General features: G+C 40.7%; 111 protein-coding genes and 1 tRNA gene (1 of these 112 running past the window's edge). 71 read left to right on the forward strand and 41 right to left on the reverse strand.

Annotated elements, in window-relative coordinates; translation table 11 throughout:
- The 3 genes from CHB71_RS11100 to CHB71_RS11110 form a co-directional block, all read left to right on the forward strand.
- The coding region (locus CHB71_RS11100; RefSeq protein ID WP_144017398.1) for a tandem-95 repeat protein at positions 1-1,382 on the forward strand (1,382 nt) is incomplete at its 5' end.
- A complete protein-coding gene (locus CHB71_RS11105) occupies positions 1,379-2,296 on the forward strand; it encodes a PorP/SprF family type IX secretion system membrane protein (protein WP_089357003.1) in 918 nt (305 codons plus the stop codon). The genes CHB71_RS11100 and CHB71_RS11105, both read left to right, overlap by 4 nt.
- A 1-nt stretch (position 2,297) precedes the next feature.
- A complete protein-coding gene (locus tag CHB71_RS11110; protein ID WP_089357004.1) occupies positions 2,298-4,727 on the forward strand; it encodes an OmpA family protein in 2,430 nt (809 codons plus the stop codon).
- 103 nt (positions 4,728-4,830) lie between these two features.
- On the opposite strand, the gene CHB71_RS11115 is transcribed toward CHB71_RS11110, so the two are convergent.
- Together CHB71_RS11115 and CHB71_RS11120 are read right to left on the reverse strand one after the other, a co-directional pair.
- Entirely contained in the window at positions 4,831-5,802 is a 972-nt protein-coding gene (locus CHB71_RS11115) for a GlxA family transcriptional regulator (protein ID WP_089357005.1), read from the reverse strand.
- A gap of 95 nt (positions 5,803-5,897) precedes the next feature.
- Positions 5,898-6,293: an endonuclease domain-containing protein gene (locus CHB71_RS11120; RefSeq protein ID WP_089357006.1), complete on the reverse strand. Its 396-nt coding sequence runs from the start codon at positions 6,291-6,293 to the stop codon at positions 5,898-5,900.
- 265 nt (positions 6,294-6,558) lie between these two features.
- Here CHB71_RS11120 and CHB71_RS11125 point away from each other — a divergent pair, with 265 nt between their 5' ends.
- From CHB71_RS11125 to CHB71_RS11145, 5 genes are all read left to right on the forward strand, one after another.
- On the forward strand, positions 6,559-6,981 hold the full coding sequence (locus tag CHB71_RS11125) for a VOC family protein (RefSeq protein WP_089357543.1): 423 nt from the start codon (positions 6,559-6,561) through the stop codon (positions 6,979-6,981).
- 4 nt (positions 6,982-6,985) lie between these two features.
- The gene (locus CHB71_RS11130) at positions 6,986-7,375 is read left to right on the forward strand and encodes a VOC family protein (protein WP_089357007.1); all 390 of its coding nucleotides are present in this window, start codon (positions 6,986-6,988) and stop codon (positions 7,373-7,375) included.
- 18 nt (positions 7,376-7,393) lie between these two features.
- Positions 7,394-7,801, forward strand: coding sequence for a VOC family protein (locus tag CHB71_RS11135; protein WP_089357008.1), 408 nt, complete (start codon positions 7,394-7,396; stop codon positions 7,799-7,801).
- Positions 7,802-7,900: 99 nt separating this feature from the next.
- Positions 7,901-8,284, forward strand: a complete 384-nt coding sequence (locus tag CHB71_RS11140; RefSeq protein WP_089357009.1) for a DoxX family protein — start codon at positions 7,901-7,903, stop codon at positions 8,282-8,284.
- Positions 8,285-8,286: 2 nt separating this feature from the next.
- A complete protein-coding gene (locus tag CHB71_RS11145; RefSeq protein WP_089357010.1) occupies positions 8,287-8,664 on the forward strand; it encodes a nuclear transport factor 2 family protein in 378 nt (125 codons plus the stop codon).
- A 39-nt stretch (positions 8,665-8,703) separates the two neighbouring features.
- On the opposite strand, the gene CHB71_RS11150 is transcribed toward CHB71_RS11145, so the two are convergent.
- Complete coding sequence (locus CHB71_RS11150) at positions 8,704-10,410, reverse strand: SulP family inorganic anion transporter (RefSeq protein WP_089357011.1); 1,707 nt, start codon at positions 10,408-10,410, stop codon at positions 8,704-8,706.
- Positions 10,411-10,507: 97 nt separating this feature from the next.
- Positions 10,508-10,792, reverse strand: a complete 285-nt coding sequence (locus tag CHB71_RS11155; protein ID WP_144017399.1) for a hypothetical protein — start codon at positions 10,790-10,792, stop codon at positions 10,508-10,510.
- Between the two features lie 189 nt (positions 10,793-10,981).
- On the opposite strand from CHB71_RS11155, the gene CHB71_RS11160 reads away from it, so the two are divergent.
- Entirely contained in the window at positions 10,982-11,767 is a 786-nt protein-coding gene (locus CHB71_RS11160) for a DUF481 domain-containing protein (RefSeq protein WP_089357013.1), read from the forward strand.
- A 4-nt stretch (positions 11,768-11,771) separates the two neighbouring features.
- Here CHB71_RS11160 and CHB71_RS11165 read toward each other — a convergent pair whose 3' ends face one another.
- The 3 genes from CHB71_RS11165 to CHB71_RS11175 all read right to left on the reverse strand — a co-directional run bounded on the left by CHB71_RS11165 (position 11,772) and on the right by CHB71_RS11175 (position 15,036).
- A complete protein-coding gene (locus CHB71_RS11165) occupies positions 11,772-12,662 on the reverse strand; it encodes a mechanosensitive ion channel family protein (protein ID WP_089357014.1) in 891 nt (296 codons plus the stop codon).
- The gene (locus CHB71_RS11170) at positions 12,649-14,487 is read right to left on the reverse strand and encodes a mechanosensitive ion channel domain-containing protein (RefSeq protein ID WP_089357015.1); all 1,839 of its coding nucleotides are present in this window, start codon (positions 14,485-14,487) and stop codon (positions 12,649-12,651) included. The genes CHB71_RS11165 and CHB71_RS11170 overlap by 14 nt, the downstream gene beginning before the upstream one ends.
- Before the next feature lie 123 nt (positions 14,488-14,610).
- Entirely contained in the window at positions 14,611-15,036 is a 426-nt protein-coding gene (locus CHB71_RS11175) for an FKBP-type peptidyl-prolyl cis-trans isomerase (RefSeq protein ID WP_089357016.1), read from the reverse strand.
- A gap of 131 nt (positions 15,037-15,167) precedes the next feature.
- Here CHB71_RS11175 and CHB71_RS11180 point away from each other — a divergent pair, with 131 nt between their 5' ends.
- Both CHB71_RS11180 and CHB71_RS11185 read left to right on the forward strand, forming a co-directional pair.
- On the forward strand, positions 15,168-15,875 hold the full coding sequence (locus CHB71_RS11180; RefSeq protein WP_089357017.1) for a pirin family protein: 708 nt from the start codon (positions 15,168-15,170) through the stop codon (positions 15,873-15,875).
- A gap of 4 nt (positions 15,876-15,879) precedes the next feature.
- Positions 15,880-16,368 carry a VOC family protein gene (locus CHB71_RS11185; RefSeq protein ID WP_089357018.1) on the forward strand — a complete coding sequence of 163 codons (489 nt, stop codon included), beginning with the start codon at positions 15,880-15,882 and terminating at the stop codon, positions 16,366-16,368.
- 43 nt (positions 16,369-16,411) lie between these two features.
- Here the strand turns inward: CHB71_RS11185 and CHB71_RS11190 are convergent, their stop codons facing one another.
- From CHB71_RS11190 to CHB71_RS11210, 5 genes are all read right to left on the reverse strand, one after another.
- On the reverse strand, positions 16,412-17,761 hold the full coding sequence (locus CHB71_RS11190; protein ID WP_089357019.1) for a RagB/SusD family nutrient uptake outer membrane protein: 1,350 nt from the start codon (positions 17,759-17,761) through the stop codon (positions 16,412-16,414).
- A gap of 11 nt (positions 17,762-17,772) precedes the next feature.
- On the reverse strand, positions 17,773-20,733 hold the full coding sequence (locus CHB71_RS11195) for a SusC/RagA family TonB-linked outer membrane protein (RefSeq protein WP_221406717.1): 2,961 nt from the start codon (positions 20,731-20,733) through the stop codon (positions 17,773-17,775).
- A gap of 162 nt (positions 20,734-20,895) precedes the next feature.
- Entirely contained in the window at positions 20,896-21,870 is a 975-nt protein-coding gene (locus CHB71_RS11200) for an NADPH:quinone oxidoreductase family protein (RefSeq protein ID WP_089357020.1), read from the reverse strand.
- 84 nt (positions 21,871-21,954) lie between these two features.
- A complete protein-coding gene (gene arsC, locus CHB71_RS11205) occupies positions 21,955-22,296 on the reverse strand; it encodes an arsenate reductase (glutaredoxin) (protein ID WP_089357021.1) in 342 nt (113 codons plus the stop codon).
- Positions 22,293-23,291, reverse strand: coding sequence for an acetamidase/formamidase family protein (locus CHB71_RS11210; protein ID WP_221406718.1), 999 nt, complete (start codon positions 23,289-23,291; stop codon positions 22,293-22,295). Before CHB71_RS11210 ends, arsC begins: the two co-directional genes overlap by 4 nt.
- A 159-nt stretch (positions 23,292-23,450) precedes the next feature.
- Here CHB71_RS11210 and CHB71_RS11215 point away from each other — a divergent pair, with 159 nt between their 5' ends.
- The 3 genes from CHB71_RS11215 to aac(6') all read left to right on the forward strand — a co-directional run bounded on the left by CHB71_RS11215 (position 23,451) and on the right by aac(6') (position 27,126).
- On the forward strand, positions 23,451-26,345 hold the full coding sequence (locus tag CHB71_RS11215) for a VPS10 domain-containing protein (protein ID WP_221406719.1): 2,895 nt from the start codon (positions 23,451-23,453) through the stop codon (positions 26,343-26,345).
- A gap of 71 nt (positions 26,346-26,416) precedes the next feature.
- A complete protein-coding gene (locus tag CHB71_RS11220; RefSeq protein ID WP_245811257.1) occupies positions 26,417-26,644 on the forward strand; it encodes a DUF1059 domain-containing protein in 228 nt (75 codons plus the stop codon).
- Positions 26,645-26,688: 44 nt separating this feature from the next.
- Positions 26,689-27,126, forward strand: a complete 438-nt coding sequence (gene aac(6'), locus CHB71_RS11225) for an aminoglycoside 6'-N-acetyltransferase (RefSeq protein WP_089357023.1) — start codon at positions 26,689-26,691, stop codon at positions 27,124-27,126.
- Positions 27,127-27,128: 2 nt separating this feature from the next.
- Here aac(6') and CHB71_RS11230 read toward each other — a convergent pair whose 3' ends face one another.
- Both CHB71_RS11230 and aroQ read right to left on the reverse strand, forming a co-directional pair.
- Complete coding sequence (locus tag CHB71_RS11230) at positions 27,129-27,671, reverse strand: EF-hand domain-containing protein (protein WP_089357024.1); 543 nt, start codon at positions 27,669-27,671, stop codon at positions 27,129-27,131.
- Positions 27,672-27,762: 91 nt separating this feature from the next.
- Positions 27,763-28,179 (reverse strand): type II 3-dehydroquinate dehydratase, encoded by a 417-nt coding sequence (aroQ, locus tag CHB71_RS11235; RefSeq protein ID WP_089357025.1) that lies wholly within the window; start codon positions 28,177-28,179, stop codon positions 27,763-27,765.
- A gap of 119 nt (positions 28,180-28,298) precedes the next feature.
- Between aroQ and xerD the strand changes: the two genes are divergently transcribed.
- From xerD to CHB71_RS11320, 17 genes are all read left to right on the forward strand, one after another.
- On the forward strand, positions 28,299-29,195 hold the full coding sequence (xerD, locus tag CHB71_RS11240; RefSeq protein ID WP_089357026.1) for a site-specific tyrosine recombinase XerD: 897 nt from the start codon (positions 28,299-28,301) through the stop codon (positions 29,193-29,195).
- Positions 29,195-30,223: a quinone-dependent dihydroorotate dehydrogenase gene (locus CHB71_RS11245; RefSeq protein ID WP_089357027.1), complete on the forward strand. Its 1,029-nt coding sequence runs from the start codon at positions 29,195-29,197 to the stop codon at positions 30,221-30,223. The genes xerD and CHB71_RS11245 overlap by 1 nt, the downstream gene beginning before the upstream one ends.
- Before the next feature lie 12 nt (positions 30,224-30,235).
- The gene (locus CHB71_RS11250) at positions 30,236-30,475 is read left to right on the forward strand and encodes a hypothetical protein (protein ID WP_144017400.1); all 240 of its coding nucleotides are present in this window, start codon (positions 30,236-30,238) and stop codon (positions 30,473-30,475) included.
- Positions 30,476-30,478: 3 nt separating this feature from the next.
- Positions 30,479-30,769, forward strand: a complete 291-nt coding sequence (locus tag CHB71_RS11255; RefSeq protein ID WP_089357029.1) for a type II toxin-antitoxin system RelE/ParE family toxin — start codon at positions 30,479-30,481, stop codon at positions 30,767-30,769.
- Positions 30,770-30,824: 55 nt separating this feature from the next.
- Positions 30,825-33,359, forward strand: a complete 2,535-nt coding sequence (locus CHB71_RS11260; protein ID WP_089357030.1) for an FtsK/SpoIIIE family DNA translocase — start codon at positions 30,825-30,827, stop codon at positions 33,357-33,359.
- Positions 33,360-33,376: 17 nt separating this feature from the next.
- Positions 33,377-34,003 (forward strand): LolA family protein, encoded by a 627-nt coding sequence (locus tag CHB71_RS11265; RefSeq protein WP_089357031.1) that lies wholly within the window; start codon positions 33,377-33,379, stop codon positions 34,001-34,003.
- Positions 34,004-34,082: 79 nt separating this feature from the next.
- Positions 34,083-34,328 (forward strand): RNA recognition motif domain-containing protein, encoded by a 246-nt coding sequence (locus tag CHB71_RS11270; protein ID WP_089357032.1) that lies wholly within the window; start codon positions 34,083-34,085, stop codon positions 34,326-34,328.
- Positions 34,329-34,442: 114 nt separating this feature from the next.
- Positions 34,443-34,658, forward strand: a complete 216-nt coding sequence (locus CHB71_RS11275) for a hypothetical protein (RefSeq protein ID WP_089357033.1) — start codon at positions 34,443-34,445, stop codon at positions 34,656-34,658.
- A gap of 104 nt (positions 34,659-34,762) precedes the next feature.
- Entirely contained in the window at positions 34,763-35,578 is an 816-nt protein-coding gene (pyrF, locus tag CHB71_RS11280; protein WP_089357034.1) for an orotidine-5'-phosphate decarboxylase, read from the forward strand.
- Between the two features lie 30 nt (positions 35,579-35,608).
- Positions 35,609-36,877, forward strand: a complete 1,269-nt coding sequence (locus tag CHB71_RS11285; protein WP_089357035.1) for a DUF2851 family protein — start codon at positions 35,609-35,611, stop codon at positions 36,875-36,877.
- On the forward strand, positions 36,874-38,046 hold the full coding sequence (locus CHB71_RS11290; RefSeq protein ID WP_089357036.1) for a DUF2142 domain-containing protein: 1,173 nt from the start codon (positions 36,874-36,876) through the stop codon (positions 38,044-38,046). Before CHB71_RS11285 ends, CHB71_RS11290 begins: the two co-directional genes overlap by 4 nt.
- 33 nt (positions 38,047-38,079) lie before the next feature.
- Positions 38,080-38,715 carry an acetyltransferase gene (locus CHB71_RS11295; RefSeq protein ID WP_089357037.1) on the forward strand — a complete coding sequence of 212 codons (636 nt, stop codon included), beginning with the start codon at positions 38,080-38,082 and terminating at the stop codon, positions 38,713-38,715.
- Between the two features lie 16 nt (positions 38,716-38,731).
- Positions 38,732-39,346 (forward strand): hypothetical protein, encoded by a 615-nt coding sequence (locus tag CHB71_RS11300; RefSeq protein ID WP_144017401.1) that lies wholly within the window; start codon positions 38,732-38,734, stop codon positions 39,344-39,346.
- A 16-nt stretch (positions 39,347-39,362) separates the two neighbouring features.
- Positions 39,363-39,725, forward strand: coding sequence for a transthyretin-like family protein (locus CHB71_RS11305; protein ID WP_144017402.1), 363 nt, complete (start codon positions 39,363-39,365; stop codon positions 39,723-39,725).
- Positions 39,726-39,798: 73 nt separating this feature from the next.
- Positions 39,799-40,761 (forward strand): oxygen-dependent tRNA uridine(34) hydroxylase TrhO, encoded by a 963-nt coding sequence (trhO, locus tag CHB71_RS11310; RefSeq protein WP_089357040.1) that lies wholly within the window; start codon positions 39,799-39,801, stop codon positions 40,759-40,761.
- A gap of 80 nt (positions 40,762-40,841) precedes the next feature.
- Entirely contained in the window at positions 40,842-41,702 is an 861-nt protein-coding gene (locus tag CHB71_RS11315) for a nucleoside phosphorylase (RefSeq protein WP_089357547.1), read from the forward strand.
- 165 nt (positions 41,703-41,867) lie between these two features.
- Positions 41,868-45,104 (forward strand): LamG-like jellyroll fold domain-containing protein, encoded by a 3,237-nt coding sequence (locus CHB71_RS11320; protein ID WP_089357041.1) that lies wholly within the window; start codon positions 41,868-41,870, stop codon positions 45,102-45,104.
- A 57-nt stretch (positions 45,105-45,161) separates the two neighbouring features.
- Here the strand turns inward: CHB71_RS11320 and CHB71_RS11325 are convergent, their stop codons facing one another.
- Both CHB71_RS11325 and CHB71_RS11330 read right to left on the reverse strand, forming a co-directional pair.
- Complete coding sequence (locus tag CHB71_RS11325; protein WP_089357042.1) at positions 45,162-45,428, reverse strand: hypothetical protein; 267 nt, start codon at positions 45,426-45,428, stop codon at positions 45,162-45,164.
- A 60-nt stretch (positions 45,429-45,488) separates the two neighbouring features.
- The gene (locus tag CHB71_RS11330; RefSeq protein WP_144017403.1) at positions 45,489-46,556 is read right to left on the reverse strand and encodes a glycoside hydrolase family 113; all 1,068 of its coding nucleotides are present in this window, start codon (positions 46,554-46,556) and stop codon (positions 45,489-45,491) included.
- Between the two features lie 57 nt (positions 46,557-46,613).
- Between CHB71_RS11330 and CHB71_RS11335 the strand changes: the two genes are divergently transcribed.
- The 3 genes from CHB71_RS11335 (at position 46,614) to CHB71_RS11345 (ending at position 50,263) form a co-directional block, all read left to right on the forward strand.
- The gene (locus CHB71_RS11335; RefSeq protein WP_179213388.1) at positions 46,614-47,759 is read left to right on the forward strand and encodes an alpha/beta hydrolase; all 1,146 of its coding nucleotides are present in this window, start codon (positions 46,614-46,616) and stop codon (positions 47,757-47,759) included.
- Between the two features lie 96 nt (positions 47,760-47,855).
- Positions 47,856-49,163 (forward strand): hypothetical protein, encoded by a 1,308-nt coding sequence (locus CHB71_RS11340; protein ID WP_089357045.1) that lies wholly within the window; start codon positions 47,856-47,858, stop codon positions 49,161-49,163.
- Positions 49,164-49,243: 80 nt separating this feature from the next.
- Positions 49,244-50,263 (forward strand): metallophosphoesterase, encoded by a 1,020-nt coding sequence (locus CHB71_RS11345; RefSeq protein ID WP_089357046.1) that lies wholly within the window; start codon positions 49,244-49,246, stop codon positions 50,261-50,263.
- 138 nt (positions 50,264-50,401) lie between these two features.
- On the opposite strand, the gene CHB71_RS11350 is transcribed toward CHB71_RS11345, so the two are convergent.
- Together CHB71_RS11350 and CHB71_RS11355 are read right to left on the reverse strand one after the other, a co-directional pair.
- Positions 50,402-50,474 (reverse strand) — tRNA-Met (locus tag CHB71_RS11350).
- Positions 50,475-50,521: 47 nt separating this feature from the next.
- Positions 50,522-50,965, reverse strand: a complete 444-nt coding sequence (locus CHB71_RS11355; protein ID WP_089357047.1) for a YybH family protein — start codon at positions 50,963-50,965, stop codon at positions 50,522-50,524.
- A gap of 14 nt (positions 50,966-50,979) precedes the next feature.
- On the opposite strand from CHB71_RS11355, the gene era reads away from it, so the two are divergent.
- The 5 genes from era (at position 50,980) to CHB71_RS11380 (ending at position 56,518) form a co-directional block, all read left to right on the forward strand.
- Positions 50,980-51,864, forward strand: a complete 885-nt coding sequence (gene era / locus CHB71_RS11360; RefSeq protein WP_089357048.1) for a GTPase Era — start codon at positions 50,980-50,982, stop codon at positions 51,862-51,864.
- Positions 51,865-51,908: 44 nt separating this feature from the next.
- Positions 51,909-53,648 carry a DUF885 domain-containing protein gene (locus tag CHB71_RS11365; RefSeq protein ID WP_089357049.1) on the forward strand — a complete coding sequence of 580 codons (1,740 nt, stop codon included), beginning with the start codon at positions 51,909-51,911 and terminating at the stop codon, positions 53,646-53,648.
- Between the two features lie 57 nt (positions 53,649-53,705).
- Entirely contained in the window at positions 53,706-55,010 is a 1,305-nt protein-coding gene (gene der, locus CHB71_RS11370) for a ribosome biogenesis GTPase Der (RefSeq protein ID WP_089357050.1), read from the forward strand.
- On the forward strand, positions 55,007-55,624 hold the full coding sequence (locus CHB71_RS11375) for a SprT-like domain-containing protein (RefSeq protein WP_089357051.1): 618 nt from the start codon (positions 55,007-55,009) through the stop codon (positions 55,622-55,624). The genes der and CHB71_RS11375 overlap by 4 nt, the downstream gene beginning before the upstream one ends.
- 84 nt (positions 55,625-55,708) lie before the next feature.
- On the forward strand, positions 55,709-56,518 hold the full coding sequence (locus CHB71_RS11380) for a ParA family protein (protein WP_089357052.1): 810 nt from the start codon (positions 55,709-55,711) through the stop codon (positions 56,516-56,518).
- Here CHB71_RS11380 and CHB71_RS11385 read toward each other — a convergent pair.
- From CHB71_RS11385 to miaA, 7 genes are all read right to left on the reverse strand, one after another.
- The gene (locus CHB71_RS11385; RefSeq protein WP_089357053.1) at positions 56,515-57,084 is read right to left on the reverse strand and encodes a hypothetical protein; all 570 of its coding nucleotides are present in this window, start codon (positions 57,082-57,084) and stop codon (positions 56,515-56,517) included. The genes CHB71_RS11380 and CHB71_RS11385 overlap by 4 nt on opposite strands.
- A 94-nt stretch (positions 57,085-57,178) precedes the next feature.
- The gene (locus CHB71_RS11390; RefSeq protein ID WP_089357054.1) at positions 57,179-59,905 is read right to left on the reverse strand and encodes a TonB-dependent receptor; all 2,727 of its coding nucleotides are present in this window, start codon (positions 59,903-59,905) and stop codon (positions 57,179-57,181) included.
- Positions 59,906-60,080: 175 nt separating this feature from the next.
- Positions 60,081-60,890 carry an N-acetylmuramic acid 6-phosphate etherase gene (gene murQ / locus CHB71_RS11395; RefSeq protein ID WP_089357055.1) on the reverse strand — a complete coding sequence of 270 codons (810 nt, stop codon included), beginning with the start codon at positions 60,888-60,890 and terminating at the stop codon, positions 60,081-60,083.
- On the reverse strand, positions 60,883-61,725 hold the full coding sequence (locus tag CHB71_RS11400) for a hypothetical protein (protein ID WP_089357056.1): 843 nt from the start codon (positions 61,723-61,725) through the stop codon (positions 60,883-60,885). The genes murQ and CHB71_RS11400 overlap by 8 nt, the downstream gene beginning before the upstream one ends.
- Before the next feature lie 23 nt (positions 61,726-61,748).
- The gene (locus tag CHB71_RS11405) at positions 61,749-62,384 is read right to left on the reverse strand and encodes a PIG-L deacetylase family protein (protein ID WP_089357057.1); all 636 of its coding nucleotides are present in this window, start codon (positions 62,382-62,384) and stop codon (positions 61,749-61,751) included.
- 27 nt (positions 62,385-62,411) lie between these two features.
- Positions 62,412-63,698 (reverse strand): glycosyltransferase family protein, encoded by a 1,287-nt coding sequence (locus CHB71_RS11410; RefSeq protein ID WP_089357058.1) that lies wholly within the window; start codon positions 63,696-63,698, stop codon positions 62,412-62,414.
- Between the two features lie 25 nt (positions 63,699-63,723).
- Positions 63,724-64,647, reverse strand: a complete 924-nt coding sequence (gene miaA, locus CHB71_RS11415) for a tRNA (adenosine(37)-N6)-dimethylallyltransferase MiaA (protein WP_089357059.1) — start codon at positions 64,645-64,647, stop codon at positions 63,724-63,726.
- 127 nt (positions 64,648-64,774) lie between these two features.
- Between miaA and CHB71_RS11420 the strand changes: the two genes are divergently transcribed.
- The 6 genes from CHB71_RS11420 to CHB71_RS11445 are packed head-to-tail and all read left to right on the forward strand — an operon-like array spanning position 64,775 to position 71,377.
- Positions 64,775-68,035, forward strand: a complete 3,261-nt coding sequence (locus CHB71_RS11420; RefSeq protein WP_089357060.1) for a PAS domain S-box protein — start codon at positions 64,775-64,777, stop codon at positions 68,033-68,035.
- The gene (locus tag CHB71_RS11425; protein WP_089357061.1) at positions 68,028-68,402 is read left to right on the forward strand and encodes a response regulator; all 375 of its coding nucleotides are present in this window, start codon (positions 68,028-68,030) and stop codon (positions 68,400-68,402) included. Before CHB71_RS11420 ends, CHB71_RS11425 begins: the two co-directional genes overlap by 8 nt.
- Positions 68,392-68,667 carry a hypothetical protein gene (locus CHB71_RS11430; protein WP_089357062.1) on the forward strand — a complete coding sequence of 92 codons (276 nt, stop codon included), beginning with the start codon at positions 68,392-68,394 and terminating at the stop codon, positions 68,665-68,667. Before CHB71_RS11425 ends, CHB71_RS11430 begins: the two co-directional genes overlap by 11 nt.
- Positions 68,664-69,425 (forward strand): MBL fold metallo-hydrolase, encoded by a 762-nt coding sequence (locus CHB71_RS11435; RefSeq protein ID WP_089357063.1) that lies wholly within the window; start codon positions 68,664-68,666, stop codon positions 69,423-69,425. Before CHB71_RS11430 ends, CHB71_RS11435 begins: the two co-directional genes overlap by 4 nt.
- A gap of 27 nt (positions 69,426-69,452) precedes the next feature.
- The gene (locus CHB71_RS11440; protein ID WP_144017405.1) at positions 69,453-69,866 is read left to right on the forward strand and encodes a four helix bundle protein; all 414 of its coding nucleotides are present in this window, start codon (positions 69,453-69,455) and stop codon (positions 69,864-69,866) included.
- Positions 69,842-71,377 carry an NFACT RNA binding domain-containing protein gene (locus tag CHB71_RS11445; RefSeq protein ID WP_089357064.1) on the forward strand — a complete coding sequence of 512 codons (1,536 nt, stop codon included), beginning with the start codon at positions 69,842-69,844 and terminating at the stop codon, positions 71,375-71,377. The genes CHB71_RS11440 and CHB71_RS11445 overlap by 25 nt, the downstream gene beginning before the upstream one ends.
- 96 nt (positions 71,378-71,473) lie before the next feature.
- On the opposite strand, the gene CHB71_RS11450 is transcribed toward CHB71_RS11445, so the two are convergent.
- From CHB71_RS11450 to CHB71_RS11465, 4 genes are read right to left on the reverse strand one after another with little or no spacing between them, the layout of a single operon-like run.
- Positions 71,474-72,256, reverse strand: coding sequence for a queuosine precursor transporter (locus CHB71_RS11450; protein ID WP_089357065.1), 783 nt, complete (start codon positions 72,254-72,256; stop codon positions 71,474-71,476).
- Positions 72,246-73,169 carry a ribonuclease Z gene (locus CHB71_RS11455; RefSeq protein WP_089357066.1) on the reverse strand — a complete coding sequence of 308 codons (924 nt, stop codon included), beginning with the start codon at positions 73,167-73,169 and terminating at the stop codon, positions 72,246-72,248. The genes CHB71_RS11450 and CHB71_RS11455 overlap by 11 nt, the downstream gene beginning before the upstream one ends.
- Before the next feature lie 2 nt (positions 73,170-73,171).
- Complete coding sequence (locus tag CHB71_RS11460) at positions 73,172-73,543, reverse strand: STAS domain-containing protein (protein ID WP_089357067.1); 372 nt, start codon at positions 73,541-73,543, stop codon at positions 73,172-73,174.
- Entirely contained in the window at positions 73,543-74,481 is a 939-nt protein-coding gene (locus CHB71_RS11465; protein ID WP_089357068.1) for a phosphoribosylaminoimidazolesuccinocarboxamide synthase, read from the reverse strand. The genes CHB71_RS11460 and CHB71_RS11465 overlap by 1 nt, the downstream gene beginning before the upstream one ends.
- A 44-nt stretch (positions 74,482-74,525) precedes the next feature.
- On the opposite strand from CHB71_RS11465, the gene CHB71_RS11470 reads away from it, so the two are divergent.
- Positions 74,526-75,347, forward strand: coding sequence for an alpha/beta fold hydrolase (locus CHB71_RS11470; protein WP_089357069.1), 822 nt, complete (start codon positions 74,526-74,528; stop codon positions 75,345-75,347).
- Between the two features lie 549 nt (positions 75,348-75,896).
- Here CHB71_RS11470 and CHB71_RS18820 read toward each other — a convergent pair.
- From CHB71_RS18820 to CHB71_RS11480, 3 genes are all read right to left on the reverse strand, one after another.
- Complete coding sequence (locus tag CHB71_RS18820) at positions 75,897-76,055, reverse strand: hypothetical protein (protein ID WP_179213389.1); 159 nt, start codon at positions 76,053-76,055, stop codon at positions 75,897-75,899.
- A 180-nt stretch (positions 76,056-76,235) separates the two neighbouring features.
- On the reverse strand, positions 76,236-77,243 hold the full coding sequence (locus CHB71_RS11475) for a 3-oxoacyl-ACP synthase III family protein (RefSeq protein ID WP_089357070.1): 1,008 nt from the start codon (positions 77,241-77,243) through the stop codon (positions 76,236-76,238).
- Positions 77,244-77,338: 95 nt separating this feature from the next.
- Positions 77,339-78,805, reverse strand: a complete 1,467-nt coding sequence (locus tag CHB71_RS11480) for a TolB family protein (RefSeq protein ID WP_179213390.1) — start codon at positions 78,803-78,805, stop codon at positions 77,339-77,341.
- A 330-nt stretch (positions 78,806-79,135) separates the two neighbouring features.
- Here CHB71_RS11480 and CHB71_RS11485 point away from each other — a divergent pair, with 330 nt between their 5' ends.
- From CHB71_RS11485 to CHB71_RS11495, 3 genes are read left to right on the forward strand one after another with little or no spacing between them, the layout of a single operon-like run.
- A complete protein-coding gene (locus CHB71_RS11485) occupies positions 79,136-79,690 on the forward strand; it encodes an RNA polymerase sigma factor (protein ID WP_089357072.1) in 555 nt (184 codons plus the stop codon).
- On the forward strand, positions 79,683-80,198 hold the full coding sequence (locus CHB71_RS11490; protein ID WP_089357073.1) for a hypothetical protein: 516 nt from the start codon (positions 79,683-79,685) through the stop codon (positions 80,196-80,198). The genes CHB71_RS11485 and CHB71_RS11490 overlap by 8 nt, the downstream gene beginning before the upstream one ends.
- On the forward strand, positions 80,170-81,231 hold the full coding sequence (locus CHB71_RS11495) for a DUF4097 family beta strand repeat-containing protein (RefSeq protein WP_089357074.1): 1,062 nt from the start codon (positions 80,170-80,172) through the stop codon (positions 81,229-81,231). Before CHB71_RS11490 ends, CHB71_RS11495 begins: the two co-directional genes overlap by 29 nt.
- A gap of 48 nt (positions 81,232-81,279) precedes the next feature.
- Here CHB71_RS11495 and CHB71_RS11500 read toward each other — a convergent pair whose 3' ends face one another.
- Both CHB71_RS11500 and CHB71_RS11505 read right to left on the reverse strand, forming a co-directional pair.
- Complete coding sequence (locus CHB71_RS11500) at positions 81,280-82,347, reverse strand: NAD(P)H-dependent glycerol-3-phosphate dehydrogenase (RefSeq protein WP_089357075.1); 1,068 nt, start codon at positions 82,345-82,347, stop codon at positions 81,280-81,282.
- Positions 82,325-83,995 (reverse strand): 1-acyl-sn-glycerol-3-phosphate acyltransferase, encoded by a 1,671-nt coding sequence (locus tag CHB71_RS11505; RefSeq protein WP_089357076.1) that lies wholly within the window; start codon positions 83,993-83,995, stop codon positions 82,325-82,327. Before CHB71_RS11505 ends, CHB71_RS11500 begins: the two co-directional genes overlap by 23 nt.
- Positions 83,996-84,069: 74 nt before the next feature.
- Between CHB71_RS11505 and CHB71_RS11510 the strand changes: the two genes are divergently transcribed.
- Genes CHB71_RS11510 through CHB71_RS11520 form a run of 3 tightly spaced genes read left to right on the forward strand, consistent with a single transcriptional unit; the run spans position 84,070 to position 88,427 of the window.
- A complete protein-coding gene (locus CHB71_RS11510; protein WP_089357077.1) occupies positions 84,070-86,217 on the forward strand; it encodes a T9SS type A sorting domain-containing protein in 2,148 nt (715 codons plus the stop codon).
- Positions 86,218-87,192, forward strand: coding sequence for a polyprenyl synthetase family protein (locus CHB71_RS11515; RefSeq protein WP_089357078.1), 975 nt, complete (start codon positions 86,218-86,220; stop codon positions 87,190-87,192).
- A 47-nt stretch (positions 87,193-87,239) separates the two neighbouring features.
- On the forward strand, positions 87,240-88,427 hold the full coding sequence (locus tag CHB71_RS11520; protein WP_089357079.1) for a phosphoglycerate kinase: 1,188 nt from the start codon (positions 87,240-87,242) through the stop codon (positions 88,425-88,427).
- Between the two features lie 219 nt (positions 88,428-88,646).
- Here CHB71_RS11520 and CHB71_RS11525 read toward each other — a convergent pair whose 3' ends face one another.
- Both CHB71_RS11525 and CHB71_RS11530 read right to left on the reverse strand, forming a co-directional pair.
- Entirely contained in the window at positions 88,647-90,533 is a 1,887-nt protein-coding gene (locus CHB71_RS11525) for a RecQ family ATP-dependent DNA helicase (RefSeq protein ID WP_089357080.1), read from the reverse strand.
- Positions 90,534-90,556: 23 nt separating this feature from the next.
- Positions 90,557-91,810: an MFS transporter gene (locus CHB71_RS11530; protein ID WP_089357081.1), complete on the reverse strand. Its 1,254-nt coding sequence runs from the start codon at positions 91,808-91,810 to the stop codon at positions 90,557-90,559.
- 107 nt (positions 91,811-91,917) lie between these two features.
- On the opposite strand from CHB71_RS11530, the gene CHB71_RS11535 reads away from it, so the two are divergent.
- The 4 genes from CHB71_RS11535 (at position 91,918) to CHB71_RS11550 (ending at position 97,325) form a co-directional block, all read left to right on the forward strand.
- Complete coding sequence (locus tag CHB71_RS11535) at positions 91,918-95,190, forward strand: S41 family peptidase (RefSeq protein WP_089357082.1); 3,273 nt, start codon at positions 91,918-91,920, stop codon at positions 95,188-95,190.
- Positions 95,191-95,301: 111 nt separating this feature from the next.
- Positions 95,302-95,676: a hypothetical protein gene (locus CHB71_RS11540; protein ID WP_089357083.1), complete on the forward strand. Its 375-nt coding sequence runs from the start codon at positions 95,302-95,304 to the stop codon at positions 95,674-95,676.
- Positions 95,667-96,251: a hypothetical protein gene (locus tag CHB71_RS11545; protein WP_144017406.1), complete on the forward strand. Its 585-nt coding sequence runs from the start codon at positions 95,667-95,669 to the stop codon at positions 96,249-96,251. The genes CHB71_RS11540 and CHB71_RS11545 overlap by 10 nt, the downstream gene beginning before the upstream one ends.
- A 189-nt stretch (positions 96,252-96,440) precedes the next feature.
- Positions 96,441-97,325 (forward strand): amidohydrolase family protein, encoded by an 885-nt coding sequence (locus CHB71_RS11550; RefSeq protein ID WP_089357085.1) that lies wholly within the window; start codon positions 96,441-96,443, stop codon positions 97,323-97,325.
- 60 nt (positions 97,326-97,385) lie between these two features.
- On the opposite strand, the gene CHB71_RS11555 is transcribed toward CHB71_RS11550, so the two are convergent.
- Positions 97,386-100,829, reverse strand: coding sequence for a pyruvate carboxylase (locus CHB71_RS11555; RefSeq protein ID WP_089357086.1), 3,444 nt, complete (start codon positions 100,827-100,829; stop codon positions 97,386-97,388).
- A gap of 94 nt (positions 100,830-100,923) precedes the next feature.
- Here CHB71_RS11555 and CHB71_RS11560 point away from each other — a divergent pair, with 94 nt between their 5' ends.
- From CHB71_RS11560 to CHB71_RS11590, 7 genes are all read left to right on the forward strand, one after another.
- Complete coding sequence (locus CHB71_RS11560) at positions 100,924-101,409, forward strand: MarR family winged helix-turn-helix transcriptional regulator (RefSeq protein ID WP_089357087.1); 486 nt, start codon at positions 100,924-100,926, stop codon at positions 101,407-101,409.
- On the forward strand, positions 101,402-102,841 hold the full coding sequence (locus CHB71_RS11565; protein ID WP_089357088.1) for a pyridoxal phosphate-dependent decarboxylase family protein: 1,440 nt from the start codon (positions 101,402-101,404) through the stop codon (positions 102,839-102,841). Before CHB71_RS11560 ends, CHB71_RS11565 begins: the two co-directional genes overlap by 8 nt.
- A 9-nt stretch (positions 102,842-102,850) precedes the next feature.
- Positions 102,851-103,369 (forward strand): GNAT family N-acetyltransferase, encoded by a 519-nt coding sequence (locus tag CHB71_RS11570; RefSeq protein WP_089357089.1) that lies wholly within the window; start codon positions 102,851-102,853, stop codon positions 103,367-103,369.
- Entirely contained in the window at positions 103,366-103,857 is a 492-nt protein-coding gene (locus tag CHB71_RS11575) for a GNAT family N-acetyltransferase (protein ID WP_245811258.1), read from the forward strand. The genes CHB71_RS11570 and CHB71_RS11575 overlap by 4 nt, the downstream gene beginning before the upstream one ends.
- Positions 103,858-103,946: 89 nt before the next feature.
- Positions 103,947-104,642, forward strand: coding sequence for an AbiU2 domain-containing protein (locus CHB71_RS11580; RefSeq protein WP_089357090.1), 696 nt, complete (start codon positions 103,947-103,949; stop codon positions 104,640-104,642).
- Positions 104,643-104,800: 158 nt separating this feature from the next.
- Positions 104,801-104,989 carry a hypothetical protein gene (locus CHB71_RS11585; protein ID WP_245811259.1) on the forward strand — a complete coding sequence of 63 codons (189 nt, stop codon included), beginning with the start codon at positions 104,801-104,803 and terminating at the stop codon, positions 104,987-104,989.
- Entirely contained in the window at positions 104,977-105,282 is a 306-nt protein-coding gene (locus tag CHB71_RS11590) for a type II toxin-antitoxin system RelE/ParE family toxin (RefSeq protein ID WP_089357092.1), read from the forward strand. The genes CHB71_RS11585 and CHB71_RS11590 overlap by 13 nt, the downstream gene beginning before the upstream one ends.
- A gap of 352 nt (positions 105,283-105,634) precedes the next feature.
- Here the strand turns inward: CHB71_RS11590 and CHB71_RS11595 are convergent, their stop codons facing one another.
- Positions 105,635-106,012, reverse strand: a complete 378-nt coding sequence (locus CHB71_RS11595) for a DUF2784 family protein (protein ID WP_245811260.1) — start codon at positions 106,010-106,012, stop codon at positions 105,635-105,637.
- 281 nt (positions 106,013-106,293) lie between these two features.
- On the opposite strand from CHB71_RS11595, the gene CHB71_RS11600 reads away from it, so the two are divergent.
- The gene (locus tag CHB71_RS11600) at positions 106,294-106,695 is read left to right on the forward strand and encodes a DUF6326 family protein (protein WP_089357093.1); all 402 of its coding nucleotides are present in this window, start codon (positions 106,294-106,296) and stop codon (positions 106,693-106,695) included.
- Positions 106,696-107,104: 409 nt separating this feature from the next.
- On the opposite strand, the gene CHB71_RS11605 is transcribed toward CHB71_RS11600, so the two are convergent.
- Positions 107,105-107,839 (reverse strand): hypothetical protein, encoded by a 735-nt coding sequence (locus CHB71_RS11605; protein WP_089357094.1) that lies wholly within the window; start codon positions 107,837-107,839, stop codon positions 107,105-107,107.
- A 25-nt stretch (positions 107,840-107,864) separates the two neighbouring features.
- Here CHB71_RS11605 and CHB71_RS11610 point away from each other — a divergent pair, with 25 nt between their 5' ends.
- The 3 genes from CHB71_RS11610 to CHB71_RS11620 are packed head-to-tail and all read left to right on the forward strand — an operon-like array spanning position 107,865 to position 109,818.
- A complete protein-coding gene (locus tag CHB71_RS11610; protein WP_089357095.1) occupies positions 107,865-108,572 on the forward strand; it encodes a hypothetical protein in 708 nt (235 codons plus the stop codon).
- A gap of 50 nt (positions 108,573-108,622) precedes the next feature.
- Positions 108,623-109,447, forward strand: coding sequence for a peptidylprolyl isomerase (locus tag CHB71_RS11615; RefSeq protein WP_089357096.1), 825 nt, complete (start codon positions 108,623-108,625; stop codon positions 109,445-109,447).
- Positions 109,448-109,449: 2 nt separating this feature from the next.
- A complete protein-coding gene (locus tag CHB71_RS11620) occupies positions 109,450-109,818 on the forward strand; it encodes a PH domain-containing protein (protein ID WP_089357097.1) in 369 nt (122 codons plus the stop codon).
- A gap of 32 nt (positions 109,819-109,850) precedes the next feature.
- Here the strand turns inward: CHB71_RS11620 and hslV are convergent, their stop codons facing one another.
- Positions 109,851-110,390: an ATP-dependent protease subunit HslV gene (gene hslV, locus CHB71_RS11625; protein WP_089357098.1), complete on the reverse strand. Its 540-nt coding sequence runs from the start codon at positions 110,388-110,390 to the stop codon at positions 109,851-109,853.
- A 129-nt stretch (positions 110,391-110,519) separates the two neighbouring features.
- Positions 110,520-112,157 carry a pyruvate dehydrogenase complex dihydrolipoamide acetyltransferase gene (locus tag CHB71_RS11630; RefSeq protein WP_089357099.1) on the reverse strand — a complete coding sequence of 546 codons (1,638 nt, stop codon included), beginning with the start codon at positions 112,155-112,157 and terminating at the stop codon, positions 110,520-110,522.
- 112 nt (positions 112,158-112,269) lie between these two features.
- Between CHB71_RS11630 and CHB71_RS11635 the strand changes: the two genes are divergently transcribed.
- The 4 genes from CHB71_RS11635 to CHB71_RS11650 form a co-directional block, all read left to right on the forward strand.
- Positions 112,270-112,953 carry an SOS response-associated peptidase gene (locus CHB71_RS11635; protein WP_089357100.1) on the forward strand — a complete coding sequence of 228 codons (684 nt, stop codon included), beginning with the start codon at positions 112,270-112,272 and terminating at the stop codon, positions 112,951-112,953.
- A gap of 139 nt (positions 112,954-113,092) precedes the next feature.
- A complete protein-coding gene (locus tag CHB71_RS11640) occupies positions 113,093-113,662 on the forward strand; it encodes an RNA polymerase sigma-70 factor (protein WP_089357101.1) in 570 nt (189 codons plus the stop codon).
- A gap of 55 nt (positions 113,663-113,717) precedes the next feature.
- Positions 113,718-114,602, forward strand: coding sequence for a FecR family protein (locus tag CHB71_RS11645; protein WP_089357102.1), 885 nt, complete (start codon positions 113,718-113,720; stop codon positions 114,600-114,602).
- Between the two features lie 90 nt (positions 114,603-114,692).
- A protein-coding gene (locus tag CHB71_RS11650; protein ID WP_089357103.1) for a TonB-dependent receptor crosses the window boundary here: on the forward strand, positions 114,693-115,343 show its 5' end (the start). The gene runs 1,908 nt beyond the window's last position; 651 of the gene's 2,559 nt are visible here — the first part of the coding sequence; it begins with the start codon at positions 114,693-114,695; the stop codon falls past the right edge of the window.

Genomic DNA, 115,343 nt, shown 5'->3' on the forward strand with positions numbered 1-115,343 from the left:
CGCAGACACTCTCTGTGACGGCTACTTCAAGTAATACTGCTTTGATTCCTGATCCAACGGTGACTTATACCAGCGCCGAGGCTACAGGTTCTTTGGCTTACACCCCGGTTGCTGATCAGTCCGGTACAGCCACCATCACCGTAACTGTTGATGATGGACAGGCTGCTAACAACACCGTTTCCAAAACTTTTACCGTAACCGTCAATGCTGCCAATGATGCTCCAACTGTTGATGTCTTGACATTGCAAGCATTCGAAAAAGAAACAACCACACTCTGCATAACTGCCACCGATATAGAAGGAGACACTCACCAGTTTGTCTCCGGAACTTCTTCAACTGGTGCTACTATTACCAATGGCTCGACGGGAGATATGTGTTTTGAGTACACTCCTTCAGATGATTTTCTTGGTATAGATCAAGTAGAGGTGACCATCTGTGATATCAATGATCCTTCTGTTTGTACCACTGGTATTATTAATATTGAAGTACTCGATGTAAACGACCCACCAATTTTTACTGAAAATGGTGTTGAGGTCAATAGCGTAACTGTTGATGCGCTAGAAGACACACCATTGGACTTGTGCCTTGAATACACTGATCCTGAAGGCAATGATGTTTCCACAGTTGGACTTACAAATCTTTCCGGCGGAGGAACATTAACGGAAGGAACGACAAGCCTTTGCTATTCCTTTATGCCTGAAGAAAACATCTACGGTTCTGTGGTGTGGCAGGTTGATGTACAGGACAATGGTACTCCACCTGCTACCGCAACTGTCTTTATTAATATCAATGTGGAAAACGTGAATGATGCCCCGGAAACACAGCCTGACACTTTAATAGTTATGAGAAAGGAAAGTAAATCCAAGAATGTACTTCACAATGACTTTGATTTAGATGGAGATGACCTTCAGCTTAGAACAACTCTCGAGAAACAACCTATCGGAGGAACTGCCACGATTTCTCAGGATGGAACAATTACTTATGTGTCTGATGCAGATTTTAGAGGTACTGATTCCTTGATTTACATAGTAGAGGATTCAGGAAATCCCTCGCTTACGGCGTTTGGAAAAATGATTATCAGAGTTGATGATATTCCGTTCACCATTTATCAAACGGTTTCGCCCAATGGAGATGGAATGAATGACTACTGGCACATTGAAGGAATTGATTTTTACCCTAATAATACAGTGAGTCTTTTTGACAGGTACAATAACCTAGTTTTTGAAATTAACGGATATAATAATGAAGATAAAGTTTGGACTGGTAATTCAAATACAGGAGCTAATAACACCCTCCCAGAAGGGACATATTTTTATCGGATAAATGCTGGTGAGGGAGGAACTTTTGGAGGATTTGTGGTACTAAGAGGAATTGAAAATTGATTAGAAAAAACGTATTCGTCTGTCTTCTTCTATGCCTGAGCTATGCCACAATAGCGCAGCAGACAGCCAGCTTTGCTCAATATATGTTTAATCCACTAGCGATTAACCCTGCCTTTGCCGGAGCAAACAATTTACTCAGTGCGTCCGTCATCAGCAGGTTCCAAAATGTTGGATTGGAGGGAGCTCCAAATACTCAGACACTGTCCATTCATTCTCCGCTCTGGGAAAAGAATTTAGCAGGTGGTGCCCTGATCATTCGTGATAAGATCGGAATCATCAATAATACGGGCTTTCATGCAGCTGGAGCCTATCGAATCTTTTTTGATAATCATGGTGAACATTCCTTCTCCTTCGGGATGCAGTACGGACTGATCAACTACAATGCAAACTATACCAGCTTGCAAAGCCGAAACCCAGACGATCCTTATTTCAATTCGGATATTAATCAAACACGGATGAATATTGGTGCTGGCACTTTTTACATCAATAAATTATTTTTCTTAGGTCTTTCCATGCCCCACTTGATGAACAATATTTTCGATGGCAAACAAGATTCTACCACGGTTTTTCAGTCCGTTCCAATGCTCATTCATGGAGGGTATGTTCATGTAGTTAATCCTTATTTAAGAATCAAACCAAACTTTTTAGTGAAAGTTACAGACGGCAGAATATCAGACCTGGATCTTAATTGCAACGTTCAATTAGAAGAATTGCTGTGGGTAGGTCTCTCCTACCGATTCCCTGGCATAAATTTCCTAACAGAAATAAAACTATCCGATCAGCTATTGTTAGGATATGCCTATGGAATAGGAAATGGAGGATTAAGAGGAGTTGGATTAAGCACTCATGAGCTGCTTTTAAACTTCAGGTTCAAGTTCACTAAGTATAAATTAATAAGCCCAAGATTTTTTTGATATGGGGAAATTAGGGATCTATCTTGTACTTAATCTAATTTGTTTTTTACTCATTGCTCAGGGCAAAACTGCATTGGATTTGATAAAAGGTGATCGGGTCATTGGAAATGAGTACTTCGACCGGATGGATTACAGAAATGCCATTATCCATTATCAAAAAACCTTGAATAAACATCCTGATGATACAGAGGTCAAGTTTAAAATTGCTCAGTCCTATCTTAAACTCAATGAACCAGCCAATTCTGAGATTTGGTTGAGGTCTCTTGTCTCATATTCTGACGCGTCTAAAGAGATGATTTATCTCTATGCCGAAGTACTTATGAGAAATGGTAAATTGGATCAAGCCAAAACCTGGTATGAGAATACGCTTCGAAAGAGTTGGGATGCTGCAACTGCTTCAAAGATTAATTTCATAGGTCAGATCGACTCATATAGAAAAGCCTCTCAATACAAAGTTGAAAACCTAGATATCAACTCTGAATTAGCTGATTTTGCAATACACCCATTTTCAGAAGGAATGATTTTTCTATCATCACGTCAGGTATTAAATTATATTCAATATCAACCTGCAAATGCCGCAAGAGAAGATGAAGGAATGATTCGTTTTTTCATCAAGCAGGATAATTCTGAAATAAGCCCTCTTGTTTACAGCGAAGAAGTAAAGCCCTTTTACCATGACGGACCATTCTCCTTCTACATGGATGGAAACATGGTAGCTTTCACTCGAAACGACTTAAGTACAAAGACTAAAGATCATGGCTTGGTTAAGCTTAAGATTTTCTTTGCTGACTGCAGTGACTTGAAAGCATGGAGAAATATTGTTCCATTTGAACATAACGACAGGAAGTATTCAGTTGGACATCCCGCACTTTCTAATGATGGCAAAACCCTCATATTTTCATCAGATATGCCGGGTGGAAATGGTAAAGCCGACCTTTACATCTGTTATCGGGAGGGAGACTCATGGACTAAACCGGTAAATCTGGGTCCGGAAGTCAACACCTCTGGAGCAGAACTATTTCCATACCTTCACAACGACACCACGCTTTACTTTTCATCCACAGGCCTTGGAGGATTTGGAGGACTGGATATGTTCAAAGCGAAACTGAAAGGTTCTGAAGCAAAGGAACCGCTCAACTTAGGCCAGCCACTTAATTCTTTCTCAGATGATTTCAGCATCTATTTGAATGAGAATGGAAGTAGTGGCTACTTTTCATCAAACAGAGTGGGGGGAAAAGGATTAGATGACATTTATGCTTTTCAAAGCACCTCTGCATCACTCATCGTTAGACTTACCCAATCCTCTAATCAGCCGATTAGTGATGTAAGAGTAGAAATTTCATCTAAGGCTAATGATTTCAAACAATCTAACACATCCAATGAATCTGGTTATTTGCAGTTTGATGTGCCTTTTGATAATGATTTCCGCATAAATGTAGAAGACAATTACTATTACGCTTCAGACAGCATCCTTTATTCAAATAAGAATGCTGATTTAATTACCGACACGCTTCTGATTAAATTAGAAAAACATCAATTAATCACACAGGGACTTATTTCGAATAAAGAAACAACACCAATTTCTAACGCATTAGTCATTCTTGAAAATAAAAATAAGAAGATGGTTGATTCGGTGAGAACCAATGCGGAAGGAGCCTACTCCTTTCAAATTGAACCTGAAAACAACTATACGATCGCTGCATCCAGTGATGGCTATTATACGGGTCGAATTAATTTCAATACGGTTAATATCTATTCAGGCAGCATTGTAAATAACATCGTATTAGAAGACTCTATTGTTAAACCAGTTTTATATAATTTATTTATCCAGGGCAGATTGTTTAGTAATGAATCGCATGAACTGCTGCCAGGAGCACTTGTGCTTTTAGACAACATATCAGCAGGCATCAGAGATTCTGTTCGAACTACCACTGAGGGCACTTACTCCTTTAGGCTAAAGCCTGACCAACAATACAAAATAACAGCATTAGAGGATGGTTTTATTCCTAATGGCTACTCCATTAGTACACATGATCTTTATGAGGGTTTGCTACTAAATGACATCTTGCTGGAAGAGGAATATGAAGATAAACTCATTGTATTTTTTGATTTTAATGCCAGGGAATTAAATAATAGCTACGAAGAATCGCTTCAAAAAATGCTGAAAATTTTATCAGAAAATCCAAGGTCCACATTGAAAATCACTGCTCATGCAGATACTCGAGGTTCAGCAGATTATAACAAACAGCTATCCATTGACCGACTCAACTCTGTAAAGCAATACTTTATCCAGCGAGGCATCTCGGCAGACAGGTTAGAAGGTATCTCATTTGGTGAGGAGCTCCCACTCAATCAGTGTAGCAGTGGTGTGGACTGCCCTGAAGAGGATCACTCACAAAATAGGCGTGCTGAACTCAAAGTGCAGATGTAGTGAATTTCTAAATCCAACAACATCACTTCATTCGTATGTCCATCATCTTTCACTAACGTGATAAGGTTTTAATGATAGCCGGCTCGTGAGGACGAGTCGGTTTTTATGCGACCTGCTGCATTCGAGTATACCTTTCTTTATAAGCTACTGGTGTCATACCGGTGATCCGCTTAAATATCTCACGAAAAGCTTTCTTGTCATTGTATCCTACCTCAAACATCACCTGAGAAACAGTTTTTACTCCTTTTTCCAGTTCTGTCTTTGCAGCCTCTATCTTCACCCGCTGGATGTACTCGAAAATCGTATTGGTAGTAGAACTTTTAAACCTGCGCTCAAACGTGCGCCTTCCTACACCTATCTCGTCACATAAGTCTTCCACACTGATCTTGTCTTTGAAATGTGTTTCAATGTATTCCTGTGCTTTCAGCACTTCCTTATCCTCATGAGATTTTTGACCGGAAAACATCATAAATGGTGATTGACTGGTTCTGTCCACATCAATCATGTATGCTTTTGCTGCAGCAATAGCCACCTCACGCCCGGCATAACGCTCGATCAGGTAAATTAAAAGGTTAGTAAATGCCAGTGCGCCTCCGCTGGTGTAGATCCGGTGAGATTCAGAAACGATCCGTTCGTCTTCCACGATAACCTCAGGAAAGAGCTTCCTGAAATCTTCTGCCGCTCCCCAATGTGTTGAACACCGCTTTCCATTGAGGATGCCCATGCCACCGAGGAAAAATGCACCTACACACATGCTCACCAGATCTGCCCCATTCTGATACTGCTTTTCCACCCAGGGAACAAGCGCTGCATTCTGTTCCATGAGTTCCTGCGGACCACCAAACATCGCCGGGATAATTACAACATCTGTATGATCGATGGCATCAATAAGACAGTCCGTTTTCACCGTGTACAAGCCACCTACAATGTGAGCCTCTGAGGATAAACCCACGATTTTAAGATCAAACAATGGATCGGGTAGATTGTCATTTACCCAAGTGAACAATTGACGGGTAAGATCCAGATTCGTAATACTGAATTCCCCGTTTGGGACAATTAGTGATACATGTTTCATATAATATTCTCTATTGCTTATACATTAATACCTACATCACCCACCTCTAAATCTCAGAAATGTCTGACCGTTCTCATGAGGAAACTTCTGCTATACTAATTCCCCTCCTCGGAGGGGTTAGGGGTGGGTCCATTTCTCTCTATCCATTCCCAAATCATATTCACAACCCACCCAATGTTTGTCTTCACATCCAGATCATCAAATCTTAAAAATCGTACTCCCAAAAATTCAAGTCTCTCCTGCCTTATTCTATCTTTTTCTGGTTGGTTATCATGATAATGTGTATTTCCATCCACTTCAATTACCAACATCAAGTCTTTACAGTAGAAGTCCACTATAAACTCATCTATTGGTATTTGTCGACTAAATCGATAACCAAGTTGATTGCCTTTGATTTCATTCCATAACAACACCTCCCCCAGCGTCATATTTTGCCTTAGTTTCTTAGCTAAAGGCACTAGTTTTTTATTGTACGGAATGATTTTTCTCATCCTTATTATCAATCATTAAACCCACCTCTAAATCTCCTCCCAGGAGGAGACTTCTAGCAATTCTAACTCCCCTCCTTGGAGCGGTTCGACGATTCGAGGTTAGGGGTGGGCTGCTTTCAGAAACTAAGTTAGCCAAACACACTGTCGGGATCAACCCCACAGTTTGCCGTAATTGCACTTTACCAGTGGTGAAATTCGTCCCTAGCTTTGACTTAGTAAAATTAATTCTGTCCTCATGGATCGAATAAAACAAAACATTAACACTATGGACCAAGAACTATGGCTAAACCTTCCTGTAAAAGATTTAGAAAAAAGTCGAACCTTCTTCACCTCATTAGGCTTTGAATCCACTAGAGATTCGCCAGGTATGATCGGTTTCGTAATTGGCAAAGTGCCTGTGATGATGGTGGAAGAATCTCAACTGGAACAGTACACAGAGCACAAAATATCCGACACCTCAAAAGGAAGCGAATTTCTCATTTCGGTGAGTGCTCCGGATCGAGCATATGTAGATCAGATCACAGAAAAGATCGAAGAGGCCGGAGGAACGGTCTATTCAAATCCACAGGAAATACAAGGGTGGATGTATGGCATGGCCATGATAGATCTCGATGGTCATCGGTGGAACATTATCTATATGGACCTGTCTGCCGAACAGGCAGGCTGGGATAAAATGCCAAGAGAATAATATCATGAATCCTGTGGTACACTTTGAAATTCCGTATAAGAATGCTGAAAGAGCTGTGACTTTTTACAGTAAAGTCTTTGGTTGGAAATATGAACAGCTAGGTTCTGATATGGGTGACTATATATTGCTTGTGACTGCTGTGTCTGACGCCAAACCCGGAGAAGTTGCCGGTGCAATCAATGGGGGGATGTTCCCATTCAAAGAAGACTGGCCAGCCCAGTATCCATCAATCGTAATTGCGATCAATGATATTAATGAAACCATTTTGATGATTAATGAAAATGGAGGAGAAGTATTAGGTGATCCAATGCCAATCCCAGGAACTGGACTGTATGTATCCTTTTTGGATACAGAGGGATCCAGACTAAGTATTTTACAACCTGTATTCAAATAGAATTAAGAATAATCAACTATGCCTAAACAACTATACGTGAACCTTCCGATCCAGGATCTGAAGCGTTCAAAAGACTTCTTCTCAAAACTTGGATTCACTTTCAATGAACAGTTTTCAGACGAATCCTCTACCTCGATGATTGTGGATGAGGGTGTCATATTTATGTTGTTGGAAAGAGAGCGATTTAAATCCTTCATTCCGCATAAGGAAGTGGCTGACACGACAAAAGTGTGTGGGGCTATTAACGCCATTCAGATGGCCAACAAAGATGAGGTCAATGCAATCATCCAGAAGGCTATAGATGCCGGAGCTGATGAATACAAAGAGGCGCAGGACTATGGCTTTATGTATGGCAGGAGCATAGAAGACCTTGACGGAAATTGCTGGGAATTCTTCTGGATGGATCCAAGTCAAATGCCTTCCTGATATCAATAAAGCACTATTCATGAAATCCCCTAAATCCCCTAAAGGGGACTTATTGATCAAATCACATCTATACCCTTTGAAAACTAAAACACTGTGCAAATGAAAAATAAGATTTTATTCATTCTCTGCATGCTTTCAGGACTCATGTTCATTAATGCGGGTCTTAATAAATTTTTTAATTACCTCCCCGTACCGGAGGATCTTCCAGAAGAGGCGATGAATATGTTCATGGCGATGATGGAGATCACCTGGCTCATGCCACTGATAGCCACGTTTGAGATCGTTGGCGGTGCACTTTTTATAATTCCTCGATTTCGTGCCCTTGGTGCAATAATCCTCACTCCAATCATGTTTGGGATTATTGCGCATCATCTCACACTTGGGTTTGGTTTACCAATCCCTCTGGTGATGGCTGTAATACTTGTATGGGTGATCATCGAAAATAGGGATAAGTATCTATCTATGATCACTAAAAATAACTAGCTATGACAAAAATCACAATCAATGCGGATTGCAATAATTCACCAAAAAAAGAATTCCTAAAAGACTTTAATGTGGCCTTTGCCACAGGAGATGCTGACTTTATCATTGACCATGTAAGTGATGACATCCATTGGGTGATGTATGGTGATAAAGAGCTTAAAGGCAAGAAAGATTTCGCCAGGGAAATCAACATCATGAAGGATTATGTGGCAGATGAAATGACCGTTCACTCTATCGTGACACACGGAGCAGAAGCCGCTTTGAACGGAGAAATAAAAATGGGAGGGAAAACGTATGCTTTTTGTGATGTGTATCGATTCAGTAGTGCGGGCTCAACGACGATAAAAGAGTTAAAATCCTACATTGTAACAACCAGCTAAACAAGCCGACCCACCGATTGGCGGGTCAGCTTGATTTATTTACACAGTATATAGCTTCTTATACGCTTCCGGATGCTCAATGCTCAGTCCTTCATCAGGCACTAAACTTGAATGATGGGAGATGATTTTTCCATCTTTTATCACAAATGAAAATCGCAGTTTGTTGCGCTTTTCAAACCCGCCTGACTTCCAAATTAATTCGTTAACCCCACTGTCTATCTTGAGTCCATCAACTCGGTGTGTGACCACATCAACCTGAGACACTTTAACATCATCTTTCTCAAACAAGTCCTGATATAAGTCCTTAACTTCATCTCTATTCTTTCTTACGCTGGAAGAAAATGCCGGGATCATTATTGCATCATCTGCGTAGAGATTCATAAGTGCTTCCAAATCATGCTTATTTACTGATTTCAGCCACTTATTCAATACAGGCACTTGTGGCTCCTGCATCATATCTGCAATTTCCATTTCAATATGTTCATCCGGTTTAAAGGTCTCCCGAAACTCCAACCAAATATCCGCAGTAGACTTTCCCAATCTACGCATAAAAACAAACTGGATACCTGCATGAACCCCCAGCAATAAGAGCAGTCCTTCAAAAATCCCAAGCTCAAAAACCAGTAATCCGCAAACGGCTGCCATGATTAACGCGTATCTTCCTTCTGATCTTACGTTGGCAATGTTGGCGATCATCTTCCATCCGGAATAGACCATGATAATACCAAGCGCATATTCCGGTAAATGCGCCAGAATAGATGGAAAAATGACTACAAGTACAAGCACCAATGACGTAAACAAGTTTGAAAGTTTGGTCACTGCTCCAGCCACAGTATTCGTAGTACTCTTTGCCAGGCCATCCAGATTGGTCATCCCGCCAAAAAAGGTTGCTCCCATATTTGCTACCCAAATCGGCAAGAGACCGTTATTAGTGTCTGCTTTCCGTTTTCTTGGATCAATCTTTTCAATCGCTACATGACTCATCACTTGCTCAATGATATCTATGGTGCCAAGCATGAGCGCAAACCCTACCATTTTAAAAAGTGTCCAAATAGTTTCTTGTTGATTCATTCCATCCAGGTGTGGCAGTGGTGCCTGTAACTGAAACGGTATTGAATCAATAGTAACCCGGGGTAATGGTAAAACAAAGCTGAGTAGAAAGCTGGTGACCATGATCACAAAATAAGGAAGTGCGGGCATCCGCTTTTTATAATACTTATATAGCATCACAAATAGCACAAAAGACACCACACTGAGCGCAATTACCATCTCCCGTTCCCAATTGAGCCACGTGTCTGTTTCATGCTCAATATCATAAAGGAAAGGCACAAACTTGAGCACTATTTTAAGGCCTACACCAGCAAGTAAACCCTCGACGAGGTAGTGAGGTACAACTCTAAGGATGTACTTTTCCCATTTAAACCTCCAGACGGTCGCTTGAAAAATGGCAGTGAGGGCGATTACAAATGGCATATTTTCCATGCCAAATGTGCTGACTCCCAAAGCCAATGCTGGTGCCAGCCCAGCAGCTACTCCAGGCATGCCTGTATAGTTTCCGGGACGAAAGAGATAGGTGATAAAGCTAATGATCCCGGCAAAGATGACCGTATAGAGTCCCGTCATTATCGGGTAGTCTGACATTAAACAAATGCCTACAGTCAATGGTACCGCCATTACACCTGTAACCGTACCTGCAAGTGCATCCCTTTTCAGATGCACGAATATATTTTTCGTTTGTTGATTCATTTCTGTTAATTCTTTTTGATTGATAGGAAAATGGGTGTTGACTCTGACACCAAAAGGTGAGAGCAACAAGTTTGATTTCAGCTAAATGCTGAATGAATTAACAGAAGGGTATTTTCAAGGAACAAAACAGCACAACTAAAGAAACATGGTCAGCTGATCTGCTTGGGAGTTTTAGTAAATAATCATGAGGGGATGTAGATAGGAATCTGTAAACGAACGGTGTGGTGGATGAAAGATCCAGATTAGCCAGTAATAAGACTATTTCCCGTTCACCTTCTTTCTCTTTTACTTCTTCCTTTAGCTCACGCTCTTCTTTGGTTTCTTCCGCCTGCTCATCAGACAGCAGCAAGCAAACCTCTGACACTGTGATTAGTGCCATCATTAAGATTGCGAAGTATTTTAATAGGCGCTCAAGACTGAACATAATTGTTCATAATTGCGATAATAAATCTAGCTTTATTCAAATTAGAAGCAAAACATTTTCGACCAATATGGATTATACATAGCCAGTACGTCAATCCATTTTAATTGATTTGACTTCCAAAACTCTTTCTACTCAAATAATCAAGTAATGAAAAAAATCCTATTGGTGTGCTGTTGGCTACCATTTTTAGCCCAATCCCAACTTCTGTTCCCCGAAAGCTTTGTAGTCATCTTTGATAGCACCAGGCACTTCAAAGGATCTGTGGCTCCCTCGCTGGAGATCAAAACTCAGCGACAGCTTTATGTGGAGATTACCAATCGGGCAGATATGGCCTTTCGATTTAAGAATCATGGAATCACGGTAGCCAATAAGTTTGAATTGACCCGTGACGGTAGTGAAACCATTCTCAGCGGTGGTTTTATCTACGGTAAGTTCAAGACCTTCTATGACAATCCATTTGTACTGGAACATTATGCACAGCATCAATGGGCCGAGGCGCGAGGACTTGAGAGGAAGATTGCTATTGGGTCGAATGTGAGATATAAACTGTTAAAGACACAGAAAGGCGGGGCATTTGCAGGTATAGGTCCTTTCTATGAATATGAACTATGGAATTACCGAGGAGTGCCTGACGATCGACTCCCACTCAACACAACAAGTATCAGTGCGAGGGAATGGAAACTCAATGTCTATTTGAGCACCAAGCGTGAACTATCAGAAAAAATCCGTTTTGAAGGTTCTGTCTATTTTCAGAACGGATTCAATGATCTCTTTAGCGAACCACGTTGGGCTGGAGCTATCGCGTTCTCCTATTCGTTTACGGAAAACATCGCCTTCGGAGTAAATCTTCAAACCATTTACGACTATAACCCAATTGTTCCGGTAGATAAGTTGTGGCTCAATACCTTTTCGGCACTAGAAGTTACTTTTTAGCTAATTACTTTTTGAGGGTGATATCAGGCATGCCTACTAGTTCAAAAGTGGCGGAGGCGAGAATGATTTTACCCTGAGATTTATCGACCGAACTAAGTATTTCTTTGAAAACATCATTCTTGGTAATTCTACGTTTTTTGAAATCCACAATGTAGCGGAGTGTGAATTCCACCCAGTTATCGTTGGCTACCAAAGAAACCATTGGGTTGATATTTGCAGATTCAATCAGGTACTTTTCAGTCATCTCTTTCCATTTCCCTTTTGCTTCTTCGGCATAAGCTCCGGTTATTTTATCACCAGCTTTTTGAATCAACTCTTCGGCCAATTGATAATCCGATCCGAATTTTACCGGGATCTTAACCTCATCCCATAAAAAAGGAAAGTCTGCTGAGTAATTAAATACAGGTTCCTTGAATACAAAGCTATTCGCGATTCTGACGATACGGCCATTATACAAATCACCGTCTACCCATTGCCCCAGTTCCATTAAGGTTGTTCTAAGAACACCAATATCTATAATATCACCTTTGATACCACCAAGTTGTACCCGATCGCCCGTTTTATAAAATCCTCCAAACAAAATAGCTAACCAACCGGCCACAGAAGCAATCACTTCCTGTAATGCAAAAGCAATTCCAGCTCCTGCAACACCAAGCGCAACAGTCAAACCGCCAAGTTTGCTGCTATAAACAATACTGAAGTAAACGATGATTGCCACCCACGCCAGGAAGGACCCAAATTTTTTGGCCTTGTACCGGCTATCGGTATCCTTGATCTTGGAGAATAATTTGCTTTGAATTAGTCTTCCAATGGACCATATGATGATGGCTCCAAGGATGAAAGCGACCACTTTGCCTATCGTATCATTAAAAAGAAGTTCCTCAATTTTTTCCATCTTGGTCTTTTGGTATGGTAATGGCGTTTCCATCTCTCACCGCTCTGTAATGAGGAGACATGATTTCCACACCAGCTGCATTGAATTTATCCTGAATATTTGCATGTAATTCAGAGTAAATTTTTGGCATTTGCTCCGGTAAGTCTGTATAAGCATTTAGTTGATAAGCAACGTACCAGTCGTCCAGGCTAGTCTGCAAGACAAAAGGTTCTTTACTGATATTCACTCCATTAGTTGCTACTGCTGCCTCTATAAGCAATTCATGCACCTGACGCCATGGCACATCATAGCCAATAGTTACTGAGGTATGAAGTACCAGACCAAGCTCTTTACTGCTTGAGGTATAGTTCACAGTGTGCCCATTCAGAATGGCCGCATTAGGAACGGTGATATCTTCATTTTTTGTGGTTCGAACCCTTGTTACCAATAAGGTCTTTTCAATTACCTGTCCGGTTACCTCACCAATCTTTACCCGATCTCCCAGGCGAAACGGTCGCATGTAGGTAATCACCAACCCTGCTACTGCATTGGCAATGGCAGATGAAGATCCAAGGGAAAACAGAATGCCCAGGAATACCGAAACGCCTTTAAAAATATCTGAATCCGATCCTGGCAGATAGGGAAAAATGACCACAAACATGAAGGCATAAACAAGGAACTTCACGATGTTATAGGTGGGCATTGCCCAGTCTTCATGAAAGCCGGTGATCTTTAACCTGCTTGTTTCAATTTCGTGGGAAATAAACTTCAGAAAACGAATGAGATACTTGGTGATCACATAGATCACTCCAATGGTAAAGGCATTCGGCAGGTAATTCCAAAATGAAAGAAATATGCTTTGTGCGGGACTCAATATCCAACCAATTAGTGTTTCCGCCCAGTTTTTAGTGAATGGAAACAGACCGAATATGATCGGTAGCGAGAAATACAAAACAAGCGCAAAAAAGGCCCATTTTAAGACGCCAACAATTTTTACAGTGACATCAAGCTGTCTCTCCGGAGGAAGAAATTCATAATTCCCAACCGTAATTCCTGCAAAATATTTTTTCTTGTTTATTACCATCCAGCCCTGTACGCCCGTAAAGAATCTATTCAGAAAATAAATAATCAAAATAGCAACGCCAATGATTAGAAAAACAAGTCCAATTCGTGCTGCAATATTCTTAACCGTACTCCTATTTCGCTCAGCGACTACAAATTCTGAGATACTTGCTTTATAAATCCTCGCAAGGGATTCTTTGGTCTCACCTTCGATCCAAAGCGCATCCCAATCCGAAATACTTGTGACAATCAGATTTTGATACATCAGATCCACTGTTCCTTCGTGCGCAACTACATTCAGTGAATCCGGAAAGAAATAATCGTCTCTTACTAATAGCTCGATCTTCTCAGCAACATTGGCTGCCCTGTCCTCAGGCATCACAGGACCCAGCTTCGTATATATGGTATACAGGGAGTCGCCGATTGGAGCCACAGCATATCCTTTGTTGTTTTCTTTTAATCTTAGAATCCGGTTCTTTTGCTCCGCATTTCTAGCTGAATCCCGTTGCTCTATTTCTCGAATTTGCTCACGAAGAGTGGCCTGATTCACCTGTCCGCTTTCCTGGAGAAGCTGTATACGCTTCATTAAATCTACGCGCGCAAGTGAATCCTGCTTTCGTTTTTGTTTGGTTTGAAGAAGTATTCTTTCGTAGGTATCTAGCTGTTGACTCAGGCTATTCAGCTTTCGTTGGATGCTATCTGATTTTAGGCTATCAGAGGGTGCCTGAGCCAATGTTCCTATTCCGCATAGGGAAAAAGTCAGAACAAGAAATAAATTTTTCATTTAGGAATTAGTTGCGCTATCAACGCTGAATATAAGGAAAGGTTGGGTCGAAATCACAAAAAACTGAAACAAAAAAAGGAGCTCCAAAATCGAAGCTCCTTCCAATAATTTCAATTATTAATATTATGCTATTTCTACCAATTGAATGTCGAATACCAGGTCTTTTCCGGCTAGATCATGATTTGCATCTACAGTAATTGCTTCTTCACTTACTGCAGTAACACTCACATATGTTTGGTGCCCTAAATCATTCGTTGCAACAAGTTTTTGTCCCACCTCCGGTTTCATATCTTCTGGTAATTGATTTTTTGGAACCTCTTGAATCAACTCATCCTTTCTCTCTCCATAAGCTTCTGCAGAAGGGATTTCTACTGTCTTCTTCTCGTCAATCGCCATTCCATTCACTGCTTCGTCGAATCCTTTGATCATTTGCCCGCCACCAACAGTAAACTCAAGTGGTTCGCGACCTTCTGATGAGTCAAAGACTTCACCTGATGTGAGCTTTCCTGTATAATGCACTTTTACCTTGTCGTTAGCTTTAGCCTTCATTCTTATAATTTTCTTGTGAAATAATACTGCAAAGGTATAAAAAATATAAAGGGTTGATTTTAAGAAATCATTTTATATGTAACTACATATAATGTATATGCGTATAATAACCAGTTTTGATAGTATGAAATATGAAAACAATAACATATAAATCCAATGAACGTGGACAGGCCAATTTTGGATGGCTACAAAGCAGTCATACCTTCAGTTTCGGACAATACTTTAATCCTGACAGAGTCAATTTTGGTTTGTTAAGGGTATTTAATGACGATATTGTAGTGGGTGGGGCTGGATTTCCCACCCACCCTCATGACAATATGGAGATTGTCTCTATTCCACTTAAAGGTGCACTTGCACATCTCGACAGTACAGGAACAGAGCAAGTAATCAAAGCCGACGAGGTTCAAATCATGAGTGCTGGAAGTGGGCTTACTCATAGTGAATACAATGCGAGTAAATCTGATGAGGTTAATTTTCTTCAAATTTGGGTATTCCCAAAGGAAAAGGACATAAAGCCGAGGTATGATCAAAAGTACTTCTCACCTGAGGGACGTATAAATAAAATCCAGACTGTGGTAGCACCATCTGATACCGATGCTCTTTGGATTAATCAGGATGCCTGGTTTTCCCTTTGTGACCTTGAAGCATCTAAATCAGTAAAATATGTGACCAACAAGGAAGATCATGGCATATTTACTTTTGTTGTTGAAGGCGCAATTGAGATAGCTTCTGAGTATCTGGATAAAAGGGATGCTATTGGTGTTTCTGGGAAAGCTGAAATACAAATTACATCGCAGGCCAATTCACAACTTCTTATCATAGAAGTCCCAATGAACTAAGCAAATGGAAAATTATAAAATACCTGCCGGAACTAGTATTGGGCATATTCATTTAAAAGTTTCGAACCTCCAACGGTCGCTTGAATTCTATTGTGATCTTTTGGGGTTTGAGTTAATGACTACTTACGGTGATGATGCTGCATTTATTTCTGCTGGTGGTTATCATCATCACATTGGTTTAAATACATGGATGAGTAAAGATGGGAATGCGCCAAATCGAGAAAACACAGGACTATTTCATACAGCCATTCTTCTCCCTTCCAGAAAAGATCTGGCTATTCTACTTAACAGGCTTAGGGAAAAGAAATATCCAATTTCCGGAGCTGCAGACCATGGCGTTTCAGAAGCCATATATCTTAATGATCCGGATGAAAATGGTGTAGAGTTGTACTGGGACAGGCCAAAGGAAGAATGGCCATTGAACTCGGACGGAACTTTAAACATGTATACCAGACCGCTCAATTTAGCAGACTTGCTAAATGAAATCGCATAAAAAAACCCACTCGATTGAGTGGGTTTTTTTAAGTATCAATTCTCTATTGATTCTCTGCAAAAGGAGTCGGGAATTCACTTATTCTAGAATCTCCTGCTCGATCAAGAGGCAAATCACCAAGACGATCATAACGTCTCAAATCTACCCATCTGTGGCCTTCTCCAAATAAAGAGTATCTTCTCTGAGTCAGCATTTCATCTTCTACTTCAGAATCAATTAGCGGATTTGCTGTAGAACCTCCTAAACTTGCTGAAGCACGAATTATATCAAGCACCCGCAATGCCTCAACATTGTTGGTGCCAATATTTGCTTCTGCATAAATCAAAAGCAATTCTTCATTTCTAATGATTGACACTGGATCAACGTTACTTGAATACAACGTCACTTGTCTATCACCAGATAAGCCGTCAAAAGTCACTGTTATGGGACCTTGATCCGGATCATCTTCAGGATCGAAAAGGCTTGTTTTCTCTGCCACTCTAGTATCCCCAGCTTCCGCGTCAGCTTCGAAAGAAGGATGAGCCATGTAGCGTTGCTGATTTGGGACGTAGAATAATGGATTTGAAATATCATTACCAGTCAAACCAAACACATGAGCTGGTCCTGCATCTAGGCTTCCAGCCTCATCCATAAATGAGTCAGCTAGATAGCTTAGTGCAGCTGCCTTATCTCCTTGATATATGGCAACTCTAGCAGCCAGTGCTCTATTGAACTCAGCAAAAGTTGCCGGAGAATCGAATCCAGCAAAACCGCTGCTCAAAGCAAAATCAAACTGATCTTCTCCTGCTGCAAACTCGCTTGCGGCATTGAGTAGTTCAGTATTTGCTGTATTAAGCATAGTTTCAATAGCTGTCAGTGCATTATCATAAGATACAAATGCACCAAGGTTATCCGGATCATCAACATCAATTCTGATACCATTTGAATACTGTCTGTTTGCTACCATCATTAATGCATACGCCTTAAACGTTCTTGCATATCCACGGTAACCATCAAGCGCAGGAGTACTTAAAGATGTTGCAGAATTATCAACAGCCGTTAATAAAAGGTTTGCTGTCTGAACAACTTTATACCACGCTGCATAAGCTCTGGTAGTTAAGAATCCGTTATTGTCAAGAGGCCCAATAAGAATTTCTCCAGTATAACGAGGATCAACCTGCGTAAGGTCGTTGTACTCTCTTCCTAAGATGCTCACTGTCTGATAATGAAAGCCCATATCATTTCGAATCACTGCCTCCAAACCAGTAGTAAGCAGCCTCAAATCCTGCTGAGTAGCACCTTCTTCAAAGCTCGAAACAGTGGGAGCATTTGGATTTTCAATCTTATCTAATGTGCACCCAGAAAGTGCAACAAGAACAAATAAGACTAATAATTTATTATATATTGATTTCATAACTATAGTCTTTAAAATTTAATGTCTAGGTGAAAGTTGATGAACTTACTCGCTGGGTATGGAGTAACTTCTACAGTATTTGCCAATACATTATTTCCGAAGTTTGATGCTTCTGGATCATAACTATTGTAGTCAAATATGTTTACCAGGTTTCGACCTGAAACACCCAATTTAACTTGTGATAATTGAGGAATCATTTCACTTGGAAGTGTATAGAAAAGCCCAATTTCTCTCAATCTTATGTATCCGGCATCTTCAATGAGTGGGGCAGGATTTGCAAACGCTTGACTTGCTCTATAATCTCCATTATTAAGTGTCCCGGAAGGATCTAAGCCTGTATCTTCGTAATCCCATGTAGTCCCGGCAAGGTCATATAGCAATGTAGTAAGGTTTATCGCATCACCTCCATTTTTCCAGTGCCACAAGAAGGTTAGGTCAAAGTTTCCATAGCTGACCGAGTTGAACCATGACATTTGGAAGTCAGGCTCTGCGTTTCCATAAACAGCAAAGCCATCACCATCGGGATCGCAATTATCACACTCTGAAGCTATGTAAGTACCTACAATCTGCGTTGCACTTTCACCTTCTTTAATAAGGTACGTACCTAAAGAAGCGGCAAACCCTCCTGTTGTGAATGAAGGAACATCAAGTTTGGTAACTTTTGATTTGTTCTTCCACCATCTCAATGTAGAATTCCAAACAATGTTATCATTTTGAATTACTGTTGCATTCAAGCCCAGTTCAACTCCTTTATTCTCAAGCTCTGCACCATTGACCACTCTATTAGTAAATCCTGATGATGGTTCGTTTTGAGCCTGGAGTAATACATCCTTGATCTTTTTATTGTATAGATTAACCGTTAGACCAATTCTATTATCCATAAGACCAATATCAGCACCAACTTCAAGTTCACTTTGTCTTTCCGGCTCAACATCCACATCTCCTAGTAAATTCCCTGGAGATACGCCAGCATTTCCACCGATAAACTGAGGGTTAGTCAGAATGAATCGCTGATTAAATTGAGAGAATCGACCGGCTTCTCCGTATGCAACTCTTGGCTTAAAGTTGTTAAGAACGTCGATATTCCAGAAATCAAATTCGTGCAAATTGATAGCTAAACTTGCTTTAGGATAATAATATAGTTTATCTGCATCTCCATTATTTGTGGACTTATCACCACGTACACCTATCGTACCAATTAACTTATCCTGAAAATTAACTTCCTCCTGAACAAAAAATCCTTGATCTTCTTGAGGTGTAATAATTTGCTGAACACCAACATTGGCAGATTGTGAAAGGTTAGTTTGTGATCCATTCAAACCTGTTGCTGTTGTGATAACAGTGTTCTTATCAAAATTTTGTAGAAAATATCCTGCTTGCGTTGTAAAGCTCAGTCCATTATCTAAAAAATATGAATGTACAAGTGAAGCCGTCAAGTTATAGTTTGTATTGATAGTACTACCAGAAATAGCTGCTCCACCAAGAGATGAAGCTGGTCTAAAGTAAGAGATTGTACCCGGGAAAATACTTGTCGTTCTTAGAGCGTATTGATCTACACCAGCCTGTAATACAAATTTCAATTGATTATCATCTTGTGTAATTAGCTTAACATTAGTTGTAATACCGCCAATGTATCTATTCACTTCCTCTCTATTGGTCGTAACAGCAACTGTTTCTAGCACGTTAGACCCTGCTGGTGCAGCTGGGTATACACCATTAACAGGGCTTAAATCCTGCCATGGGTAAGTAAATGCAAGTGCATATCCTACAGTTCTGTTTTGGTTACCATTATTGAAGAACCCTTTATCTGTTTGAGAGTTGATATAGTTATTGGTTACATAAATATCGATCCAGTCGTTAAATTTATGACCAACATTCAATCGAATAGACTCTTTAGCATATCCTGTATTTTCAACCAAACCTGGCTCATCTTTTACAGTTAGTCCGAAAAAGAAATCAGTTTTTTGATCTCCTCCTGAAACGGATAGTCTTGAGGTTCTTGAAACTCTAGTATGATCAAACAATTCTGCTTCATAATCTCTAAAACCACCGTTATTGAAGGTTGTGACCGCAGAAGCCCCACCAACAGCAGAAACAGTAGTTTGATTCCAGTCTCTTAGCCCTAATAATTGGGTTGGTGATCTCAAACCAATTGTTTGAGAAAATGAGGTTTGTGCTTTTCCGCTTTTACCTCTTTTGGTTGTAATGATTACCACACCCCCTGCTGCACGAGAACCATAAATAGCCGCTGCTGAAGCACCTTTCAATATCTCAATAGATTCAATATCTTCAGGATCAATATCAGCAATTCTGTTTGTAGCATCGTCTTGATTAGTGGATGGGTTTCCCCCTCCAGCTGCCTCAGAAACAATATTATTTCCTAATGAAGTAGTTGAATTATCAACATACACACCATCTACAATAAAAAGTGGCTGTTGGTCACCAAAGATGGATGTAACTCCCCTAAGTCTCATTGAAATACCACCGCCAGGAGCTCCAGAATTCGCCCTGATATCAGCACCCAGAAACTTACCAGAAAGTGAACCGTCTAATGTAGATTGATTCGTTATTCCTGTTAGATTTTCTGAAGATATTGAGGCAACCGAATTTGCCAGATTTGACCTTTTAACTGACGTAGCAAGGCCGGTTACAACAACCTCATCCAGATTGGTAACATCAGTTCGCATTGTGATATCTCCTGCATCAGAAGCGCCAACCTCCTGACTTGAATATCCTATCGAAGAAAACACCAATGTAGAGCCAGAAGGCACAGCTAATTCGTATTCTCCATTTATGCCTGTAATAGTACCATTTGTCGTCCCTTTTACTAATACAGTTACACCAGGTAGCGGCTCTCCATTAGAGGCATCCGTTACCGTTCCACTGACCCTTATATCCTGGGCCATCAAAAAACTAATGGGTAGCATTAAGGCTAACACCATCAGTTTTCTTTTTAAGTAGTTTTTCATCATAGTAGAGTTTTTAACTTAAAAAATTGATTTAACAATTCGATAAAACTGCTGAATTAATCCGTAAAAGCCAAAAGAGATAAGTTAAAATCAATTGTTTTAACAACAACTTACTTGTAAATAATTATGCATGCAGAATATTATTTGGAATAAAATCATACTTCTTCACGTTTTAAGGATAATCTTCCCTAAAACCTGACGATTTTCGATTTTTTTAAGTGCTTCTGCGCTTTTTGACAATGGAATTTCAGAATCTATCATGGGCCTTAATTTATGGGAAGAAAGCATTTCCAGAAGTCTTTGAATATTGACCTTATTTTCTTCCGGATAGTTCCTGAAAAAGTTACCCCAAAATACACCCGTTAATGAAGCGCTCTTGAGAAGCGGAAGGTTCATTGGGATTTTTGGGACATACCCTGAGGCGAAACCAACCACCAGGAACCGACCCATCGGAGCAATTGCTCTAAAGGCCTGTTCCGTGTAATCTCCTCCAACAGCGTCAAAAATCACATCCACACCTCGCCCATCAGTTAAATCCTTTAGTCCTTGCTTAATGTTTCCAGGATTATATTTAAAGACTTCATCGGCTCCTAATTCTTTACAAAAAGAAAGTTTCTCGTCAGTAGATGCGCAGGCTATCACCTTTGCCCCTATAATCTTACCTAGTTGTATTGCTGCAGATCCAACACCTCCGGAAGCGCCCAAAATGGCTAATGTTTCTCCTTTTTGGAGTTTGGCTCTGTCTTTTAAAGCATGAATAACTGTTCCATGCGTCATTAACACAGCGGCTGCATCTTTGAAACTTACAGTATCGGGGAGCTTCTGTGTATTGGCTGCAAACCCTAATGCCTCCTCTGCAAATCCTCCCCAGGAAGTTCCTGATACAACTCGATCACCGGGATTAAATTCAGTAACATCAGACCCTACGGCCTTAATCACTCCTGCAACCTCTCCACCAGGTGAAAAAGGTAAATCAGGTTGAAATTGATACTTACCTCGTATAATCAGTATATCTGGAAAATTTACTCCTGCATATTTTACCGATATTTTTACCTGACCTGGCCCTGGCTCACCAATCTCATGATCACGGTAGACTAGCTTATCCGGTCCCCCGAGTTCTTCTACAAGTATCGCTTTCATGTGTGTTGTTGATTTTTAACGGCCACATGGAATTCGAATGAATCCACTTGAGAGCAAGAAATACATGTAAAAGTCATTCTCATTTCATAAAAGCGTAAGTACATTTTCTGGTGGACGACCCAATACGGCCTTATCACCCTTTATGACAATCGGACGCTCGATTAGTTTAGGATAGGCAATCATTGCGTCAATCCATTCCTCATCAGAAAGCTCTTTACCCTTGAAATTATCCTTAAAATCAGACTCTCCTTTCCTTATTAACTGATCGGGCTTAATACCCAGCAATCCAATCACTTTTGTTAATTCTTCCTTTGTAGGAGTGTTTTTAAGGTATTCCTTCACAACAAAATCGTGACCTTTTTCTTCGATCAAACCAAGTGTCTGCCTGCTTTTGCTACATCTTGGATTATGGTATATCGTTATCATTTGTTTAAAACTTCTTTGTTGATGGACATGGTTACAAGCATATGAGGAACATCCACAACTTCTGCGATTTTTAGATCACCGGCCAAAGAGCAAAGCATGTAAGCATCATTTCCGCTCAGGCCATGATTGTTTTTTAAATAATCAATCATATATCGAGTTGCTTTTTTTGCTGCCTCATCTAAAGTGGTGGCGTATGCAGTAACGGCATAGACATCATCGTTTTCATATTGCGGCTCTTTAATTGACACTCCTTTCAATAACTCAATCTCAACCAAAAACTTCATAGGTGCTTCTATCGCAGTACCACAAACTTCACCTAACCCTTGTGCTGCATGCGCATCACCTATGGAAAATAAGGCTCCTTCCACAAAAACAGGAAGATATACAGTTGTTCCCTCGACGATATTCGGATCATCCATATTGCCACCGTTTGCCCGTGGTGGAATGGTGCTTAAGAGCGAATCAGTATCAGGAGCGACTCCCAAAACACCGGGAAACGGTTTCAGCGGGATATTGATTCCGTCGGCAAATCGAACATTGTTTTTTCCTGCTAGCTCAAATGTTTTCAAATGTGGTTCAGTGTATTCATCCGCCAAAAACCCAAATCCGGGCAATATTGCCGTCCAGCCCCAATCACCTATTTCAATTTTATGAAGTGTTACAGCTATTACATCGCCAGGCTGAGCTTCATTAACATAGATGGGTCCGGTCAACGGGTGAATGGGCTCGAAACTAAGATTCATCAAGTCAGATGTATCTGAATCGATAGTTAATTGACCATCTGTAGCTTCAGCTGTACTTATTTCGACTACTTCTCCTGAATTAATAGACAAAACCGGCTCTATAGTTCGGCTCCATTTATTGTGAGTCTGATCTGAAGTTAGCGTATGGTCAGCCACCGGATCAACTGCATCTGCTATGTTATCTGCATTTTGATCGATACTGGAAGTACATCCTAGCGCACTTACCATTAAAATCCATATATGTTTCTTCATGTAGGTAAAGGTTGATTTCAAAAAGTATCTGGTTTATACTTACTAACTTATTAAAAAATCTAACCTGCATGAAATGAGTATGATTAATAACACCTGCAAAGAATGAATTATTAATCGTACGAATTGCATGTGTCCTATAAAAAAGCAAAACACATCCACATGAAAACCATTTACCTACTTCTCTTTTTGAGTATGGCTATTATTCTGCCGGCTCAACGAAAGAAAAAATCCGATGAGATCCCTCCTGCTACACCAGCTGATCAGCGATGGGAAGGCTATCAACAGCGATTAAAACTTGAAGATGGATCCTTAGTAAAAAACATTCCTTTTCGTAATGTGGGCCCTACAGTGATGAGCGGACGAGTCGTTGATCTTGCTGTAGATCCATCAGATCCCTCTCATTTTTATGCAGCATATGCCTCGGGCTCATTGTGGGAAACAAAAAATAACGGCACTTCCTTTGATCCGATTTTCGACAATCAAATTGTGATGACAATCGGAGATATTGCAGTAGACTGGGAAAATGACATTATCTATGTTGGATCAGGCGAAAACAACTCCAGTCGTTCGTCCTACTCCGGTTATGGCATATTCAAATCGAGTGACAATGGTGAATCGTGGGAAAACATTGGACTAACTGAAACCCACCATATTGGAAGAATCATCTTACATCCGGAAGATCCTAACATTATATGGGTAGCAGCTCTGGGACATCTCTATTCTGAAAACCCGGAACGTGGCGTCTACAAGTCAACCGATGGTGGAAAAACCTGGAATAAAACTCTTTTTGTAAACAACAGAACAGGGATTGTAGAGCTAATCATGCATCCTGACAACCCTGACCTATTAATAGCAGGGGCTTGGGAAAAAGATCGAAAAGCATGGAATTTCACCGAAGCAGGACCCGGTACGGCGATATACAGATCTGAAGATGGTGGTGATACATGGAATGAAATTCCCGACGATTCCGGTTTCCCGGATACAGACGGAACCGGACGAGTGGGCTTAGCATTTGCTCCATCAGACGCAAACGTTGTATATGCGATCCTCGACAACCAAGATAGAAGACCCAAAGAAGAAGAGGATGATGAAGGATTGAGTAAAGATGAGCTCCGAACAATGAGCAATCAGCAGTTTCTTGATTTGGAAAATAAGGAGATCAATCAATTTTTAGACGATAATGGTTTCCCCCGAGAGTACAATGCCGTGGACATCAAAAAAGATATTGAAGCAGGGAAAGTGAAGCCAATAGATTTAGTCATTTATACTGAAGACGCTAATTCCTTGCTTTTTGACACCCCGGTAAAAGGCGGTGAAATGTATCGATCCGACGATGCTGGAAAAACATGGACCAAAACACATGAAGACTACATCGAAAACATGATATTTTCTTATGGCTACTACTTTGGCCAGGTACGTGTGGACACTCAAAATCCGGATGTAGTTTATACAATGGGAGTGCCAATCGTGCGCTCAGAAGATGGTGGTAAGACGTTCAAAAATATCAATGAAGCTAATGTACACGTAGATCATCACGCACTTTGGATCAACCCTGCTGATCCTCGTCATTTGATTTTGGGTAACGATGGCGGTGTGTATGTGAGCTATGATACAGGAGAAACCTGGATTAATTGCAACTCACCTTCAGTGGGACAGTTTTACTCAATCGCAGTGGATATGACAGAGCCTTACAACGTCTATGGCGGCCTTCAGGATAATGGAGTATGGAAAGGACCAAGTACATACGAATATTCAAGAAGGTGGTATCAAGATGGCAAATATCCATACGAACGATTAATGGGTGGTGATGGCATGCAGGTAGCTATTGATACACGCGACAATACGACCGTTTATACAGGATATCAGTTTGGGAATTATTTCCGAATCAATACTGAAACAGGGGACCGTAAATACATCACACCACGGCATAAACTGGGAGATGCTCCATACAGATGGAACTGGGAAGCTCCGATAACACTATCCGTTCACAATCAGGATATTGTGTACTTCGGAAGCAACCGCTTTCACCGATCCATGAACAAAGGAGATGATTTTGAAACGCTAAGTGATGATCTGACCAAAGGCGGCAAGAAAGGAGATGTGAGCTATGGTACCTTAACGACAATTTCAGAATCACCCACCCGTTTTGGGTTGATATATGTAGGAAGTGATGATGGACTTATTCACAGATCAGACAATACAGGCGAAAGCTGGACTAAAATTACCGATGGACTGCCTGAAAACTTTTGGGTTAGCACTGTTGTAGCTTCAGCTCACAATGAAGCTCGGGTTTATGCATCGCTAAATGGCTACAGATGGGACAATTTTCGAGCAATGGTGTACATGAGTGAAGATTATGGCAGGACATGGAAAGACATCTCATCAAACCTACCATTAGAGCCTGTCAATGTGGTAAAAGAAGATCCTGTTAATGAGAAGATTGTTTATGTAGGCACAGATCATGGTGTATATGTTTCAATTGATGGTGGGGAAAATTATCACGCATTTTCTGAGGGGTTACCTAACACGCCGGTTCATGACCTTATTGTACACCCACGAGAAAATGAGCTGGTTTTAGGTACACATGGAAGAGGTATCTATATTGGAGATGCTTCGCTGGTACAGGAAGTCAATAATGAAATACTAGCTAAAACACTTCATGCATTTCCTATGGACGCAGTGACCTATAGCTCAAGATGGGGTAGCAAAACCTGGGCATGGGGAGATGTAATAGAAGCCAAAACCAATGTTTCTTTTTATTCCAGCACAAACGGAGATGGTAAAGTTGAAATTATTTTCAAAGATCAGGTGGTAAGTTCCACTGAAATTGATGCTGATAAAGGGATCAATATTCTAGAGCTACCTCTTGAAACTGATGAATCTTTCAAAGACTTACTCGAAGAGGAACAAAAAGAAGAATATGAAGCTGCTGAAAATGGTGATTTTCATTTGGTAGTTGGAGAATATACTGTTCGCATTACGATAGGCGACACAAACGTTGAAACACCTCTTACTATTAAGGCACCAAGAGAGCGGCCCGGAAGAAAAGAGTAATTGGTAAAAAATGAATTGAAAAGCCACCTTGAAAAAATGGCTTTTTTAATGATCTTTATTAAATGAAAACAATGACATGTAAACAGCTTGGAGGAGCCTGCCAGATGGAATTCCGTGCTGATACTTTTGAAGAAATGGCCGAGCTAAGCAAGCAACATGGAATGGAAATGTTTCAAAAAAAGGATGAAGCTCATATGAAAGCAATGGAGGAAATGCAGGGACTCATGCAATCCCCTAAGGAAATGCAGGAGTGGTTTGAGTCTAAACGAAAAGAATTTGAAGATTTACCCGAAAATTAAATACTGCCGCTACTTTAATCCATCATTTAGCAGAATATAGCGACATGACTATTGAAGAAATATCAAAAGAAAATATTTCGGACCTGACTCAGCTCGTTCTCTATCTGTGGCCGGAGTGTGACTATAAAGAGGAATTTCAGAATGGTCTCAAGATTCTCAAGTCTGAAACTGAAACCGCATTCATAGCAAAAAATCACGGCATTTATTTAGGCTTCATACAGCTTTCATTGAGAAGTGAGTATGTAGAAGGCACCTCCACCTCGCCAGTTCTGTATATGGAAGGTATCTACGTTGATCCAAGTCATAGAAAGGAAGGTATTGCAAAAAAGCTTCTGGAGACTGCTGAAACATGGGGTAAGAAAAGGGGCTGCTCTGAAATGGCTTCTGACACTGAAATCATAAATCAACTAAGCATTGATTTTCATAAATCTGTAGGATATGATGAAGTAAGTCGCTTAGTGACCTTCAAGAAATCTTTATAGACCTACCTATTTCTCCAATCTCCAAATATCCAGTTGCCCGGAGCTTCCTCTTCTGGAGAGAGAAAAAAATCTTCGAATGCTTTAACCAACTCACCACCACTAATACGTCCATCACCATTGATATCCAGCATATCAAAGGCCTTTTTTGCCACTGACATGTACAGACCGTATGCTTTAAACATATCCAGGTATTCCCGCTCATCTATGTGACCATCCATATCCTGATCAAATAGTGAGAAAATATAAGTCGCTGATTGATTGATATAATCATTGGGTTTGGTCAGCACTACTTCATCAAAAAACTGAATCCACTCATCAAGGGTAAGCTCCGCCTCTGTTTTTTGAATGTCTTTCAGGATTTGAACAAACAACCGATGTGCCCTCAGCTTTAAATCCAGCCGTACCACTGAATTATCATCCAACCCAATGATGTCACTCATCGTTTCCCCTACCATCTCAAAATCATCCTTTTCCAGAATACCATTTCCATTATTATCAAGAACATTAAAGAAATGGGTGATTTTTTGTTTTTGGACGTCAGTCATGAGCGGCTATTTGAAAGGAAAGATAGGAACTTAGACGAAAAAACACGCTCCTACGATCGTACTATTCTACATATCCCCTTTTAAAGCGGGATTAACCCTTGATCTCTTCGATCGCTACAGCATACCCTTCCAAACCCATACCATTGATAGACCCAATGCAAACATCCTTAACATAGCTGACCTGTCTGAAATCTTCTCGCTTAGCTAAATTGGAAATATGCACTTCAAATACAGGTGTTTTAATGCCTGCAATCGCATCTCGTAAAGCAATGCTAGTATGCGTATAAGCCCCAGGATTAAATACGATTCCATCATAGCTAAATCCTACCTCGTGAAGCTTATCCAGTAATGCTCCTTCATGATTAGACTGAAAATATTCCAACTCATCCTCCGGAAATCGTTTCTTTAAGTCAACCAAAAAATCTTCAAAAGACTGGCTTCCATAAATTTCAGGCTCACGCTTTCCAAGTAGGTTTAGGTTCGGTCCGTTTAGAATGAGTATTTTCAATTTTGTTCAGTTATTTAGTTGATCAGTAATTAGTAGACTAGTTTAGTTTATTCATTGCCTAATTTACCTACGCTCGTTGACTAATCAACTAATTAACTGATTAACTCGATAACCAAAAAATGTGGCCAACCTACATTAAGCAATTTAAAAACTATCTAAAGCTGGAACGATCGCTGGCTCCAAATTCAGTTGATGCTTATCTGGCAGATATTTCAAAGCTTCAACAATTCTTCGAAATCAAAGAAAGAGACACCCTGCCTACTAAAGTTGTTCAGCAGGACCTCATTGATTTTCTTGAATTCATCAACGAACTAGGGATGTCTGCCTACACGCAGGCTCGCATGGTATCAGGACTAAAGGCTTTTTTTCGATTTCTTGTCTATGAAGATGTTATCACAAAAGATCCATCCGAATTAATAGAAGCCCCAAAGCTGGGCAGGAAACTGCCAGACACGTTGGATTTACCTGAAATCGAGCAGCTGTTTAATGCCATAGATATGTCAACGTCTGAAGGTCAGCGAAACAGGACCATGCTAGAGACACTTTATAGCTCAGGATTAAGGGTTTCGGAATTGATTAATTTAAAAATCAGCAACATTCATGACGATATTGGCTTCTTACGGATCATAGGAAAAGGAAGCAAAGAACGGTTAGTTCCCATCGGCAAATCAGCCTTAAAGCATATTAGAATTTTCAGGGATGAGGTGCGGGTACATATTGATGTAAAACCGGGTTTTGAGGATCACCTATTTGTAACCAAACGAGGAAAGGCGATTAGTCGGGTAATGGTTTTTATGATCATCAAAGATTTGGCTGCTAAAATTGGATTGAAGAAAAGCATCAGTCCCCACACATTTCGTCATAGTTTTGCAACACACCTGATCGAAGGGGGTGCAGATTTGCGCGCAGTGCAGGAGATGCTTGGACATGAATCTATTACCACCACGGAAATCTACACACACCTGGACAGAGACTATTTGAAACAGGTAATAACTCAATACCATCCAAGAAGCTGATGTATCAACTTTTAAAACCCGTACTTTTTTTATTTACGCCTGAAAAAGCTCACAAAATCACAACCGGACTTCTTCATTTCCTACTGAAACTGCCATTTGGTAAATCGCTGGTTAAAGGAATGTTCAACTTTCAGGATCAGCGGCTGGAGCGTGAAGTTTTTGGATTGAAATTTAAAAATCCGGTAGGGCTTGCAGCCGGGTTTGATAAAAATGCTGAGCTTATTGATGACTTTACCCATTTAGGTTTTGGGTTTATAGAAATTGGCACACTCACACCAAAAGGCCAACCCGGTAACCCTCAGCCTCGCCTATTCAGACTACCTAAGGATGAAGCGCTAATCAATCGTATGGGATTTAATAACGAAGGTGTGGAATCTGCCGTGGAGCGATTGAAAAGTAGGAAATCAAAAATTTTGGTGGGTGGAAACATTGGGAAGAACAAAGTCACGCCAAATGAAAATGCATTGGATGACTATCTGATCTGCTTTGAAAAGCTATATGATTATGTAGATTATTTCGTCGTGAATGTAAGTTCTCCAAATACTCCGGGTTTGCGTGAACTCCAGGAAAAGGAACCACTCATGAAGCTCCTAGAAGCATTGCAAGATGCGAATAAGAAAAAAGAAGCTCCAAAACCTATTCTTTTGAAGATTGCTCCGGATCTTACTGAATCACAGCTGGATGATATCATCGAAATCACTCAGAAAACCGGACTAGACGGACTGATCGTATCCAATACAACCATCGATCGGTCCGGACTGAAAACAGATGCAGACAATGTAGAAGCCATTGGTCCTGGCGGGCTTAGTGGTAAACCTGTATTTGACAAATCAAATGAGGTATTGAAGTATATCAGAAGACACCTCCCACTCGTTCATATCATTGCGGTCGGCGGCATCCATTCAGCACATGATGCTGTTGAAAAAATTCAGGCCGGAGCAAATCTGGTTCAGATTTATACAGGGCTTGTATATGAAGGCCCGGGATTGATTAAGCGAATCAACAAGGAACTTTTGAAAATTGGTTAACTTTAAATGAAGATGAATATTCAGTCGCAAAAGAATGATTTGATTCAATGGCTTTCAGATTTGGAAGATCCAAAGACAATTGACCTGCTATCTTCAATTAAGTTGTCAGATATCAATCAAAAAAAAGTATCTATTTCGAAAGAGCAAAAGGATGCAATTGATACTGGACTAAAATCGATTGCGAAAGGAAAAGTAAAGAGTCACAATCAGGTTCGATCTGAAACGAAATCAAAATTCCCAAATCTCTTTTGACAAATGCTCCCGATAGAATGGTCTGAAGATGCCATTAATGATTATCACCAAAACATTGAATTCATCTTATCCAGATGGACTGAAAGTGTAGCAAAAAAATTTATAGACGAAGTTGAAACGATTCTTTCACTGATTCAAGAACACCCACAACTTTATCCATTTGTTGGGCATAAAAACATAAGAAAAGCAGTAATTCGAAAACAAGTTTCTCTTTTCTATCTTGTACAAGAAGATCGCATTACGCTCGTTAGGTTCTGGAATAATTTTCAAGATACCAAAAACCTTAACATATAAGATTAGCATGTTTGATCCCGGCTTAAAACTCCATTATTTTTGGGAGCTATAACCTATGGCACAGAATACCTACAAGAAGAAGATCGAGAAGAAGCAGAAGGCAAGCCTTAAATTCAACTTCATCACTGACCGAAAATTTCACCTGTTTATCGGGTTCACCCTACTGTTGATTTCGATATTTCTGGGTGTCTCCTTTATATCTTACCTGAGTACAGGTCAGGCTGATCAAAGTGTAGTAGAGGCATACACAAACACAAATGTGAAGGAGTCTGGTGCAGAAGTTCAAAACTCTTTTGGCTTAATTGGCGCAATTGCTGCGCATTATTTTATTTTTCTTTGGTTTGGAATTGCGGCGATTCTTATTCCTCCATTTCTCTTCATTGTAGCATATAAAATTATTTGGCACAGGGCCCTTCTTCCAATCACCAAGTCTTTCAATTTTGTGGTTTTCTATCTCATATGGATCAGCATGGTGATGGGTTATTTCCTGCTTTCCCAGGAAGAAATCACGATGTGGGGGTTTCTGAGCGGTGGTATTGGCTATGAACTTGCGGTGATTTCACAGAGCCTGATGGGGTGGGGAGCTATCCTATTCCTGATTTTTCTCTTTGTAGTATTCAATATGTTCTTTTTCGACATTACAAGGATACCTGCTTTCAGTGGTGTTTTACCATCATTTGAAAACATGATCAACCAAATAAAATCGTTGATCCCGGAGAAGAAGCCAAAGACGAAAACCGCAGATATAAGTTCGGTATTGGATCAAATCAAAAAAGAGGTGGAAGATGAAGATGCAAATAAGGATGAATCTGAAACATGGGTTGTGAAAAAACTCCCAACTAAGCCCGCAGCTAAAAAAGAAAAAGCAGACCCGGAATTCACCATTGACCTACCGGAATTTAAGGAAGAAGAAAAGCCGCTTTCAAAAGAAATAGAAGAAAAAGTCTTTGCACCTAAAGAAGAAAAAGCCGTGGCTCCACCACAACAAGAAGAGCCTTCATCGAATGAAGAGCTGGAAGATCTTTCATTTGATGTGGAACAAAAGGAATTCGAAGAAGAAGTTACCGAAGAAGCAATCAATTACGATCCAACCCTTGATCTGCCAAGGTATAAGTTTCCAAACCCTTCCCTTTTATTTGAATATCCGGAAAAGGATGTGAAAGTTTCGAAGGATGAATTGGAGCAAAACAAGGATCGCATTATTGAAACACTCGTCAATTTTAAAATTGGCATTTCAAGTATCAAAGCCACTATAGGCCCAACAGTCACCCTTTATGAAATTGTGCCGGAGGCTGGAGTGAAAATCTCCAAGATCAAAAACCTGGAAGACGACATAGCTTTAAGCCTGGCGGCATTAGGTATCCGTATTATTGCTCCTATTCCTGGGAAGGGGACCATTGGTATCGAGGTTCCAAATAAAAATCGTGAGATGGTAGATGCTCGCTCTGTGATTACAACTAGTAAATTCATGGAAAGCAAAATGGATCTACCAGTCGTATTGGGAAAAACCATCTCCAATGAAGTATTTGTGACGGATTTGGCCAAAATGCCCCACCTGTTGATGGCTGGTGCTACAGGACAGGGTAAGTCCGTAGGATTGAACATTATCCTGACATCACTCCTATACAAAAAGCATCCATCACAGTTAAAACTGGTATTAGTTGACCCCAAAAAGGTGGAATTGACACTTTTCAATAAAGTGGAGAAGCACTTTCTGGCTAAGCTGCCGGATAGTGACGAGCCAATCATCACCGATACTTCTAAGGTTGTGAATACGCTCAACTCTCTATGCATTGAGATGGATAACCGGTACGACCTGCTGAAAAGTGCAGCCTGCCGTAACCTTAAGGAGTATAACAAGAAATTCACCGAAAGAAAGCTTAACCCAAACAAAGGGCACAGGTTCTTACCGTATATCGTGCTAGTAATTGATGAGTTGGCTGACTTAATGATGACCGCTGGTAAAGAGGTGGAAACACCTATCGCACGATTGGCCCAGCTGGCTCGTGCCATCGGTATTCACTTGATTGTAGCCACTCAACGACCATCAGTAAATGTAATTACAGGTATCATTAAGGCAAACTTCCCGGCAAGACTTTCCTTCCGGGTTACTTCTAAAATTGACTCCAGAACAATTCTGGATGCCGGTGGAGCCGACCAATTAATTGGTATGGGAGACATGTTGCTTTCAATGGGGTCCGATATGACCCGATTGCAATGTGCATTCGTAGATACACCAGAGGTCGAGAAGATTTGTGATTATATCGGTGAACAAAGAGGGTATGATGATGCTTATCTCCTACCAGAGTATGCAGGAGAGGAAGAGTCAGGCATAGGCGAAGTGGACCTTTCAGACAGAGACGCACTTTTTGCCGATGCTGCACGTTTGATTGTCATGCATCAGCAGGGATCTACATCGCTCATCCAACGAAAGATGAAGCTTGGGTATAACAGAGCCGGTAGATTAATTGACCAGCTGGAAGCCGCAGGAATAGTCGGTCCGTTTGAGGGTAGCAAGGCTCGAGAGGTACTTATCCCTGATGATCATAGTTTGGAACAGTTATTGTCTGAAATAGAAATCAAATATTAAGAACGAATCAAAAAAGAATGAAAAAGCTAATAATTGCATCACTTACTTTGACATTGCTACTACAGGTACAAGCTCAATATGATCCTGAAGCATTGACCGTATTGGATGCTATGAGCAATAAATACAAAAAAGTAAAGTCTTTCAAGGCCTCTTTTTCTCAGAAACTAACAAACGAGAGTGCAGGGCTTGATGAGACGATTTCAGGAGACATAGCTGTAAAAGGAGATATGTATGTTTTGGATGTTGCTGGTCAGAAAATTTTCAACGACGGTACAGATATTTATACCTTCAATGCCGAAGTAAACGAAGTGACAATAAGTACTTATGACCCAGAGGAGTCAGAAATCACTCTTAGTAACGTTTATGACCTTTATAAAAACGGATTTAAATATGCACTGGCTGAGGAAAAATCCAATGGAGACCGATTGATTGAACTGGATCCTGAAAGTAGAGATAAAAGTTATTTCAAAATCAGAATGACTATCAACGCAAAAGATGAATTGAAGTCATTTACCGTATTTGAGCGTACTGGCAATAAGTATGTCTACTCCATAAACTCTTTCACCCCAGCTAATTTAGCTGACAGTTATTTCACATTTGATACCTCAGAATATCCGAATGTTGAAGTAATAGATTTCAGATAAAATAAGAATCTCAAGAAAAAGAGTACCTTTGCTGCGTTCAGAACAAGTCTGAGCGCTTTATAATTTTTTATTTTTTTTAATGAACATTTTTGTAGCTAAGCTTAACTATGCAACTTCAGAAGACGCATTGAGACAAGCATTCGAAGAATTCGGAACAGTAGATTCCGCTAAAGTTATCATGGACAGAGACACTCAGAGATCGAAAGGTTTCGGATTTGTTGAAATGCCAAATGATGACGAGGGTAATCAGGCTATTTCAAGCCTAAACGACACAGAATTAGATGGTAGAACCATCGTTGTAAAAAAAGCTAACCCAAGAGGTTAAGCACTGAAACAGATTCTAAGTTTTTATTGATTTTTATATAATTGCTCGTGCGGAAACTTTTCCGCACGAGCATTGTTTTATATAATTGTTACGTACACATAAAATTTTATTGATTTGGCTAGACCTGCAACTACTCCGGTAAAACTTAAAGACGGATACTACATAGAACTCCGACACAAGGGTGAAAGAAAAGGAATCAAACTTAGGAGTGATACTATTCCTGAATTACACCAATCGATCAAAAAGTACGAGAAATTATACGACGTGCACTTTTACGGTGAAGTAAAGAAAGGTAAAGTCGTAAACGATAAGCTTCCTGAGCTTAAGTAATTCTTAAATTTTATTGGATTCACCACTTCCGAAAAGCCGGAAACAGGATAAATGCGTCCATGCTTTTCTCCTTATCTTAGCCCCAAATCCACATAAATCAGACCATGACCCGTCAGCAGCTTTTTGAGCAAATCAAAGAAAAAGAGTCCTTTTTATGTGTGGGGCTCGACACAGACATAAAGAAAATTCCCAAACACCTCCTTGACGCTGAAGATCCCATCTTTGAGTTCAACAAGAAAATAATAGATGCTACAAAGGAGTATGCTGTAGCCTACAAACCCAACACGGCATTTTATGAGGCGCATGGTGCGAAAGGATGGGAATCCCTCCAAAAAACACTGGAATACATCCCCAAGGATATTTTTACCATAGCCGACGCTAAGCGCGCCGATATTGGCAACACCTCCTCGATGTACGCAAGAGCATTCTTCGAAAACATGGATTTTGATTCGGTCACAGTGGCTCCATACATGGGTTCAGACTCTGTAAAACCATTTTTGGAGTTTGATCGAAAATGGGTCATCCTTCTTGCTGCCACCAGCAACCCCGGTGGATTGGATTTTCAGGATGTTATTGTAAGCAGCGATGGAGAGAAATTATACGAGCGGGTAATCCGTAAGTCAGCCGAATGGGGCAATGCCAATAATATCATGTATGTTGTAGGTGCCACTCGTCCGGAGGCTTTGATTGGTATTAGGAGGCTGGTTCCCGAGCATTTCTTACTCATTCCAGGAGTTGGAGCTCAAGGCGGTGATCTAAAGGCTGTTTGCAAGTATGGCATGAATAAGCATTGTGGGCTTTTAGTCAATTCCTCCAGAGGGATTATTTATTCCGATTCCACTGAAAAATTTGCTGAGGCTGCTGGAAAAGAAGCTCACAAAATTCAAGTAGAAATGGCTGAAATTCTTCAGCGATTATAGCACAAACCGTATCTTAGGAAGCTAATCGCTATGGACGAGCAGTTTCTCCACTATATCTGGAAATATCAAAAATTTGATTCGAGTGATCTTCTACTCACAGACGGTCAATCTCTAAAAGTATTTAATCCTGGTAATCACAATCATGATTCCGGGCCGGATTTTGAAGAGGCAAGGATTAAAATTGATGAATTGGAATGGGCCGGACAGATAGAAATACATATCAATTCATCAGATTGGTATCATCACAATCATCAAAATGATCCTGCATACGAAAATGTTGTACTGCATGTCGTCTGGAATGAAGATAAGACTGTTGAAGTAGGTGGATCTCCCCTGCCAACACTTGAGCTTAAAGATTTAGTAAGCCACCAGCTACTGGAAAGATATCAGAACCATATTCAAGCTCCGACTGAAATCTTATGTCAGAATCAGCTCTCCAAGATATCTTCACTAACAATCCGGAGTATGATGGATCGTGTCCTTGTAGAGCGACTTGAAGAAAAGGCGAGTCGAATACTGGATGATCTGTCGAAAAACAAGAATGATTGGGAAGAGTCCACCTATAGGGCGCTGGCTTCCAATTTTGGATTTTCTACTAATAAGGAAGCATTTATACGCCTAACTCAGATTTTGCCCTTTGCTAAGCTCAAAAAAGTCTTGCAAAGTGAGAAACAAACTGAATCCTTGATCTTCGGACAGGCTGGCTTTCTTGAAAAAGGCTCTGACCCATATGAGACTGAATTAAAAAAGGAATTTGATTTCCTTCGAAAGAAATTTCAGCTTCAGGAACCAATGATCAGTGTACAATGGAAGTTTGGAAAACTTAGACCTGCCAATTTCCCTACGGTTAGGTTATCGCAGTTTGCTTCCCTCCTTACTCACCAACCTCAATTATTCTCCATCCTTACTCAAACAAAGAATATAAAAGAGTTAAAAAAAGCGTTAATTACACCGATGAGCAGCTATTGGCAGGGTCATTATGATTTCGGTAAGCCTAGAACCAGGATATCAAAAACCATCGGAAACAGTTCCTTTGAAAATATACTGATAAACACCATTGCTCCTCTTTTGGCAGCCTATGCTCGCTATACTGATGATCAGTTGTTCATGGATCGAGCGATCGAACTTTTAGAATCTGTTGTGGGGGAAAGTAACCGGATCACTAAAAAATGGAATGATCCAAATATGCAGATTCATACGGCTTTTGATTCCCAGGCATTGATTCATTTATTCAAAAACTACTGTCAAAAAAGGAAATGCCTTCAATGCAACATTGGAGTTGACCTACTCAATAAATGATAACCTGGATCATTCATATCATCATTATTAGCTCACTAGCTTTCCTGGTTTTTCGAAAACTAAAAACCAGCCTCCCTACCTGGATGTTTTGGATTGGACTTGTTATGAAGATTTCTGCCGGATTTGTACTTGGCTGGATTTTCTATGAATACTATGGAGAAGGTGATACTATTTCATTTTTCGAGATGGCTAAATCATTTGATGATTTCGCTACTGAAGAACCTAGAACGCAATTCTTCATCCGTATCCTCACTCTATTGGTGTACTTGTCAGGAGGCTCCTATTGGATCACCTCCGCCTGGCTTTCATTTATCAGCTTTACTGCTGCATGGTATGCTACATCACAATTTTCTAAGGCTTTTCCTTCCATCAAAGTATTAACTGCCAGCTGTTTCCTAATCATCCCTTCAATCGTATTCTGGTCCTCAGGTATTCTGAAAGACACCCTGGCATTTGCAGCAATGATGGTGCTTATTGCCGCAATTTTAAAATGGTATAAGCGCATAAATATTACAGTCTATGATTTCATCATAGCTGTGATTAGTGGATATCTATTGTTCCACCTCAAGCACTACCTGATTATCACTTGTCTGATATTTGGAGGGCTGCTTGTTTCGGTATCTTTAATTAAAAAGGTCAAATCAAGATGGAAATGGATAATTGCTGCAATGGTATTGGCCCTCTCTTTGATTTCCACCCAGTTTGTGCACCCATATTTAAAAGTGGAGAAGCTTTCGTGGACAATTTATGAAACAAATAGAACGATTCTGGAGAAATCAGATTTGGAAGGTCAATTAGATATAGAAATTAAAGATGCATCCATATTAGCTGTGATCAAAGAAGTTCCTAAAGCTTTACATGCCGGGCTTTTCCGACCAAGTATTTATGACAAAACACCTATCTGGGGATGGCTTCATCGTATTGAGAATTTCATATTAACAATTCTCATTATCATGTCAGTATCTCTTTATTTCAAAAGAAATCCACCGGTTGATACTCCTCTTTTCGTATCCGCTTTGTGTTGCATACTATTATTGGCAATTATGCTTCCATTAGCCACACCTAATTTTGGCACACTGGTTCGTTATAAGAATGCGTATATGCCCTATCTCTTCTTAATCTGCAGCATACTTCCATATCACTATCTATCTTCGAAAACGAAAGAATAATCGCTAATTTTGCGCCTTCAAAACAAGAAGGACATGGAAAAACCAGTAATTATTTTTGGATCAACAGGACTGGCGAAAGCTGCGCTTGAAATCTTCAACTCCAACAATATTGTTGTATATGGATTTTTAGATGATGACGAAAAGACTCACAACACTGAAATAAACGCTGTAACAGTACTTGGTGCAACAGACGATCATGGATTCACAAAATTGATCGGTCAAAAATGCGAAGCTTTCGTGGCAACTGATGACAATTCTCTACGCAAAGAATATGTGGAGTACCTGAAAGAAACCAGAAAGGTAATGCCAATGAATGCGGTGCATAATGCAGCCACCATTTCAGAGTCTTTCATTATAGGTCATGGAAATTTCGTAAATGCTGGAGCCATTCTTTCCAATGACTCCAAAATGGGCAATCACAATGTCATCAATTCAAAAGCGATCATAGAACAGGAAGTGGAAATGGGTGATTTTGTACAAATCGGCACAGGATCTATCATTAACACCAAAGTGAAAATAGAAAATGAAGTTTTTATTGGATCAGGTGTGACTGTTGTTGCAGGTGTAACTATTGGTAAGGGGGCTCGAATTGGAGCCGGCTCTGTAGTTGTTGGCGATGTAAAGAAAGGTCAGACAGTCTTTGGCAATCCGGCCGTGGAAGTGAAGTAATTCGTATCTTCCCAAAATGAAGTCAAAACTCCTCATTGTTCTATTCGCCCTTATACTAAATAGTTGTGTGCCCGAAGGACTGATGCGAACATGGAGTACCACTGAAGATTACGACCGGAAATTCAATAACATTCTGGTGATGGGCCTCATCAACAATGTCAACCTGCGCAACGAGGTTGAAAATGAGGTGGTATTTACAGGTAGGAAATTTGATCTGCGATGCGTCAATGGAATGTCAATGTTCCCACCGGAACTTGGAAAGCCTTTCGAAGATGTAGAGCGCGCAAAGGAACGAATGCGTAAGGACGGGTTTGACGGTGTTGTTACCGTGACGCTTGTTGACATAAATGAACCGCGATATATTCCTCCTGAAACAGCTTACTCTCCATTGGTTTATTATGATCGTTTTGGAAACTATTTCTTCCGAACATACGATTTGGTATACAGACCCGGCTACTTTACCAGGAACACGAATTATTTTATAGAAACCAACTTCTATGAACTGAAGGTGGGGAAACTTGTCTGGTCGGGCAGGTCTACAATATTCCCCCCTGCTGAATTGGCAACATATCTTCCAAATTATGCAAAGGGATTATTTAAGGAACTAAAAATTGAGCGGATAATTGAGTAAGCAAAAAGGCATCAAAATGAAATGGAATACCCAGCTGATCTTACTTATCGTTGTTATATTCAGCGGGCTAGGCTCATCCTTTCTACCTGTTCAGTCCAATAAGACAAAGCTTTTAATTGAGGTCATCGACCTATCAGGTAGACCGGTAAAAGATGCATCAATCAAAATCTACTCATCGGAGGAAGATTATAACAGCGATTCAAACATTTTAATAACGGGCAAAACGGATAAGAAGGGTAAATTCCAATACAAAGGTTTGGCAGCTAAGCCATACTTTCTGGACATAAGGAAAGACAACCTGAAAAACGCTCAACATAGTGTTAATACCGGAGCACTTTCAGTTGAAAGAACTAACAAGTTCTTAGTTACTATCAAGTGAGTTTGAAACCACTATTGTAATTATTTAATTTTGCAGCCTATTTAACACCCTGCTGAAACAGGGCTTGGTTATTATGGAAAAACACTACGTATTACTTTACTACTGCTACAGTAAGATTGAAGATCCTGAAACCTTCAGGGAAGAGCACCACAAACTTTGTTTAGATCTAAACCTCCGTGGACGCATCATTGTTGCTTCGGAAGGTTTAAACGGAACTGTGTCTGGCACGCAGGAAGCTTGTGAAAAATATATGAGCGCAGTTACCAGTGACCCTCGGTTTGCTCATACTGAATTTAAGGTAGACATCAACGATCAACCGGCTTTCGAAAAAATGCATGTTCGGGTGAAGCCTGAAATCGTACATAGTTCACTCAAGGAAATTGATCCGACAAAAAAAACCGGTGGGTACGTGGAACCTGCAGAGTTCAGAAAAATTCTCAAAGAAGAGTCTGAAGACACCATCATCCTTGATGTACGCTCCAACTATGAGCACATGATCGGCAAGTTCAAAAATGCCATTACCCTGGATATCGATAATTTCCGGGATTTCCCTGAGAAGATAGAGGAACTCAAAAAATTCAAAGACAAGAAAATTGTCACTTACTGTACCGGTGGTATAAAATGTGAAAAAGCAAGTGCCTACCTACTGGAACAAGGATTTGAAAACGTACATCAGCTTCACGGTGGCATCATTAAATATGGCTTAGAAGCTGAGGGTGAAGATTTTGAAGGGAAGTGCTATGTGTTTGATAACCGAATTGTAAAAGATGTAAATCAGGTTAATCCTACTATAGTATCTCGCTGTTATGTGACCAACGAGCCTTGCGATCGAATGGTTAATTGCGCCAACCCGCATTGCAATAAGCACATCCCAATGAGCGAAAAAGGAGCAGAAATATATAAAGGCTGCTGCTCTGAAGAATGCATGAATAACCCGGACAGAAGAGAATATGATGGTACCGGCTTCTATCAAAAGAAAATGAATGGATATAATCCCTATAAAGGACTAAAACGGAAAGCTACAAAGCAAGATTGAAGCTAAACTTTTAGTAAATTGGGTCATTGGAAAAGGTTTCCTATTTAGATTTAGGAAGCTTTAGAAATTTTGACCTAGCTATGCCTCACACATTTTCAGAGACAGATCTGATTCTTAACCCTGATGGAAGTGTCTATCACCTAAGCCTTCGTCCCAAGGATGTCTCTGATAAAATCATTGTCGTTGGTGATCCCGGCAGGGTACATAGAGTATCGCGCCATTTCGATTCCGTGGAGTTTGAGATGAATAAACGAGAGTTTATCACTCATACAGGCAAGTACGAAGGGAAGCGTATTACGGTCATTAGTTCAGGTATGGGTACTGACAATGTCGAGATTCTTATGCAGGAATTAGATGCATTATTCAACATTGACCTGGTTCATCGTGAGCCTAAACCCAGAAGAAAGAAGCTCCAAATTATTCGTATTGGCACATCCGGCACCATTAGAGATGAAATAAAAGTAGGAAGTCACCTTGCGACTGAATATGCGATCGGCATGGATCCGCTCATTCATTTTTACGATTTCAAACACAAAGGAAAAGAACGTCGCATCGTTGAAAAATTTCAGGAAGAAATAGGCATCCCCTACCTCCCCTATTGCTTTAAGGGATCAACTGCTCTATTTGAAAAGTTCAAGGATTGCACTATAGCCGGGAATACCGTGACCTGTCCGGGCTTTTATGCTCCTCAAGGTCGTCAACTACGAGTCCCAATCCGTTTCAAAGAGATCATTGAGAAGATGCAATACTTCCATGAAGAGGATGTGTGGCTAACTAATCTGGAAATGGAAACTGCAGGCTATTATGCTTTTGGCAAGCTGATGGGACATGAAATGCTAAGCCTCAATGCGATCATGGCCAACAGAATAAAAACAGAGTTCGCTAAAGACCCTAATAAAGTGATCGATAGCCTGATCAAAAAGGTGCTGGATAGAATTTAGTGATTTTTTTCGTCATTCGCTTTCCTTGTTTCAAACACCAGTTTTAACGCTTCATCAACTTTTTTTGATGATCCACTTCTTATGCTAAAATTTTAAGTACCAAAAAAAATGTACTTGTGCCAAAATCAAGTACATCAATCGCTTGGTTAAACCAAATCACTTAAAATGAAAGCCTTATTAAAAACTCTACTTTTTGCATGTGCTCTGTTCACGATTATTACCGCCAATAGTCAGGATTGGGAAGAGATACAAAACGTAAATACAGATCCCATTTCATCGAATGTCATGGATGAATTCGGAGGGTCTGTAGCTATGAACTACAATGGTTCATATGCAATAGTTGGTGCTCCTAATGACAGTGAAAATGGTTATGAAGCAGGTGCAGCATACTTGTATAAGCGAAGCGGAACTGACTGGGCATTAATCACCAAGTTCGTTTCTGACGATATAGCGTCTGGCGATCACTTTGGATCATCGGTTGCCATGTACACCAACTACATTGTGATAGGAGCTAGCGGTGAGAACAGTAACACTGGAGCTGTATATGTATTTAACAAAGACACTAACACAGACGAAATTACTCAAATCAAAAAAGTGGTTCATACAACCATTGCCAGCAGTGATTATTTTGGTAGCACAATAGACTATGATAACCAATATTTTATCGTGGGAGCTCCTTTTGCCGGGTCATATGGGCGGGCATATGTATATCATTTATCTAGTGGAGTTTGCACCTTAAAGAAGGTATTTTACGGACCGAGTGATGCAAGCAGATTTGGGGATCGGGTTCGGATTGAATACACTTCGTCAGGAAACTATATAGCAGGTATAGGCGATTACAATTACAAAGACCCTGGCGACTATACAAACAGTAGAGGTAGGGTACATATTTACGAAGGGACGAATACATCCTGGACAGAAAATACTGTTTTAGTTGGTCAAGTTCAAGGAGGCCGTTTCGGGTATGATTTTGATCTTACAGATAATCGATTGGCCATTGGAGTTCCTTATGATGATAATGGAGCAAATAATGCAGGTCTAATCTACATATATCAAAGAGGGGAAAGCAATTGGACCTACTCGTACACAATGGTTGGAGATCAGAGTAATGGTAATCTTGGAAACACGCTTTCCTTTAGTCAAAGAAATAGTTCAATCTATCGACTTGCAGCCTACGAGAGAGGTCAGGATGGTCAAGGTGAAATCAGGATATATTCCAGTGCTTCCGGGACATCATTTGGCTCTTATAGAACTATCCTTGACTCTAATCCTGAAGACTATGGATTTTTCGGGAAAAGTAGTATATGCATAAAAGAAACCTATATTCTTGGAGCCAGGGACAATGCTGATATAAATGGTACAAATAGTGGAGTCGTCTATTTTGCAACAGAAACAGCTGAATATAATGATTGGGGCTCTATTGTTCAAAAACTACCAACTCCTTATACCTCTCCTTTTCGGTATGAAAGTGAATTTGGTAGCTCAATAGATATCGATGGAAATACAGCTGTTATTGGTGCTCCAAATGATTATTACGGAAGCGGGTTTGCCGAAGTTTATCAAAAAACAAATCTTGGATGGAACAAAATCGCTACCCTCACTGAAAGCTCAAATATCTATGATAACAACTTTGGATCAAGCGTGTCTATTGATGGAAATTGGATTGCAGTGGGTGCATCTGGTGGAAAAGATACGGATCGGGTGTATATGTTCAAAAAGCCAGCGTCAGGTTGGACCGATATGACTGAAACCGCCGTTATTTCTGCAACTGATATTGTGGCAGGTGATAACTTTGGACGATCAGTCTACTTAAAGGGCAACACATTGGTGGTTGGCTCATATAGAAATCGAAACAACAGCTTGTATACAGGTGCAGCATATGTATACACGAAATCTGAAGGAGCAGATTGGACATCCACTACTCAAACCGCAAAATTAACGGCCTCAGATGGAGCATCTAATGATTACTTTGGTTGGTCGGTCGCTACAGATGAAGGGGTTATTGTGGTGGGATCTCCTGAAAAAGATGTAACCGGAACCAGAGACGGAGGTGTTTACCTGTTCGAAAAACCAGAAACAGGTTGGATAAATGCCACCGAAACCTATACCCTATCTGCTTCAGATCAAACAAGCAATGATTATTTTGGATATGCTGTAGACTTTGACAATGACGTGATCGCAGTAGGTGCTCGAGGAAATAACACGGTTTATGTTTTTGAAAAACCGCTCACAGGCTGGGCATCACTAACTGAAAGTGCTCGATTAAATGCATCAAGTGGGGGTTCTTATCTTGGTTATTCAGTAGATATTGACGATGACCGAATTCTCGCTGGTGCAATTCATGATACCTACACATTCAGTAAAGCCGGCTCTGCATTTCTATTTGAAAAATCGGGGAGTAGTTGGACATCAATGACCGAAAGTGTCAAATTTAATTCTTCCAATCCCGGCCTCAATTACTACTTTGGAAATGAGGTTGCATTGGATGGTGTTCTCATTGGTATTGGCTCCTATAATCAAGAATCTGCTGCTGGAGCAGTTTATTTTCATGAGCAATTCATCCCGCCTACAGATGTGGAATTAGTTGTAAATCCCATAGATGAAAATACAGAAATCGGAGAAATAGCTGGCTATTATAGTGGTTTTGATGATAACATGTCTGAAACACTCACTTATGCTTTTTCAGGAGAAGGTTCAAGCATCTTGTCACCAACAAACGCACTAAACATTAGCGAGTCCAGTCATGTAGAAATACCTCATGATAATGCATTTAATCTAGTAGAAAATGACTTTACTATAGAGGGGCAAATAAAGATTGAATCCGATGTTGGATCTAAAACAATAGCAAGTAAAGGCAATGGATCGGATGGAAATTCGGTATTTATCTTTCAGGTTAGTGAAGGTAAGCTAAGTATCTACCTTGGTTCAGGCGCAACCGCTGGTTGGACAACTTCAAGCAATTCTCTTCCTCTGAATACCTGGACGCACGTTGCTGTTTCGTATCAAGCTTCTACAAAAACAATATCATTTTATGTAGATGGGGTAAAGGAGACGCTGGCACCACTTAGTCTTACTCCTAGCAGCAATAGCGATACTAATTCACTTTTCATTGGACAACAAGGCTTTACGATTGATTTTCTGATTTCAACTTTCATTTTCAATCCAGATCCACTAGTGCTTGATTGGGAACTTACAACTGCCAACATACAAATATTAGATGGTGCGGATGTTATCTATGATGGAGCATTAAACGCTTCAACAAACCAAATCAAAGTGAAATCGATAGAAACGGATTATACTGTGAAAATCATCAAAGATGGGTTTACAACTTACTCAGCTACGTTTACCCAAACAGAACTTGAAGCGTTCTTCTTAACACCGTTAATAGTTACACTTCAGTAAGCATAAGATTTAAGACCAAGGGGATAGCTCTTCTCTCGACTTGAGGGAGGGGCTTTTTTATTTAAATAAAGTGCTCAAAGCTCTGTTAATAGAAGCGGCAGCCTCATTCATATGCTCTCTTACTTCCACCCACTTTTCATTTGATTTGGACGAGCGATTTTTGATTTGATCTTCAAGCTTCTGCTTCTGTGCTTTCAGCTTTTCTATCTGCACCTCCATGTCTTCCGAAACTTTACTTCCGGCTTCCCTCGTCTCTTCCACCAGGTGATCTATTTTTTTTCCTAGCTCTGTCAGGATATCTTCTACTTTGCGCTTCTCACTCATAGGTCTTATGGTTGAAATGGAAATTTAAGCATTACTTTTAATATTCCCCCCTTGAGGGGGCTAGGGGGTGACTTTACCATACCACTTAGCAATCACCTTCTCTGCCGGTTTGTTTTGAGGTGTCCATTCCGTACCTCGCCACCTACCTCCCTGGAAGGTATTGAAGTGCCACTTCCAGAGAAAGCCACCGGCAAACCATTCTTCTTTCATCAATGCTCGGTAAGTAGCTTCATATGCATCGGCCTGAAGTTGCATATTTGCATTTTCTTCCGATTCATCAATTTCCCAATGCTTACCTGCTGCGCCATTGGCACTTTGAAACCCATATTCCGTGAAAAGGATGGGCTTGTTCCACTTTCTTGAAAAAGCGCTAAGCTGAGTTTTCACGGGCTTCCATCCATTTTCTATCTCTTCAATAGCTGGATGTGGGCCCTCTGCCAGCGGGAAATATGCATCAATACCAATATAGTCCACAGCGTCCCACCACGAGATGTTCTCATAGTTGTCCCAATTGGAGGCATACGTGATTTTGCCGGAATAAACCTTCCTAACGTCTTTAATGAGGGTTCTCCAAAATTCAGGACGTTCCTTCGCAGGAATACGATACTCCGTGCCGATGCAAAGCATCTCCACATTGAGGGAGTCAGCCACTTTCGCATAATTGAGGATATAAGCAGAAAACTCATTTTCCCATTGTTTCCATTGCGCTTCCGTGGAAAGGCTGAAGTCACCCGTCCAACCCTCTCCCCTCACCCACACGTGTGGCTTGATCATCACTTTCAGGTCATGAGATTTGGCATATTCAATGAGCTTGCAAGTACCATCCGTACGTTCACCCCACCACTGACGCTCATGATCAAATGAAACACCCGGCTCTCCGGAACGGGAAAAAGCATAAGGAATAATGGCAACCCACCCGGCATTGATACGCTTTACTTCCCCCATCTGATCTACCGTGATCTCCCTTGGAGGGTTCACTAAACTGACGCCATTGATGATAGGGTCCTTACCTGCCGGAATCATAACCATGGCCAGGCCACCACAGATCAGAATAAATAGGGTAATAAGGATTCGCATGATGGAAAGATACGGGAGAATTCTATCGTGAGTTTGAAGGAATTGATTCATTCGAATCATTTAGTCAAAACCAAATCTTGCCAGATTGGGTATAAGAATACTATGCGAATGCTTCACCTTATCTATTATTTATCTATTAGCTTCATTTTACCGGCGCAAAAATTTGAAGAAATCTTAGCTGAAGTAAAATCATTGCCAGTTCACGAGCGTCAAGCACATTTTGACGAGTATATAAAAAGGCAAACCAAATTTCCGATTATAGAAGGCGCTCAAGTGGTCTTTTTGACAAAAAGTGATAATGGTCAGCCCTATTTGCAGGCAGATTTTAATGGCTTTTTAAATCCCAGATATACCGAGAACAAGTCTATTGGATTAATGAAGCCAATCGAAGGTACCTCCTGGTATTACTACCGTAAAGAACTGGTGCCTGATGCTGTCATTAATTACTTGTATGAGGATGAGTCAGGTGTCAGTGTGGATAGCCTCAATTCGAACACACGAACCAATTTTGGAACTGAAGTCTCATTCCTAAGCCTGGGTGAGACACAAGAAGTAATTCCATCCACCCCGGAAGAACAAAGAGGGAAACTGGCAACTATTGAAATAGAAAGCGAATTTCAAAATCACACCCGGACGGTTCATATTTATACTCCTTTCAATTACGAAAGTACCGAGGAGCTACCATCTGTTTACTTCCATGATGGATCATTTTTCATCGGGGATATGCAGGTACCTGAAATGCTGGATTACCTTATTTCCAACCAACTCATTCAGCCGGTTGTTGCCGTCTTTGACAATCCGGTGATACGAGGAAAAGAGTACCGTGGAGATAGTGCTTATATAGGATACATCGAACAAGAGCTTGTACCATACATTACAAAAAATTATAAGGTCAGTAAAGCAAAAGATGACCGAGCAGTAATTGGATTTTCAAGAGGTGGAATGTCTGCTTTCTACCTTGCTTATTTTACTACTACATTCTCGAAATTAGGAGCACTATCTCCGGCCATACACCCTACTCCGGTCGATGATTTCATGAGCCAACTTAACCAATCTACAAGCAGTCCACAACAGGCGTTTATCACTGGTGCCATTTATGATCATCTCTGGTATAAAGATGCTGTTTCATTGTATGAAAAATTGAAGCAAAACGAGGTTGAAGTCCAATACATTGAGAATTCGCAGGGACACAACATCCCAAGTTGGCAAACTCAATTAGATGATATGCTTATTGCTTTTTTTAAAATAGAGTAAAAAAAATATTTCGCGTTACTTGCTATAATCGGAAAATATATAATTTCGGCAAGCATTTATTTAACACGCACAATCACCCAAAACACACAAAATTCAATGAACTATTTGAAGCGAATGGTACTAACCATTCTTTTTTCATCAGCTATTTTGCTTATCTCCTGTACAAAAGATGAGTCACCAACTCCAGCTCCGGATTTCACCATTCAATCAACTCCAACCTTTGAGGTTGTTTCTACATACAGCAATGGGTGGATTGAAAAAGCGATTACATATGATGGCTCATTCGGTTTGAAAAAGGAAGAATTTGAATATCACGAAAACGGCTTCATCAGATCTTGCAAAACATACGGATTCAAAGACTTTGACTACCAGGCTGCCAATCACTATCTGGAACGAGAAGTCTTCCGTGATAACAAGAACCAGCCCAAAAAATCCATCTATTATAATCCGGATGGTTCTGTAAAAGCCGAAATACTATTCGAGGATGGACTAATAAAAGAAAAGGTGGTGTATAGTGGTGATCAAACGATCAACTATACCTACAATGCGGGCATAATCCATCAAACTGAAATTATAGCGGACGATCAAACTACAAGGATTGAATTCAATCAGTTAAGCGACGCAAGGGGTGTTGAGGTCATCAGAGAAAGTAATGTTGATTATGTTACAACACTACCGTACGATCCTGTAGCGGGTGAAGGGCTTAATACCACAGATGATAATTCCAGAGGAAATCGATTTGCTGGAGAACCCATTTCGACAAATAACATCAATACTGCTTATTCAGCCAGTGTGAGCTGGAACTATGGGTTTGAAGCCTATGAATATGCGCCAGTACCCATGCTCTATAGTAAGACAAATTATTTTGGATTACTTAATGGCTATTTTTCTACTGAATTTGATTTTTACCGACAGGTTGTGGAGCAATACCCATTTTTTGAAGATGAGTTTTTGGCTGGCAAATTTGAAATCCTGAGTGAGGAAGCTTCTTTTTATCCAAGCATAACTACACGCGAAGCTGTAAAATCCGAAATAGAAGCTGACCCTACCGCTTTCAAAATGAAATACGGAGATCATTACTTACACAAAATCATTTCTGGAAAGTACGGATTTATAATTGGAACGATGCGAAACCTTCCATCAGACTTTGCACTAAGAAATCAACTAAAAGAGCTGGCATACAAAAAAGCGAATCACATTCTCGGCTCTTCAGTTGGTCTCACCGAGCAGGAAGAGTTGATGTTGTCAAAAGTATTTTTTGAGTTGAAGTATTTCAGTCCCATTCTGGGCAGCAGCGGAGTGGTATTGGACACCAATGAAACCTATGAGACCATCATTTATGAAATAGAAAATACGGACCCTTTTGTTCTTCAGAAAGTTTACAGAACGTATGATTATTTGTGATTTTGAGGGGTTGTTGCTCTGTCTCCAGACTCTCACTTAATCGTATATTTGAATTGCAACAAAATCGAACCGATTGAAAAATGGGTAAAAAGTCTTTCACACTCGCTATTCTCTACCTAATCTTAGCAAGTGCTTTTTGCCAGCACCAAACCATTAGTGACGGTCCCTACATCTTCATAAAAAATCAGCAGCTCATTCAAAAGCATATTGAAAAAGGTGAAGTGTTCACGAAGCAACTCGAAGCTGAGGCCTACGATACAACCTTTAAAGTCACGCCCGCTTTTTTTCAGGGAGTTGAAAAAATTGCTGCGCTAAGCGATATTCATGGTCAGTATGATTTGACCATAGAAATCCTACAAAACAATCAAATAATAGATAATGAATTGAACTGGAACTTCGGAGAGGGTCACCTGGTAATTGTGGGTGATATTTTTGATCGGGGCGGTAATGTAACCGAAGTTTTATGGCTAATCTACAAACTGGAAAAGCAAGCCATGGAGGCCGGTGGAAAGGTGCATTACCTGCTTGGCAACCATGAGTACATGGTTCTGCACAAAGACTTAAGGTATCTTCATGAAAAATACCCGATCGTCTCTGAGCTCCTGAACATCTCGTATGATGATTTGTATGGTGCCAACACTGTTCTTGGAAAGTGGTTGCGCTCTAAACATACTATACTTAAAATCAATGATTATTTGTTTGTTCACGGAGGAATTTCGCAAGATTTCGTCACAAATTCGGGAGTCAATATTGAAGCAATCAATGAAATAATGAGAGCATCGATCGACAGAAGCAAGGAAGAAATGAAAGCCACCGATTTCTACAGTACTTATTATGGCAGCACAGGCCCTATTTGGTATCGTGGCTATTTCTACGATCCCATCTCTGAAATTGCTATTGACAGTATTTTAAAACAGGTAAATTCCGCTCGGATCATTGTTGGGCATTGCTCATATGATGAAGTGGTGAGTCGCTATAACAACAAAGTATTTGGTGTAGATTCCAGCATCAAAAAAGGAGAATATGGAGAGGTCTTGTTTTTAATAGGAGAAGAAAACTACCGGGGAACGAAAAGTGGAAAAAGGATAAGGTTTTATTAACAAAAAAAGCCAGCTCATTTGACTGAACTGGCTTGCTTAGTAGCGGGGACAGGACTTCCCGTGTCAAGCACGGGACAGGCTTCTCGTCCATTTCAGGCACAAAAAAACCCTCAAAACTGACGTTTTGAGGGTTTGTAGTAGCGGGGACAGGACTCGAACCTGTGACCTTCGGGTTATGAGCCCGACGAGCTACCAACTGCTCCACCCCGCGATGTGGACGGCAAAATTAGAAAGAATAATCCGATTGCCAAAAGAAATTTAATCTTCCTCTACAATTCTATTCCATATATCTAAATATATCTTCCATTCTCCTTGCTCTTTCCTCCAGACTATCACGTACTTACCCCTCCAATTTGACGATTGATCACCATTTGAAGAGATGCCCTCATAGTAGCCATAATCATAGGCTTCATTCCCTAAAACCTTTATTTCTATCGGTGTTACTTTATGGTAGGTGGTTTTCCATGAACGATCCCCAGATGGATTCCAGTAATTGGATAAATCATCTCCCTCAAGAATGTCTGTATCACCAGGAAATATTTTTGCGTCTTCTGTGTACATATTTACCACCTCTTCTCGCTCATCATTCATCAGGTATTTAGAAAATTTGACCACTTGTGATTTGATAGCCGCTACTTCTTTATCCTGTGCCTTTAGACCTGTAAATAAGGCCAGCATTAGTATGGTTAGTGTTATCCGCATAGTTTTGCTTTTAAATGGAAGAAACGAAAGAGTTCAAGTCAGGGTTTGTCAATATCATCGGCAGACCCAATGTGGGGAAATCTACCCTACTTAATGCTTTGATGAACGAAAAGATTGCTATCACTAGCAGTAAGGCTCAAACTACGCGCCATCGTATGTTTGGGATTCTGAATGATGACTCATATCAGATCGTATTTTCAGATACTCCTGGTGCAATAGATCCGGCATACAAACTACAGGAAAAAATGATGGGATATGTTCGCACTGCTCTTGATGACGCTGATGTGATTCTGTTTATGGTAGCACTGGAGGATAAGAACGAATACCCAGAATTAATTGACATGGCTCTTCGGGCACAAGCTCCAGTGGTTTTTCTCATCAACAAAACAGATCAAAATAAAGGCTCACAAACATTTGACAAAACAGCTTACTGGAAAGAACTGTATCCTGAACTGGAGGTAATGTCAATTTCTGCTTTGGATCAACACGGCACGAATGAATTGCTAAATCGAATTCTGGAGCTATTACCAAACCATCCGGCATATTTCCCTGAAGATGAAATAACGGACAAAAGTGAACGATTTATCTGTGCAGAGATTATTCGTGAAAAAATATTCATGAACTACCAGCAAGAAATACCATATAGCTCAGAGGTAGTTGTGACCAGTTTTAAGGAAGAGGAAAAAATCATTCATATCGACGCTGAAATTTTTGTAGAACGCGATAGTCAGAAAGGAATCATCATTGGCAAAAAGGCGGAATCAATTAAAAAAGTTGGCATGGAAGCAAGAAAAGATATGGAGTCTTTTTTTGGTAAGAAAATTCACCTTCAAACCTTTGTGAAAGTAGAAAAAGATTGGCGTAAGGATGATCGTAAGCTCAGTCGATTTGGGTATTAGACTTGACTTGGACTAACTTGATTCTTTCAACTTAGCCAACAGTAATGAGAAAAACGCTACTCTCTTTTTGTCTTTCGATCGTGATAATTCCTTTGATGTCACAATCCAGAGAGCTTCTTCAAATCATTCAGGAAATTGACAGCATTGAAGCTGTTTATGAAGTAGACAACTCAATATGGAGAGGCCAACACCCCGAAGTGTTTCAATTTGCAAGACATGAACAGCAAATTATTAAAGCAAGAGCGCTGCAGAGACAGTTAGATGATCTTAAAAACCTCTCAATTGAGAATCTTTCAGAACAGGAAATTATCAATCGATCTATCAAGATTTTACAACTTCAAAATATTATTGATCAGGTCAGCTATAAAACCTATCTCATTCCATTTAATGCTGAAGGTGGGTTTTTCAACTCACCTTCGTTCTTCCTGCCAAATCTCCCCTTTGAAACAAAGTCCGATTTTCAGGCATACTTAGATTGGTTGCCATCGTTCTCAGATTACATTGCTTACAATACCCAACTCTTGGAATTTGGTCTCAAGGAGCAAATTGTTCCACCAAAAATTATCATCGAAAATAATATTCAACTTTTAGAACCCTGGATTTCTCAAGAACCGACCTCTAATCCATTTTTTAGGCCAATGGATAAGATGAATCTAAAATTTGGATCTGGCTACAGAAAAATATACCAACAGAAACTTTTAAATATTATTAAAAAGGAGATTGTGCCAGCATATAAAAAACTTGAATCGTTTTTAATAGAAGAATACCTTCCATCTGCACCTGATAATGTCGGTATTAGCGAGATAAAGAATGGAAAAGCGTACTATGAAAGTAGAATTCGCTTTTTCACAACAATGGAAATAACACCGGATTCTGTTTACAAAACCGGACTTTCTGAGGTAAAGCGTATTCGAAAGCTAATGGATCAAGTGATTGCCGATTTGAATTTTGAAGGCACGTTTCAGGAATTCCTACACTTTCTACGTAACGATCCTCAATTTTATCCCAAGACCGAGCAGGAGTTATTAAATAAAGCAGCCTGGCTCAGTAAGAAAGCGGAAGGACAACTTCCGAGACTGTTCTCAAAACTTTATGAACTTCCTTTTACAGTGGAGCCGGTTCCGGATGACATTGCTCCCAAGTATACAGGTGGGAGATATGTTGGCGGAAGCAAAGAGCAAGGGAAGGCTGGTATCTATTGGGTAAATACCTACAACTTGCCAAGTAGGACGCTATATACACTGCCGGCATTAACACTACACGAGGCAGTTCCAGGTCATCACTTGCAGATCACTCTTGCCTCCGAACTTGAGGGACTTCCAGACTACAGAAAGAATTATTACATCAGTGCATTCGGGGAAGGCTGGGGGTTGTATGCCGAGTATCTCGGAGAAGAAATGGGCATGTATGAGACACCCTATGATTTGTTTGGCAGATACACCTATGAAATGTGGCGGGCTTGCCGACTTGTCGTAGATGTAGGCCTTCATTACAAAGGATGGACTCGCGAACAAGCTGTTAATTATATGGCAAGCAACACAGCGCTATCTCTTCATGAAGTCAACACTGAAATCGATAGATACATTGGATGGCCCGGACAAGCCGTGAGCTACAAAATGGGAGAACTAACGATAAAAAACCTAAGACAAAAGGCTTCTCAATCCCTTGGGGACCAGTTTGACATCAAAGAATTTCATCATGTCATATTAAAAAACGGATCTGTTCCCTTACCTATTCTAATATCTCAGGTGGATGCGTACATATCTTCTGCCAAATCCAAATAGGTGCTTGTTCTTTTGCTTTAACTTCGCGGTTTAAACACGTGAACAAGTATCCCCGTAATGGCTAATATTCTCGCAATTGTAGGTAGACCCAATGTTGGTAAATCCACACTCTTCAACCGACTTGTTGAAAAGAAACAAGCCATCATGGACAATGAGTCAGGAGTGACCAGAGACCGTCATTATGGATATGGCGAATGGAACGGGAAGAAATTTACAGTCATTGATACAGGTGGGTATGTAGAGGGTTCAGATGATATTTTTGAAGGAGCCATCCGAACACAGGTAAAAGAGGCCCTGGAAGAAGCCACAGCAATTCTCTTTATGGTTGATTGCGATACAGGTCTGCACGGACTGGATCAGGATTTCGCTAACGTGGTTAGGGAAATTAAAAAACCAATTTTCCTGGTTGCTAACAAGGCTGATAATCAAGAAAAACTTCTGGCATCCAATGAATTTTACAACCTGGGAATGGATGCAAACCTGTACCCTATCGCCGCAGCGAGTGGTGCAGGAACGGGTGATCTTTTGGATGACGTTGTGAAGGAGTTTAGTGATGAAGAGCTTGAAAGAGAAGATGTACCAAGAATATCCATTTTAGGCCGGCCGAATGTAGGCAAGTCTTCTTTTGTGAATGCACTTGTAGGCAAAGAGCGAAGCATCGTAACCAATATTGCAGGAACCACAAGAGATGCGATTAACACCCGATATAACCTTTTTGAAAAAGATTTTATCCTCACCGATACGGCAGGGATCAGAAAAAAATCCAAAGTAAAAGAGAACATCGAATTCTATTCCGTTTTACGAGCCATTCAAGCTTTGCAGGATTCTGATGTTTGTATTGTGATGATTGATGCTGAAACTGGTCTGGAATCTCAGGATATGAACATCATTGGTCTTGCGCATAAGTACAAAAAAGGTATCGTCCTTATGGTGAACAAATGGGACCTACAGGAAAAAGATTCTAAAACAGCTGACAATTACCGGAAATTCCTTGAAGAGAAGCTAGGTCCATTGAATTACATCCCTGTCATATTCACCTCGGTTTTGACCAAGCAGCGAATTATGCAAACGCTTGAATTGGCCCTTCAGGTTTATGAAAACAGGTCAAGAAAAATACCAACGTCAAAGCTCAATGAAATCATGGGGAAAGAGATTGAAAACTACCCTCCTCCCGCCGTGAGAGGTCATTATATTAAAATCAAGTACATCACCCAACTACCCACGCATACTCCCACATTTGCTTATTTCTGCAATTTCCCTCAGTATGTCAAGGAGCCTTACCAACGCTACTTGACCAATCGAATGCGTGAGCACTTCGACTTTAGAGGAGTGCCAATAAAAATGGTGTTTAGAAAAAAATGACTTCAAGGGAGGTCTTTCAAAAATTTGTCCCCGAAGCTTCCGTAAGCTATTGTGTGAAGCTTTACGAACAGCTTGGGTTTGAGTTTAAAATCAAGAAGGCCAGGCAAACCAAACTGGGCGATTACCGGTTCAATCCCAAATCTGATCGTCATACGATCACAGTCAATAACGATTTAAACCCATTTGCCTTTCTGGTTACATATCTACACGAGGTGGCGCATCTTTTAGCCTTTAAGCAATATGGTAGAAGGATTCAGCCACATGGCAAAGAATGGAAGCGTTGTTTCAAAGAAGTTTCACAGCCAATGCTTAAGACAGAGGTATTCCATTCAAGCGTGCTTAACGCACTCAAAAACTATTTCAAGAATCCAAAAGCATCCAGCTGTTCCGATCCGGTATTGTACCAAATTCTAAAGGAATTCGATGCTGATAACGGCAAGCTGCTTCTTAAAGAAATACAAACTGGTCAAACATTCACTTTTAATAAAAAGGCTTTTATCAAACTGGAAAAGAAACGAACCAGAGCGGTTTGTCAGGAGGTTGTTACGCATCGCAAATACTTGATATCAGAACTTGCTGAAGTTTTTCTATTGGATCAGCAGAAAAATGATTGATATGATCATTTAAGGATTAAATTTTATTATTTTAATAGTTGACTAATCATCGCTGCTGGAGGTGACTAATTCAAAATATTTGAAATGTCCAATACAATAGCAGTATATAACTTCAAGGGTGGTGTCGGAAAAACCAGCACGACATTAAGTTTAGCCTACAGCTGGTCCAGGGCTTTCAAAGTTCTTGTAATTGATTGTGACCCTCAGGCTAACCTAACACAGGCTTTCACAGATCAGGATCACTCTGAAACCCTATTTACCATAACCAAAAAGCTGCTTCATAATGATCAGCCAAAAATTGAACCGCTTGAAATCCACCCCTATTTGCATTTAATCCCCGGTGATTTTCATATGACTTCAATGGAATCAAACACCGAATTTATTTCATTCGGGCATATCATTTTTTACAAACTACTCTCGAGCATAAGGCATGATTATGATTTAATCCTATTGGATTGTCCTACTCACTTTGGAATCACAGTTAAATCATTTATCGCCAATATCAATAGCATCCTTATTCCCTCAACTCCCGGGTCATTTTCAGTCTCGGGATTTAAAAAGCTTTTACAGTATCTGAGTGAAGTGAAAAAGGATAAACCCCTTGAAATAATTGGTATATTCTTCAACCAGTATAGAAAGAATACCCTCTTTCATCAGCGAATTGTTAGAGAAGCAGAGCAAGAGCTTGGCGACTTAATTCTTGACCAGCGCATCAGGGAGTCTATTCGCGTAAGCGAGGCGAACGAACAAAATGAGTCAGTCTATTCCTTTACTGATGAAAGTGCTGTTGCAGAAGATTTCCTAAAGCTTAGCGAGGAAATAATCGAGCGAATGAATAGGGTAAATCTGGATGAAGCATTGAACCTCATTAAAGGAGAAAAAGTAAAAGGTTAAATCGCCAGTCGTCGTGCTATCAAACTATTTACTACTTCAAAAAAACGAAGTGGCGGTAGCGTTCTCCATTTTTCGATTTGAAGACTGCCTGACATATTAATGTAGTTGTCAATGTTATAATTCTTCATTTCATCAATGACAAAATCTTTGAAATTCACGCCGGCTATCCAGCCATCTTCCACATCATCAAACCACTCTTCATAGTAGCAATCGTCGCTCCCGTGAAAATTCATAATATTCTCACCAACGAGAGCAAATTTGTTGACCCCAAAATCGATCATATGCTCGATGATGTTTCGTTTGAGCTGCATGATGTCATTGTTTATGGCGTCATTCCACTCTCCTATCATTTCCATGACGGCAAACCCACGATCATAATCTGCAAAGAGAATTTTGATATAGAGTGTCTCAGAGCCAAAAAAATCCCAAGCCGGATCTATATAGTATCCATAGATATTTTCAGAATAGAGGTCATAGTTATACTCCTTTCCGGCGAATGGCGACCGGTCATCATAGCTGGAGTTGTAATACTGGTTCCAGCGCTCATATGGAGTGATGGTGTGCATCTATTACAAATGTAAGAGAGAACCTGAGAAGCAGGCATAAAAAAAGAGGATGCCTATTCAGGCATCCTCTTCAAAACTATATCTTAGTTATAAATTAGAAGTTGAAGCTAAGTGTAGCATTCCATGTTCTTCCAAAACCAAACCATACAGAGTTAGCAACGTCAATTCCATTCCACGTTTCTCCAACAGCATCTTCACTTCCATTATGAATGTTAGTGTTAGACTCAGCGATGTAAACTGTATCGAATAGGTTGTTAACGTTCGCTCTGAATGTTCCATTCGTTCCGAACATTTCAAATCTTGCAGTTACGCCTAAATCAACCAGGCCGTAAGAAGGCAACTTCAAAGCACCATTGTTGTCCGGTGAAAGGAATTCAGAGTCTGCAATGTTGTAGTCTGCATAAAGGCCATCTACATGTCTGTAAGAAAGATCAACACTTACAATGTTGAATCTGTAGTCAGCAGATATGAATGAAGTAAACTGAGCAGCGTCTCCTACCTTGGCATCTTTAGCATAGATGAAAGCAGTACCACTTGGGCTATTGTTCTCATCAAAAATTGTAGCGTCAAAATCCTTCGTATATCTCCAGTTTCCTGCAGAAACCATTCCTCTTAATTTCAAATTATCAATTGGACGGTAGGTTGCTTCCAGCTCAATCCCCTGATGAAGAACATCAACATCCTTGAATTGCGCTGTTCCATTCACACCTGGTCCAATTGGCACAGTCTGCTCGATGAATCGGTTACCCCATGAAGTGTTGTACGCATTAACATTAACTGTTAAATATCGACCTAGATAACCGTATCCAACTTCTACTGACTTAATAATCTCATTTTGCAGGTCAGGGTTTACATCGTTAGCAAATCCTGGGAATACCGCATCAAACAAAGGCTGACGTGAAATATACCCAGCATTGAAGAACACATTGGATGTAGAATTTAAGTTGTAATTAGCACCTCCTTTTAAATAACCACCTGTAAGGTTTTTCTGCTTAGAAAGCGGGTTTCCTACTTGTGCAAACTGATCTTCTCTTTGGAATCCTTGATTGGAAATACCTCCCTGAAGTACCCCGGTGATTTGATCACTTGAGTATTCAACCAGTCCATTCAAGCCCTGCCAATTAACATAACCTATGTTATAGTAATTTATTTTAGGACCATCTAAACCTGTGTTATTGAAAGGAGAGGCTTCAATTGTCGTTTCAATTATCTGACCAGCAGAATTTTGGTTTCCTGTTGAATAGTACCCGTCAAGACCCATTAGGTTATTTACTACACGATAGTGGTAGCCAGTGTACTTTCTTAAATCGACTCCTAATGAATATCTGAAATTACCAGAATTATAATCCAATGTAGAAATACCACCAACCCAGTTGTGAGAGTTCATGGAAGCTCTTCTAATTAGAACAGCTCTATTCACATTTTCATCATTAAAACCATTTGAGCCAATAAGTTGGCCGTTATAACCAGAAATCTCTCCGTCATAAGGAGTAGTTGTCGATCTATTGACTTCCACTACATTGTCGAAATCAATCGTACCATCAGCCTTTCTTGAACCAGTGTTTCCTCCTTCAATATAATGACCGGTCAAGTCAGTTCTGAATGGGTAAATATTAATATCTGAATTTCGGAAGTTATTTCCTCTAGGACCAGTTCCTCCACCTCTTCCGGCAGAGCCATAAAGAGAAGTAGCTAAGGATAGGTTATCATTGATTTTCCAATCCCAGTTTACAGTAGCGAGTGGCTTATTGTAGAAGTTACGTCTCATATTGAATTCTTCACCATTCAACGTACCGCCATTCGTATTCCACTTTCTATCTATACCATCTTTTTTGTCATCACCGAAGTTTTGGTAATCTCTAATAGAAACCCAAACATCTCTTTGGTGGTGCCATTGGCCCGCACCTAAAAATGAAAGGTTAAATGCGTGATCTGAGCCTTCAGGTGCATAACCTACAGCTCCGAAATATGTCCATCCTTCACCCATGGTAGCATCAACATAGCCATCTCCACTCCATCTGCTCAAAAGAAATGATGAAGCCCAGCCAGTTTCGCTTCTTCCGGAAGAATAACTTGCGGTGGTTTTTACATAATTGTCATTACCTACAGACTGAGAAACTTTTCCGCCTTTCGCTAGCTCTGCCGCTTTAGTGAAAATAGAAACTGTACCACCTACAGAAGGTACTGCTAGTCTTGAAGCACCAAGACCTCTTTGAATCTGAATTCCTGACGCCACATCAGTAAGTCCTTGCCAGTTTGACCAGTATACCCATCCATTTTCCATATCATTAACAGGTTGTCCGTTAATAAGGAATGAAGTATTACTCTGATCAAAACCTCTCAATGATAATCTTGAATCACCGTATCCACCACCATTCTTCGTAGCGTAAACTCCAGGTGTTCTGTTCATTACCTCAGGGAATTCCTGATTTCCTACTTTCAATGAAATTTCAGCTGGTGAAATAGACGAAACAGCAACTGGTGTTTCTCTTTCCTTCACTACATCAATCACATTTGAAGTAATTACCACTTCAGCCAGAATACTAGTTCCCGGGTTAAGTGTTACTTCCATGTTGCTAGAAGCTGTTGCCTCTACTGATTCAAATCCAATGAATGAAACAACAAGAGGTGTACCCTCTTTTACATTCAAAGTGAATTTTCCGTCTACATCGGTGATTGTGCCATTTTGAGTACCCTTAACAAGTACCGTCGCTCCTGGCAGACCTTCACCCGCATCATCCGTTACTGTTCCACTGACTGATTGAGCATATGTCAGCAGGCTGGCAACTACAAGCGTTAAGCTTAGTAAAATTTTCCTCATCTTTAATCTTGGTTTAATTTTTCGTTCTACAAAAGTAGAATCTACTGTGGAAGTAGATGTTCTTTTAGGTTTAAATTTTCAACAATCACTTTAACAAAACCTTAACAAAGAAAATTTTGAAAAGTGAACCGAATACAATCCTGCAAGTTACTAAAACTTAACCTAAAAGGGGAATTCACTCAACACCAAGAATAGCCTTTCTCACGGTACCAAATCTCCGCAATCGTTTGCGAGCCTCTTCTTCAGGGATATCAAGTTTTTCCATAATCATCTGCACCCCTCTCTCAACTAATTTATCGTTGCTTAATTGCATGTCTACCATCTTGTTTCCTTGTACATGGCCCAACTTAATCATGACACTGGTCGAGATCATATTCAGTACCAATTTTTGCGAAGTACCCGCTTTCATGCGCGTACTTCCGGTAACAAATTCAGGACCTACCAAGATTTCAATCGGATATTCAGCTACTTCTGCAAGTTTTGAATCTTGATTACAGGTAATACAGCCTGTGAGTATACCATGCGCTCTTGCGTGTTTTGTCGCCCCGACGACATATGGTGTTCGCCCGGATGCTGCTATCCCTATTAATGAATCTAATTCTCCAATATCATTACTCTGGAGATCTCTCCAGCCTTGTTCCAAATCGTCTTCGGCAAATTCAACTGCTTTTCGTATTGCGCTATCACCTCCGGCAATTAATCCAATAACCTTGTCATGCGACACTCCGAATGTTGGTGGGCATTCGGATGCATCCACAATTCCTAAACGCCCGCTGGTGCCCGCTCCGATATAAAAAAGCCTGCCACCCTTCTGCATTCTGGGTACAATTGCATTCACCACCGCCTCAATTTGTGGAATACATTTTTCTACCGCCTCGGCTACCTTTTTATCTTCCTCGTTGATTCCCTTGAGTAACTCAATGGTGCTCATTTTTTCTAAATGATCGTAGAGAGAATCTGATTCTGTTAATGGTTTTTTATTCATACTGCTGATGATATAAAACTAATCCGGCTATGGGTGATTGTGCTATGGTCTTTATTGAATAACCTTTATCGCTAGCCACCTGTCTCAAGATATCTGAGTAGTGGTAAGCTATTGATCCTGAGAAATAAAACGGAAGATGAGTGCGCTCCTCTTTGAAGAAGAATGAATTGAAAAATTCCTGAAAGGAATCTGAGATCAATCCATAAATTTCTGGATGGCTTTTTCTTTGGCCTATAAACCGTGAAAATGATGCTAAAAAATGATTAGGTCTTGGTTCGTGATAAATTCTTTGAATGACATCATGAGATGTTAAACCGAATTCCTCTTGAAATTCGCTAATTATTTCTTCGGAAAAATACCCTCGAAATACGCCCATCATCAGCTTCTTACCCATATATGCTCCGCTACCTTCATCACCCAGCACATAGCCCAATGAAGCGCTTACTTTATTAACCGATAAGCCATCGTAATAGCATGCATTAGATCCGGTACCGAGAATGCAAACGTTTCCTTCTTCCTTACCACATAGCGACCGTGCTACCCCAATCAAATCATTTTCAACTTCGACATATGCTCCAAATATATCTTCAAGTGATTCCGTAACCTCAGCTCGCTGTTCATCAGTATCAACACCAGCAGCATAGAAAAATGTAGGCACATTGCTTTCAATTTCCTTCCCGAACGTCTCCTGAATGCTACCCTTGAGGTCATGAAAGTTATGAGTGTAAGCATTAAAACCTATGGTCTCAAATTGCTGAATCTCACCATTTTTAACTACCCTCCATTGAGTACTTGTACCTCCCGCATCTCCTATGATAAATGATTTGCTTGCCATAATGGCGATGGATAGTTCCGATATTAAAGGTACAACCTTATGACTTCAAAAGACTCTGCAAACGCAACCCCAGCCTGTACACCACGGGATTTAGCCAGGGCGTACACAAATTCTTCAGACATGTAATCACGTCCGGCCTGAGAGTTATATTCTTTAAGTGCTTCACACTTGACTTTAAGGTTTGATTCTTCCAGCGAAACAAAACAGGTCGTATCGAAAGTGAGATTGTTCCAAATCAGCTCGTAACCGAGAATGGTTGTATTCTTGAAAGCCCTCAATCCTTCATTAGCAATAGTCTGATGATCCTGATGAATATCATTTAAGCTTGGGACCAGCACAAGATCAAATTGATTATTTCTTCTCAACTCAATTAGGTCTTCTAAAATTTCTTGCCTGGAATAGTTGAGCTTTCGAACCTGATAGTCTTTGATGATTAAGTTATTCTCATTTATTCCGAGCTTCTTTGTAGCGGCTCGAACTTCTGTTTTTAAAATATCATTAGGCATTCCTTCCGGTACAGATTCCTTTGCCGTTGAAAAGGCCAGGTATGTCACTTTGGAACCGTTCTCAACTAATCGGTTAATGGTGCCACCTGCTCCAAGTTCCCCATCATCTGTGTGAGGGGCAAGCACTAAAACATCTTTAAAATTGCTGATCATCTATCTGATATTTGCTATTGGTCTAAGTTAATGTGTGCTTTCAATAAGTCGCTCAAGTTTTGATGCTTGATTCTTATGTGAAAATTCGCTCAACAATAATTCAGAGTCTTCTTTCCTTGGTAACCGGTCGTTTTCAAACATCTCCTCCAAAAACCCTCTGATATTATCTACTTCACTGTAGCTTAGTATTTCTCCTATGTCTTTGTCATTGATCAGGTCTCCCAAATCACTCTTCCGCTCCCCTAAACACAGAATCATACGATTTGCACCCAGATATTCGAAAAACTTAATAGGTAAACTCCACCGAGAATTATCTGTCTTATTAATTAACAAAAGCAACACATTACATTTCGCATATTCATCATGTAAAGCCTCATGGGGAAGATACCCAAGAAACTCAACCTTGTCTTTCAATGTCACAAGATTTTCAATCTCATCTCTGATGGTTTCAGCTACTATACCTCCTATTCTCACCTTAAGTTTATTAGCAAAAACTTGATTTTCTCTACACATCTGATCAAGCAATAACCATAGCTGCCTGGGATTCCTCAATTCATTAAGCATCCCGTAATATCCTATGGTAAAGTTTGCTTCTGGCAATGCAGCAGTGGAATTTTCCTTAACCGTAATTCCATTATTTAATACTTCAATGCCACCGAAGGATTGTGCGAGACGATTACTTACCGTCGTAGCGATATCCGCCTCTTTCAAGACTTTCCTCTCAAATTTTTTATGAATTGAATAAGCGATTGATGATGTTCTCAATTGCTCAAGTACGTCCCATTTGCTCCATGGATCTCGGAAATCTGCCAGCCATTTGATTCCTGTTTTTTTCTTAACTCTACGTCCTATCAAATGCATGCTATGTGGAGGGCCTGTTGTAATGATGGTAGGTATTCCAAGTTCAAGAACCAATTCACTTGCTTTTCTCGCTGCAGACTTTACCCAAAAAACACGGGGATCAGGAATAAATAAATTACCTCTTATCCAGATCATCAACTGATCTTTAAACGATTTTTTAGTTTTCTCCAGTACCAGGCCTTGCTGTACATTCTTTCTATTCTTGTTTCCAGTCAGTTTATGAAACAGGCTGAAGGGCTCCCAGATGGGGAGTTTAAATACAGGTATATCTTTGACCCTCTCTAACAGCCGCTCATCTTTAATATCAAACTGTGGGTTTTCTGGTGTCAGAATCATTGGTTCCCAGCCTCTTTCCTTCAATTGCAATGCAAAATTCAACCATCGCTGAACACCAACTCCACCGCTAGGAGGCCAATAATAAGTGATGATGAGAACTTTTCTATTTGTTTCCATTGGTTGGATGGCAAAACAACACAAATCAGGTTACTCTGTGAAGCGACTTTTGAATTAGTGATTTAATTTCCTCCAATTGGTCAGGACTAAACCAATGGATATCATCATACTTTCTAAACCATGTCAGTTGACGTTTGGCATATCTTCTGCTATTTCGCTTTAATAATCTAACTGCTTCATCTTTATCATATTCACCATCTATATGGCCGAAAATCTCAGAATAACCAACCGTTTGCAATGCATTATGCTCTCGGTATGGATACAATCTTTCAGCTTCTGCAAACAGACCCTGTTCTATCATGATGTCCATTCGCTGATCTATTCGGCTAAAAAGAAGCTCTCTATCCATATTTAATCCAATCTTCAAATGGTCATATGGCATTTCTATTTTCTTGCTTACTCTGAATGAGCTGAAAGGCTTGCCAGTTCCCCTGATTACTTCAAGTGCCCGAATAACCCGTTGGCCGTTTTGAAGATCCACTGTCTGGTAATACTCAGGGTCAGCAGCTTTCAATTCCAACTGAAGTGACTTCAGCCCATTTTCATCTAATTCTTCATTTAGTTTTCTCCTTACATCCGGCTCAATATTTGGCATCTCATCAAATCCCTCCCAAATGGCTTTAAGGTACAACCCGGATCCACCTACAGCAATTACTGTCTGATTGTGCTGATGCAATTCACAGATTTTATCTACTGCATCCCGACCGAATTCGCCAGCACTGTACAGTTCATCGATGGAATGAGAGTTTATGAAATGATGCGTGACAGAATGCAGCTCCAGAGGCCCAGGCTTTGCCGTGCCGATAGTCATTTCTTTGTAGAACTGCCTTGAATCCGCGGACACTATTTCCGCATTCAGCCATTCAGCTAATAGAATTGACAAACCAGTCTTTCCGACAGCCGTGGGCCCTACGATAGATATTAATATGGGTTTACTGATTTTTGACATCTTTCAATAGGCTAAAATGCCTAATTTTAATGCTTATGACATCATTTGTAAATAAAGATATTCAGGGCTGCAATTTAAACGTCATTGAAGCATTGTGGCCATTTTATATAAGGGCTTAGTCCTCGATATGGCAGAGGTGGAAAACGATATTAATCAGCTAAAGAAGAAAATAGCTAACCTGGAGGCTCAGCTCGACAATACCCAACGTGACTATTATACGTTGGTTGAAAAAACCAATCAAAACCTCAAAGATCTATTTGATAATTCTAATGACCTGATCATCATCTTTAAAAGAACAGGTGAAATCCGCTTTGCCAATGAAGCGGTGAAAAAAAAGCTGGGTTATGATGAGGACGAAATAACCAGCATGAAGTTTTTGGAAGCTGTCCATCACGAGTACCAAAGAGGCACACTTCAAAACATTCTAAAAATTACAGCAGGCAGCAGGTTTGAACGTTTCGAAACCGTTTTGATTTCCAGGTCAGGGAAAAATATTTATGTGACTGGAAAGATGACGTCTGTTTTCGAGAACGACGAGCCCGTCGAATACAGGTGCGTTTTTTATGATATAACAGAGCGAATTAGAGCTGAGAGTGCACAAAGTCTCTATTACCAGATTGCGAATATCACAATTACTGAAAATGATCTGGAGCAACTGTACAAAAACATTTACCACCAGCTCAACCAGATGTTGAAGGTTCAAAATTTCCACATCTCACTTCAGGAAGGGAAAAAGTATCAACAAATTTTCTTCATCAACGAAAAGGCTGATGCACATGATTTCACTCTCGATGTAGATCGTTCATTAATGGATTACACGCTACAAAGAGATAGGTCGCTAATCATTTATCAGGACGGGATAGAAAAAATAAGCCAACAGGAAGGAATAGATTTCAAGGATCCAATACCTAAGATCTGGCTTGGTATAATCATTAGAACTGCGACAGATACTGGTGTAATGTCTATTTGTAGCTACCAGGATCAAAGTGCCTTTAACAACAAAGACCTGGAGCTTCTAGATTATATCGGTGGTCAAATAAGTCTGGCAATGGAACGCCAGCATAAAGAAGAAAAAATAGAGAACCAGGCGGCTACACTCGGTGCAATTTTCGATAGTAGTACACATGAAATCTGGTCTGTTGACAAAAAATTTAGGTTTACATCGTTTAACCAGAATTATGAAGTAGCCTTTAAGAAATACTACGGGTTTAAACCTAAGATAGGCACCAGCATTACGGAAGTCGCAAACGATCAGTTAACCGATGATATTAGAGATTTCTGGATGTCAAAGTATGAAGAAGCCTTCACTGGTAAATTCATCAACTTCCAAACAAACAACCTGGATAAGAAAGGGAAAATGGTATGGCGTGAGGTTTTTGTCAACCCTATTTTCCTTCCCAATGGTAGAATTGAAGAGCTTTCAATCATTGCCAATGACATCACCGAAAAGAAAGAGTCTGAAAGTGCCCTTATTGCCAGCGAGGAGAAGTTTAGAACCATCTTCGAGTCATTCCAGGATATTTATTTCAGGTGCAATATGGAGGGCATTATTACCATGATCAGTCCGTCTGTTCAGGAAGTCCTCAGTTACTCTCCGGATCAGGTTATTAACATGCCTGTGATGCAGTTTGCTGACAAAGCCAGACAAGTGAGAGAAATAGGGGCACGGATTAAAAAAGAAAACAGGATAAGAAACGTTGAAGGAACCTTAAATACTGCACACGGGAAAAAGCTGCAGTTCTTGTTCAATATCCGATTGATCCATAAAGATGATGGATCTGTTGAAATAGAAGGTGTAGCGAGAGACATTTCACAGCTAAAAAAGACCAATGAAGAGCTAAAACGAGCGAAAGAAATGGCCGAGCGTTCATTAAAAATAAAGGAGCGGTTTCTGGCAAACATGAGCCATGAGATTCGTACTCCAATGAACGGAATCATCGGAATGATCGACCTTTTGGCAAGCACAAAGCTGAATGGTGAACAATCAGAATATGTGAAGACAATCAATAAATCTTCGCAAACTTTGCTCAATATCCTGAATGACATCCTTGACTTGTCTAAAATCGAGGCTGGAAAAATGGATTTGAGACAACAGCCGCTGCACTTGGTGAAAACAATAGAAAAAGTTTATGACTTGTTCTCTCAGCAAGCTTCATCCAAAGACAATAATCTTTTTTATCACATTGATGATCGAATTCCTGAATGGGTGATTGGGGATGAAACCCGATTGATACAAGTCCTGTCGAATCTGACCTCAAATGCCATAAAATTTAGCGAAAATAAAGGCAATATCAACATGAGCATACGATTGCTCAAGAAAAGGGGTAAACAATATGTTTTTAAAGTTGCGATCAAAGATTCTGGGATAGGTATATCAGATGAAGATCAAAAAAGCCTTTTCCAAAGCTTTCACCAGCTGGACAATAGCAGCACCAAAAATTTTGGAGGAACAGGGTTGGGATTAGCAATCTCTCGCGAGCTAGTAAAATCAATGAAGGGTGAAATTGGAGTGGTGTCTACTCCAGGTCTTGGCAGTACGTTTTGGTTCACTTTCATGGGAGAGGAAGTTTCTGAAGATCAAATTAATACTGCACAACCAGACAAACCATTCACGAAAGAATTTACCGGAAAACAACCTAAAATATTGCTTGTGGACGACAATGATGTAAACCGGAAGGTTGCCAGCAGCATTATGATCAAATCAGGTTGTCAAATAGAAGAGGCATATGATGGCTTTCATGCAATAGAAAAGGTAGAAAAAACCAATTTCGACCTGATATTCATGGACATCCAAATGCCAAAAATGGATGGTATTAAAGCAACTCAAGAAATCAGAAAGCTTAAATATGGATCAAATACCCCCATTATTGCCATGACAGCCTATTCTATGGAGGAAGACAGGGAGCGATTTCTAAAGGCCGGTTTAGACGACTATCTTGCGAAACCAATTAAGGCCGACATGCTCATAGATAAAGTGAAGAAATGGGTGGATTTCAAACCAATAGAAGTTTCTATCGAGTCTATTGTGGAAAAAGCTGAAGATCTTGCAATCAATCAAAATACACTTAACCAATTGGCAAAATTTGGTGGATATGAATTGATAGAATCTACACTCAAGGAGTTTGAAGAGGAAGCCGAGGAATTAGTTGCCAATACCGAAAAGCATCTTTCATCCGAAGATTATGAAAAAATGAGAGGTGAATTACATACCCTAAAAGGGAATGCAGGGACACTGGGAGTAGAAAAACTATCGAAGCAGGCGGCTTCTATGGAAAAACGACTAAAAGAAAATAAATTTGAGGGTATGGAAGGTGAAGTGCAGCATTTAAAAGCGCTGTTTCAGGAGTTTAAAGAAAGTAGCCAAAACCTATTAGTCACCAATGAGTAAAAAAATAATTGTAGCCGAGGACAGCAGTGTCATTCAAAACCTAACGAAGAAAATTCTTTCACAGCTTAACTATGAAATTTCATCTGTTAAAAACGGGCAGCAGGTACTTGACCTGTTACAGAAAGAGGATTATAGCCTCGTTTTGCTAGACATTCATATGCCGATAATGGATGGAATGGAATGCGCAAAGCAAATCAGAAGCATGCCTGGAAATAATAGTGAAATTCCAATTGTTGCAATCACAGGCAATGCCAACAACTATACTATGGAAGATTTTGAAGAAGTCGGGATCAATGCTTTTATACCTAAACCCTTAAACTATGACTCGGTTGTGGAAATGGTAAAGAAGTATACGGATGACAATTAAATACACCAATCACTTTCTTCATAAGCTGGAGGACATCATGTCGGAAACAGATTACATTCTCCGATATGAAAAAGGGAACTTCCAATCAGGCTATTGCATTCTAAATGAAAGCAGAGTAGCGGTGATCAATAAATTTTTCGCATTAGAAGGAAAGGTCAATAGTCTCATTGAGATCATACGATCTATCAAAGTAGACTCCAGCAAACTCAGCGAAGGAAACAGAAAACTTTACTCTGAAATCACTAATAATCAACTTCAATTGTGAAGATCACATTCCTTGGAACAGGCACATCACAAGGGATTCCGGTTATTGGTTGCAAATGTGAGGTTTGCAGTTCAGTAGACTACCGGGATAATCGCCTGAGATCATCCATTTTGGTAGAGATCGATGGAACACACATAGTAGTGGATACCGGACCGGATTTCAGACAACAAATGCTCCGAGAACGAGTAGACAAACTAGACGCAGTATTATTTACACATGCACACAAGGATCATGTTGCCGGGCTGGATGACATACGAAGCTTCAACTTTTTGCAAAAAAAAGACATGCCTATTTATGCTACCTCACATGTATTGGGGCGGCTGAAACAGGAGTTTTCCTACATTTTCGAAGACAGTAAGTATCCGGGTGTTCCACGAGTAGATACAAATCCAATTGAGAATGAGACTTTTCAAATCAATGGAATTGATATTCAGCCAATTGAAGTTATGCACTACAAACTCCCAGTTCTGGGATTTCGTTTTGGAGACTTCACGTATATCACCGATGCAAACCACATCGCTGAAGAAGAGAAAGAAAAGATCAAAGGATCAAAAATTCTGGTTCTCAATGCATTACAGAAAAAAAGTCACATCAGTCACTTTAATCTGGAAGAAGCTTTGGAATTGATTGAGGAACTAAAGCCGGAAAAGGGATACTTGACGCACATTGGTCATTTCATGGGAACGCACTTTGCGGTATCAAAAGAGTTACCAGAGAATGTGGAAATTGCGTGGGACGGGCTGAAGCTAGTAATCTAGTTACTAGTTTCTGGTTATTTTCATTACATGAAAAGTTATCGAGATTTAGATATTTATAAAGAGGCTTACCAACTTGCTATTGAAATACATAAGGTGAGCCTCAAGCTTCCTTCCTATGAATTATATGAGCAAGGCAGCCAAATTAGAAGAGCGAGTAAGAGTATAAAAGACAATATTGTTGAGGGATATGGAAGAAGGAGATATAAAAATGATTTTCTAAAATTTCTTGTATATGCTCAAGCGTCCTGCGATGAAACCACCTCACAATTGGACATGATCAGTGATATTCATTACAATGAAAAACCTCTAAATGAACTTAAATCTGCCTACGACCAACTTGGTAGAAAAATAAATTCATTCAATACGTTGAATCAAGCTGGAAATAACAACCAGTCAACTAGCAACAAGCAACCAGAATGTTCCACAATTACTTTTTTCTAAAACGTCTGGTTAAAGAACTGGAAGAGCGACTAAAAGGTCTGACTCTACTGGAGTGCTTCTCCCAAAACAAAGACGAACTTATTTTGGGGTTTGGCGATCCAAATCAGTCATTTTATATAAGAGCAAACCTTGATCCCAATGTATCGCTCCTCTCATTTCCTGAAGATTTTGCACGTGCCGGTAAAAACAGTGTAGACCTTTTCACAGACTTACTTGACAAAGAAATCACCGGCGTTTCTGCCTTTAAATACGAGCGGTCTTTTCAAGTCGAATTAGGAGAAGATGCATTGATATTTAAAATGCATGCACGAAGAGCCAATATTCTCCATAGCATAAACAATGAGATTGTAAACATCTTTCGCAAGAACCTGAGTCAGGATTTTGAGATACTACCAACAGCTTTAAATCAGAACATTGAAATCTCTGAATCAGCATTGGTTGATAACAATTACGATCCAACATCCTTGATTCCTGCCTTGGGTAAGGAAACCAGGTTGTACCTGGAACAAACCGGATACTACGAAAAGCAAGACGTAAAGAAATGGGCGTTGTTCAATCAACTGTTATCACAGCTTGAGAGTAATCCGATCTACTTACATGATGGACCATCTATCAGTTTGCTTAATGGCTCACCTGAAAATACTAATTCAGCCGTATCAGCTACTAATTGGTTGTATAACAAGACTGTCAGGAACTTCTATTTTGAGAAGGAAAAATCACAGGCAATCAACAAGCTGAAGCAAAAGATCAAAAAGTCGGAGAACTATATATCAAAGACTAAGACTAAACTCCGGCAGGTTGAAAATGCGAGAAGTCCGGACGAAGTGGCCAATATATTGATGGCCAATCTTAACAGTCTGCAAACCGGGCTATCCAAAGCAGTGCTACATGATTTCTATACAGATGAGCCTATTGAGATCAAGCTTAATCGCGAGTTAAGCCCTCAGAAAAACGCAGAGAATCTATACCGAAAAGCTAAAAACAGGCATCAGGAAATTGATTCACTTAAGGAAAATATTGCAGCCAAAGAAAAGCTAATTGATAAGCTAAGTAGACAGATTCTGCGCATTGACGAAATATCGGACACCAAAGAGCTAAGAAAATACCTGAAAGACTATGGATTAGGCCAGAAGGAAAAAGTAAAAGTGGAGCATCTCCCCTATCATGAGTTTGAGTATGACGGTTGGCAAATCCTCCTTGGCAAGCATGCGAAAGCCAATGACGAGTTAACACTGAAAGTAGCGAATAAAAACGATCTCTGGCTTCATGCCAAAGATGTGGCAGGGTCGCATGTGGTTGTACGCCAAAAGCCCGGACAAAACTACCCAATACATATCATTGAAAAAGCAGCTGCGTTGGCTGCCGCCAACTCCAAACGAAAAACCGATACCCTTTGCCCTGTTATCTACACACAAAAAAAATTCGTGCGGAAAATGAAAGGAGCTCCTGCCGGCCAGGTCATTGTGGAAAAAGAAGAGGTAGTGATGGTGGAGCCGAAGACACTAAACTGAGGCCACCAGCAAGTAATAGCGAAGTACCTGTCTGATAATTTATAGTCATCAAGTAAAATGCTTCTTCAATGAGCTAAAAATCTTTTACAGGAGCTTTCAAAACCTACTCTCACTGGCTTCTTCCTTGATCCGATCGGCCTCCTCTTTGCCGAGGTAACGATCAATCAAATAGTGCCCCAGATAAATAACAGGAGTTAGTGCTATGGCTACAATAAACTTGTAGATATAATTGAGGGAGCCTACTGAGATCACTTGCGAAAAGTCCCATCTATTCTCAGCGGGTGCCAGAATGTAAAAGGCAATAGCCAGCACAACAAAGCTGTCAATAAGCTGAGAAATAAGCGTTGAGCCTGTTGCTCTTAACCATATCATTTTCTCGCCGGTAATTTTTCGCAAACGCTGAAAAATAATCACATCTAATAGCTGACCGATCAAAAATGCAATGATAGAACCTACAATAATCCCCAGCCCCTGGGTGTATATTTTATTAAATGCGTAATTCATATTGAAGTAGTTCCCTTCTGGATCTGCATTGTTGACTTCAAGCCAAAAGGCGGCTGGACTTAGCTTGGTCACCAGCCAAATCATCAGAAAAGCATAGGTAATGCAACCAACAGCAATCAGACTGATCTTTCTCACACCGGCCTTGCCAAAGTACTCGTTAATGATATCAGTAGTAATAAAAACCACTGGCCAGATCATGACCCCTGCGGTCAGATTGAAATCCAATGTGTAGCCGAAAACATCAAGGTTGGCTGGCTGCCAGCCAAGTGTTTCTTCAAGTGAAAAAATTTTTACGCCTATAAGCTCGGCAAGTATAGCATTGGTCAAAAAGACAGCTCCGAGAATGATGAAGAGGTTTTGTTTTTTATTTCCCATCCACAACGAATTTAGTACCCTCTATTGCAAGTTCTGTATTTGGAAATACCGCCTTGGCTTCATTAATGATTGGATCTAATTCCTTATACCTGGCAGAAAAATGTCCTAAGATCAATTTCCCTACATTCGCTTCTTTTGCATACTGTGCGGCTTGCTCAGCTGTTGTATGATAGGTCTGCTCCGCCCGGTCTTTCATGTCATTCGCAAACGTAGCTTCATGATAGAGCATATCTACCCCTTCAATCATCTTTTGCAGTTCGGGCCGAAGCTTTGTATCTGAAAAAAAAGCATAGCTAAAACTTGGGTTAGGATCCATTGTAAGTAGCTTGTTTTCATATTTTACCGATCCATCTTCATTCAGGATATCTTCTCCATCTTTCAGTCGAACAATATCCAGGTTGGACAACTTCACTTCAGGTAACATTTTGCGATTGATCCTACGCTTTTTTGGTTTTTCCTTAAAGAGGTATCCGGAACATGGCACCCGATGATCCATAGGGAGAGCTGTGACATTGTATTTAGGATGATCCAAAACAATTGATGTTTCACCGGGCTTAAACTCAGTGAAATCAATCGGAAAATTGAGAGCAGTTTCTGAGTGTCTAAGCTGCAATTGTATGATTTCTTTGAGCCCGGGAGGGCCAATCAGTATCAATTCTTTTTTTCTACCAAAAAGATGCATGGTTGAAAGTAAACCGATCAACCCAAAATAGTGATCTCCATGAAGGTGAGAGATGAAGATATGATCAATGCGGGAAAGCTTTACCTTATTTCGCTTCATTAAAAGCTGGGTACCTTCCCCACAGTCAATCAAAAACTGCTGATCCTGAAGTTTAAATAATTGCGCAGTGTGATGCCGACGATGTGCAAACGCCGCTGAATTAGATCCTAGTATTAAAAGTTCAAGGCTCAACTTTATTCAGCTGCACCCTGACCTTTTTGAATGGCAGACAATAAAACAGCATCTGCTGCCTCTTCCTGACTTTTAACAACTGTCATCACTTTATCAAGCTGGCTAATGGAAATTAGCTTCATGACATGGTCTGTTACGTTATAGAGCACGAATGCGCCTGACTCACCGAATGATCGATTCCCCACAAGCAAAGCACTCAAACCACTGGAATCCACGTATTTCACAGTCTCCATATTAACGATCAGGCTTTTAACTCCATCCTGTGCCAGTTTCATGAATTCTGATTTCAACTCTGGCGCCATGGTAGAATCAACTTTTTCCTGATTGATTTTCGCCATTGAATAGTTTTCGTATTTATCGACTGCAAATTCCATTATTCTACTATTTGTATGATTTCCTCTTTAATTCGGGCTAATTTATTTGAGTATTCGTCCTTAACAAACTTTTCTCCCGAGATGTTCTCGTAAAGTTCAATATATCTTTCAGAAATTAAGGTAATTCTTTCATCCGGCATTTCAGGTATCTGCTGTCCTTCCTTCCCCTGAAAACCTTCAGATATCAGCCATTGTCTTACGAACTCTTTCGAAAGTTGTTTCTGCGGCTCATTTTTTTCTAATAAACTCCGGTATGGTTCAGCATAAAAATACCTGGATGAATCAGGTGTATGCACCTCATCTATTAAGAAGATTTGCCCATTATACTTTCCGAATTCATACTTTGTGTCCACCAGAATCAATCCACGATCTGCTGCTATTTTTGTTCCTCTTTCAAAAAGTTTTCTCGTATAGTCTTCTAACTGCACATAGTCTGACTCAGAAACAATTCCTTGATTTAAAATTTCTTCCCTTGAAATATCTTCATCATGTCCTTCATCTGCCTTGGTTGTAGGAGTAATTATTGGAGTTGGAAACTTTTCGTTTTCGCGCATTCCCTCAGGCATGGATACTCCACACAATATTCTCTTCCCATCGCGATACTCCCTCCAGGCATGACCAGTGAGGTAGCCACGAATGACCATCTCTACTTTGAACGGTTCGCACCGCTTACCAAATGTCACGTTAGGGTGAGGGGTTGACTCTACCCAGTTTGGAACAATATCCTTTGTTGCTGCCAAAAATTTAGCCGCTAGTTGGTTCAAAACCTGCCCTTTAAATGGGATAGGCCTTGGTAAAACCACATCGAATGCAGAAATCCGATCGGTGGCAATCATAGCCAATTTATCGCCAAACTCGTATACTTCGCGAACCTTTCCGGTGTATTTTCCGGTTTGTCCTTTAAATTGAAAATTGGTGGAAATGATGCCTTCTGACATAGACGGCAAATATAGCTCCACGATAACGATTGCTCCGAAGTGGAATGAAAAAAGTAATCTTTCTTATTGCTGTTTGTGTTGGCTGTGAATTTCGGATATCGGATGAAGATGCCAAAGAAGACTTCCGAGATAACACCGTTGCTATTTCATTCGGCAATCTGGAATTGGAAGGTAGAAGCATCCATTATGCCTTTACTAATCAGGGCAGGGATAAACTTGCTGTGTTTATTCATGGATCTCCGGGCTCATGGAATGCATTTATTGATTTCTTCAAGAATGATACACTATTAATAGATTTTGATCTTCTTGCGATCGATCGTCCGGGATTTGGTGGGTCAGGTTTTGGGGAAGTAGAGCGGTCAATAAAAGCACAGGCAAGCTTCATGAATCAGGCAATAGCACAATTCGAACAAGACGTAAAGGTGATTATTGGACATTCATTAGGTGGACCGGTTGCTGCCAGAATGGCCATGGACTTTCCTGAAAACTATCATGGGATGGTGTTAGTAGCTCCATCCATCGATCCCGAGCTTGAAGAAGAAGAATGGTTTAGAAAAGTGATAGACACAAAAGTTGGGGCATTTTTCACGCCAAAGGAATTTGAAGTGAGCAATGCTGAAATAATGGGATTAAAGGAAGAGCTGGAAGAGATGCTGCCGCTTTGGGAACAAATAATAATACCAACGATAATTATTCAAGGAAGCGAGGATTCGCTGGTGCCTAAAGAAAATGCAGCCTTCGCGAAAAGGATGTTGTCGGATACTATATTGGAAGTTAATCTGTTAGAAGATGTGAATCACTTTATTCCCTGGACACATCCGCAGGAGATAGTAGATGCGATCCGCAAGCTTGCAAATCGCAAATGACCTATCATCCATAGCTAGACACTAAGTGTCTGTTTCATAAATGTCTCGCACTTTTCCTTGCTGCCAATATATAGGATGCTAAAACCTTTCTTTACCATCCAGTCACCTGTTTGTGATTTTGTTAATCGGACCCTGTCCTTATCTTCTCTTTTGGCGAAAAATTTAAAAATATTCATGGTGCGTATTTTTAGTTTTACATCAATAATGCGTTCTCTAAATATTTTTCGCATTTCTTCTTCGATCCGATATATAAAATCTTAAACCCTTTCTTCACCATCCACTCATTGCCATCCTTTGTCTTGGCAATTTTGACCCGTCTGGGATTCCTTCTACCTGCAAATAATTCTAAAATGCTCATATACTAAAAGAACGTGATTTATTTATAAAATTGCATCTTTCAAATATTAAACATAAATATAACAATTTTTGTTTCAAATTAATACAATTTTTTATAAATATTTTCATATTTAAAAATAAATACGGCATAAAAAAAGGCAATGCCTGGTGAGATGCATTGCCCAAGGTGAGGTATTTTCCTCTAGCTGATTCTTACATTGCGTGACTCATGTAGGTCTCGCACTTATCTTTAGATCCGATATAAAGTACAGTTGATCCTTTTCTAACCACCCACTCTCCAGCTGACTCTTTTTTCATTTTCAACTTGTTTTCATCAGTCGATTTTCCAAGAAGTGTTTTTACAAATTTCATTCTGCTTTATGATTATCGTTGATTTATATTTTGTTGAGAACAAATTTAATTATTTCAAGCATATAATTAAAATAATTAAATAAGTTCTTTAAAAAATGCAATTAAAAATAAGTTATCACCTTATTAATCGATAAAATCGTATGTTTTGTCCTATTTGATAGTGCTAAATAGTATGCACGCCTACCACTTGATCAGTGCAGAAGCCCAGGTGAACCCGCTTCCAAAGGCAGCCAGGCAAACAAGATCGCCTTCTTTGATCTTACCCTCTTGCCAGGCTTCACTCATTGCTATTGGGATAGATGCCGCTGTAGTATTCCCATACCGCATAATGTTGTTATAAACCTGATCATCCGACAGTCCCATTTTCTTTTGAACGAATTGGCTTATTCGCAAATTAGCCTGATGGGGTACAAGCAAGTCTATCTCTTCCGGCTTATGATTATTGGTGGCTAATGCCTCCCCAATCACTTCCATAAAACGTGTCACGGCATGCTTGAAAACAAAGTTTCCATTCATATATGGATAGTATGAGGCATCTTCGGGATCGTTTTCCTTAATGATTTCAGGAACCCATCGTCCGGTACTTGGACCGATGAGTGCCAATTCCTCGGCATGTTTCCCTTCAGAATGCAGGTGAGTGGATAAAATTCCTTTGCCGGAATCTTCACAACGCTGCACTACCGCAGCTCCAGCCCCGTCTCCAAAAATCACGGTCACTCCCCTGCCGCGTGAAGACTTCTCTAGTCCTCCTGAGTGATTTTCTGCTCCAATCACAAGCACATTCTTATACATTCCTGTTTTTACAAACTGATCGGCAATAGAGATTCCATAAACAAAACCGGAGCATTGATTTCTTACATCCAAAGCTCCTATTTCTTTTACACCAAGTTGTTCTTGTACCATAACACCCGGTCCGGGAAAGTAATAGTCAGGGCTAAGTGTAGCGAAAATAATGAAGTCAATATCATCAGGTGTTAATCCTGCATTTTTGATAGCTATCCGAGCGGCCTTTGTTCCCATCGTGGAAGGGCTATCTCCTGTTTTAGGATCTACCCATCTGCGTTCTTTAATTCCTGTTCGTTCTGTAATCCATTCGTCGTTGGTGTCCATCATTTTGGACAGGTCATCATTGGTCACAACATTATCGGGTACATAATGTCCTAGACCTGCAATAGTTGAGGTATACATGCTGTTTATTTTGATCTAATATACAGAAAAGAGGAATGAATTATCGGACGATAGACTTAATAAGTACTGTGTATTTCATCGTCAATAAGCATCTCCTAAGGATTGTCTCCTATGTGAAAATCTTTCAGGTATGTGGTACTTGTACCTCCTGTTGAGTGTATTTCAAAATCTTCCAACGAAGTTACCTCCCTCGTATCATTCATTTTGATTTCAACCTCATAGACGTCATCTGCATTGATTTGCATTTCATATCGTCCATTTTCATCTATTGGTGAGAAAAAGTACATATCTGTATACTCCACTGGCCTAAAAAATATCCTTGCATTCGTAATAGGTTGACCGGTAGCACCATCTATCACACGTCCTTTTATTTTAACCGTATGTATCTCCCAAAAGAAGAAAATATCATAATCGCCTATGGTATGCAGCCTGTTGGATGTGAAGTAGCCAGACATTTGATCTGCATTCAACTTAAAGTGTATCTCATCATCCGGTGAGTTAACTGGAAATCCAAGATTTTCCGGTTCTGACCAGGTTAATGTATTGCTGTCAAATTCGGATTTGAATATATCATAACCACCCATGGTTTCATGACCATCAGAAGCAAAATAGAGTGTTTTCTCATCAGGGCTCAAATATGGACTGTCTTCATTGTATTCGCTGTTTATGGTAGTAGCGAATAATGCAGGCTTACTCCATTCGCCGGATTCAGGATCTTTGATGGATTGAAACAAGTCAAGATTCGGATCTTTACTACTGCCAACATTTTTTGAGAAAATGATTCGATCTTCATGTTCATTAATAAAGAAATGAGAGCTTAAATGTGTGGTAGAGATTTTACTGTCAAACTCTTTAGGTACTGACCACCCTGTTTTGGAATCAGTTGGTTCACTATAAAAAAGATCACCCCCTTTATCAGTTCTAAATTGAAAAAGTCTACCATCTTCGGCAACCACTTCAATGTTCGAATTTTCTCTGGTAAAAGTTCCCACATTATAAATCACTTCCGGCTCAGACCAGGAACGACTTCCCTCATGCCTGCTATGATAAATTTGAAATTGATCAGGCCTTTGAGGATCACGATTTGAAAGGAATAAAAGCTCTTCTTTATCTGCGAAATACACTGGACTTAGTTCAGCATACTCCGTATTTAATCCCCTCTCCAACAGGTGAATTTCATAAAACTTTGGATTGTCCATAAACTTCTTTGCCGCCACCGCCCAATTGGCCCATCTGCGTGCTTCTTCCAGGATGATGTCACTCTTCTTGGCTGGCAAACTGATAAACTTTTTGAGTGACTCAAGAGCCTCTTCAAATTCATACTCCTTCATCAGAATTCTGCCCTCCCAGTAATAATAGAACTTATCTCTTGCACCCATCACTTCTTCGAAGCTATAAAAGGGCTCCATATCTTCATATTGGGTTATTGACAAAAGCTTACATATTTCAATTTTATACTGAATATCCTCATAGTTTTCTTCAATTTCTTCAATCTCCAGATATTTGGTCAAGGCCTCTCCAAACTTCTCATCATAAAAAACTTCTTCTGCTTCCTTATACATTTTAAAAATACTCTGACTCTGGACATCAGTAAATAGTAGCAATGTGAGTGCAATCAACGATATGCGAATAGTACCTATCATATTTCCAATAACAATTCCTTTACAAGTCTAAATAAATAACCCTAAACCTCTATGAATAAATAAGTTAAATGCCATGCTTTTTCAAGCAATCAATACGTATAAATACGATAAAATAAATAACTAGGTCTATAATCCACCAGACAAAAAACAGATGTAATTCAGTGAGTTATAAAAACATACGTGAAATTTATCATTTGTATGCAACCCCTCTATTTTTATCCAGTCTTTAAACTGAACTAACCTTAGAAATTGAAAGCAACAACGGTGAATATACATGCCGACCTGATAGCCAGGTGCCGAGATGATGATCGTGCTGCACAGTTTGAGATTTACAATCTGTACAACAAGGCGATGTTTAATACGGCATTGCGGATCACTGGCGACATGGATGATGCTGAGGATGTTTTGCAGGAAGCATTCGTAAGCGCATTCCAAAAGCTCGACAGCTATAGGGAGGATGCTTCATTTGGAGCATGGCTTAAGCGCATAGTGATAAACAAAGCACTTAACCATGTACAAAAGGTGAAAAAAGATTTAATGCTTGTTGAAGACATAAAAGAAGAAGCAAGTGAATATGAACCTGAAAAAACTGAGCCGAATTATTCAGTTGACCAGATTAAAAACGCAATAAAATTATTGCCTTCAGGCTTCAGAACGGTACTATCACTCTACCTATTCGAGGGGTATGACCATAAAGAAATAAGTGAAATACTAGGGGTTACAGAATCAACTTCTAAGTCTCAGTATAAACGAGCAAAAGATAAATTGAAAATGATTGTAACACAGGAGGTGAATTATGGGTGATCAACTAGAAAAATTTATCATGGAAAACCGAGAGGTGTTCGATGATGCCACTCCATCAGAAAATGTTTGGAAAGGGATTGATAATGATCTGAGCAAGAAAAGATCAATCTGGCCTACTGTGTGGAAAGTGGCAGCTATGCTTTTCATGGCTTCAACCATCTTTCTTATGATCGATCGAAACGCTGAAGTTGAGGAAGGCCCTTACCTGAGTGAAGAATTTAATCAGGCTGAAGACTACTATGTGAAATTAATCTCGCAACGTAAACAAGAAATAAAAGCTCAACTCACTCCTGAGCAACAAGAACAATTTTTGGTAGAGATCGACCAACTGGACTCTATGTATGTAGAACTAAAGAAAACCTACCAGACCAATGCTTCCAATGACCGTGTGATGGATGCGATGATCAATAACCTGCAATTGAGACTTGACATCCTGAACAAACAACTGGACATTTTACAAAACATCAAAAACCAAAACAATGAAAACGATATATCAATTGAAATATAAACTTCTCACCTTATGCTTTTTAGTATCCCTGGCAGGTCTTGCAAAAGGCCAGGATGAAAAGAAAAAGTATGTTGAGAAAAACTACAAAGTGAGTGCTACTACCAAACTGAAGATTGAAAATAAGTTTGGCAAGGTTGAGATAAACTCATGGACAAAAAATGAATTTGACATCAAAGTTGAAATCATCGGAAAAGGACGAAATGAAGATCGGGCACAACGAATATTGGATGCCATAGAAATTGACATCACAGAAAATAGCTCAGAGATTTATTTTGAAACAGAGATAGATGACATAAACAATAAAAACGAAGAAGGATTCGAGGTGAATTATACGGTATACATGCCCGACGGCAACCCTCTGGAGATCAAAAATAGCTTTGGTGATGTTGCAATGGGTGACCGTGATAATGACCTGACAATAAGCGTATCTTATGGATCCATGAGAGTAGGTGACGTGAGCGGTGATGCCTCTATTAAAGTTTCATTCGGTAATGGTTCAGTGGGCAGAATCAAAGATGGAGAAGCTACCATCAAATACAGCGATTTTGAAATTGACGGTGCGGATAAACTGGACTTAAAGCAAGGTTTCTCTGACATTGAAATTGGAGATGTAATGGACCTGGAATTGGAAAGCAAATACGGAAAAGTAGAAATAGAAAAAGCTGGAAAAGTTGACGCAGACGCACACTTTTCGGGCTTTGATATAGAGGAACTGACTGGTAGTTTGGAGCTCGACTGCAGCTATCTGGGAGATTTTAAAATTGACAAACTGGCAAAGTCATTTACTTTGATTGATATTGACGGAAAATTTGGATCGTATGAAATTGGACTTGAAGATGGAATGAACGCTGATATCAATGCTGAGTTCTCATTCTCTGACCTGAAGTACGCTTCTGATGTAGATGCCACCTTCAACTACCGGGTGAAGGAATCAAATAAAAGCATATACAAGGGCAAAATTGGAAAAGGTGACTCAAACAAAATGATCCGGATTGATTCGAGCTACGGCAACCTCAAGCTGAAAATGGACTAGATACTTAGGACTAGATAAAAGAAAAGACTGCAATTTTTGCGGTCTTTTTTATTGAGCATCTAGAAAATCTATCTCAGCTCTAAATGGAAAATTCATTAGGTAGCCATGAGCCTCCTGTATGGTCATTTCATCATGAATGATTTTATAAAGAGTCTCAGTAATCGGGCATCTTACTTTATAAGATTCAGCTAGCTGATTGACAATATTGATCGTTTTAACTCCCTCTGCCACCTCTTCCATTGAGTCAATAATTTCATTCAATGTTTCGCCCTTAGCTAACCTGTATCCAACAGTGAAATTCCTACTTAGGTTGGATGTGCAGGTAGCAATAAGGTCTCCCACCCCTGCCAGTCCTAAAAACGCCTGTGCATTTCCGCCAAGGGCTTTACCGATGTAAACCATTTCGACTAGCCCTCGGCTGATAAACAGAGATTTTGCATTCTCTCCCAAATCCATTCCTGCAATGGTACCTGCTCCCACAGCTATGATGTTTTTCAAGATTCCGCACAGTTCAATGCCGATTAAATCTCTGCTCCCATAAATCATAAACCGATCATTTTTTAAGAGCCTTTGTCCGGTTTTTATCACCTCATCAAAATGTGAAGCCACCACCGTGGCTGCCGGCTTTCTCTGATCTAATTCTCGAGCCAGATTTGGACCTGCAAGACAACCTACCCGTAGCACAGAAGTTTCTTCTTTTATGACCTCCGAAATGGTTTTCACATGCTCCCTGGTTAGTGGGTTATTGGAGGTGATTTTCTGCTGTTTGGGTACGAAAAGATCAAACCCCTTAGTTCCATGAATAAGTACATGGTATGGTCGAAGGTGTGGTGCCAATTTGATCACCATATCACGGAAATTAGCTGAGGGAACCATTGGAAAGATTACTTCACATTTTGAAGGTATTTCCTCGAGGTTATTGGTCACCTCAATGTTTTCATGGAGCTTTTGTCCTGAGCTTACACGCTCCTTTGTTATTGTTTTTGTTTTTTCCGGATCGCGCACGTATAAAATCACCTGAGACTCATTCTCGGCAAGAATGTTTGCCACAGCTGTACCAAAGCTTCCCGCTCCAATTACACCTACTATTTCCTTAGATGTATTTTTCGAGCCCATAGCCGTTCATTCTGTTATGATAATAATAGAGCGTATTCGTATCCTGCACGATGATTTTATCTTTCTTCTTAATCAAAGGTCGTTGATCATGATATAAGCCGACATTCGCAAGCCCATGTGCGATTGAGTCTGTTGCGCGCTCCTTCATATGGTCAGCCATATCTACCAATCCCTTTTTATGCAACTTTTCAATACGTGTTCTCAATTTTTTATACTTAGCCTTAAATTCTTCATAATCTAATTCTAAGTCTTCATCCGGCAATCGTAGTACGTGATAAAGATCCAATTTTGGGTTTTGTCTTTCAAGCATTTTAAATGCCGTATATGCTACCAGATGACTTGCAAAAACACGATTGTACTTGTGATACTCCTCAACTACACGTTTTGCTAACACCCGCACATATTCATTTTCTCTTTGTGCATCGAAAGTGATTTTTTTATCCCTTAGGAAATAATCTTTTACATTGATTGGGTTACCGTTTTTATCAAAGCTGTTTCCCTCGTCATCCACATAATTTCCGAGAATGTCCATTCCTTTTCCCACATTCACAGAGATATCAGATCCTTTTGTGAAAAATTTAAACATGAAAGTTGAAAGCTTATAGCTCGTTGAAAACTCATCAGCCTCCACATAGTACCGTTCTCTTCCTGTTCGCTTCAAATGTTCTTTTATTAGAGATGGCGCCTCAAGGGTAAAGTGATAATTAATCACAACAGGTACGATAAACACTTTCCTGACATTATCAGGATCGTCCGCATTCAGATAAAGCTCTCTTTGAGCTTCTATTGCTGTACTCAGCAAGCCAACTTTAAGCGAGGATTCGATCTCACCTGATCGTGAGCGAGTGCCTCCTGGGAAAAAGAGTGAATGACAACCTCTTTTCATAGCATTTCTCGAATATGTCTTTAGGGTCTCCAGGTAGATTGGGTTTTTCTTTCTTCTATCTACCTTGTATGCTCCGAGGCTATTCATGAAGTAAGCCAATATCTTAATATTGAAAAGATTAAGACCAGCACCATATATGAATGGAGGCAAACCTAAATAGTGAATGGCCCATCCAATCAAGATGGAATCAAGATTGCTGAAATGCGTTGGCACCATGACAACCGTACCCTTTTTTGCCAGGTTTCTGATGTGTTCGGTTTCACCAATCACATGTAGTTTATCATCAATATCCAGCTGCCGGCTAAATAGTGATAAAAGTCCCTTAACACGAGCCGCATTTAGTAGCCTCGCAAAACCAAAGGTGACAAAACTCTGCGCAAACCGATATGCTGACTTTTTAAAATTCCCAGAAATCTCTTCCGAATATCGCAGAATAATTTCCTTCAGAATCTCCTTTTCCTGTTGATCCCGATCTTTGTCATCCGGGTTTATATCCAATAACCTGGCCTGAACATTTTTCCAGTAAACTTTTTCATCCGGTGGGTCTACCTTCCAAGGGTTGGCTTTCATCCGTAGCTTTTCCCTGTGGATTGTCATTTCTATTTCCTCGCGTATAGTGCCTCTTTTATTGGATAAAAAGTGATCATACGCCTCGTTTGTGACCTCCTCTATGAAAGTTTTTCTATTCCTGGACAATTTTACAATTGGCCATTCGCTCTTATCTGGAACAATTTCTGAATATCTGACTTTCTTTCGACCCATTTACCTGCTTTAGAAATTGGCGGAAAGATAATTCGAATTAGATAAGTTTGAGGTCTTAATTATTTAATCCGACTATGAACAAAGGTTTTCTATCTGTTTTATTGATGCTGCTCATATTTAGCACCAATGGTCAACACACGGTAGCGAGAAAATGGAATGAAGTATTACTTGAAGCGATACGAAATGATTTCGCAAGACCAACTGTGCATGCACGAAATCTACTTCATATATCAGCTGGAATGTATGATGCCTGGGCCATACACAAAGAAAATACTGACCCCTATTTCCTGAAGGAGGATAACTTAATTACTCAATGTGAGATTGCGAATTTCAATCCAAATGAGGATTTAGCTGTCTCGATGGATAAAGCCATTAGTTATGTTGCTTTCAGATTAATAAAACATCGATTCTTGCTGTCGCCAGGTGCTTTTGAAACCTATATGTTAGCTGATTCATTGATGGATGCTCTGGGCTATGACCGAAACATAACATCCACAGACTTTTCTACCGGATCTTCAGAAGCCCTTGGCAACTACATTGCAGAATGCATTATTCAATACGGCTTACAAGATGGAGCTAATGAAGAAAATGATTACGAAAATCAATTTTACGAACCAGTTAATCCACCACTCCTACCCCATGAGCCTGGAAATCCTAACATACAGGATCCAAACAGATGGCAACCCTTAACACTCGAAACTTTTATTGATCAGTCCGGCAATGAAATACCAGGTGATACACCACCTTTTTTAAGTCCGGAATGGGGAAGCGTAAAACCTTTTTCACTATCAGAAGATCAATTTATTATCAATCAGCGCAATGAGCATGACTATAAAGTCTACATTGATCCGGGCGATCCTCCTTACATAGAAAGTGATCCTGAGAATTATAAATGGGGGTTTTCACTTGTAAGTCTTTGGTCCGCGCATCTGGACCCTGCTGATGGAGTCATGTGGGATATTTCTCCTCGATCGATCGGCAACTTAAGTACATACCCTGATTCGTTTGATGACTATGCTGATTTTTATAGCTATCAGGATGGTGGGGATAATAGTCAAGGCCACACTGAAAATCCGATTACGGGTGAGCCATATGAAGAGCAGATGGTTCCAAGAGGGGACTATGCTAGAGTACTCGCAGAGTTCTGGGCTGATGGGCCTGACTCTGAAACACCACCGGGTCATTGGTTTACCATTTTGAACTATGTAAGCGATCACCCACTGCTTGAGAAGAAAATTGCTGGTGAAGGCCCTGTTGTAGACGACTTGGAATGGGATATCAAATCCTACTTTTTACTTGGTGGTACGATGCATGATGTCGCCATTTCCTCCTGGAGTTTAAAAGGCTGGTATGACTATATCCGCCCCGTTTCTGCCATTCGTTACTTGAGTGACCAAGGGCAATCATCAGATGAAAGCCTACCAAACTATGATCCAAATGGCATTCCTCTGGTTGATGGATTTATTGAGCTTGTAGATGAAAATGACCCACTTGTTGGAGCGCAAAACGAACATTTAAACAAAATCAAAGTGTATGCCTGGAGAGGACCTGATTTTATTTCGGACCCTGAAACTGACATGGCTGGTGTTGGTTGGATTCTGGCCGAAAACTGGTGGCCATATCAGAGACCTTCTTTTGTTACACCTCCATTTGCAGGATTTGTTTCCGGGCACTCTACCTATAGCCAGGCTGCCGCAGTTGTAATGTCACTATTTACTGGCAGTGAGTACTTCCCAGGTGGCATTGGTGAGTTTGAGGCTAAGCAAAATGAATTCCTTGTTTTTGAAGAAGGGCCTAGTGTTGATGTAATATTACAATGGGCAACCTATAAAGATGCCGCCGACCAATGTAGTTTATCCAGGATATGGGGAGGCATTCACCCACCCGCAGATGATATACCAGGAAGAAAGATAGGACTATTGATAGGTTCACAAGCCTATGAAAATGCATTCAGATATTTTGATGGATTGACAACCTTAAGTACAGAGAATCCTAAGCCTGCATTAATTTATCCTAATCCGGCCAAAGACTACATAACTATTCAAGGGCTGGAAGGTGCTGGTACCATTGAAATCTATTTGGCAAGTGGTGCTAAAGTCTTTGAGAAAACCACTAAGAACTTAAAGAATCATCAAATCGATATTAGTGAATTGAAACAGGGACTGTATTTACTTAAAATCAATTCTCAAAACGAATCTCAATCTATCAGGTTTATAAAATAAATGCCGCTTAGCCTAAAGACCATACAAGCTCCGGTCGCCACCGAGATGGAGGAATTTGAAAAAAAATTCCGTCAGTCCATGAAAAGTAAAGTGATGTTACTGGACAAAATAACCGGGTACATTGTGCGCCGAAAAGGGAAGCAAATGCGACCATTATTTGTGTTTCTCAGTGCTGGAGCCACTGGTCAGATTTCCGAATCAACCTATAGAGGAGCAGCACTTATTGAGCTTTTACATACCGCCACACTGGTTCATGATGATGTGGTGGATGATGCCAATACGCGTAGGGGATTCTTTTCTATCAATGCGCTATGGAAAAATAAGATTGCAGTTCTTGTAGGAGATTTTCTTCTTTCCCGAGGGTTGATTCTCTCTATGGAAAATGGTGATCATGGACTCCTACGGATTACCACAGAGGCCGTGAAAGAAATGAGTGAAGGCGAACTTCTTCAAATGGAGAAGGCACGTAAGCTTGATATCAACGAAGAAATCTACTTTGAAGTCATTCGTCAAAAAACCGCTAGCCTAATCACTTCATGCTGTAAAGTAGGTGCTGCATCTGCCGGAGCTGATGAAGAAATGGTAACTAAAATGGGGGAGTTTGGGTTAGCAGTCGGCATGGCCTTTCAAATCAAAGATGACCTTTTTGATTATGGCACTTTCGAGATAGGAAAACCGAGGGGCATTGATATCAAGGAAAAGAAAATGACTCTTCCGTTGATCTACGCACTTAATAAGGCTTCAAAACTTGAAAAAAGGCGGATCAAAAAGCTGGTAAAACGAGCTGAGAAAAAACCAAAGCTGGTTTTTGATGTAATTGATTTCGTGAAAGCTTCCGGAGGCATTGAGTATGCGATCTCCGTGATGGAAGACTACCACAAAAAAGCCAAAGACATTCTTCAAACGCTTCCCGAATCTCCATTTCGAAATTCACTTGAGGATTTGGTGCAGTTTACCATTGAGCGAACAAAGTAAGTTTCGTCATCCCTTCTTATGTTTGCGGTCTCAAAAGAACAGACCCAATGAAAACCATCCAGGATTACAATTTTGAAGGAAAGAAGGCATTGATCAGAGTGGACTTTAATGTTCCGCTTAATGACCAGATGAAAGTAACTGATGAAACGCGAATCAATGCTGCCATCCCTACGCTGAAAAAGATTCTTAATGATGGTGGATCATGTATTTTGATGTCTCATCTGGGCCGACCTAAAAATGGATCTGAGGATAAGTTTTCACTTCGTCATATTATTCCCAACCTAGGGCAAAAACTTGGTGTTCCGGTTAAGTTCGCGGATGATTGTGTAGGACAATCAGCAAAAGATAAGGCACTAGCACTTCAACCTGGTGAAGTGCTGCTTCTAGAAAACGTACGTTTCTATAAAGAAGAGACTGTCGGAAATGAAGCGTTTGCACAAAAGTTGGCGAGTCTTGGTGATATTTATGTGAATGATGCTTTTGGCACTGCTCACAGAGCACATGCTTCTACTACGGTTGCTGCTAAATCATTCGAGGACAAATGCTGTGGATTTGTAATGAAAGCAGAGCTTGAGAATGCTCAAAAAGTATTAGAAAAAGCAGACAAGCCTTTCACTGCTATCATGGGTGGAGCGAAGATCTCAGATAAGATCATGATCATAGAGCAACTGCTGGATAAAGTAGATCACCTGATCATTGGTGGTGGAATGAGTTATACTTTCTTTAAAGCAATGGGTGGACAAATCGGAAACTCGCTGGTTGAAGAAGATAAGCTGGACCTGGCAAAAACATTGATTTCCAAAGCAAAAGAAAAAGGCGTTGATCTTCAGCTTCCTAAGGATTCGATTGTGGCTGATAACTTCAGCAATGATGCTAACACCCAAACCAGTGATAATTATACAATTCCTGCAGGGTTTATGGGATTAGACATTGGGCCTGAATCCAGGGAGGTGTTCTCCAAAATCATTGAAAACTCCAAGACCATTCTTTGGAATGGGCCGATGGGCGTATTCGAAATGAGCAACTTCGCTCAGGGTACCAACACCATTGCACAAGCGGTGGTAAAAGCAACTGAAAACAGAGGCTTCTCCCTAATCGGTGGTGGTGACTCTGCTGCTGCCGTAAACAATCTTGGATATGGCGATAAAGTCTCTTATGTATCTACAGGAGGTGGAGCATTGCTTGAGTACATGGAAGGAAAGGTATTGCCGGGGGTTGCCGCTTTGGAAGAATGATTTTTTTTACGGTTCCAATTCCTCCCTTGATGGAGGTCAGGTGGGTGACTCTAATACATTTCTACAATCTCACCCCCTATCCCACTCAAGGGGGAACCAATTACGTAATTCAGGAGATCTTTCAGCTTTTCCTATAGCTTAGACCAACCTGAAAGCATCAGAATGACGGTTTTAGCTTTCACCTCAGTGGTCTCTGTGTATTCTTTGCTTTCTCTGTTGTTAAACCAAAGAAAATCTCCCCCCACTCTCAACTACCTTCTTGTCATTAATCAGAATCCTCAGAGCTTCCATGATCTGATCCTGGGTGTAGCTCGCCATCAAAGCTCGCAGTTCTGACATATTTCTGGGAGATTCCAAGACCTCCTCAACCTTTTCAATTGGAATTTCGCTGGCTTTGAGTTGCTTCTTCTTTTCCAGATCATTGTCACAAATGCCGCAGGTAAGAGAAGTCTCTTCATCAAAATATCGTTGAAAAATTTGAGTGCGGCACTCAGTGGATTTCATGTAATCAACAACTGCATCTGCTTTTTCCAATGCCAGCTTCCTTCGCCACTCTATCTGCTTATTGTCAATCGGTAGCTTTTCAGGATCAAGTCGAGGAGTAAGAAACGTGATGGTGGCCGAATCCATTGCAGGCTGATAGTCAATTACCTCGCTATCATTTAAAAATTTCAGACATTTCCTAACCTGCACCTTATCCGTTTTCAATAGCGAACCAATGTCTTTTTCCTTGATTTTGGCATATCCAGCAAACACTTCTCCTCCATACAACCGAAGTAGTGTTTTGATGACTGTGTCCAGCTTTGGATTGGCAATTTGAAACTTGTATGTTTCGCTTTTATCCAGCAGAAAAGTAATCTTAGAGTGCTCATAAAACCCCTCCGTCATCTGAATGAGCCCCTCATCAGTCAGTTTTTTCAGCGCTGCATAAGTCTCTACTATGGGAAGGTTGTACGTATTGATAAACTGCTCATAATTGAATGGGAAGCTGGATAATGCATGACTCCCAATTGCCATTTTAAAGAAATTGGCCAACGCCTGATAGGTACGTTTTATTTGTTCCAGCGATACCACAGATCGGTTGGTTCGATCCTTTAATTCATCTATGTCTTGATTGTGATAAAGTGCTACAGCATAGGCTTTCCTTTCATCCCGACCAGCCCTTCCTGCCTCCTGGTAGTAAGCTTCCAGCGAATCCGGCAAATCCAAATGAATAACCGTTCGCACATCAGGCTTATCAATCCCCATTCCAAAGGCATTGGTGGCTACCATGACCCTGGTTTTATTGTTGATCCAGTCGGTTTGCTTATCCGAACGTTCCAGGCCGGAAAGACCTGCATGATAATGGTCTGCCGAAATATGGTTTCTTCTTAACAAATCAGCAATCTCTTTGGTACGCTTGCGGCTCCTAACATACACCACCGATGTTCCCGGCACATTTCCCAGAATCTCAAGAAGCTTTCCTTCTTTGTTTTCCAGACGAAAAGCTGAATAGGAAAGGTTAGCTCTGGCAAAGCTTTTCTGAAAGATCTGCACGTCTTGCAACTCAAGCTTCTCTGCAATTTCTTCCTTTACTTCTTTCGTTGCTGTAGCGGTCAATGCAATCAATCGCTCAACTCCAATCTCTTTTTTGAATTCGGCTATTTGCAGGTAAGGAGGTCGGAAATCATACCCCCACTGTGAAATACAATGTGCTTCATCAATTGCCAGCAAGCTGATATTCATTTGCTTTGCCCGCTCCAGAAATATCTCTGTTTTCAACCTTTCCGGAGATACATATAGGAATTTAAAGTCACCATAGATGCAATTATCCAATGTGATGTCTATCTCCCTCCGACTCATCCCGGAGTAAATAGCCGCAGATTTAATTCCTCTCTTTTGCAATTGATCCACCTGATCTTTCATCAGTGAAATCAACGGAGACACTACAATGCAAACTCCCTCTAGCGTTAAAGCCGGAACCTGAAAGCAAACGGACTTCCCCCCTCCGGTTGGCAACAACGCCAGCGTATCCTTTCCATCCAGCACTGACTGGATAATCTCCTCCTGCATGGCTCTGAAAGAGTCATAGCCCCAATACTGCTTTAGGATTTCCGAAGGGTTCATTTCGCTAAGTTATGCGCCAATGATTAAGCTCCAATACCTGTTTTGCTAATCTTGTGATATCTCCATGCGCATAAGCCTCCAATTACAGAGAAAGCTGCCAACAACAAGAATACATGCTGATGACCCACCACTCCCGGATTGGCATCCAATAAGTACCCGATTACGACCCCTGCAAACACATCCGGAGTAAATCCAATAACTGAAACTAACCCTACCGCTGTTCCGGTCAGATGAAGGGGAATGTTACCTTCCTGAAGCACCGCAAAGTAAAGGGCTCGTGCAGCATAAACACCTCCTGATATGGTTAAGATGGACACCAAAAACATCGGCAAATAACCATGACCTAAACCACTTGCAAACCAAAGTGACCCTACCAATACAATTACAAAGCTGATGAATAGCCATAAGGTGGTTTTCGATCTGTCAGCAAGAAAGCCAACCAAAACACCGGCTACCGGTCGCATAAACAACAAAAAAGTGCCAATTCGGGCAGAATTGATTTCATCATGCCTCAAAACTTCACGTGCATAAAGCGATACTACATCCGTGGTTTTGTACCCCATATACGCGCATAATATGATGATCATCAGTAACCAAACTGCAGGAAGCTTAACCACTTCACCAATTTGCCTAACAGAAATCTGTTCAACCTTCTCGGCTTTACCAGTATCTGATTTCAGAAGAAACCAAATAAGTACACCTATAATGGCAATAAGCCCGGTTGATCCGTAAATAGCCCACCGAAAGGCTTCTCTTCGTTCATCAAGGTTTATTTCAACGTTCTCAGCAAGCGAATTGGCAAACAGCAAGACTGCAAATACACCGAATAAAGCGCCAATCAACCCTCTTCCACCATCGAGCATTCCAAAAGCCTTGCCCTGATCTTTAGAACCTCCCCAAATACGAGTAGCCTTTATCATGGGCGACCAGAAAAGAAAGATGGTAGTGAACCCCCAATAGCCATACAAGAGCTGCAATGCAAAAAAACCGGGATACAGTGCATATACCAATCCTCCCAATGCGGTTAACCATAATGAAAATGCAATCAGTTTTCGAGGTTCGAAGCGATCAGCGATGGGTCCGCCAAAAAAGTATGAAACCATGGCGGTGATACCGTAATAGGTAAAGCATAGTCCTAGTTCCGTATTATCAATTTGAAATACCTCAAGTACGGTGGAACGGAATACTCGTTGTAAGACGAATGGTAAAACGAAAACGGCTTCTCCAGCTAAGATGAGGAGGATAAGATAGGTCCAGTTGGTGTTAGATTTTTGCACGTATAATTCAAGATAAATGAAATGGACGAAATCCTAAATATGGTTAAAAATTAAAATGTAAGGTGAAAGAGATTTAGCTTTAGATACACTAACTAAATCAAGACACTATGTTTTTCACTTACCTAAAAGCTTTTATAACGGGTTCTCTGCTTTTTATCGTTTCTTCGATTTTCAGTCAGGGTTTTGAAGGGTATTATCGATATCCGGATGTTCACAATGACAAAATTGTATTTTGTGCTGAAGGTGATCTTTGGTCTGTCTCACTGGCAGGTGGGCTAGCCCAGCGCTTGACAACTCACCCTGAGGAAGAGCTCGTGCCTTCTATTTCTCCTGATGGCAATACCATCTTATTTTCTGCAAGCTATGAGGGCCCAATGGAAATATACACCATGCCGATTAATGGAGGGGTAACCACTCGATGGACGTATGAAAGTGAACCGTCAACCGCTACCACATGGACGCCTGATAATAAAATCGTTTATGCAACCTGGGCTTACAATAAAAAACCGGATGATCGCTTGGTAACCATTGATACCAAGACAAAGGTGAAAACAGTAATCCCACTGGATCAGGCTAGCGAAGCTTCATTTAGCGCGGATGGTCAAACCGTATTTTTTGTACGTCCGGCGGACCATGGAAATGTCACCAAAAGGTACAAAGGAGGTACTGCCCGCCAAATCTGGAAATTCACTTTTGGTTCCAATGAAGCCATTAAACTTACGCCTGATTATGAAGGAGAAAGCCACCATCCGATGTGGCATGATGGCCGGGTTTATTTTCTATCCGACAGAGACGGCATCATGAATGTATGGTCCATGGATGAAAATGGTGATGATAAAAAGCATCACACCACACACGAAGACTTTGACGTTCGATCCGCAAATGTTTCCAATGGAGTTGTCGTGTACCAGGTTGGAGCGGACCTTTGGAAATACAGCATTGCATCGAACACTTCTGAAAAAATATCCATCACACTAGCTTCTGATCTGGATCAGCTTAGGGAAAAGTGGGAGGAAAACCCTTCACAATACATTACCTCCGTAAATCCCAATAAGGATGGATCCAAAATTGCGATTACAGCAAGAGGCCGGGTTTTCGTTGTTCCTACCAAAGCCGGCAGAACCGTCTCATTTACTGAAAAGGATGATGTGAGATATCGGGATGCGACATTCGCTGCAGATGGAAAGTCAGTGATTGCACTTTCCGATGAATCTGGTGAATTTGAATTCGTTAAAATGCCGGCCGATGGTATCGGTACTGAAACTGCAATCACCTCGGATGGCAACTTATTGAGATATGGAGGCAAACCATCTCCGGATGATAAGTGGATTGCTTATGATGACCTGGAGAGCAATATGTATGTGCTCAATGTAACTTCAGGCGTAAGCACCAAAATCTCCACGAATCAGGAAGGCATCTGGGACTTTTCCTGGTCGCCTGACAGTCAGTGGTTGGCCTATGTACAGGCTGCTTCAAATAGTATGGTTCAAATTCGAGTATTCAATGTCAATACTAAACAACAGTTTGAACTCACTTCTGATCGTGCCAACAGTTTCAATCCACGCTGGAGCCCGGACGGAAAGTTTATCTACTTTATCTCCGATCGAAACTTTACCACACTGGTAGGAAGTCCATGGGGTACACGTCAGCCTGAACCCTATTTTGATGTGAGTGAAAAAATCTATCACATTCCCCTTCAAAAAGGAACCCGATCACCATTCAGACCTGCAGATGAGCTTTATTCTGAAAACGAAGAGAAGAAAGATGACAATGGAGATAAAAAGAAAAAAGGAAAGGACGAAGAAGAGGACTCGGGTGTTAAGGTTGTAATCGATCAGGCAGGCATTCAGGAACGTCTCATGGAAGTGCCGGTAAAACCCGGAAACTACTTTGGATTGGAAGTAAACGATAAAGCACTTTATGTGACTTCCAGAGAAACCGGTGTAGATGCAAAAAGTCACCTGGCTGCTGTCAAAATCACCAATGAAGATCCTGAAGTGAAAACCATAGTAAATGATATAAACTCATTTGATTTAACAGCCGATGGTGAGAAGCTTTTGCTAGCAAAGCAGCAAAATTTCTATGTGGTTGATGCAGGCACGAGCCCCATTAGTGATTTGAATGATAACAAGGTTGATTTAAGTGGATGGAAATTTCCCATCGACCCGAAAGAAGAATGGCAACAATTATTTACGGATGCCTGGAGAATGGAAAGGGATTATTTCTATGACAAGAATATGCACGGTGTGGACTGGGATGCTATGCATGCTAAGTATCTTCCATTGGTTGATCGGGTGACCACTCGAAATGAATTATCTGATTTGATCGGTCGATTTGTTGGTGAGCTGGCGGCACTGCATACGAGTGTTAGAGGTGGTGACACCCGAAGTGATGAAAAAAACATCCCTGTTGCAACTCTTGGAGGGATATTTACGCGTGATGAAGCTGCAGGCGGCTTCCGCATCGACTACATCTACAAAGCAGATCCTGACTATCCGGATGAAAAATCCCCTTTGGATGATCCTTATCTGGATGTGAAGGAAGGAGACATTATCACAAGTGTCAATGGTCGTGCGGCTCTTTCGGCCAATGATATTGGGGAACTGATTCGGAATCAGGTAGGAAAGCAGGTCAGACTAGGGATAAAGCGAGGTTCCAGCGTTCGGGACATCATAGCCACTCCGATCGGTAGTGCATTCAACCTCAGGTATCGTGATTGGGAATACAATAACCGTAAATACGTGGATCAGCAGTCTGATGAGACTATTGGCTATTTGCACCTGCGCGCCATGGGTAGCAACGATATAAATCAATTCTACAGGGAATTCTACCCGGTCTTTAACCGTCAGGGATTAATCGTTGATGTGCGATACAACTGGGGAGGAAACATTGACAGTTTCATTCTGGAAAAACTTCTCCGCAAGGCATGGATGTACTGGCAGGCACGTTCAGGAGAACCCTATTGGAATATGCCGTATGCATTCAGAGGACATATTGCTGTTTTGGTAAATGAAAACACTTATTCCGATGGTGAGGCGTTCGCCGATGGGTTTACAGAATTAGGTTTAGGTACTACTATTGGAACCAGAACCTGGGGTGGTGAAATATGGCTTCATAGTGGCAATCGACTCAGTGATGGTGGGATTGCACGAGCTCCAATGTTTGGGGTGTATGCAAACGGCGAATGGCGAATTGAAGGACGTGGCTTTGAGCCGGATATCGAGATTGATAATTTACCGCATGCTACCTACAATGGAAAAGATGCCCAGTTGGATAAAGCGATTGAACACTTAAAGCAGAAGATTCAAGAAGATCCTCGACCTGTTCCCCCTCCACCGGCCTATCCGGACAAGTCGTTTAAAAACAACAAGAAAAACTAGATACAAAAGCCTCTCAAAATTGAGAGGCTTTTCTTTATAAAGTCAAGGGGTTTTGATAGAAGTCGAATTAGTATCTTTGACCGTTATTTCAAATTGAAAGTTTATAAAGAAATGAAACCGTTCCTGTTTATACTTATAATTCATCTGTTCGTAAACCAGATTTTTTGCCAAAAATCATGTCCAGAATTTCAAAGTTCAACCGAAAATTATTGGCCACTAACTCCAGGAATCGAAAACAATTTTAAACTTTCAAGGGATACAAAGATCACTGTTATATTAAATGATAGTATTGAATTTCAAAGCAAATTCTATAGAATACGAAGAGAAACATTCCTCAAAGATGGTCGAACAGAAGAATTGTACTTTAGAAAAGAAAACGGAACTATTTATAGTTATGATTTAAAACAAAATCTTGAATCTATTGCACTACCTGCTAACCCAGAAGTTGGCATGAAATGGGAAACTGCTGATAGATCATGGAGCTAGGAATACTTAGCTTAGAAAGTAGCTTTACTACACCTTTTTGTGAATTCACATATCTATTAGAATTACAAGTTTCAAACTCATCGTGTACTTTCAATTACTTTTATATGAAAGGGGTTGGATTGGTTGGAATCAAAGAAAATAATAGAATACACACGCACATTCAAGGTGAAAAAAAAGCAGGCTATCAAGTTTATAGAACCTATGGATGTAAAGACCTCCAATATGATATGACAATTAGGAAGTGTACCTATCGTGAAGTTTATGAATTTATCCATTCGAATTTCAAACTTCCTAAAAGGAAAATTACAAATGGAAGCATTAGACTAGAGGCAGAGATAGATGAGAACGGCAAATTCAAGATGCGAACTAAGATCGAGAATACAGATCCAAAATATCAAGCTCAAGAATTAGAAGCAATTAGAGTCCTTAATTCAATGCCTCATTTTATACCTGCTAAATTTTACGAAAAAGCCTCCAGTGGAACATTTATACTTCCGTTGGAATTTAGAAAACGAAAAATTCGATCCACTGAATGGCACTTGAATAATCTGTTTCCGAAAGGGAATACAAACTAAACTAAAACACCCCAATAATCTCCAAGATTTATCCTATCTCCACAACCAAATCATCCTGCTCTATAGTTTCCAGCCCCGAAGTGTTGCTTTAGGAATCTCGTTAACTACGTCCAGGGAATATTTTAAACTTTTACTATAGCTTACATATATACTTTTCTATTACTAATCAAACGCTCGCTTAGCAATCACATGGATTATAAATCTATACTACTGTCCTTCTTAGGTACATTTATCGCAACACTAGGCAATTCTCAAATTTTTGATGTTCACTTACACAGTTACACAGATAATGATTACTGGGGTGGTCAAACACATCCTACAGGTATAATGTCTCCATCCTCTGCTCAGGAACATTTAGCACAAACGATTGAAATGATGGATAAGCACAATGTCCAATATGCTATAGTGTCTGGCTCAGTTGAAAGTATTTCTAAATACGTTGAAGCGGATTCGAGATTTATACCCGGATACATGGACGAAGAAGAATTAATTCCAATCAAGGAATTTGAAACCCATGTGAAAGAAGGAACTATTCGAGTATTTGGAGAAGTCGCAGGGGTATATTTTGGTCGCACGTTAAATGATCCTATATATGCACCGTATCTGAAAATTTGCGAGGAATATGGAATTCCAGTCGCATATCATACTGGTGGGGGGCCACCTATGACTCCCTATCGATGCTGCCCCAAGTTTCGTATTTCGCATGGAGATCCGTTGCTGATAGAAGATGTCCTTATTAAGTATCCAAAACTTCAGGTTTATCTTATGCACAGTGGAGAAGTGTTTTTTGAAAACGCTGTTCGTATGCTGAATCTTTACCAGCATCTTTATGTCGATCTTGGTGTGCTGCTGTGGGTAAGTCCACTTACCCAAGATTATGCTGTCAGATTCTTAAAATCGGCTAAAAATTCCGGAGTTTTAAATAGAGTCATGTTCGGTACCGATCAGATGGTTTGGCCGGGAGCTGCAACAAAATCGATTGAGTTTCTAAATTCACTGGAATTTTTAACTCCTGAGGACAAGCAAATGATTGTATATGATAATGCCATCCGGTTTTTCAAAATTGATGAATAGTGACTATCAATCACTTCATACTTCCTAACCACCTAATACCCCCCTCCAAGGAGGGGAATTCTACCCCATCTCCACTACCAAATCATCCTGCTCTACCAATTCGCCGGATTGTAGGTGTATCTTTTTGACGGTTCCGGAAACAGATGAGGAGACCGTCGTTTCCATTTTCATTGCTTCAATGACAAACAGCACATCGTCCTTCTTCACTTTGTCGCCCTCTTTCACTTTCACCTCAGCAATTTTGCCCTGAAGTGGAGATCCAATCTCGTTATCAGCTTCCGCTTTTCGGTTAGAAATTTTCTTAACGGCCACTTTCTGGTCCCGTATGCTGATACGTCGTGTTTGTCCATTGAGTTTAAATGAAACTGTTCGCATCCCTTCCTCATCCGGCTCAGTGATAAAACCCATCTCGATGATGATGTTCTTTCCTTTAGCAATCTCCACAATCACTTCCTCGCCTCGCTTCATTCCGTAGAAGAAAACAGGAGTTGGTAAGTGGGTCACTTCATCGTACTCCTGAATGTGCTGGTAGTATTCCTTGAAGACTTTCGGGTAAAGCTTAAACGATAAGAAATCGTCGAAATCTGTTCGAGGAAACTCTTTTTGAAAGGCCGCAAATTCCTTCTCAAAATCTACCGGATCCATGTTGTCATTGGCTCGGCCTTTCAATGGTTTTTGATTTTTTAGGATCAACTTGCTGATCTCCGCAGGGAATCCACCCGGTGGCTGTCCTAAATCCCCTTTGAAGAATCCGATCACCGATTCAGGGAATGAAAGAGAAGCTCCTTTTTCAAATATCTCTTCAGCACTAAGATCATTGGCCGTCATAAACATCGCCATGTCTCCTACCACTTTAGATGAAGGCGTCACCTTTACAATATCACCAAAAAGATCATTGACGATCTCATAGTTTTTCTTAATCGTCTCAAACTTATGTTCCAATCCCAGGGCGATTGCCTGAGGTCGTAGATTAGAGTACTGACCTCCAGGAATTTCGTGATCGTATACTTCTGCTGTTCCCGCTTTCAATCCCGACTCAAACGGGTAGTAAAATTCTCTTACATCCTCAAAATAAGTTGAGTGTTTGTTCAACGATTCCAGATTCATTTCCCTTCCTCTTTCATGGTACTTCAGAGTAGCCACAAGTGAATTGAAGTTAGGCTGAGAGGTAAGCCCTGACATGGAAGCGAGTGAAACATCCACAATATCAACCCCTGATTCAATGGCTTTCAGGTACATAGCCGCCTGCATGGATGAGGTGTCATGCGTATGCAGGTGTATAGGTAAGTCCACCGCCTTCTTCAACTCAGACACCAATAGCTGAGCACTGTATGGTTTCAACAATCCGGCCATGTCTTTAATGGCCAACAGGTGTGCTCCTTCATCTTCCAGCTGACGCGCCATATCCAGGTAGTACTGAAGCGTGTATTTCTTCTGATCATCGTCCTGTAATTCCCCGGTATAGCAAATGCAAGCTTCAGCTAACGACTCTGTTCGTTCACGGACTGCTTTTATGCTCACCTTCATGTTTTCAATCCAGTTGAGTGAATCGAAAATACGGAAGATGTCCATGCCGTTTTCAGCTGTTCGCTCGATAAACCGCTCGATCAGGTTATCCGGATAGGCAGTATACCCTACTCCATTCGATCCTCTCAAAAGCATCTGAAATAAGATGTTTGGTGCCGCTTCCCGCATGAGCTGAAGTCTCTTCCATGGGCTCTCCTTCAGGAATCGCATGGATACATCGAAGGTAGCGCCTCCCCACATTTCCATGGAAAACACGTCAGGATTTTGCTGCGCATAGCTTCGGGTCACCTTCAGCATATCTTCCGTTCGGAAACGTGTAGCCAACAAGGACTGATGTGCATCTCGCCAGGTGGTGTCTGTAAAATGCACCTTCGGGTCGTCTTTGATGGATTGCACAAATTTTTCTCTACCCAGCTTCTTTAATCGATCTCTTGAACCTTCCGGAATGGAAGCTCCTTTCTGAACAGGTGGTAGTTTGGGAGTCCTGAATGTTTTATTTGGATCGAAAGATTTTACATCAGGGCTGCCATTGACAGAAACCTCACCAATGTAATTGAGTGTTTTCGTGCCCCGATCAAAGCTCTTTTTAATCTTGAAAAGATCAGGATGACTATCAATGAAATTGACGGTGGCCTTTCCATTGAAAAAGTCTTCCGTGTAGATCACATTCTCCAGGAAACCAATATTCGTCTTCACACCACGTACCCTAAACTCCCTCAGTGCCCGATGCAATCGTTGGGCCGCCCCTTTCAAGGTTCGACCTTTTGCCGTCACCTTCACCAAAAGCGAATCAAAGAATGGAGAGATTTTTACTCCGTTGTACACATTGCCTGCATCCAGGCGAATGCCAAACCCACCGGCAGATCGGTATGCAATGATGGTTCCATAATCCGGCTTGAAGCCATTTTCCGGGTCTTCTGTGGTCACCCGACATTGGACAGCAAACCCCCGAACCTGAATATCTTCCTGCGACTGAATGAAAATCTGTGGATGCGAAAGCTTGCATCCTGCCGCGATCAAAATCTGTGTTCGAACAATGTCTATACCTGTCACCTCCTCAGTAATGGTATGTTCCACCTGCACCCGAGGATTCACCTCTATGAAGTAGATGTTCTCATCCGGATCGACCAGAAACTCGACGGTTCCTGCGTTGTTGTAGTTTACCTGCTTCGCAATGCGCAAAGCATATTCATACAACTTTTCCCGTGTTTCATCTTTCAACCCCACACTTGGAGCTACCTCCACTACCTTTTGAAATCTTCGCTGAACAGAACAATCCCGTTCGTATAAATGCACAATATTTCCAGCACCATCCGCCAGGATCTGCACTTCAATATGCTTGGGGTTCTCTACATATTTCTCCAGGAAAATTGTGTCGTCTCCAAATGCCTTCCCGGCTTCAGATTTCGCTTCATTGAACGATTTGATCAAAGTCTTCTCATCCCTTACCACACGCATGCCTCTACCTCCACCTCCGGCGGAAGCTTTCAAAATGACCGGGTATCCGATACGCTTCGCTTCACTTTTGGCTATTTCATCATTTTCTAAAACCTTCAGATTGTCTTCAATAACCGGAACTCTAGCTGCCCGAGCAACCTTCTTAGCCATCACCTTGTCTCCCAATTGAGACATTACCTCCGGCTCAGGGCCGATAAATGTGATTCCTTCTTCCTTACAACGTGTAGCAAACGTTACATTTTCCGATAGAAAACCATACCCTGGATGGATCGCATCCACGCCGTTTTCTTTTGCGACCGAAATGATTTCTTCAATATCCAGATAAGGTTTCAACGGTTCGTCATCCGGACCAATTTGATACCCCTCATCTGCTTTGTATCGGTGCAATGAATAGCGATCTTCAAAGGTGTAGACAGCCACTGATCGAATGTGTAATTCCGAAATGGCCCGCAGCACCCGAATGGCAATTTCTCCACGGTTGGCGACCATTATTTTCTTGAAGAACTTCTGATTTTCCATACAGGTTGGAAATTAAAGAAATCAAAAGACAATCCATAAACTATGTAGACAACTACATTTATTTTTATATATTTACGTAGTTAACTACATTATTATGCAATACGATTTTGTAAATGAACTAGGCTATCTGGGGCTTGCGGTCAGGCTCAAACGGCTAAGTGATGCGATGGTCCATAGTGGCAGGCAGATGTACAAGGAGTTGGGGTTGGATATTGAGCCCAATTGGTTCCTGATATTCAGACTTTTGAAAAAGTATAATCAGCTTTCAGTGACTGAAATGGCATCCAAGCTACATTTTTCACACCCTTCTGTCATTACCATGGTTGGGAAAATGGAGAAGGCAGGCTATCTCAATTCCACTCTCGATAAATCCGACTCCCGGAAAAAGCATTTTTTCTTGTCTGCGAAAGCTGAAGAAAACCTACCGCGTTTTGAAGAAATATGGCAAGCGGGAACCGAAGGAGTGAAAAAACTCTTTTCGGAGGATAGCAATTTCCTGAACCTATTGGAAGCCCTGGAGGTGCAGTACAGCCAAAAAGATTTTAAAGAAAGAACCCTAAACGAATTAGGCAATGAATAACACACTCGATTTCTCTCCGGAGCAATTTCAGAAGCTCCTCAATAAAACCTCTGATCTGGTTATCCATCAGCTTTCCGATTTAGAAAGTAAGAAAGCCTACCATTTCCATCCTCAAAAAGAGGTCGAAAGCTGGTTTGATGAGCCCCTGCCTAAAGAAGGAATGAACCCTGAAGAAGTGATTGACTTGTTCAAAGAACTGGTCATGGATACGGCCACCAACAATGTGGGACCATACATGTACGCCTATGTGATGACTGGAGGCTCACAAATGTCACTGCTTGCAGAAAAACTGACAGCCACCATCAACCAGAACGTTGGGAAGTGGCACTTGGGGCCTGCAGCCAGTGAAATCGAAAAGCGTGTGGTGCAGTGGGCGGGTGAGCTTACCACCTTTGGAAAAGACTGTGGAGGTGTGATGGTTAGTGGTGGTTCTGCCGCAAACCTGGCCGGACTGACAGTTGCCAGAAACATCTTCTTTGAAAAAGAAAATATCCGAGAAAAGGGGTTATTTGGTATGAAGCCCTTTACCGTTTATGCCTCAACCGAAGTGCATGGATGCGTGGACAAAAGCCTCATGGAATTGGGTATTGGCACCAATCAGCTTCGAAAAATTCCTGTCAATGAGGATTTTACCATCAACCTGGATGATCTGAAAGCAGCGATAAAGCAGGATAAATCTGCAGGCTTCACTCCTTTTTGTGTGGTCGGTACTGCCGGAACAGTAAATACCGGAGCAATTGATGATTTGACTGCTTTGGCTTCCATCGCAAAAGAACACGACATGTGGTTTCACATTGATGGAGCCTATGGAGGATTGCCAGCTTGCTTAAAAAGTATCCAGAAAGAATACAAAGGCATTGAGCTGGCCGACTCACTAGCATTGGACTTTCATAAGTGGATGTACCAGACCTTTGAGGCTGGTTGTTTGCTGGTAAATGACTTCAGTATTCTGCAACGAACGTACTTCAAACAAGCTTCCTATCTGGATACCACACTGGAAGAGCAGGGACGCACCAACTTCAACGAGCATTATTTTCAGTTAACACGAAATGCGAAAGCCATCAAGGTATGGATGAGTCTGAAAACCTACGGCATGAAAAAGCTAAAGGCGATGATTCAGAAAGACATTGTCCTGGCGCACTACCTTGGAGAACAGATTGAAAAGGCGGATGATTTTGAATTGAAAAGCACTTCTCATCTGGCGGTTACCAGCTTCCGGTATACGAATGGGCTGACCGACGAGAAAGCCATTGATGAGCTGAACAGAAAGCTAATCCCTGCTTTAGAGAAAGATGGACGAGTGTTTATTACGGGTACTACCCTGCACAATCAGTTTGTGATTCGGGCCTGTCTGATCAACCACCGCATGCATGAAGGAACTGTCAATTACCTGCTGAAGGTTATTAGAGAGGTTGCAGCTAACCTAAACTGAATCCACCGAATGAAGGTAACAATCGAAAGCATCAGTACAGACCAACTTGATCCTCTGCAAGCATTATGCATAGCGACGTTTACAGAGACCTATGGATCTCAAAACACCAAAAGTGATCTCGAAAATTACCTGGAGACGAACTTCAATTCAGCTCAATTAAAGAAAGAGCTTGAAAACCCTCAGTCGGAGTACTACTTTGTTAAAGTTGATGGAGCCATAGCGGGTTATCTGAAAGTGAACGTAGGAGATGCTCAAACAGAGATTAAGGAACAAAACGGTCTTGAGATTGAGCGAATCTATGTTTCCAGAGCCTATCAGGGAAAGAAACTGGGGCAGGCGCTGTTTGAAAAGGCAATGGAACGAGCAAGGTTTCATAAAACAGCCTTTCTGTGGCTGGGAGTGTGGGATCAAAATACCAATGCCATTGGCTTTTATGAGCGAAATGGATTCAAAACCTTCGACACCCATGTGTTTCAGCTGGGGGATGACATGCAAACAGATTTGATGATGAAACTGGAGCTGGCATGATGGAAATCAGGAAAGCCACCGAAACAGACCATGATGGCGTTTGGGAGATTTTCTCAGAGGTTGTAAAGAAAGGAGACACCTATGTCTTTCCGGATGATACTCCAAGGGCTGATTTGGCCAAGTATTGGTTTGCATCCGAGATGGAGACTTATGTGGCTGAAAATGAGAATGGAGAAATTGTGAGCACCTACTTTCTAAAACCCAATTATCCCGGCCGTGGCAATCACATTGCGAATGCCGGATACATGGTAATGCCGTCTCATCAGGGAAAAGGCATTGGCAAGCTCCTTTGCGAACACTCCATACAAATAGCTAATGAGCTTGGCAATCACGCCATGCAATTCAATATTGTGGTATCAACGAATACGGCAGCCGTTCGGCTCTGGCAACAGTTCGGCTTTGAGATCATTGGCACCACGCCCAAAGGATTTCAGCACAAGGAATTGGGATTGGTGGATACTTATGTGATGTGGAGGGGGTTGAAATAGGTCGAATATTTAGCATTCCGCTATATTTGAAAGGAGGATAAACGACATATGTCCGTTTATACAAATGTTAGTCTTCATACCTGATCCGCATGGGAACAACCCAAACCGCTGAAGAAGTAAAACAAGAACACCTAGAAAAACTCGGCCCTGAACTGGGGAACATTTATCATCAACTTAGAAATGAACTCATTTTTATTCACATCAAGTGGTGTGAATTCGAGGAACTCTACGCTCATGAAGAGCGAGTCGAACTTATGAAGAAAAACTCACCCAACTTTTTCTATTATCTACAAAACATCTTATTTGAGGACGTCATATTGGCCATTACCAGAATAACAGAAAGTAAAACCAATAAGGGTAAAGAGAATTTAACAATTCGACATTTTCCGAGCTTGGTATCTGACAAACTGAAAGGGAAAACTGGCAAACTGATAAAACGAATCAACTCAGAATCTAGCTTCTGTAGAGATCGACGCAACAGGAAAATTGGACACTTGGATAAAAATTTGGCACTAAAAGAAAATCCAAAACCATTGGAAATTGCAAGTAGGAATAAGGTTAACCAAGTATTGGACAGTTTGGCAGAACTTATGAACTTCTTGCAACTCGAGTATATGAACTCATCAACTCATTACAGAGTAAGGTCCGACCATGGTTACTTTCTTCTACAACGAGCTGAACGAGGAAGAAAACTAAGAGACCTAAGACTTAAACTTATCAAAGAGAACAAGATCGATTTGTATAACGAACTTTATGAATACTTGAACGAGAAAAACGAAGAGTAACAGTAACTTCTGCAGGCGCAAGCGTCTCACATGTGCTTCTGTAATTACATCCCCCTTCTAAGCTCGACCCGACACACCCCCTGAACGTTGGACCGTCTCCTCGGCAAATTTTATCGCAAAAGAACGGAATCAGAATCACTTTCGTTAACTTAGTTATCATGGAAACTAAGCTCAAAGAACATTTAATTCAGATTGCGGGTAGACTAACACCTGAATCAACCCTGGAGGATGTTTATGAACAACTCTCTTTGCTTGCAGATATTGAGATTTCCGAACAACAGGAACAAAAGGGTCAAATACTGACTCAATCTGAAGTCGAAAAGCAATCCAAAGAATGGGTAAAGTAATTTGGACCAAACGAGCTTTCGATCAATTACAACGTAACATCAAATACATCAAAGAGGAACAGGGTAACTCCTATGCTGAAACTGTTCTTAACAAGATTCTAAGTTCAACTGCTCTCTTAGAGGGCACACCTAAAATGGGTAGAGTTGAATCACTTCTTGAACATAAAAAATCAGAATATCGCTTCATGATTGTCTGGAGTTATAAAATAATTTATCGAGTAGCAACAGACAGTGTAGTAATCACCAGAGTCTTTCATACCTCAAGAAATCCCGACAAACTAAAAGGAGTTTAAAAAACAGAAGGTAACACGGGCTAGACTTAAATGTCATCTCGACCAAAGGGAGAGATATTTACTTTGGAGGTAAAGATTTCTCACATGCGTTCGAAATGACACCTAGTTTATTCTCCTACTCGGTTCTGTCCTCACGAACTGAAAACTGATTTTGGTTTGTGAAGACACAAACCATGGCGATTGGTCCGACACAATCACTCGTGCGTGTCACCCTGCCATGCCTTCGGGCAAGCCTTTGGCGTCCGTAGGAGCCTGTCGAAGGGTGTGGGATGAGCGTGGGTTTGATCAATCGATGACTTGTCTATCCTTCGATAAACTCAGGATGACAATAGTTAATTATCCATGGGAATCGCTAATTCCTTTTAGAAAATCGTGAACGTAGACTCACATACCCGGCACACAAAACACTCAGGACCAATCCAACTACAGTTCCAATGTCCACAAGTTTTCGGTTAAGATCTATGCCGGTGATTTTCTCCTGCATGTATTCTATGAATGAACTGGAAATATTTCTTTCACCGAGTTCTCGCTTAATGTCCCAATGCCAGTCTGTGAGTGGACAGTAACCGATCACCCCTTTGTACCAACCAATACCCAACCATGCGATTAGGATCAATCCAATAGCAATGATGTGTGCTTTACGAGTGGATTTGAAGATCCATCCGATCAGGACGAATAGCACAAAAACGCTATGGAAAAACGTTAAGAAATAGTCTAAGAATACGTTCACGATTTCAAAGTTGCTAAGATGGTGCCAGAAATTCCTCCACTGCAAATCAGTGCGTGTCTCCCTAGCCTGCCTTCGGGTAAGCCTTTGGCGGCCGGGGAGCCTGTCGAAGGGTACGGGATGGTGGGCGGGTACGATAGATCCTTAATTGTCTCCTTCGATAAACTCAGGATGACAACTCAATAAACTCAGCATGACAGATTATGAATTATAATTTCTTACACGCAACCATTCTCTATCCAACTGCATCAATCTGTCAGTAATCCCAAAATAACAAACCTAACATGCTAGACAATCCAAAAATCAATATCAAAATCAAACTATCTGCCTTGTGGGCTTCATTGGTATTCTGTTTCCTGTACGGAGACTATTTCGAGTTATACACTCCGGGTAAAGTAGATAGCCTGCTAACAGGCAACAATGTGCTGGACAGCCCCATGACACTACTTATCGCATCAGTCATTCTTTCCATCCCATCGTTGATGGTGGCATTGTCTGTTTTACTAAATGCAAAATTGAGTAGAATATTGAACATCGTATTTGGAACGCTATTTACACTGATGATGCTCTTGATTGGAATCAACTCGATGACTCCCTGGTATTCTTTTTATGTGTTCCTTGCATTTTTGGAAAGCCTGATAACCATCGTTATTATCTGGCTGGCCTGGAAGTGGCCAAAAGTTTGATTTGATAGCGAATTACTAATTACCAGGTTTTATCAACAGGGATTGAAATCCCTAAACTGATATGCGAAGACAAACTTGGATGATTGGTATCACATCCCCCTCCTCCCCCATATTCTCTCACACCCCCTTCAAAGGGGGATTAACACGTCATTCCGGTTTTGGAGGAACGACAAATACCGGAATCTTTATTTTAAAAAGGATTCCTGAACCTCTACTAGCTAAAAAATTTGCTTGTGCTTCTGTAATTACATCCCCCTCCTTCGCTCAACCCATCTCATCCCCTTCAAAGGGAGATTAATCACGTCATTCCGGTTTTGGAGGAACGACAAATACCGGAATCTTTATTTAAAGGATGAGATTCCTGAATCCCTCCTTCGTCGGTCTCAGGAATGACGATATGGAAAAAATTCTAGCTCCTTCGTTCGTTTAACTGATTGACGGCTGTTTGGAGTTCGCGCTTCAGCTTTACCTGTGTCTCACGTGCTTTGGTTTTGTGCGCTTCGAACTCAGCCTGAAGTGCTCCAAACTCACGCTTAGTTTTAGAAGTCACACTGTTGCTCCGCATGAACATGAAGTATGCCATTACCCCTAAAACAGCCAATGCAGCTATGATTATCCACACCATGATGTGATAGCCTACTTTGGAAAACGGAATACCCAGAAAATAAATGGTATCGTTCAGTTCCAGGCTTTCGTCAAGTTTCGCCTGTACATCAGAAAGTTCAGCACTGGCTTGCTGAGCCTTGGATATAGCATCCTGCGTTTCGGTTTGCAACTGCTGGATTTTTTGTTGTTTTTGATTCAACGTATCCGACACCTCAGACCAAAAAGCATTTAGATCCGTTCGAGGGATTACCTTGTACCGCTCATAAGTCTCATTGTTTTCCAGTATTGCATCATATTTTTCCTGCAGGGATTCCTGCCCGAAAGTTGGAGATACAATGAATACAGCGATTATTGAAAGCGTGAGTATTAGGTTTTTCATATTGCCTGGCTGGTTTTGAGTAATTTCAGTTCGAAATCTTAACGTGCATAAATGGAAGAAAATTATCATTGTCCCCATTTCATCCGCGAAACTAAAAAAGCCTGAGCCATCTACCTTGCCTTTCAGTAAAAAACCACCTATAAAGTTGCTATCTTTCATTACTAACCCATTATAGTTTCATAAAATGAGGACCAGATTTGTTACCTCCATCCTACTGCTCCTATTCTTTAATGGAAAGGGTAATTCTCAGGATACCTTAAAAGCTCTTTTTGTCGGGAATAGCTACGTATATATGTCAGATATTCCAGCCCTTACTTCCAGTCTTTCTGAAGGAACAAAAACATACATAATTACTTTAGCTAGTACGGCGGGTGGAGCCAGACTGAGCAACCACTGGAACAATGATGGCGATCTTAACACAAAGCAAAAGATTGCGGATGGGGCTTTCGATTTCGTGATTTTACAAGAACAAAGTACGGGCACCCTTCAAAAACCTGATGAATTTTACCAACACGTTGGTTTGTTTTCCAGCTACTGTAGAAAAAAAGGAGCTGAACCGGTGCTCTACCAAACCTGGGCGAAGGAATATGCACCAAACACACAAACGCAGATCAGTGATGCCTATGAGAAAGCAGCATTGAATAATTCAGCTACCCTTGCTCCTGTAGGTGATGTATGGGCAATAGTCAGAAAGGAAAACCCTGAGATTAATTTATTTCTGGATGATGGCAGTCATCAATCAAATTTTGGAGCATTTCTGGTTGCCTGCATTATGGTTAAAGTTTTGACCGGGGAATTACCGGATAAAGAGTCTATCCTTGAATCCAATCCAAAAATACCATTAGACCATGTTGAGGCAATACTTGATGCTGTCAATACAGCATTTAATTGATAACCGCCTGAGAATTTTATAACGTCAGTTATATTTAAAGAAAAAACATCATGCACCTTTCCCGTTTTCTCATCCTATCATTGATTATTATCTCATGCTCATCACCCAACGAATCAGCAGATGACCAACCCACTCTTATCCGGGTTGAGCTTACAACTTCGATGGGCGCCATCACATTAGAACTATCAGACAAAACACCTCTTCATAGAGACAATTTCATCAAACTGGTAAATGATGACATGTACGATAGTATCATCTTTCATCGAGTGTTACAGGATTTTGTGGTTCAGGCTGGCGAGTTTGACAGTCTCAGACAAGTCAATCTAGATTCCAGTGTAATTGAAGGCCTGGACTATCGAGTGCCCGCCGAGTTTGATTCAACGCTATTCCACAAACGAGGAGCTTTAGGTGCTGCACGAACTGGTAACCCGGAAAGAGCATCCTCCAATATTCAATTTTACATTGTACACAGAGGCCCTCGACCGGACAGTTTGATTAATAAAGATGAAGAAAGAATCAACGACATGCTCAGGCTTCATTATGTGACAAATGCTCCTGAAAATAAAATGTGGTTGGATTCTATCAATAGCGTCCTTGAATCTGACAATTATGAGGCTTTCGGGGCGATCTACGACACGCTATCCAAAATTTCGGAAGGATATGAAGATTTTGATCGACATAGCATACCGGAATATCAAAGAGAAGTATATCGCACGCTTGGTGGCACACCTCATCTCGATCAGAACTACACGGTATTTGGTGAGGTGGTGAAAGGTATGAATGTGGTGGATTCCATTGCTGCTGTTCCTGTTGCCGAAGGTGGAAGACCTATCGATCAGGTGATGATTTTGGAAGCGAGGATTTTAACAAACTAGAAATGGATTTACTAACTAAATTTAGTGTAACGAAAGAAGAAGAACCTTCCGAGAATATCGATAAAGTATTTGATATTCTTATCGATGGAGAAAAAGCTGAAATGGTTTTTTCACATGTAAGAGACAAAGTATGGTTTACAACCAAGAGAATCATCGCAATGGATGTTCAGGGTCTCACAGGAAGCAAAAAGGAGTATCGCTCATTTCCTTACTCCAAAATTTCATCCTTCTCAATTGAAACTGCTGGAACATTTGATGGTGATAGCGATTTCAAAATTTGGGTTAGTGGTGTTGGCATGTTTGAAATCAAGTTTTCAAAAAAGCTTAAAATAAAAGAAGTAGCTAAGTATTTAAGTAATAAAGTGCTATAACAACACTTTAGCTCTCTCATTTGAAGTTGAAATCACTCAACAACCTCAACCACCAAATTATGGTTGGTGTAGATGCATATATCTGCAGCTATGGTAAGTCCTTCTCTCACCATTTCTTCGGCTGAAAGATTAGTTGCATGTTTTTTCAATGCAAGTGCTGCTGATCGGGCGTACATACTGCCAGATCCAATAGCCGCTACATCTTCATCGGGCTCCAACACATCCCCGGTACCTGAAACGATAAGCACTTCATTCTTATCTGCCACAATCATCATGGCTTCCAGCTTACGCAGGTATCGATCTGTTCTCCAGTCTTTAGCAAGCTCTACTGCCGCCCTTTTCAGGTTTCCTGAATAGTTGCTCAGCTTTTCATCAAAGCGATCCAATAAAGTGAACGCATCAGCGGTAGATCCGGCAAAACCGGTTACGATCTTACCGTCACCCAGCTTTCGAATCTTCTTTACGTTTGATTTTGCTACAGTATTGCCCAGAGTGGCCTGTCCGTCCGCACCGATGGCTACTTTACCATTATGTTTGATCGCAAGGACGGTTGTTGATTTTATTTTTTCCATAGAATGATAGTATGCTTAATTAAAGGAAAAGATGCTTCACAGAGTTCAAAACAATTACAATTTGTCAGGTTGAGCCTGTCGAAACCTCACAATAGGAAAACACATTTCGACAAGCTCAATGTGACAGCATTAAATCAAAATCCTAACCGGATCTTCTAATAGCTCCTTGAATGTTTTTAGGAATGCAGACCCTACTGCACCATCTACTGCTCTGTGATCGCATGACAGTGTCACTTTCATCACGTTTCCGGCATACATCTCACCATCCCTCACAATTACTGTCTCCTTGATTCCTCCTACAGCCATAATGCATGCATCCGGCGGATTGATAATCGCCGTAAATTCTTCGATTCCAAACATTCCCAAATTAGAAATGGTGAATGTGTTTCCAGAGAACTCTTCAGGTTGAAGCTTTTTGTCTTTGGCTTTTTGAGCCAGCTCCCTAACCTCAGCAGAGATATGCGAAAGCGACTTGTTATCCGCGAATCGAACCACTGGAACAATCAGTCCATCAGGTATGGCCACTGCCACTCCCATGTGAACGTGTTGGTGCTTCATCATGTGATCACCATGCCAACTCACATTTACATCCGGATGTTGACGTAAAGCTGCTGCTGCAGCTTTGATCACCATGTCATTAAATGATATCTTCACCGGTGCAATCTCATTCATGGACTTACGAGCTTCAATTGCCTTGTCCATATTGATCTCCATGGTAAGGTAGAAATGCGGTGCAGCAAATTTGCTATCGCTCAATCGCTTCGCAATCACTTTACGCATTTGCGAGAGCTCTACTTTTTCTGACTTCTCCTCTCCTACCACTTGAGGAATGTTGATTGAAGGCTGACCGGCATCCGAAGACTTTTCTTTTGCCTGAGAAGGTGTGAAATTCTCTACATCAGCCTTAACAACTCTTCCCTCCGGACCTGAACCATTTACCTGAGCAAGGTCTATTCCTTTTTCTGATGCAATCTTCTTCGCTAATGGAGAAGCTTTCACTCGTCCATTACTGGATGTGGTAGTTTGGGCTGGTTGAGATGAACTACCTGAACTGCTCGGCTGTGATGAACTGCTCTCGGCTTTCTCTTCTTTTTTCTCTTCTTTAGCTGGCTCTGGCTCTTCTTCCTGTTGTTCTTCTGCTTTTAGGAGTGATTCGTAATCAGCTCCTTCTTCACCGATGATCGCAATGACACCATCCACAGCAACTCCGCTTCCGGCTTCCACAGCTGTGTAAAGTAGTGTTCCGTCTTCATAAGCCTCCAACTCCATGGTAGCCTTATCCGTTTCTACTTCGGCCAGAATATCTCCAGCTTCAACTTTATCACCTTTTTTCTTCAACCAGGATGCAATCACCCCCTCTTCCATCGTATCACTCATCTTCGGCATTCGAACGACTGAAGCGTTGATATTACTCGTATCTATTTTTTCGGCTGATTTCTCTTCAGACTTCTCTTCTTTGGCTTCTTCCTGCTCACTTTCTTCCTTCTGACCATTGCTAGCTTCTTCCAGCAAGTGTTTGTAATCTTCTCCCTTCTCACCAATCACAGCCAAAACACCGTCCACTGGAACAGATTCTTTCTCTTTCACTCCAATGTGCAAAAGCACACCGTCCTGATAAGATTCCAATTCCATTGTTGCCTTGTCGGTTTCCACTTCAGCCAGCACATCGCCGGAGCTCACCTCATCGCCCTCTTTTTTCAACCACGAGGCGATCACGCCTTCTTCCATGGTATCACTCATTTTGGGCATTCTAATTACTTCAGCCATTTAGATCGTCTTTAATTCTAAGTCAAAATTAACCCATCCATTAAAATAAAAATTTGGTTTTGGCACAAAATGAAAATTGAGTAACCAATGTTCTTGGATTAAATTGCCAAAAATGCTCGATAGATACACCATAACCTTAAACCCAGATGAGTTGGCTCTTGTTTTAGGAGCCGAAGTTCCGGACGTATATCAGCCTCAATATAATGCGGCACCAACCAAAATTTTACCCATAATTACCAGTTCGGATTCTGATAAAATCTCGCTTTTCAATTGGGGCCTAATGGCCATGTGGTCAAATAATCGCGCTATGAGCCCGAAGTTTTTTAACCTTCCGATGGATTCTGTAATTAACAAAGCGAGCTATCGAAAGAAACTGGCGACCCACCGATGTGTCATACCAATGGATGGGTTTTACTTATGGAAGCAGGTGGCTAAAAAACAACAAGTCCCTCATTACTTTTTCTACCCGGACAAAAAAGTGTTTTCGGTAGCGGGACTTTGGGAGGAAGGGGATGACGGCACTCATTCTTTTATTATGATAACTCGCCCAGCCAATGAACAAATTTCTGATTTTCAGGAAGATATGCCAGCAATATTGGATACAGCCAACACGAGAAAGTGGTTACAATCCGATGATCAGGAGGAACTTCAAACCCTTCTTAACATCGAAACAAAGGATGAATTGATTTCACATACGGTATCACCGAAAATCAAAGATATTGATGGAAATGATGGTTCTTTTATAAAGCCTGCACCCGCCTCGGATCAGCATGGGAATTACACATTATTTACCTAGCGCATTCGACTCGGGTCAGAAATAACCAACCTGAGATCAATTTCATGTGTCAGTATTCACATGTTGTTCCTAATTTCGTCCTAAATAAAAACACTGATCACTCAGTATTTATCACCTAACATTACCAATAAATAATTACATGAGTTCTGACAATGACCTTTTACTTTTCCAGCAAGTGAAGAGTAATGACTTCTCAGCATATGAGGTCATTTTCAAACGGTATTATAAAGAACTGTATCGCTTTGCTTTTACTTACGTTCGTGACGGAACAATTGCTGAGGAAATGGCTCAGGAGGTTTTTCTCTATATGTGGGAGAAGCGAGGAAACATTGAAATACAAACTACGCTAAAAACTTACCTGTATTCTGCAGTTAAAAATAAATGCCTCAACTACATCAAACTTGAGCTGCCAAAACAGCAGTCGATGGCAGATGTAAGTGAGGTGATGCTCAGCGTTAGCATGCCTAAAAAAGATGAGGGAGAAAATGAGCGGTTGAAGAAGTACATTCACTCAGCAATAGATGCGCTTCCAAAAAAATGCAGGAAGATCTTTATGCTCAGTAGAAATGCCGGAATGACCTACGAAGAAATCGCCGAGGAACTCGATTTATCTAAAAAAACGGTAGAAAACCAGATGGGAATAGCGCTAAAAAAATTGAGGGAATCACTAGATCATGTGTACAAACATTACAAGGAGCATATGTCCTAAAAAAATGTGAGAAAAAATTAGGGGTTTAGAGCCCTGGGATTGACAGACAAATGAGATGGCAAAGGACCTGAGAGTATACAACCACCTGAACTACAAGGATCAGCCCTCTGAAGGAGAGGATAAGTTCGTTGAGTTCCTATTTCAGCATACAGAAATGGATGCGCCTGAAATAGATGAATCCAAAGCATGGAATGCTTTGACGCAAAAAATCAATAACCCAAACAGATCATTCGCCTGGATGAAAATTGCAGCTGCAGTTACCATTCTTGCAATTCTTTCTGTGACAGTATACTTGTATGAGCCAACCATTACTGAGGTACATGTTGCCTCAGCAGATGAGAAGGTATCCGTTACATTTCCAGACGGTTCTGTTGGTATTTTGAATACCAATTCCTCTTTTTCATATCCTGAAAAATTTGGTGATAGCCGAAATGTCACTTTTGAGGGTGAGGCTTACTTTGACATTGTAAAAAGTGAAAAGCCTTTCGTCATAGATGTCAATGGAGTTGATGTCAAAGTTTTAGGCACTGCTTTTAATCTGGTTACCTCTAAAGACGAGGTTAAACTCTATGTGGACCGAGGATTGGTCGCATTTGAGAAAGAGGGCCAGCAAACACAAGTTTCTGCAGGAAAAGAGGCGATTTTTAATCGATCAAATGGAACCGTAGAATTAAAAGAGATGGCTTCTTTAAACATTATGGCGTGGAGAAATGGTGTATTTAACTTCGATGACACTCCATTAAATGAGGCGCTTGATGAACTTTCTGAATATTATGATGTTGATTTCGAGCTCTCAGATGACAAGCTTCTTTCATGCAGAATTTCCGCCACTTTCAAAAATCAGTCACTTAAGGAGGTTTTAGAGACTATTGGAACGGTCTTGAACATCAAAACGACCATTAAGAACGACATTGTAAAAATTTCAGGTCAGGGCTGCTAAAAACAGGCATACTCATTCATTATTTTTGTGGGTGTGTGTGTCACCCGCTTTTCCCTATTTAGAAGACTCTTAGCACTTGTATTGTTATGCATGTCAAGCTTGCTTTATGCGCAGCAGGGGGCTCTTCAAAGCAATTTGATTTTTTGGGGAGAAATTAGTCTATTCCAATCACTTGATTCACTTAGAACCATTGGAATACCTATTGCTTACAGTAGAGATAAGCTTACCAACCAAACAATTACTGTAACCCAGGGGATAACAGTAAAACAGTTTCTTGATCAATTAAGCAATGACAGGATTGCTGATATACAATATGATGGCAAACAAATCATCATATCCCCACACATCCCGAGAAACTATACGATCCATGGTGTTTTAAGAAATGTAGAATCCGGGGAGCACATTATAGGTGCTACAGTTCAGGTATTAGGCACAAGACTCGGCACTACTACCAATGGGTATGGGTATTACTCTATAACCCTCAACGAAGGTGAATATCAACTCGAATTCTCGCACATCAACTATCAGCGAAAGAAGACAGAGGTTAGCTTATATCGAAACTCCTATCTGGATATATCTACAACTCCAAAAGTGACCGAGTTGGATGAGGTAGAGGTGAATACAGTGACAGATGATGCAAACCTCATTGAAAACATCCCTTCAATCAACCGAATAGTTATCTCAGGGCCTGATGGACAAATACCCTACTTGCTTGGTGAAGTTGATGTGATACAAAATGCG

This window comes from Ekhidna lutea (assembly GCF_900188325.1).
Lineage (GTDB): Bacteria > Bacteroidota > Bacteroidia > Cytophagales > Cyclobacteriaceae > Ekhidna > Ekhidna lutea.

Coding starts and splice junctions, on each gene's coding strand:
- CHB71_RS11110 (WP_089357004.1), top strand. CDS start 2,298: ATGGGGAAATTAGGGATCTATCTTGTACTTAATCTAATTTGTTTTTTA.
- CHB71_RS11115 (WP_089357005.1), bottom strand. CDS start 5,802: ATGAAACATGTATCACTAATTGTCCCAAACGGGGAATTCAGTATTACG.
- CHB71_RS11120 (WP_089357006.1), bottom strand. CDS start 6,293: ATGAGAAAAATCATTCCGTACAATAAAAAACTAGTGCCTTTAGCTAAG.
- CHB71_RS11125 (WP_089357543.1), top strand. CDS start 6,559: ATGGACCAAGAACTATGGCTAAACCTTCCTGTAAAAGATTTAGAAAAA.
- CHB71_RS11130 (WP_089357007.1), top strand. CDS start 6,986: ATGAATCCTGTGGTACACTTTGAAATTCCGTATAAGAATGCTGAAAGA.
- CHB71_RS11135 (WP_089357008.1), top strand. CDS start 7,394: ATGCCTAAACAACTATACGTGAACCTTCCGATCCAGGATCTGAAGCGT.
- CHB71_RS11140 (WP_089357009.1), top strand. CDS start 7,901: ATGAAAAATAAGATTTTATTCATTCTCTGCATGCTTTCAGGACTCATG.
- CHB71_RS11145 (WP_089357010.1), top strand. CDS start 8,287: ATGACAAAAATCACAATCAATGCGGATTGCAATAATTCACCAAAAAAA.
- CHB71_RS11150 (WP_089357011.1), bottom strand. CDS start 10,410: ATGAATCAACAAACGAAAAATATATTCGTGCATCTGAAAAGGGATGCA.
- CHB71_RS11155 (WP_144017399.1), bottom strand. CDS start 10,792: ATGATGGCACTAATCACAGTGTCAGAGGTTTGCTTGCTGCTGTCTGAT.
- CHB71_RS11160 (WP_089357013.1), top strand. CDS start 10,982: ATGAAAAAAATCCTATTGGTGTGCTGTTGGCTACCATTTTTAGCCCAA.
- CHB71_RS11165 (WP_089357014.1), bottom strand. CDS start 12,662: ATGGAAAAAATTGAGGAACTTCTTTTTAATGATACGATAGGCAAAGTG.
- CHB71_RS11170 (WP_089357015.1), bottom strand. CDS start 14,487: ATGAAAAATTTATTTCTTGTTCTGACTTTTTCCCTATGCGGAATAGGA.
- CHB71_RS11175 (WP_089357016.1), bottom strand. CDS start 15,036: ATGAAGGCTAAAGCTAACGACAAGGTAAAAGTGCATTATACAGGAAAG.
- CHB71_RS11180 (WP_089357017.1), top strand. CDS start 15,168: ATGAAAACAATAACATATAAATCCAATGAACGTGGACAGGCCAATTTT.
- CHB71_RS11185 (WP_089357018.1), top strand. CDS start 15,880: ATGGAAAATTATAAAATACCTGCCGGAACTAGTATTGGGCATATTCAT.
- CHB71_RS11190 (WP_089357019.1), bottom strand. CDS start 17,761: ATGAAATCAATATATAATAAATTATTAGTCTTATTTGTTCTTGTTGCA.
- CHB71_RS11195 (WP_221406717.1), bottom strand. CDS start 20,733: ATGATGAAAAACTACTTAAAAAGAAAACTGATGGTGTTAGCCTTAATG.
- CHB71_RS11200 (WP_089357020.1), bottom strand. CDS start 21,870: ATGAAAGCGATACTTGTAGAAGAACTCGGGGGACCGGATAAGCTAGTC.
- arsC (WP_089357021.1), bottom strand. CDS start 22,296: ATGATAACGATATACCATAATCCAAGATGTAGCAAAAGCAGGCAGACA.
- CHB71_RS11210 (WP_221406718.1), bottom strand. CDS start 23,291: ATGAAGAAACATATATGGATTTTAATGGTAAGTGCGCTAGGATGTACT.
- CHB71_RS11215 (WP_221406719.1), top strand. CDS start 23,451: ATGAAAACCATTTACCTACTTCTCTTTTTGAGTATGGCTATTATTCTG.
- CHB71_RS11220 (WP_245811257.1), top strand. CDS start 26,417: ATGACATGTAAACAGCTTGGAGGAGCCTGCCAGATGGAATTCCGTGCT.
- CHB71_RS11230 (WP_089357024.1), bottom strand. CDS start 27,671: ATGACTGACGTCCAAAAACAAAAAATCACCCATTTCTTTAATGTTCTT.
- xerD (WP_089357026.1), top strand. CDS start 28,299: ATGTGGCCAACCTACATTAAGCAATTTAAAAACTATCTAAAGCTGGAA.
- CHB71_RS11245 (WP_089357027.1), top strand. CDS start 29,195: ATGTATCAACTTTTAAAACCCGTACTTTTTTTATTTACGCCTGAAAAA.
- CHB71_RS11250 (WP_144017400.1), top strand. CDS start 30,236: ATGAATATTCAGTCGCAAAAGAATGATTTGATTCAATGGCTTTCAGAT.
- CHB71_RS11255 (WP_089357029.1), top strand. CDS start 30,479: ATGCTCCCGATAGAATGGTCTGAAGATGCCATTAATGATTATCACCAA.
- CHB71_RS11260 (WP_089357030.1), top strand. CDS start 30,825: ATGGCACAGAATACCTACAAGAAGAAGATCGAGAAGAAGCAGAAGGCA.
- CHB71_RS11265 (WP_089357031.1), top strand. CDS start 33,377: ATGAAAAAGCTAATAATTGCATCACTTACTTTGACATTGCTACTACAG.
- CHB71_RS11270 (WP_089357032.1), top strand. CDS start 34,083: ATGAACATTTTTGTAGCTAAGCTTAACTATGCAACTTCAGAAGACGCA.
- pyrF (WP_089357034.1), top strand. CDS start 34,763: ATGACCCGTCAGCAGCTTTTTGAGCAAATCAAAGAAAAAGAGTCCTTT.
- CHB71_RS11285 (WP_089357035.1), top strand. CDS start 35,609: ATGGACGAGCAGTTTCTCCACTATATCTGGAAATATCAAAAATTTGAT.
- CHB71_RS11290 (WP_089357036.1), top strand. CDS start 36,874: ATGATAACCTGGATCATTCATATCATCATTATTAGCTCACTAGCTTTC.
- CHB71_RS11295 (WP_089357037.1), top strand. CDS start 38,080: ATGGAAAAACCAGTAATTATTTTTGGATCAACAGGACTGGCGAAAGCT.
- CHB71_RS11300 (WP_144017401.1), top strand. CDS start 38,732: ATGAAGTCAAAACTCCTCATTGTTCTATTCGCCCTTATACTAAATAGT.
- CHB71_RS11305 (WP_144017402.1), top strand. CDS start 39,363: ATGAAATGGAATACCCAGCTGATCTTACTTATCGTTGTTATATTCAGC.
- trhO (WP_089357040.1), top strand. CDS start 39,799: ATGGAAAAACACTACGTATTACTTTACTACTGCTACAGTAAGATTGAA.
- CHB71_RS11315 (WP_089357547.1), top strand. CDS start 40,842: ATGCCTCACACATTTTCAGAGACAGATCTGATTCTTAACCCTGATGGA.
- CHB71_RS11320 (WP_089357041.1), top strand. CDS start 41,868: ATGAAAGCCTTATTAAAAACTCTACTTTTTGCATGTGCTCTGTTCACG.
- CHB71_RS11325 (WP_089357042.1), bottom strand. CDS start 45,428: ATGAGTGAGAAGCGCAAAGTAGAAGATATCCTGACAGAGCTAGGAAAA.
- CHB71_RS11330 (WP_144017403.1), bottom strand. CDS start 46,556: ATGAATCAATTCCTTCAAACTCACGATAGAATTCTCCCGTATCTTTCC.
- CHB71_RS11335 (WP_179213388.1), top strand. CDS start 46,614: ATGCTTCACCTTATCTATTATTTATCTATTAGCTTCATTTTACCGGCG.
- CHB71_RS11340 (WP_089357045.1), top strand. CDS start 47,856: ATGAACTATTTGAAGCGAATGGTACTAACCATTCTTTTTTCATCAGCT.
- CHB71_RS11345 (WP_089357046.1), top strand. CDS start 49,244: ATGGGTAAAAAGTCTTTCACACTCGCTATTCTCTACCTAATCTTAGCA.
- CHB71_RS11355 (WP_089357047.1), bottom strand. CDS start 50,965: ATGCGGATAACACTAACCATACTAATGCTGGCCTTATTTACAGGTCTA.
- era (WP_089357048.1), top strand. CDS start 50,980: ATGGAAGAAACGAAAGAGTTCAAGTCAGGGTTTGTCAATATCATCGGC.
- CHB71_RS11365 (WP_089357049.1), top strand. CDS start 51,909: ATGAGAAAAACGCTACTCTCTTTTTGTCTTTCGATCGTGATAATTCCT.
- der (WP_089357050.1), top strand. CDS start 53,706: ATGGCTAATATTCTCGCAATTGTAGGTAGACCCAATGTTGGTAAATCC.
- CHB71_RS11375 (WP_089357051.1), top strand. CDS start 55,007: ATGACTTCAAGGGAGGTCTTTCAAAAATTTGTCCCCGAAGCTTCCGTA.
- CHB71_RS11380 (WP_089357052.1), top strand. CDS start 55,709: ATGTCCAATACAATAGCAGTATATAACTTCAAGGGTGGTGTCGGAAAA.
- CHB71_RS11385 (WP_089357053.1), bottom strand. CDS start 57,084: ATGCACACCATCACTCCATATGAGCGCTGGAACCAGTATTACAACTCC.
- CHB71_RS11390 (WP_089357054.1), bottom strand. CDS start 59,905: ATGAGGAAAATTTTACTAAGCTTAACGCTTGTAGTTGCCAGCCTGCTG.
- murQ (WP_089357055.1), bottom strand. CDS start 60,890: ATGAATAAAAAACCATTAACAGAATCAGATTCTCTCTACGATCATTTA.
- CHB71_RS11400 (WP_089357056.1), bottom strand. CDS start 61,725: ATGGCAAGCAAATCATTTATCATAGGAGATGCGGGAGGTACAAGTACT.
- CHB71_RS11405 (WP_089357057.1), bottom strand. CDS start 62,384: ATGATCAGCAATTTTAAAGATGTTTTAGTGCTTGCCCCTCACACAGAT.
- CHB71_RS11410 (WP_089357058.1), bottom strand. CDS start 63,698: ATGGAAACAAATAGAAAAGTTCTCATCATCACTTATTATTGGCCTCCT.
- miaA (WP_089357059.1), bottom strand. CDS start 64,647: ATGTCAAAAATCAGTAAACCCATATTAATATCTATCGTAGGGCCCACG.
- CHB71_RS11420 (WP_089357060.1), top strand. CDS start 64,775: ATGGCAGAGGTGGAAAACGATATTAATCAGCTAAAGAAGAAAATAGCT.
- CHB71_RS11425 (WP_089357061.1), top strand. CDS start 68,028: ATGAGTAAAAAAATAATTGTAGCCGAGGACAGCAGTGTCATTCAAAAC.
- CHB71_RS11430 (WP_089357062.1), top strand. CDS start 68,392: ATGACAATTAAATACACCAATCACTTTCTTCATAAGCTGGAGGACATC.
- CHB71_RS11440 (WP_144017405.1), top strand. CDS start 69,453: ATGAAAAGTTATCGAGATTTAGATATTTATAAAGAGGCTTACCAACTT.
- CHB71_RS11445 (WP_089357064.1), top strand. CDS start 69,842: ATGTTCCACAATTACTTTTTTCTAAAACGTCTGGTTAAAGAACTGGAA.
- CHB71_RS11450 (WP_089357065.1), bottom strand. CDS start 72,256: ATGGGAAATAAAAAACAAAACCTCTTCATCATTCTCGGAGCTGTCTTT.
- CHB71_RS11460 (WP_089357067.1), bottom strand. CDS start 73,543: ATGGAATTTGCAGTCGATAAATACGAAAACTATTCAATGGCGAAAATC.
- CHB71_RS11465 (WP_089357068.1), bottom strand. CDS start 74,481: ATGTCAGAAGGCATCATTTCCACCAATTTTCAATTTAAAGGACAAACC.
- CHB71_RS11470 (WP_089357069.1), top strand. CDS start 74,526: ATGAAAAAAGTAATCTTTCTTATTGCTGTTTGTGTTGGCTGTGAATTT.
- CHB71_RS18820 (WP_179213389.1), bottom strand. CDS start 76,055: ATGAAATTTGTAAAAACACTTCTTGGAAAATCGACTGATGAAAACAAG.
- CHB71_RS11475 (WP_089357070.1), bottom strand. CDS start 77,243: ATGTATACCTCAACTATTGCAGGTCTAGGACATTATGTACCCGATAAT.
- CHB71_RS11480 (WP_179213390.1), bottom strand. CDS start 78,805: ATGTATAAGGAAGCAGAAGAAGTTTTTTATGATGAGAAGTTTGGAGAG.
- CHB71_RS11490 (WP_089357073.1), top strand. CDS start 79,683: ATGGGTGATCAACTAGAAAAATTTATCATGGAAAACCGAGAGGTGTTC.
- CHB71_RS11495 (WP_089357074.1), top strand. CDS start 80,170: ATGAAAACGATATATCAATTGAAATATAAACTTCTCACCTTATGCTTT.
- CHB71_RS11500 (WP_089357075.1), bottom strand. CDS start 82,347: ATGGGCTCGAAAAATACATCTAAGGAAATAGTAGGTGTAATTGGAGCG.
- CHB71_RS11505 (WP_089357076.1), bottom strand. CDS start 83,995: ATGGGTCGAAAGAAAGTCAGATATTCAGAAATTGTTCCAGATAAGAGC.
- CHB71_RS11510 (WP_089357077.1), top strand. CDS start 84,070: ATGAACAAAGGTTTTCTATCTGTTTTATTGATGCTGCTCATATTTAGC.
- CHB71_RS11515 (WP_089357078.1), top strand. CDS start 86,218: ATGCCGCTTAGCCTAAAGACCATACAAGCTCCGGTCGCCACCGAGATG.
- CHB71_RS11520 (WP_089357079.1), top strand. CDS start 87,240: ATGAAAACCATCCAGGATTACAATTTTGAAGGAAAGAAGGCATTGATC.
- CHB71_RS11525 (WP_089357080.1), bottom strand. CDS start 90,533: ATGAACCCTTCGGAAATCCTAAAGCAGTATTGGGGCTATGACTCTTTC.
- CHB71_RS11535 (WP_089357082.1), top strand. CDS start 91,918: ATGTTTTTCACTTACCTAAAAGCTTTTATAACGGGTTCTCTGCTTTTT.
- CHB71_RS11540 (WP_089357083.1), top strand. CDS start 95,302: ATGAAACCGTTCCTGTTTATACTTATAATTCATCTGTTCGTAAACCAG.
- CHB71_RS11545 (WP_144017406.1), top strand. CDS start 95,667: ATGGAGCTAGGAATACTTAGCTTAGAAAGTAGCTTTACTACACCTTTT.
- CHB71_RS11550 (WP_089357085.1), top strand. CDS start 96,441: ATGGATTATAAATCTATACTACTGTCCTTCTTAGGTACATTTATCGCA.
- CHB71_RS11555 (WP_089357086.1), bottom strand. CDS start 100,829: ATGGAAAATCAGAAGTTCTTCAAGAAAATAATGGTCGCCAACCGTGGA.
- CHB71_RS11560 (WP_089357087.1), top strand. CDS start 100,924: ATGCAATACGATTTTGTAAATGAACTAGGCTATCTGGGGCTTGCGGTC.
- CHB71_RS11565 (WP_089357088.1), top strand. CDS start 101,402: ATGAATAACACACTCGATTTCTCTCCGGAGCAATTTCAGAAGCTCCTC.
- CHB71_RS11570 (WP_089357089.1), top strand. CDS start 102,851: ATGAAGGTAACAATCGAAAGCATCAGTACAGACCAACTTGATCCTCTG.
- CHB71_RS11575 (WP_245811258.1), top strand. CDS start 103,366: ATGATGGAAATCAGGAAAGCCACCGAAACAGACCATGATGGCGTTTGG.
- CHB71_RS11580 (WP_089357090.1), top strand. CDS start 103,947: ATGGGAACAACCCAAACCGCTGAAGAAGTAAAACAAGAACACCTAGAA.
- CHB71_RS11585 (WP_245811259.1), top strand. CDS start 104,801: ATGGAAACTAAGCTCAAAGAACATTTAATTCAGATTGCGGGTAGACTA.
- CHB71_RS11590 (WP_089357092.1), top strand. CDS start 104,977: ATGGGTAAAGTAATTTGGACCAAACGAGCTTTCGATCAATTACAACGT.
- CHB71_RS11600 (WP_089357093.1), top strand. CDS start 106,294: ATGCTAGACAATCCAAAAATCAATATCAAAATCAAACTATCTGCCTTG.
- CHB71_RS11605 (WP_089357094.1), bottom strand. CDS start 107,839: ATGAAAGATAGCAACTTTATAGGTGGTTTTTTACTGAAAGGCAAGGTA.
- CHB71_RS11610 (WP_089357095.1), top strand. CDS start 107,865: ATGAGGACCAGATTTGTTACCTCCATCCTACTGCTCCTATTCTTTAAT.
- CHB71_RS11615 (WP_089357096.1), top strand. CDS start 108,623: ATGCACCTTTCCCGTTTTCTCATCCTATCATTGATTATTATCTCATGC.
- CHB71_RS11620 (WP_089357097.1), top strand. CDS start 109,450: ATGGATTTACTAACTAAATTTAGTGTAACGAAAGAAGAAGAACCTTCC.
- hslV (WP_089357098.1), bottom strand. CDS start 110,390: ATGGAAAAAATAAAATCAACAACCGTCCTTGCGATCAAACATAATGGT.
- CHB71_RS11630 (WP_089357099.1), bottom strand. CDS start 112,157: ATGGCTGAAGTAATTAGAATGCCCAAAATGAGTGATACCATGGAAGAA.
- CHB71_RS11635 (WP_089357100.1), top strand. CDS start 112,270: ATGCTCGATAGATACACCATAACCTTAAACCCAGATGAGTTGGCTCTT.
- CHB71_RS11640 (WP_089357101.1), top strand. CDS start 113,093: ATGAGTTCTGACAATGACCTTTTACTTTTCCAGCAAGTGAAGAGTAAT.
- CHB71_RS11645 (WP_089357102.1), top strand. CDS start 113,718: ATGGCAAAGGACCTGAGAGTATACAACCACCTGAACTACAAGGATCAG.